Raw genomic sequence first — 109,126 nt, 5'->3', positions numbered from 1 at the left:
CCGCCGCGAGCGGGGCGAGGATCGCCTCCAGCTCCTCCGGGGTCTCGGCGAGCCTCGCGTCGTAGGCCTCCTGCTTCCACTGCGAGTAGCGGAAGATGACCGGGAACTCCGGCGAGACCGCCGCGCGTACCGCCGCCACGATCTCCGCCGCGAACTTGGTACGGGCCACCGGGTCACCGCCGTAGGCGTCCGTACGGCGGTTGGTGCCGGCCCACAGGAACTGGTCGATGAGGTAGCCGTGGGCGCCGTGCAGCTCGACCCCGTCGAAGCCGATCCGCTCGGCCGCCGCGGCCGCCTCGGCGAAGGCGGCGACGACGTCGTCCAGGTCCTGCTGGGTCATCGCCTTGCCGGTGCCCTCGGTACCGTCCAGCCGCAGCCCGGACGGGCCGACCGCCGGGGCCTCGGCGACGGGCGGGGCGCCCTGCTTGCGCACCATGCCGATGTGCCACAGCTGCGGCACGATCTTCCCGCCCGCCGCGTGCACCTCCTCGACGACCTTCGCCCACCCGGCCAACTGCTCCGCACCGTGGAACCGCGGGATGGCGTCGCTCTCCCCGGCCGACTCGTGGCCGACGTAGGTGCCCTCGGTGACGATCAGACCGACGCCCGCGCCGGCGCGACGGGAGTAGTACGACGCCACGTCCGCGCCCGGGATGCCACCCGGGGAGAACTGGCGGGTCATCGGCGCCATCACGATCCGGTTCGGGACGGTGAGCCCGCCCACGTTGAAGGGCCGGGACAGAACCTGGGCTGCTCGGGAGAGGTCGGAGGACGCGGTGACGGTCACGTGGGGGCTCCTCGGAAATGGCCGACAAACGGTGGGCACACACTTGCGAATTAATGCATGCGCATACTTCCACAGCATTAACTGCTTCATCGGCCACCGCATTCCGCCCCCCTCCCGTCTCCGATGTGATCCCGGACACGCCCGAGGGCGGCACCCCCTGTCTCCAGGGAGTGCCGCCCTCGGTACTTACGGACGGATCCGATCCTCGGGAGGATCAGAAGTCCATGTCACCGCCCGGCATGCCGCCGCCGGCCGGGGCCGCGGCCTTCTCCGGCTTGTCGGCGATGACGGCCTCGGTGGTGAGGAAGAGCGCGGCGATGGAGGCGGCGTTCTGCAGGGCAGAGCGGGTCACCTTCGCCGGGTCGATGATGCCTTCCTTGACCAGGTCGACGTACTCGCCGGTCGCGGCGTTCAGGCCGTGGCCCGGGGTCAGGCCGCGAACCTTCTCGACCACGACGCCGCCCTCGAGGCCGGCGTTGACGGCGATCTGCTTCAGCGGAGCCTCGAGCGCGAGCTTCACGGCCTGGGCGCCGGTCGCCTCGTCACCCTCCAGCTCCAGCTTCTCGAACACCTGGGAGGCCTGGAGCAGGGCCACGCCACCACCGGCGACGATGCCCTCCTCGACGGCCGCCTTCGCGTTGCGAACGGCGTCCTCGATGCGGTGCTTGCGCTCCTTGAGCTCGACCTCGGTGGCGGCACCGGCCTTGATGACGGCCACGCCGCCGGCCAGCTTCGCCAGACGCTCCTGGAGCTTCTCGCGGTCGTAGTCCGAGTCGCTGTTCTCGATCTCGGCGCGGATCTGGTTCACGCGGCCCGCGACCTGGTCGGCGGAGCCGGCGCCGTCGACGATGGTGGTCTCGTCCTTGGTGATGACGACCTTGCGGGCGCGGCCCAGGAGGTCCAGGGTCGCGTTCTCCAGCTTGAGGCCGACCTCCTCGGAGATGACCTCGCCGCCCGTGAGGATGGCGATGTCGCCGAGCATGGCCTTGCGGCGGTCACCGAAGCCCGGGGCCTTGACGGCGACGGACTTGAAGGTGCCGCGGATCTTGTTGACGACCAGTGTCGACAGGGCCTCGCCCTCGACGTCCTCGGCGATGATCAGCAGCGGCTTGCCCGACTGCATGACCTTCTCCAGGAGCGGGAGCAGGTCCTTGACGTTGGAGATCTTGGAGTTGGCGATGAGGATGTACGGGTCCTCGAGGGCCGCCTCCATGCGCTCCATGTCGGTGGCGAAGTACGCCGAGATGTAGCCCTTGTCGAAGCGCATACCCTCGGTGAGCTCCAGCTCCAGACCGAAGGTCTGGGACTCCTCGACGGTGATGACGCCTTCCTTGCCGACCTTGTCCATGGCCTCGGCGATCAGCTCGCCGATCTGGGTGTCGGCGGCGGAGATGGAGGCCGTGGAGGCGATCTGCTCCTTGGTCTCGACCTCCTTGGCCTGGTCGAGCAGCGCACCGGAGACGGCCTCGACGGCCTTCTCGATACCGCGCTTCAGGGCCATCGGGTTGGCGCCGGCGGCGACGTTGCGCAGGCCCTCGCGGACGAGCGCCTGGGCGAGAACGGTCGCGGTGGTCGTACCGTCACCGGCGACGTCGTCCGTCTTCTTGGCGACTTCCTTGACCAGCTCGGCGCCGATCTTCTCGTACGGGTCCTCCAGCTCGATCTCCTTGGCGATGGAGACACCGTCGTTGGTGATCGTGGGGGCGCCCCACTTCTTCTCAAGGACGACGTTGCGGCCCTTGGGGCCGAGGGTCACCTTGACGGCGTCCGCGAGCTGGTTCATGCCGCGCTCGAGGCCCCGCCGCGCCTCCTCGTCGAACGCGATGATCTTGGCCATGTGAAGTGGTCCTCCCAGGACTGGGGGTGATTACTTCGGACCGCGCCCGCGCCCGCGACGGACGGCTCGCCTGCCTGTGGTTCCTTGCCCCACCCGGCCTGCGGCCTCACCGACCCGGTCCATCTTTGTCACTCTCACCTTCAGAGTGCTAACGCCAATGATTAGCACTCGCCCCTGCCGAGTGCAAGCGGCTCCCGGGATCCGACGCGGGACGGGCGAGGGCCTCGTCGCGTACACGCCGAAGGGCCCGCACCCCGGAGAGGTGCGGGCCCTTCGAACAGAACGTCACATACGGTGGTCGCGCGCTTAAGCGGTGACGCGAACCATGTCGGCCTGCGGGCCCTTCTGGCCCTGCGAGATCTCGAACTCGACCCGCTGGCCCTCTTCGAGGGTCCGGTAGCCGTCCATCTGGATCGCGCTGTAGTGGACGAAGACGTCCGCACCACCGTCGACCGCGATGAAGCCGTACCCCTTCTCCGCGTTGAACCACTTGACGGTGCCCTGAGCCATGCCTAACTCCCCTATTACTGGCCCTTGCACAGATCCACACTTCGCGGATCCGGGTCAGACCTCACCCCCCATTTGTTGGGGGCGTGCGCCGGAACGCGTCGACCGCGGCTGAATGTATCTGTCCAACTGCCGTCTGCAACAGGTCAATCGGACGAGAAATCTGGGCGCGGGCGGTCGGTAATTTATGGAGAATTCACCCGAATTCAGGGCAAGTCGGGCCCCATAAAAGGAATGAAAGACGCAAAAGAGCCACATACTTTGGCTACTTCTCATCGCATCGGAGCCGGAACTCATATGCGTCCGGCATGTCGATCCGCAACGCGTTCCCCAACTCTACCGCGCTCAACCACACTGAATTGCCCCCTCCGCTTCTCTCACGGAGGGGGCAATTCGATGAACAATGAGTAACTCGCGTTACTCACGGTAACGCGCGGGCGGTTCAGCCGCCGGCCACCGCCGGAATGATCGACACACCGGCACCGTCCGGGGTGGCCGTCTCCAGCCCCTGCTCGAAACGGACGTCATCGTCGTTGACGTACACGTTGACAAACCGCCGCAGCTTGCCCTGGTCGTCCAGGACACGGGCGCCGATACCGGTGTGGTTCTTCTCCAGGTCGGCGATGACCTCCGCGAGGGTCGTCCCCTCGGCGGACACCTCGGCCTGGCCACCCGTGTAGGTGCGCAGGATGGTAGGGATGCGGACGGTAACGCTCATAACTTGTGACCTCCGGTCAGGTGACTTACCTAGGGGCGCGGGGCTGTGCTGAATATGCGGCTACCGCCGCGTGGGCGCGACCAGCCCCAACCGGCCCGCAGACGAAGTACAAAGCTCTCTTACGCGAGCCCAGCCTCACGGAACGACTCAAGGCTCGGGCGAATGGTGGCCGTCAGACCCGTACCGGCCACCGCGTCCAGCGTCTTCAGACCATCCCCGGTGTTCAGCACCACGGTCGTCAGCGACGGATCCAGCACCCCGCCCTCGACCAGCTTGCGCGTAACCCCGACGGTCACCCCACCCGCGGTCTCCGCAAAGATCCCCTCGGTCCGCGCCAGCACCTTGATCGCGTCCACGACCTGCTCGTCCGTCACGTCCTCCACGAAGCCACCCGTGCGGCGCGCGATGTCGAGGACGTAGGGACCGTCGGCCGGGTTGCCGATGGCCAGCGACTTGGCGATGGTGTTCGGCTTCTGTGGCCGCACCACGTCGTGCCCCGCCTTGAACGCGGTCGACACCGGCGAGCAGCCCTCCGCCTGCGCCCCGAAGATCTTGTACGGCTTGTCCTCCACGAGCCCGAGCTTGATCAGCTCCTGCAACCCCTTGTCGATCTTCGTCAGCTGGGAGCCGGACGCGATCGGCACCACGATCTGGTCGGGCAGCCGCCAGCCGAGCTGCTCGCAGATCTCGTACGCCAGGGTCTTGGACCCCTCCGCGTAGTACGGCCGCAGGTTGACGTTGACGAAGCCCCAGCCCTCGCCGGCCGGGTCGCCGATCAGCTCGGAGCAGAAGCGGTTCACGTCGTCGTAGTTGCCCTCGATGCCGACGAGCTCGCCGCCGTAGACCGCGGCCATGACGACCTTGCCCTGCTCCAGGTCGTGCGGGATGAACACGCAGGAGCGGAAGCCCGCCCGGGCGGCGGCGGCGCCGACGGCACCCGCGAGGTTGCCGGTGGAGGAGCAGGAGAGCGTGGTGAAGCCGAAGGCGCGCGCGGCCTCCAGGGCCTGGGCGACCACGCGGTCCTTGAAGGAGTGGGTCGGGTTGCCGGAGTCGTCCTTGGCGAACAGCTTGCCGGGCTCGACGCCGAGTTCACGGGCGAGGTTGTCGGCCTGGACCAGCTTGGTCCAACCGGGGTTCAGGTTCGGCTTGTCGGCCACGTCGGCGGGGACGGGCAGCAGGGGCGCGTAACGCCAGATGTTCGACGGGCCCGCCTCGATGCGCCGACGGAGCTCCTCGGCGTCGTACGCGGAGAAGTCGTACGCGATCTCCAGCGGGCCGAAACACTCCTCGCACGCGAAGACCGGGCCGAGCGGGACGCGGTGGCCGCATTCGCGGCAGGAGAGCGCCGCGGCGGGACCGAGGTCGACGGTGGGATTGCTGGTGCTGCTTGCGACAGTCTGCACAGCCATGTGAGGCGAGGCCCTTTCTCCTCATCTTCCTCACGACGCATCTCGCCGTGAGACGGAATTGGCACCTTCCCTAGCCGGGAGCCTCGCGGAACGATCGGAAACGATCTACGAGAACCGACTGGAGGGTTGCCGGGGCTTCAACGGGCCGTATCCCTCTGCCCCTCTGGATGAGCTGTATGTGGTTGTTATGCGGTTGTGGGCGCGAACGACCCCCGACATGCGATGGTCATCAGCGTTGTTCAAGACTGTAACCGAAGGCCAGGACAGTTGAGATAGTCGTCCGAACCGCGAGATGGATCACAGACCACGTCCCGCTCGCCGAGAGAACGCTAAGGAGCCGCCGACCGTGCTGGAAGAAGTCGAGCGCTGGCTGAGCACCCGCTCCTGGTCGCTGGCCGATCGCCCGCTCCACAAGATCCTGGCCGCGAAGCGCGGCACGGGCCAGTCGATCAGTGTCGTGCTGCCCGCGCTCAACGAGGAGCAGACCGTCGGCGACATCGTCGCCGTGATCCGGCGCGACCTCGTGGAGCAGGTCCCGCTGGTCGACGAGATCGTCGTGGTCGACTCCGGGTCCACCGACCGCACCTCCGAGGTGGCCGCCGCGGCGGGCGCCCGGGTGGTGCACCGCGACGAGATACTCCCGCGGATCCCGGCCGTGCCCGGCAAGGGCGAGGTGCTGTGGCGCTCACTGCTCGTCACGCGCGGCGACATCATCTGCTTCATCGACGCGGACCTGAAGGAGTTCTCCTCGGACTTCGTCACGGGCATCGTCGGCCCCCTGCTCACCGACCCGGAGGTCGACCTCGTCAAGGGGATGTACGACCGTCCCCTGGGTGGCGCTGCCGGGCAGGGCGGCCGGGTGACCGAGCTGATGGCCCGCCCGCTGCTGAACCTGCACTGGCCGCAGCTGGCCGGTTTCGTCCAGCCGCTCGGCGGGGAGTACGCGGCCCGGCGCTCGCTGCTGGAGCAGCTGCCGTTCCCGGTCGGGTACGGGGTGGAGCTGGGCATGCTGGTGGATTCCCTGCATCTGGTCGGCCTCAACGCCCTCGCCCAGGTGGACGTCGGGGTGCGCAAGCACCGGCATCAGGACGGGCAGGCGCTCGGCCGGATGGCGGCGGCGATCTACCGCACGGCTCAGCTGCGGCTGGCCCGGGGCCATATGGTCCGGCCGTCTCTCACCCAGTTCGAGCGGGTGGAGGACGGGTTCGAGCCAAGGACGTACTCCGTGGACACGGAGGAGCGGCCGCCGATGGTGGAGATCGCGGAGTACGCGGCCCGGAAGGTGGCCTGACCGTTGTATACAGCCGCGCGCCGGGCTCGAACCGTACGTTTGAGCGGATCCACGGAGGGCTAGGTTGAGGCGTATGGCTTCGACGTACGGTCCTGCGCAGGTACTGGTGGCCTCCAACCGTGGCCCGGTGTCGTACGAGGTGCGCGACGACGGCTCGCTGCACGCCAAACGCGGTGGCGGCGGGCTCGTCTCCGGCCTGTCCGCGATCGGTCCGGACGCCGGTGCGCTGTGGGTGTGCTCGGCGCTCGGTGACGGTGACCGCGAGGCGGTGCGGCGCGGGGTCGGTGAGTCCGGTGTGCGGATGCTGGACATTCCGGCCGACGTGCACGCGGACGCGTACAACGGGGTCGCCAACTCGGTGCTGTGGTTCGTGCACCACATGCTGTACCAGACGCCGCTGGAGCCGGTGTTCGACGCGGAGTTCCGGCGGCAGTGGGCCTCGTACGAGGCGTACAACCGGGCGTTCGCCGAGGCGCTGGCGGCCGAGGCCGCCGAGGGGGCGGCGGTGCTGGTGCAGGACTACCACCTGACGCTGGTGCCGGGGATGCTCCGTGAGCTGCGGGCGGACGTGCGGATCGGCCACTTCTCGCACACGCCGTGGGCGCCGCCGGAGTACTTCCGGATGCTGCCGGACGAGGTCGCCGGGCAGGTGCTGAGGGGCATGCTGGGCGCGGACCGGCTCGGGTTCCTCACCCATCGGTGGGCGAATGCCTTCACGGCGTGCTGCGAGGCGTTCGCCGGCGGGCTCGGGGACACGCGGGTCGGGGTGCACGGGCTCGGTGCCGACGCCGACTTCCTGCGCAAGCGCTCGCACGAGGCCGACGTCGAGGAGCGGATGGCCGCGCTGCGGGCGGAGATCGGCGAGGGGCGCAAGGCGATCGTCCGCGTCGACCGGACCGAGCTGTCGAAGAACATCGTGCGCGGGCTGCTGGCCTACCGGCAGCTCCTCGACGACCGCCCCGAGTGGCGCGAGCGGGTCGTGCACGTCGCCTTCGCCTACCCCTCGCGGCAGGACCTCGCCGTGTACCGCGACTACACGGCCGAGGTGCGGCGGGTGGCCGAGGAGATCAACGAGCGGTACGGGACACCGGGCTGGACGCCGGTGGTGCTGCATGTGAAGGACGACTTCGCCCGCTCCCTGGCCGCCTACCGGCTCGCGGACGTGGCGTTGGTGAACCCGATCCGGGACGGCATGAACCTGGTCGCCAAGGAGGTGCCGGTCGTGTCCGACGAGGGCTGCGCGCTGGTGCTGTCCCGGGAGGCGGGCGCGTACGAGGAGCTGGGCGAGGACGCCATCGGGGTGAACCCGTACGACATCGGGGGCACGGCCGACGCCCTGCATGAGGCACTGTCGATGCGGGCCGGGGAACGCGCCGAGCGCACCAAGCGCCTGGCAGCGTCCGCCACCGCGCTCCCCCCGGCCCGGTGGTTCCTGGACCAGCTGAACGCCCTGCGCGATCAGCCCGCCAGCTGAGCCGCGAGTCCCGCGAGCAGTCCCACGACCGCCTCCGGGCCGTCGACCACCACGTCCGCGCGGTTGCGCAGCTCGGTCACCTCGTCGCTGCCGCTGCACACCAGCAGGCCCGGGGTGCCGTCGGCGCGGAGCCTGTCGACGGCCGCGTAGGCGGGCAGGTCGCCGAGGTCGTCGCCGGCGTAGAGGACGGATTCGGCGCCGAGTTCCCGGACGTATTCCAGGAGGGCCATGCCCTTGTCCATGCCCGGCGGGCGCAGTTCCAGGACCATGCGGCCGGGCTCGACGATCAGGCCGTGGCGGCCGGCGAGGTCGGAGAGGGGTTCGCGGAGGGCCTCGAACGCGGCCTGCGGGTCGCCGGCACGGCGGGTGTGGACGGCGATCGCACGGCTCTTGTCCTCGATCCACGCGCCCGGCCCGGCGCCGACGCGGTCGAGCAGTCCCGGCAGTTCCTCGCGCACGGCCGCCACGCCGGGGTGCGGGGCGGGGGCGCTGACCTCGCCGCTGACGGCGTCCCAGCGTTCGGCGCCGTAGTGACCGAGGACGACGAGGTGCTCCAGGCCGCCGACGCCCGCGAAGCCGCCGTGGCGTACGGCGACGTCGGCCGGGCGGCCGGTGATCACCGCGACGGCGGCCACCTTCGGGGCGAGGGCGGCGAGCGCCGGTACGGCGTCCGGGTGGGCGCGGGCCTGCTCGGGGTCGGGCACGATCGGGGCGAGGGTCCCGTCGAAGTCGAGCGCGATCACCGCCTTGCCGGGCCGCGCGAGAATCGCGTCGAGCCCGGCCCGCCCGGCGGAGGTGGCGGGCGTCGGGAGAGTCTTGCCGGTTTCGGTCTCGTGGCTGCCCATACGGCGACCCTATCCACCGGGAATGCCAGGCCCTACCGTTCCGCCCGTCGCCGCTCCCGTATCCGCCGCAGCCGGTTCACCGTCACCGGGTCGTGCGCCAGCGCCCGCGGGTCGTCGAGCAGGGCGTTGAGCAGCTGGTAGTAGCGGACCGGGGCCAGGCCCAGCTCCTCGCGTATCGCGCGCTCCTTGGCGCCGGGGCCCGAGAGGCCACGGCGCTCCAGGGCGAGGATGTCCTGTTCCCGTCGGGCGAGCTGCTCCTGGTCCATGCCGTGCACGGTAGCCGCCGCCACTGACACCGGCCCCTACCCGGCCGCCGAGCTCTCCGCCGTCGTGGCCGTCGACTGCAGCTGGTTCAGGATGGCCGCCGGGCTGCCGCCCGGTTCCACGGCGGAGCCGATCCGCTTCTTGACCTCCGCGCTGACCGACGCCCAGGACGTCTTGCCGACCGGGTAGAGCTCGGACAGCGTGAGCTCGTCCAGGAAGGGCTTGAGGTCCCGGTCCTCCGCCGCCGCGCTCATCACCTCGGAGGCGGAGTTGGTGACCGGCAGCAGGTCGTACTCGCGGGAGAAGTCGAGCACGTTCTCCTCGCTGTAGACGAAGTCGAGGAAGTCGCCGACCTGTTCCTTGTGGCCGTTCTGCTTGAAGGCGAGCATCCAGTCGGCGACGCCCATGGTGGCCTTGGACTCGCCGTCCACGCCGGGCATCGGCACCATGCCGAAGTCCACGCCCTGCTTCTCGGCCATCTTCATCAGGGACGGGTGCCCGTTCAGCATGCCGACCTCGCCCTTGGCGAACGCGGCGAAGGCGTCGGCCCGGTCGAGCCTGCCGGGCGCGACCGGCCCGGTGAGCTTCTCGCCGACCAGCTCGTCGCGCAGCCAGGTGAACGTCTCGACGTTCTCCGCGGAGTCGATGGTGTACGTGCCGACCGCGTCGGTGTAGCCGCCGCCCCCGCTGAGCAGCCACTGCATGGTCTCGGCCTGCGCCTCCTCCGAGCCGAGCGGCAGCGCGTACGGGTACTTCACGCCCTCCGCCTTCAGCGCCTCGGCGGCGTCGGCCAGCTGGTCCCAGGTGGTCGGCGGGGTGACGCCGGCCTCGTCGAAGAGCTTCTTGTTGTAGAAGAGCAGCCGGGTGGAGGCGGCGAACGGCATGCCGTACTGCACCCCGTTGACCTGCCCCGCCCCCGCGAGCGCGGAGGAGAAGCCGGCCTGGACGGGTATGGAGAGCAGGTCGTCGGCGGAGTAGAGCAGATCGTCGGCCGCGTAGTCGGCGTACGCCCCGATCTGCGCCATGTCGGGCGCCTTCCCGGCGTCGACCATCTCCTTGACCTCACGGTCGACGTCGCTCCAGGAGTACACGCTGACCTCGACCTGGACGCCGGGGTGGTCGGCCTCGTAGGCGTCGACCAGCTTCGCCCAGTACTTCTTGGAGCTGTTCGCCGCGCTGTCGCCGTAGTCCGCGGCGACCAGTCTGAGCGTGACGTCGTCGGAGCCTCCGGTGAGGCCGCAGCCGCCGAGGACCGCCGTCATGCCCAGTGCGGACATCACCGCGATCATTCCTGTCCTGCGCCGCCGCTGCACGCTGTCCCACCCTGTTCATGTCAGTCCGAATTCCGGATTAAGGTCTACACCACGCAAGTGGACTAGACCTCTTCCGGGTCCTCGGGCCACACTGTCTCCCGTGAAACACGTCATCGCCCTCGATGTGGGCGGCACCGGGATGAAGGCCGCCCTGGTCGGGGCGGACGGCGCCCTGCTGCACCGGGCGCGCCGCGCGACCGGCCGCGAGCGCGGGCCCGAGGCGGTGGTCGACGGCATCCTCGACTTCGCCGCCGAGCTCCGCGCCTACGGCGAGCAGCACCTCGGCGCCCCCGCGAGCGCCGCCGGAGTCGCCGTCCCCGGCATCGTCGACGAGCGGCACGGCATCGCCGCCTACGCGGCCAACCTCGGCTGGCGTGACGTACCCCTGCGCACGCTGCTCACCGAGCGGCTCGACGGCATCCCGGTCGCCCTCGGCCACGACGTGCGCACCGGCGGCCTCGCCGAGGGCCGGATCGGCGCGGGCCGGGGCACGGACCGCTTCCTGTTCGTGGCGCTGGGCACCGGCATAGCGGGCGCGATCGGCATCGACGGCCGGGTGGAGTCGGGCGCGCACGGCTTCGCGGGCGAGATCGGCCATGTCGTCGTACGCCCCGGAGGAACCCCCTGTCCCTGCGGCCAGCGGGGCTGCCTGGAGCGGTTCGCGTCGGCGTCGGCGGTCAGCGAGGCGTGGGCCGCGGCGACCGGCGACGCCGCGGCCGACGCGGCGGACTGCGCGAAGGCGGTCGAGTCCGACGACCCTCGGGCCGCACGGATCTGGCAGCAGGCCGTCGACGCCCTGGCCGACGGCCTGGTCACCGCCCTCACCCTGCTGGACCCGCGCACGCTGGTCATCGGTGGCGGGTTGGCCGAGGCAGGAGAAACCTTGTTCACACCACTGCGGGACGCGGTGCGCGAGCGCGTCACCTTCCAGAAGCTGCCGTCCATCGTCCCGGCGGCCCTGGGGGACACGGCCGGCTGCCTGGGCGCCGGCCTCCTGGCCTGGGATCTCGTCGACATGACCGACAGTACGGAGGTAACAACCTGATGGCCGCCGACCCAGGGGCGCGGGACAGCGCTCACATGCGGCTCCGCCGCGGGGCGCGAACAACCCCCACCGGCCCGCAGACGCCACACGACGTCACGGTCCTCACAGGTGCCCGCGTAGCCCTCCCCACGGGAGTCGTGGACGGGGGCCGAGTGGCCATCGAGGGCACCCGCATCGCCGCCAAGGCTCCGGAAAACGCCCAGGTGATCGACCTCACCGGCCACTACGTAGTCCCCGGCTTCGTGGACATCCACAACCACGGCGGAGGAGGCGCCAGCTTCACCTCCGGCACCGCGGACGACGTACTCGCCGGCATCCACACCCACCGCCTCCACGGCACCACCACCCTCGTCGCCTCCACGGTCACCGGCGACATGGACTTCCTCACCCACCGCGCCGGCCTGCTCGCCGAGCTGGCCGAGCAGGGCGAGATCGCCGGCATCCACTTCGAGGGCCCGTTCATCTCGCCGTGCCGCAAGGGCGCCCACTCCGAGGAGCTGCTGCGCGACCCGGAACCGGCGCAGGTGCGCAAGCTGATCGACGCGGCACGCGGCCACGCCCGGATGCTGACGCTGGCCACCGAACTCCCCGGCGGCATCGAGTCGGTGCGGCTGCTGGTGGAGCACGGCGTGATCGCGGCGGTGGGCCACACGGACGCCACCTACGAGCAGACGGTCGAGGCGATCGACGCGGGCGCGACGGTCGCCACGCATCTCTTCAACGCGATGCCCACGCTCGGCCACCGCGCCCCCGGCCCGATCGCCGCCCTCCTTCAGGACGAGCGCGTCACGGTCGAGCTGATCAACGACGGTACGCATCTGCATCCGGCCGCCCTGGAACTGGCGTTCCGTCACGCGGGCCCGGAGCGGGTCGCGTTCATCACGGACGCGATGGACGCGGCCGGTTTCGGCGACGGCCGCTACATGCTGGGCCCGCTGGAGGTCGAGGTCAGCGAGGGCGTGGCCCGGCTGGTGGAGGGCGGCTCGATCGCGGGCTCCACGCTCACCCAGGACCGCGCCTTCAAGCGGGCGGTGACCGTCGACCGGCTCCCGGTCGAGGACGTCGTCAAGGCCCTGTCCGCCAACCCGGCGCGGCTGCTCGGCATGGCCGACCGCATCGGCTCCCTGGAGCCCGGCAAGGACGCCGACCTCGTCGTGCTGGACGCGAACTTCGACCTCAAGGGCGTGATGCGCAAGGGCGAATGGGTGGTCGATCCCCAACTGCCCTGATTTCGCCGCCAGTAGGGAGACGGTGGCCGACCCGGGGACTGGGCGGTCCGCCGTCTCTTTGGCATGATCGACCCTCCGGAAATCGAGAACGAACCCTCGGGGGAGGTCGACCCAGGTGATCCTCACGGTCACGCTGAACACCGCTCTCGACATCACGTATCGCGTACGGTCGCTGCGCCCCCACGCCACCCACCGGGTGTCCGACGTGACCGAACGCCCCGGCGGCAAGGGCGTCAACGTGGCCCGTGTGCTGGCCGCGCTCGGCCACGAGGTGACGGTCACCGGGTTCGTCGGCGGCGCCACCGGGCGGACCGTCCAGGACCGGCTCACGGCCACGCCGGGCGTGGTCGACGCGCTGGTCCCGATCGGCGGCGCGACCCGGCGCACGATAGCCGTGGTCGACGAGCGCACCGGCGACACGACCCAGCTCAACGAGCCCGGCCCGGCGATCGCACCGCCCGAGTGGTCCGCCTTCCAGGAGGCCTACGAGGATCTGCTCGCGTCGGCGTCGGCGGTCGCCCTGTGCGGCAGCCTGCCACCGGGCGTGCCGGTCGGTGCGTACGCGGGCCTGATACGTACCACCCGCGCGGCCGGTGTGCCCGTGCTGCTGGACACCAGCGGCGAGCCGCTGCGCCGCGGGGTCGCCGCCCGCCCCGACATCGTCAAGCCCAACGCCGACGAGCTGGCCGAACTCACCGGCTCCCACGAGCCGTTGCGCGCCACGCACGCCGCCCGTCGCCGGGGTGCCCACGCGGTCGTCGCCTCCCTGGGCCCTCAGGGCCTGCTGGCGGCCACACCGGACGGCACCTGGCGCGCCACCCCGCCGGGTCGTGTGCACGGCAACCCGACGGGCGCAGGTGACTCCGCGACGGCGGGCCTGCTGGCCGCGCTGGTGGAGCGCCGCCCGTGGCCGGAGCGCCTGACCCGCGCGGTCGCACTGGCGACGGCCACGGTGCACGCCCCGGTCGCGGGCGAGTTCGACCGGGGGACCTACGAGGAGCTGCTGGGGCGGGTCGCGGTGACCGGGGAGGTCACCGCGGCCTGAAGCCCGGCCGCCCTACTCGACCCAGCCCTTGACCAGCCACATCTGGTCGAGGTTGGCGTCGCACTGGTTGCCCTGCTCGCAGGAGACCTTGATGGTGTTGGTGCCCTTGTTGAGCTCGACGTAGTTGTAGGTGCGCGTCCAGCCCTTGGCGTAGTCGCCCTCGGCGGCTTTCGCGTAGTTCTTCATGTTGACCGGCGTGGTCGAGGCGGTGCCGTTGACCGTGAGGGTGGCGTTGGCGTCCTTGCCGGGCACGCCGTAGCCGACGTACAGGGTGTACTTGCCGGACTCGGGGATGCCGTTGACGGTCCAGGTGGCCGAGGCGCCGACGGCGTTGAAGCCGGTCACGTAGACGCCGCCGTCCGCCTGGGCGCCCGGGATGTCGGAGGCGGTCGTCATGCCGGGCGCGAGCTGGAGGGCCTTGGCGTCGATCGTCGGCAGCTCGGCCTCGCTCTCCGCGCTGCTCTCCCCCGACGGCGTCGACTCCGCGCTCTGCTCGGCGGTCGGGGTGGTGGCGGGCTGGTCGCCGCCCGCGTTCTTGTCGTCGTCGCCGCCCAGCATGGCCACGCTGATGCCGATGACGACCGCGGCGACCACCGCGATCGCGCCGATCAGCAGGCCCTTGGTGTTGGGCCCGCGGCCCCGGCCGCCGCCGGACCCGTGACCGGGCATCGGCTGCTGGGTGGTCGGCGCGCTGCCCGGGAACGTCTCGGGTGCGGCGTAGTGCGCGTTCGGCCGGCCGTACGTGCCCTGCTGCTGCGGCACGTTCGGCTGGCCGTACGCCTGCTGGCCGTACGGCCGGTCGCCGACCGTACGCACCCTGCTGACCGAGTTCGGGTAGCCGTAGCCGCCGGACGGGGGCTGGGCGCCGTTGGCCTGACCGTCGGCGTACAGATAGCCGAACGGGTCGTCGTCCTCGGGCGTGCTCGCGCCGTTGTTGCCGGGCGTCATCCCTAGGTACTCCTCAACAGGTGCGGAACGGATGCGGTACGTGTGGTGAGAATGGCGAGCCTACCCGTTCGCCATGACCCAAACGGGTGACCAGGATCGCATCATCCCGCAGACCCGGGTTCATCCCGCACGCCGATGCTGTTTGGGACGAGACCGTTTCTCGACGTACATCCGCTCGTCGGCGGATTTCAACACCTCGTCCGCCGTCATCCCGCAGTGCGCCCAGCCGATGCCGAAGCTGGCCCCGACCCGTACGGCCCGCCCCTCGGCCCGGATCGGCTGGATGATCTCGTTGCGCAGCCGTACGGCGAGATCCTGGGCGTCGGCCCGGCCGAGCCCGTCGGCGAGGATCACGAACTCGTCGCCGCCGAGCCGGGCGACCGTGTCGCCGTCCCGGACGCCGTTGCTGAGCCGCCGGGCGACCTCGATGAGCACGGTGTCGCCCGCGTTGTGCCCGAACCGGTCGTTGATCGACTTGAAGCCGTCGAGGTCGCAGAAGAGCACCGCGAGCCCCTTGGTGCCGTCGTCACGATCACCCTCGGGGGCGACCGTGTGCACATGGTGGTCGTAGACGTCGTACGTGTCCGTGCCGCCCGGCACGAAGTCGAAGCCGTGCCCGCCGGCGTCGTAGACGGGGTGGCCGAAGGCCGTGTCCTGGGATTCGAAGGCGCCGGGGTAGCCGGTCTGGGGGCGCTGGCAGAGCCGGGCGGCCAGGCGGGAGCGCAGCTCGGCGGAGTTCGGCAGACCGGTGAGGGAGTCGTGGGAGGCGCGGTGGGCGAGCTGGAGCTCGCGGCGCTTGCGTTCCTCGATGTCCTCGACGTGGGTGAGCAGGAAGCGGGGGCCGTCGGCGGCGTCGGCGACAACGGAGTTGCGCAGCGACACCCACACGTAGCTGCCGTCCCGGCGCCCGAGGCGCAGCTCGGCCCGGCCGCCCTCGGCGGAGGTGCGCAGGAGCGTGCCTATGTCCTCGGGGTGGACCAGGTCGGAGAAGGAGTAGCGGCGCATCGCGGAGGCAGGGCGGCCGAGCAGGCGGCACAGGGCGTCGTTGGTGCGGAGTATGCGGCCGTGCTGGTCGCCGCCCATCTCGGCGATGGCCATACCGGAGGGGGCGTACTCGAACGCCTGCCGGAAGCTCTCCTCGCTCGCCCTGAGGGCCTGCTGCTCGCGTTCCAGCCGGACCAGGGCGCGCTGCATATTCGCGCGTAGACGCGCGTTGCTGATGGCGATGGCCGCCTGAAACGCGTACATCTGGAGCGCCTCGCGGCCCCACGCGCCCGGCCGCCGGCCGTTGCGCGGCCGGTCCACGGACAGGACGCCGATCAGCTCGCCGGAGGCGGGGCCGCCCTGGGCACCGGGCGCGTACATGGGGGCGAAGAGGCGGTCGGAGGGGTGCCACTCGCCCTCGAAGCGCGGCGCGGGCCCCTCGGTGTACCACTGCGGGACGTCGTCGTCGTCGAGGACCCAGCCCTCGGTGTGCGGTATGAAGACGAGGTCGCCCCACTGCTCGCCCATGCTCAGCCGCCGCTCCCAGGAATCGCGGGAGCCGACCCGGCCGGTGATCAGCGCCTCGGCGGCGGGGTTGCCGGAGAAGGCGGCGACGACCAGGTCGCCGTCGGGGCGTACGAGGTTGACGCACGCCAGCTCGTAGCCGAGGGCGCTGACGACCCCGTCCGCGACCGTCTGCAATGTGTCCGCCAGGCTGCGGGCCGTGTTCATGTCGGCCATGACCTGGTGCAGCTGTCGCAGGGACGCAAGGCGGACATACGGCTCCGACTCGGTCTCCATGCTCGCCCTCCCCCCGAGACCTCGCAGCGAATCAAGGGTTGTCTTCGGCGCCCTTTGCCTCAGTGGTGCTCTTACAGCTTCTACAGCTTCCCGCCACTGAATCACAGCGCGCTGCCCACTCGGTACACAGGGTCAACAATTAATGCCCCTTGTGACTCAAGTCACAGCTAAACCTGAACAATTGAGTGGAGTTTCTGCGTTTTTCCCGTGCGTTTACCGAACGCAAAATTTGTGCGGATGCCCATCAAGTGTCCGTCGCAGGTCCTAGGACCGCCTTCGGGCCGAGGTCCGATGCGGCGCGCACGCACGGAGATTAGCGTTTCGTATGTGCAACACACACACGCATCCGCACCGCCCGTCACCGTGCCCGCCCAGCCGTCCCCGGCATCGCCCCTTGGGCATGCTGTGGGGGTGACCAACGACGAGTTCCGTGCCGCGATGTCCCGGCTGGCCGCAGGGGTGGTTCTGGTGACCGCGCGCGAGCCGGCACTCGACCCCGACGACCCGCAGGCGCCGAGCGGCGAGGACGTCGGCATGACGGCGACGGCGTTCATGTCCGTCTCCCTCGACCCGCCCCTGGTCCTGGTCAGCCTGCGCGAGGGCGCCCGCATGGACGACCTGCTCGCCGAACAGCCCCTGTGGGCGGTATCCGTCCTCGCCGAGAGCCAGCGGCACATCGCCGGCCGGTTCGCCATGAAGGGCCGCATCAGCGACCGGCTGCTCTTCGAGGACATCCCCTACGTCCGCGGCGAGGCGAGCGGCGCGCCGCTGGTGGGCGGCGCGCTGGCCACCCTGGAGTGCCGGACCGAGCAGCGGGTGACGGCCGGGGACCACACGCTGGTGATCGGGCGGGTACTGACGGCTCGGCTGCCGAGTGCGGACGGGGGCCCCTTGTTGTACTTCAAGGGCCGCTACCGTCACCTGGGGTGAGGCTCCTCAGAGCAGGGTGACGTCGAGCCGGGACAGGCGTGCCGCGTCGGTGACGATCTCGATGACGGCGATTCGCTCCTGTACGAAGGTGAATCGCAGCACCCGCACCAGCCGCCGGCCGTCGTCGGACAGCATCGCCAGGCCCGGCACCCCGTCGACCAGAGCGAGCCGGGAGGCGCGCGCGAGGTGCGCGAAGCGGGTGGCGCCGGAGGCGACCGCGGCCGCACCGGTGGTCACGCCGACCTCCGTGCGGGCGACCACATCCGGATCGAGCACCTGAAGGAGCCCGTCGAAGTCACCGGCCCGCGCGGCGGCCAGGAAGGCGTCGACGACCTCCCGCTGCCGCGCGAGATCCGCGTCCGGCGCCGGGGCGCCCCGCACCCGCCGCCGCGCCCGGCTGGCCAGCTGCCGCGCCGCCGTCGGCGTCCGCCCGACGACGCCTGCGACCTCCTCGTACGGCACGGCGAACATGTCGTGCAGCACGAAGGCGAGCCGTTCGGCGGGCGTGAGTGTGTCCAGTACGACGAGCAGGGCGACGCCGACGGAGTCGGCGAGGAGGGCGTCGCGCTCGGGGTCGGTGGCGGCGGGGACGGTGGCGCCGGCGTCCAGGGACTGGTCCAGCGACTCCTCGGCACGGGACTTGCGGGAGCGAAGCAGGTCGAGGCAGACCCGCCCGACGACGGTGGTGAGCCACCCGCCGAGGTTGTCGACCTCCCGCGTGTCGCTGCGGCTCAGCCGGAACCAGGCCTCCTGCACGGCGTCGTCGGCCTCGGCCAGGGAACCGAGCATGCGGTAGGCGACGGCGCGCAGGTGCGTGCGGTGCGCCTCGAAGCGCTCGGCAAGGAAGTCGTGCTCACTCATGTGCCCCGTCACCAGCCTCGTCGTGGATGCCGTCAGGACTATGACGGACGGGGCGCGGCACATGTGACGCGTGGCAGCGGCGGGAGCCGCCGGTCGTCCGTCACTGCCAGTCGCGACCGGTCCGCCCACGCTTGGTCTCGGAGCGCTGCTTCTTCTCCCGCAGCCGGCGTTCGTTGATACCGCGCGGGATGCGGGTCGGCCTGCGGGGCTTGGGCGGGGGTGCGGTGGCCTCGGCGAGGAGCGCGGCCAGGCGTACGGCGGCGGCCTCGCGGTTGCGCCACTGGGACCGGTGCTCGGAGGAACGTACGGTGACGACCCCGTCGACGAGCCGGCCCGCCAGCCGCTCCAGGGCGCGCCGCTTCCACACCTCGGGCAGGGCCTCGGTGGCGGCGAGGTCGAACCGCAGCTCCACGCTGGTGTCGCTGGTGTTGACGTGCTGGCCGCCCGGGCCGGAGGAACGCGAGAAACGCCACTGGAGCTCGGCCTCGGGAAGCGAGACGGAGCCACGGATGACGTGAGGACCGGCCATGGCTGACATGTTCCCGCCTGGACGCCGTGGGAGTCATCCGAATATCGCCGGACACGGCAACCGGGTAAAGAAAGTAAAGCGCGGGGAACCCGTGGCACCACCCTCGACGTTCATTGGGGTAGCTGTAGGTTCAGCAACCACACACGCATAGCGCACGCATCGAGGGAAGGAACTCCCGACCATGGCTGTAAGCCTGTCCAAGGGTGGCAACGTCTCGCTCACCAAGGAGGCTCCGGGCCTGACCGCCGTCACCGTGGGCCTCGGCTGGGACGTCCGCACCACCACCGGCACCGACTTCGACCTCGACGCGTCCGCGATCGCGGTCAACGCGCAGGGCAAGGTCTACACGGACCAGCACTTCGTGTTCTTCAACAACAAGCAGACGCCGGACCAGACGATCGTCCACACCGGTGACAACCGCACCGGCGAGGGCGCGGGCGACGACGAGGCGATCAACGTCAACCTGGCCGGTCTCCCGGCCGACATCGACAAGATCGTCTTCCCGGTCTCGATCTACGACGCCGAGTCCCGCTCGCAGAACTTCGGCCAGGTCCGCAACGCCTACATCCGCATCGTCAACCAGGCCGGCGGCACCGAGATCGCCCGCTACGACCTGTCGGAGGACGCCGCCACCGAGACCGCCATGGTCTTCGGCGAGCTCTACCGCAACGGCGCCGAGTGGAAGTTCCGCGCCGTCGGCCAGGGCTACGCCTCCGGCCTGGTCGGCATCGCCCAGGACTTCGGTGTGAACGTCTGAGCGACGCCCACTCCAGCAGCCTGACGCCGGGCCCCTCGACGCGGACGCCGCATCGAGGGGCCCGGCGCGTGCGACGGGGCGCGCGCCTCGCCGTCATCGGGGCCGCTCCGGCTTCCCCTCCCCGTACAGCCAGTCCTCCCAGACGCCGTCGAAGTCCTTGTCCGGCGCTCGCCGTTCGACGTACGTAGTGAAGTCCTCGGTGCTCGCGTTGCCGTGCCGGTGGGTGCCGGCCCAGCCGCGCAGCAGGGCGCGGAAGGCGGTGTCGTCGGCGAGGATCTGACGGATCCTGTGCAGGACCATCGCGCCGCGGTCGTAGACGGGAGGACCGGAGATGCGGGCGGCGTCGGGAGGATCACCGGGAGGGAAGGACCAGACGGCCCTGTTGTCCTCGGGCAGGGGGTAGTGGGTGCCGGCGTAGAGCTCGTCGAAGATCTGCTGGGCGGTGTCGCCGCCGTGGTCCTCCGCCCACAGCCACTCCGCGTACGTCGCGAAGGACTCGTTGAGCCACATGTCCTGCCAGGACTCGGGGGTGACGGAGTTGCCGTACCACTGGTGGGCCAGTTCGTGGACGAGGAGGTCCATATTGGGGGCGCCGGGGAAGACAGGGCGGGTCTGGGTCTCCAGGGCGTAGCCGAAGTCGCCCGGGCGCTCGACGATCGCGCCCGCGGTGGTGAAGGGATACGGGCCGAAGAGGCCCTCCGCCCAGTCGATGACCTCGGGGAGCCGGGCCAGGACCCTGCGACTGGCGTCGGCCTCGGTCGGGTCGACGGCGGTGTACACGGGCAGGCGGTCCGGGGTCGCCGTGCGGCTGATCTCGTAGCGGCCGATGGCGAGGGTGGCGAGGTAGCTCGCCATGGGTTGGGCGGTGTGCCAGGAGGTGGTGGTACGGCCGCCGGTGGTGCTCTCGGTGCGCAACTCCCCGTTCGACACGGCCCGCAGGCCCCGCGGCACGGTGACCTTGATGTCGTACGTCGCCTTGTCGGAGGGGTGGTGGTTGCCGGGGTACCACGCCATCGAACCGACCGGCTGGCCCAGGGTCAGCGCGCCGTCGTCGGTGGGCAACCAGCCCTCCTCCGAGCCGTCGGGGTCGGTGATGGTGGCCGGGGTGCCGGAGTAGCGGACCGTCACGCGGAAGGTGCGGCCCTCGGCGAGGTCGTCACGGGGGCGGACGGTCAGCTCCTGGCCTGCGCGGTTGAAGCGGGCGGTGGTGCCGTCGACGGTGACCTTCTCGACGTCGAGTCCCTGGAGGTCGAGGTTGAAGGCGGACAGGTCCTGGGTGGCGCGAGCGGTGATCGTCGCGCGGGCGGTGAGGGGGCGGGCGCCGGGGGTGTAGGACAGGGTCAGGTCGTAGTGGGTGGCGTCATAGCCGCCGTTGCCGGCCTTCGGGAAGTACGGGTCGCGTACCCCGGATCCGCCCGGCGTGCCGTCGACGCCGCTGCTCGAGCATGCGGTCAGGGCAAGCGCGAGCAGGGCCGCGGCGGGGACAACCGGTGCGAAACGGGACACGTCAGTGATCCTACGAGGGGCATGACACCATCGCGTACGTGCTCGACATCGGCTACGCCCTCTCCAACCGCTTCCCGGACCCGCCCCAGACCGACTACCGCCGCGCTGACGTGCACGCCCTGCGGCACGACCTGTTCTGCGGTGACGTCTATCTCGCCGACACCGAGAAGGACCGGGAGCTGTCCACAGCCTGGGGATGGGTGCCGGTGCTCGACTTGGCGTGGGCGCTGTGCGACATCGTCGAGCGGCTGGACCGCGACCCGGCGGGCTCCCGCGCCGCCCGCCCCCAGCACGCGGAGCTGGACTTCACCGAGTCCACCGACCGCCTGCTCTTCGAGCGCCGCTTCGGCTGGGTCGACATCGAGTCCGACTGGCAGCCGGCCGAGGAGCCCCCGCTCACGTTCTCCCACACCGAGCTCCGCCGCGAGGCCCGGGACTTCCTGCACGATCTGATCGCCGACCTGTGCGACCTGCACGAGGACCTGGCGGAGAATCCGGCGATCTGGTCGCTTCAGGCGCGGTTCCCGCGAGTGCCGTGACGCGGTGGGGCGGTTACGGGCGCTCAAGCAGTCGCCCTCGCTCAAGCAGTCGCCCTCGCACAAGCAGTCGCCCTCGCACAAGCAGTCGCCCTCGCACAAGCAGTCGCCCTCGCACAAGCAGTCGCCCTCGCTCAAGCAGTCACGGTCACCCCCCTTCCACCCTGATCCCCAACGCCCCTGCCAACACCGGCGCCAGCTCCACCAACTGCCCCGTGCTGATCACCGCCCCCGACAGCCGGTCGACCCCGCGCGTGATCTCCAGGGGAGCCGCGCCCCGCAGGTCCACGTCCGCCAGAGTCGCCCCGCTGAAGTCCGCCCCCTTCAGCGCGCAGTCCGTGAACTCGACGCGCTCCAGCGACGCGCCCCCGAAGTCCGGTTCCACCAGCACGCATCCGTCGAAGACCACGTCCTTCAGCCGAGCCCCCCGAAGGTTCAGGTAGTCGAGCTTGCCGCCCCGGATCAGGACGCGTTCCAGTGCGGCACCGTGCAGTTGCGTACCGCCCAGGCGGGCGTCGCGCAGTTCGACGTCGCGCAGGGTCGCCTCGGACAGGTTCGTGCCCACTCCGCGCGGGGCGGTGAGGACCGAGTCCAACAAGCGCGCCCGGTGCAGCCGCGTCTCGTCCAGCGCGCACCCCGTCAACGCGCAGTCCATGAAGCGGGCGCCGCCGCCGTCCTGTCCCGCCAGCTCCGCATCCCGGAACTCCAGCCCGTCGTAGTCCCCGTCCGGCTCCAGACCACCCCCTCCGTACTCCGCCAACTCCGGCAGCCGCACCTCCGGTCGCCGTGCCGCCCTCACACCGCCCGCCGCTCGCCTCGCCATGCCCCCATGCTGCACGGCACCACTGACAATCGCCCTGACCTGCGAAGACGCCGATATCTCAATCGTCGAGGACCCGGATCCGGCACTCGATGTCACATTCGGGGCCCGCACGGAGTCGTACTCCCAGAAACCGCAACCCAGGCGAACCCGAGCCACGAACCCGAGCCACGAACCCGAGCCACGAACCCGAGCCAAAGGAGACCGACCCCATGCCCCACCTCACCGTCATCGGCGGCGGCTTCGCCGGCCTCACCGCCGCCATCGCCGCAGCCGAAGCGGGCGCCAAGGTCACCGTCCACGAAGCCCACCACACCCTCGGCGGCCGGGCGCGCACCGCCGACGGCCCGTACCGGACGAACGAGGGCCCGCACGCCCTGTACAACGGCGGCCCGCACTGGACCTGGCTGACGCAGCGCGACCTGATCGGCCCCCTCGCCCCCGTCCCGCCCCTGGAGGCCGCCCGGCTGCGGCTGCGCCACCAGGGCGTCCTGCGCCGCACCCCGCCCTTCGCCATGCTCAAGCTGCTGCGCCGCGCCGCCCGACAGGCCCCTGTCGACATCGACTTCCTGACCTGGGCCACCGAACAGGCGGGCGAGGAGGGCGCACGGGCCGCCGCGCACTACTCCGCCGTGGCCCTCTTCCACCACGACCCCGGCATCCTGTCCGCCGCGTTCGTGCAGGAACGGCTGCGCCGGTCCACCAAGTTGCCGCCGGAGGCGCACTATCCGCGCGGGGGCTGGGCAAGCGTCGTCGACCGGATGGCCGCCCGCGCCTGGAACCTCGGCGTCCGCATCGAGACCCTGTCCCGCGTCGACACCCTCCCCACCGACACGCCCGTCATCGTCGCCACCTCCCTCGACGCCGCCCGCCGTCTCCTCGGCGACGACTCGCTGACCTGGCCGAGCGGTCGTACGGCCCTGATCGACCTGGCCGTACGCACCCGGCGCGGCGACGCCTTCATCGTCTCCGACCTGGACGCGCCCGGCTGGCTCGAACGCTTCACGGCGCAGGACCGCACCCTCGCCCCGGCCGGCGAGCAGCTCATCCAGGGCCAGATCCCGATCGCCCCGCACGAGTCCCGCGCCGACGGCATGGCCCGCGCCGAGCAGCTGCTCGATCTCGGGTTCGACGGCTGGCGCGACCGCGTCACCTGGCGGCGCGAGGCGATCGCGGGCGGCCGTACGGGCGCCGTCGACCTGCCCGGTACTACCTGGCGTGACCGGCCCGCCGTGGACCGTGGCGACGGCGTGTACCTGGCCGGCGACCAGGTCGCCGCGCCCGGTGTCCTGTCGGAGGTGTCCTTCAACAGCGCGCTGACCGCCGTATCGCTGGCCCTGGGTGGCAGGCGCGTGCTTGACCTCAAGCGCGCTTGAGGTTGAACAGTGAGGGTGGAAACACAGCCAGGCAGCCAGACAACCGCCAACCACGGGGGGACCCCATGCTCGCCATCCGCCTCCACGCCTTCGGCCCCGCCGAGAACCTCACTCCGGAGGAGGTCGAGGATCCCGTACCCGCCCCCGGCCAGGTGCGTATCGCCGTCGCCGCCGCCGGCGTACACCTGCTCGACACGGCCATCCGCGCCGGCCACCCGGGCCCCGGCCCCGCGCCCGACCTGCCCACCATTCCCGGCCGCGAGGTCGCCGGAGTCGTCGAGTCGCTCGGGGAGGGCACGGACGAGGCGTGGCTCGGCAAGCGGGTCGTCGCCCACCTCGGCTTCGTCCCCGGCGGCTACGCCGAACTCGCCGTCACCGACGCCGACCGCCTGCACGAGGTCCCCGCGGGCCTCGACTTCGCCGAGGCCGTGGCCATGATCGGCACGGGGCGGACGACGATGGGGATCGTGCAGTTCGCCGAGCCGGGCCCGGGTGACGTGGTCGTGATCCCGGCCGCGGCCGGCGGTATCGGCACCCTCCTCGTGCAGTACGCCAAGAACGCGGGCGCCACCGTCATCGGCCTGGCCGGCGGCCCGGAGAAGACGGCGCGGGTGGCCGCGAACGGCGCCGACCTGGCCGTCGACTACCGGGACCCCTCCTGGCCGGAGAAGGTCCGGGCGTACGACGGCAAGGTCACGATCGTGTACGACGGGGTCGGCGGCGACACCGCCCGCACGGCCGTCGGCATGCTCGCCCCCGGCGGCAGGCACATCGTCTTCGGCTGGTCCGCCGAGGGCATCCAGGGCGGCGAGCCGCTCGTTGTCGAGGGCGTCACCGTGCAGGTCCTGGGCCCGGTGATGCTGCAGAAGGCGGGCGGCCCGAACCCGATGCGCACCCTGGAACTCCGGTCCCTCACCGAGGCCGCCGCGGGCCGGCTGACCCCCGCCGTGCACCGCTTCCCGCTCACCGAGGCCGCGGCCGCGCACCGCGAGCTGGAGAACCGCGGCACGACCGGCAAGGTGGTCCTGGAGCCCTGACCGGAAGAGCCCGCACCGTAAAGACCTGACCAGGTGGGGCGTGGCATGCCGTACAGTACGCCCGGATTCGTGGTCTTCTGTCCGGATGACCGTGCCTAGGACTGGTGCCCCCGGGGCTTCTGCGGCTGCCGACCCCCACCGCTGGTGGGGGCTGGTGGTGATCGCCCTCGCCCAGCTGATGGTCGTCCTCGACTCGACCATCGTGAACATCGCGCTGCCGTCCGCCCAGGACGAGCTGGGGATGTCCGACAGCAACCGCCAATGGGTGATCACCGCGTACACCGTCGCCTTCGGCGGTCTGCTGTTGCTCGGCGGCCGGATCGCCGATCTGGTGGGCCGTAAACGGACCTTCGTCATCGGGCTGATCGGCTTCGCAGGCGCCTCCGCGCTGGGCGGCGCCGCCGTCGGCCCGGGGATGCTGTTCGGCGCCCGCGCGCTGCAGGGCGCGTTCGCCGCCGTGCTCGCTCCGTCCGCGCTGAGCCTGCTCGCCACGACGTTCACCGACCCCAGGGAGCGCGGCAAGGCCTTCGGTATCTTCGGGGCCCTGGCAGGCAGCGGCTCCGCCACGGGCTTCATCGTCGGCGGGTTGCTCACCGAGTACCTCAACTGGCGCTGGTGCCTGTACGTCAACACCCCCATCGCGATCCTCGCGCTGATCGGCGCCTTCGTCGTCCTGCGCGACCGGCCGGGCCGGCCGGGCGCCCGCCTCGACGTGCCCGGCGTGCTGCTCGGCTGCGGCGGCCTGGTCCCGATCGTCTACGGCTTCAGCGAGGCCGAGTCCCGCGGCTGGACCGACACGCTGGTCCTCGGCCTGCTCGCGGGAGGCGTCGCACTACTGGTGGCCTTCGTGTGGTGGCAGGCCAGGGCGCCCCTGCCGCTGCTCCCGCTGCACATCATCAAGGACCGCGACCGCGCGGGCTGCTTCCTGACGATGATGCTGGCGATCATGGGCATGTTCGGCCTGTTCCTCTTCATGACCTACTACTTCCAGGTCGTCCTGGGGTACTCGCCGGCGCGGACCGGTCTGGCCTTCGTCCCCGTCACGGCCGCGACCGTCATCGGCTCCACCCAGATCGCGGGCCGTCTGCTGCAGCACGTCCCGCCGCGCACCCTGATGGCCCCCGGCATGGTCCTGTCCGCGACCGGAATGGTGATGCTCACCCGGCTCACCGTGGACTCCTCGTACACCACCGACATCCTCCCCGGCCTGATCCTGGCGGGCTTCGGGATGGGCCTGACCTACATGCCGGTGTTCGCCACGGTGACGGCCGGTGTCGCCCCGCAGGACTCGGGCGTCACCTCGGCGACCCTCAACACCTCGCAGCAGGTGGGCGGCTCCATCGGTACGGCCCTGCTGAACACCATCGCCAACACCAGCACCGCCGGCTTCCTCGCCGCCCACCTCACCGACTCCGCCTGGCCCGCGGAGGTGACCCGCGAGGCCTTCGTCCACGGCTACACGGTCGCCAACTGGTGCGCCGCCGGCCTCATGCTCGTGGCCGCCCTGGTCACGGCCCTACTGGTCACGGCGAGGGCCCCGAAACACGGCGCACCGACGAAGGCGCCGCTTCCCGAGGCGGCCCGCTAGTAGTGCTTCGTTAGGTTCTGGCTCTGCTTCGGGGTGTGGTGAGGGGGCGGCCGCAGGTGGTGCAGGTGCCGGTCCAGCACCTCAGCAGGTCCTGAAGGGCACCAAGGACCTGGTAGAGGGTCAGGCCGGCGCTTGGGCTTTTGGGTCGAGCCGCCTGAGGGTGAGGAAGGCCTGGGCGGCGGTGACGAGGGTGACGTGGTGGTGCCAGCCGCGCCAGGTGCGGCCTTCGAAGTGGTCCAGGCCCAGGCCGTGTTTGAGTTCGCGGTAGTCGTGCTCGATCCGCCAGCGCATCTTGGCCCACCGCACCAGGTCGGCGATCGGAGTGGTGGCGGGCAGGTTGGTCATCCAGTAGCCGGTCGGCTCGTCGGCTTCTTCGGGCCGTTCGACCAGCAGGGTCCGCAGCGGCAGCACACCGTCCCACCGGCTGCGTCCCCCGGCCTGTTCCTGGGCGGTGCGGCAGGCCTCCTTGCCCGAGGGCCGCACCGGAAGCACCGCGAAGTGCGAGGTCATCGCCCCCTTGCTGCCCTGCCTCCAGGTGACCTCCTCGAACACGGCGGTTTCATCAACGAGGCCGGGCAACGGGCAGGGCTTCTCGCGGTAGCGGGGCAGGGTCGGTGGTCCCAGCCCGCCATAAGCCGGCTGATACGGCTCGGCGTCGGCAGGCCGCGCGATCTCCTTCGGGTCGACGGCCATGACGTAGGTCCAGGCGCGTTCCTCCAGTGCGAGCCGGAAGGAGACGCTGCGGCCATAGCCGGCATCGGCCACGATCACCGGCACCGCCAATCCCTGCCCGGCCAGCCGGTCCAACAGGCCCAGAGCCAGGTGCGTCTTGGAGACATGCCCGACCTCCACGGGTATCCCAGCGCGCTGCCGCCGACCATCGTCGTGCGCCCACTCCTGGGGCAGGAACAGCTCCCACTCCAACGGGCACGATGCTGTGTCGGTGGCCGCGTGGACGCTGACCGCGACCTGGCAGTTCGCCCGCTTGCCCAGCGCTCCGCAGTACTGCCGGGCCACCCCGACCGACGCCGTGCCGCACTTGGGAAACGACACATCGTCGACCACCCACACCTCAGGGCGGATCGCCTCGCACAACCGCTGGGCGATCCGCCGCCGCACCGGCAGCGGGTCCCACGGCGACTGGTTCACGAACTGCTGCAGGGCCTGCATGTTGCCGTCCGGCAGCCGCTCGGCCATCGGCTGGATCGACTTCCGCCGGCCGTCCAGCATCAGACCCCGCAGATAACAATCGCCCCACCGCCGCTGATCCCGCCGCGGCAACGACCCCAAGACATCGGCAACGAACTCTGCTAACTCACCGCGGAGCCGTTCCACTTCCCCCAGCTTCACACCACGAAGATGCCCACCACCAGGCGAGATCACTCGACGTAACGAAGCACTACTAGGGCCTGTTGCGAAAGTGGCCTCGTCGCCCGGAGGGCGGCCGCGCGGCCAACAGGCCCTAGACGCCACGCTCGGCCGACGGGCGGGGTGTTGCCCCCAGCGCGGCCAACGGCCCGTCCGTCAGGCGGTACACCGTCCACTCGTCCTGGGGCCGCGCCCCCAGCAACTCGTAGAAGTCGATCGCGGGCCGGTTCCAGTTCAGTACCGACCACTCCAGGCGCTCGTAGCCGCGCTCCACACAGATCCGTGCCAGCTCCCGCAGCAGTGCCTTGCCGTGACCGCCGCCCCGCGCGCGTGGGCGTACGTACAGGTCCTCCAGGTAGATGCCGTGCACTCCGCGCCAGGTGGAGAAGTTGAGGAACCACAGCGCGAAGCCGACGCCCTCCCCGGTGACGTCGTCGGTGGCGATGTGCGCGTACGCGGCGGGGCGCTCACCGAAGAGGGCCTCCCGCAGCTGCTCCTGCGTGGCCCTCGCCTCCTGGGGAGCCTTCTCGTACTCGGCGAGCTCGCGCACCAGCGTGTGGATGAGGGGGATGTCGTCGGGTGTGGCGGTACGGATCATGCCGGCAGGCTAGCTCGCAGCCGCCGGGCGATCTCCAGCTGCTCGTCCTCCACCGGCCGGCCGTCCTCGATCTCCCACAGGCAGTTCTGCAGCACGCGCGCGAGGGTCCAGGCGCGTGCACGCGCGCGTTCCAGCCCCAGTACGTCCGTCATGGCGTCGAACCGCCAGCGGACCTCGTCCGCGTCGAAGCGGTTGTCGATGGCGGGCAGCAGGTCGAAGCCGGGGTCACCGGCGAGGGGCTTGGGGTCGATGGCGAGCCAGGGGGCGCGGTCGGAGGCGAGGACGTTCTCGAAGTGCAGGTCCCAGTGCAGGAGCCGGTCCCCCGGCTCGTCCACGACCTCCCGTACGGCGGCGGCGCAGTCGGAGAGCAGACGGCGGGCCTCCGGGGCCGGGACCCGCCGAAGCGCCCACGGCGTCTGCTCCAGCATCGCCCGCGCGATGTCGCCGAGCCCGCGCATGCCCTCAGGGGCCGGTACGGAGGTCAGACGGCCCAGCAGACGGGCGATGACCAGCACGGCCTCACGGGAGTCGGGCACGTGGGACAGCATCCGGGCGGGGTCGAGGCGTTCGAGGAGCAGCGCGCAGGTCTCCGGGTCGTGGTCCAGCAGCCGTACCGCCCCCTCGCCGTCCCACACGCGCAGGGCGACCGGCTCGCCCTCGCTCTCGTCGTCGAGCAGCTGCAACTTCAGCGCCGCGCGCGTGCCGTCGGCTCGCACGACCGGCAGGACCAGCGCGCACACGCCGTACATCGACGGCCCGTCGATCCGCAGCTCCCAGCGGTCCAGGAAGCAGGCCGCCAGCTCCGGCAGCCCGGCGATGAAGGCGCGGCCCTGCTCGCCGTTGTACAACGCCTGAGACGCCGCCAGTTCCTCCGGAATCTCGATCACATACGGGACCCTATGGGCGTACGCGCGCGTGCTCGACCCAATTTCCCCACCTCCGGCCCGCCACAACGACGAAATCCGAAGGAGACATCCCCGCGCGCGCGGGTTAACGTCGCGGCCATGAGCAGCTCGCCCAGCAGCGTCGTGAACGGCGGCGTCTCCTTCTGGTACGCCCAGGAAAGCTTCCCCGCCCCCAGGGAGCCCCTCTCCGGCGACGCGTCCGCGGACGTCGTGATCGTCGGCGGCGGCTACACGGGACTGTGGACGGCGTACTACCTGAAGAAGGCCGCGCCCTTCCTCCGGATCACCGTCCTGGAGCAGAAGTTCTGCGGCTACGGCGCCTCCGGCCGCAACGGCGGCTGGCTCTACAACGGCATCGCGGGCCGCGACCGGTACGCGCGCGTGCACGGCCACGAGGCCGCCGTACGCCTCCAGCGGGCCATGAACGACACCGTCGACGAGGTCATCAGGGCCGCCCGGGAGGAGGGCGTCGAGGCCGACGTCCACAAGGGCGGCGTCCTCGAAGTCGCCTGCACCCCGGCCCAGCTGGCCCGCCTGAAGGCCTTCCACGAGCACGAGCTGTCGTACGGCGAGAAGGACCGCGAGCTGTACGGCGCCCGCGAGACCGCCGAGCGGATCAGGGTGGCCGGCGCGGTCGGCTCCTCCTGGACCCCGCACGGAGCCCGCATCCACCCGGTGAAGCTGGTGACCGGCCTCGCACGGACCGTCGAGTCCCTGGGCGTGACCATCCACGAGTCGACCCCGGTGACGGAGATCCGCCCGAAGCACGCGGTCACCCCGTACGGCACGGTCCGCGCGCCCTACGTCCTGCGCTGCACGGAGGGATTCACGGCGTCCCTGAAGGGCCAGAAGCGCACCTGGCTGCCCATGAACTCCTCCATGATCGCGACCGAGCCGCTCACCGAGGAGCAGTGGGAGGCGGTGGGCTGGGCGGGCCGCGAGACGCTCGGCGACATGGCGCACGCCTACATGTACGCCCAGCGCACCGCCGACGGCCGGATCGCACTCGGCGGCCGCGGAGTGCCGTACCGCTTCGGCTCCCGCACCGACAACGACGGCCGCACCCAGGAAACGACGATCGCGGCACTGCGGGAGATCCTGGAACGCTTCTTCCCGTCCCTGACCGGCGTCGGCATCACACACGCCTGGTCCGGCGTGCTCGGCGTACCCCGCGACTGGTGCGCCACGGTCACCCTGGACCGCGCCACGGGCCTCGGCTGGGCGGGCGGCTACGTCGGCTCCGGCGTCGCCACCGCCAACCTCGCCGCCCGCACCCTGCGCGACCTGGTCCAACTCGACTCCGGCCAGGGCACCCGCACGGACCTGACGGACCTGCCGTGGGTCGATCACAAGGTCCGCAAGTGGGAACCGGAGCCGCTGCGCTGGCTGGGCGTCCACGGCATGTACGCCACCTACCGCACCGCCGACCGCCACGAACACACCACGCACAGCGCCGAGTCGTCCCGACTGGCACGACTGGCGGACCGGGTGGCGGGACGACGCTGAAGAAGACGCGACGTCGTACTCGTACCGCTGGTACGCGAACGGCAAGGCCATCAGCGGGGCCACCAAGTCCTCGCTGGTCCTGAAGTCGGCCCAGAAGGGCAAGAAGATCACCGTCAAGGTGATCGCCCACCGCCCCGGCCACAGCGACGGATCAGCGCTGAGCAAGCCGACCAGAACGGTCGCCGGGTTGCACAAGTGTCAGCGGAACAGTTCCGCGCCGGCCGGCCCGCCGGGCAGTCTCGGCGAGGCTCTGGTCGTACGGGATGTGGGCGAGCGGAGAGGCCACCTGCGCAGGAGTGAGGGCGACCTCCAGCGGTACCGCACTCGGCTCCTCACGTACGACGGCGACGCTGCGGCCGTCATTTCTGCTCTGGAAGCCGGTGATCCTCGCACCGCAACAGACCGCCGCGGTTGATGTCCCCCGTAGATGTCGAACGCCCCGGACCGATCATCGGCCGGGGCGTTTGTGCTGCTCAGGAGAAGAGCCCCCTGTCGGATTCGAACCGACGACCTTCGCTTTACAAGTTCCCACCAGCGATCGCGTGACAGGGATGTTGGCGTTCCGGCCCGCTATGTAGGGTCCACGGCCGCTCCTCGCGATACGGCAACGTGCACCCGTGTTGCCGTCAGGTGTTGCCGTCAGGGCGCGTCGTAGCCGTCCTCAGGAGTCACCCGTGAGGAGGGCGGCAATATCCTGCTCGGACCAATGGCCGGACGCCCCTGGACAGGCTGCGACGTACTCGGCAATCGCATCCACATCCCAAGTGCCAGCCGACAATAGCCCCGAGGCGAGGAACTCCACATAGGGCAGCGAAGGCGGAATCCATGGCACGTCGTTCATTCCCCAGGGGGCAGTGAAGGTTAGAACAGGCAAGCCGTCAATCTGGCCTACGCAAACCAACGTCTCATAGCGTCCCTCGCCCAAAACGGCGCGCCCGTGTTCCAGAGCCTCGCCAAGCTTCAGGTTCGTCCCCGGCTCCCTGTACATCTCTTGAGCAGCGATGTCCGAGAACTGCTCAGTAGTCACCAGGTGTGCCCTAGCCAACACGCGGCCTGACCCCTCGGGATCGTAGAAGGCTCTTCCGCCTCCCCACACTGGCGACTCGGTGGCGAAGTACATCGCGCCGGAAAGCTCAACCGCGAGTGACCGGGGAGGCATTACCGGGTTTCTGCAACCGGGATACTCCCTGGTCGCACCCAGCGGACGACCGCCCCGGATGTAACAGGCAAGACGATCAAGGTGCATGTTTGAGCCATAAGAGGTGTACCAAACCTCCTTTGGCTCCCGGTCGTCGGGCAACGTTGGATCAATGCTGCTGAGCGCTTTCACACGCGTCGGCTCCTGGGAGACGGGGCTATTCGGCGGATACGTCGTACCTGATGACATGACGGTCTCCCGGAAGGACTGTGATCATTACTCGTAGGGGACGGTTGTTTTCGTCGTAGCCCGTACGCATGTGCACAGCCACAGGCGTGGCAGCGGGCAGGGACAGCTTCTCGATCTCGGCACGAGTCGGCATCCGCACGGTGATCTCATCTCGATAACGAGCCTGGATGAGCCCGACGCTCGCCAGCACACCGCCCGGCGCTGACACGTCCTCAGGCAGCATCAAGGGCGTGCCACGAACCAACTCCTCAGGGAAGTAGGAGTCAGCCAAGGCGTAAGGGTCATGGTCGACTATGCGGACCCGCTCCCGCACAACGGTGATGCCTGTCTCGGGATCCAACTCCAGCCGCTCAGCGACCTCCGCCGGCGGTCGCCGGATGGATACACGGACTTCCTGCCGTGGTTGGCGACCACTTTCGGCCACGATGCTGGCCCACTGGTCACCCTGCTTGTCCGTCTGATGCCGGGCGCGAGACTCCAGAACCGACCAGTCCCAGACCGCTGGCGTGAGGCTGCGGCGAACGAAGCTACCCCGCCCCTGACCAGCAATGATGAGCCCTTCTTCGGTCAGGCGCCGCAGGGCGAGCCGGACCGTATTCCGACTGGCCTCGTAGCGCTCCACCAACTCGAACTCAGTCGGGAGCTGTTCACCGGGTTCAAGCTCCCCTCGCTCGATCTGTCCTCGCAGGTCATCAGCGATGCGGTGATACCTCGGGCGTTGCTCCCTCACGGTTCCTCCCCGACAGTTGGCTGACTTGTGCCAACAACATACGCCCTCTGGCTTGACCGACCCAACAACTGTGGTCAAACTCAAGGCAGTTGGTTGTTGGTACAACACCACCAACACCGACGAGTCAGTCCTTATGCCGGACAGGGGCTGCCTACGGAACCTCGTAGGTCCCTGAACTGGGCGTTCTTTGAAAACTGAATGGGGATCACGTCGCCTCTCCTCGGCCAAGTAGGCGACCACGCGGGTCTCCCGCGTGAGGTACAGCGCGACCCAATCTCCGCAGCGCCGCTGCGGCCGGTTGCCTCCCTCGCCCGTCCGGCGCGTGTGTAGCGCGGCGCCGTACGGGCGGGGTGTGGGGAGCCGGATTCCCGACTTCAACGGCGCGCGGCTCCCGGGGTGCCTCCCGGGAGCCGCTGTTCGGGCCGTTCCACCCTTCGAGAGGAACACGACCCAATGAGCCACATCGTCACTGTTCAGGACGCTGTTACCGCGTTCGCCGACTGGATCGAACCCACGGACGCGGAACTGGACGCGATCGAGCAGGAGATGCCGCTGATCCTCGCGGACGTCGACCTGCTGGACGCGCACATCATCACCCTCGACCGCACGCCGACCGAGCTGGACGCCCGCCGCATCCGCCGGGCCCGCCGCCGGGCGCTGGCCGCCCGGGTGGACCTGGCCAACCGCACCGCCGGCGCGAGCCTGCCCGGGGGTGCGGCGTGAACGAGCCGCTGACGCTGGACGGCCTGGCCGTACCCCTGCGTGCGCTGCGACTGCTGGTCGCTGACTTCGGGCATCTGCCCGCCCCGGACGTCGACCTTTCCCGCATCTACCCCGACCGGCTGACCCTGCGCTTCCACGAGGGTCTGGACGCATTCGAAGCGTGGCGGGAAGCCCTGGCCGTGCCGCCGGAGAAGGTGACGCACGGGGTGCAGGGCGACGGCATGACGCGCGTGCTGAAGGCGTCCACCGACTACGCGGGCGCAGTGGTCCACCTGCACGGCTACACCGACGTGCCGGCTGCGGACGGGGGTGCGGCATGAACGCCAAGACCGTTCTGCCCGCCGTCGCGATGACGGCCGTGTCCATGGTCCTCACTCTGGCCGTGGTGGTGATGTGGCTGGGCACGGCCGTGCCATGGCCGGTGGCCGTGGTCGTCGGACTCGGGATCGACGGCGGATGGCTGGCCACCCTCGCCTACGAGCGCCGCCTCGCGGCGCAGGGCGACCACAGCAACGCGGTCACCGCCGTCGGCTGGTCGTTCGGCCTGATCGCCACGGGCGTGTTGGTGGCGCACGCGCTCACCGCCGATCACTCCGCCGGCGCGTGGCTGGCCGTGGCCTGGCTGCCGGTCGCGGCCAAAGCGCTGTGGCTGGTGCACGGGCTGTGGGAGCGCACCGCGCTCACCCCGGCGGCGCTGGGAGCGATCCGGGGAATTCAGCAGGAGGCCCGCGATGAGGCGGCGGTGGCCCGCGCCCGGCTGCGGGCGGAAGCGGCGACTGAGGAGACGCGGTTGACGGCCGTGACCGAGGCCGGCGCCCGCGTGGCCCGTGTCCAGGCCAGGACCGCTGACACCCTCGCGGGGGCGTGGTCGACCCTGGAGAAGGCGCGTGCCGGTGAGGAGACAGGGCGGGCGCTGACCAGCGTGACGCACCGGGTCACGCCCGGTGTCACGCCCCGCTGGGAGCTCCCGGTGTGGGGGCCCACCGAGCAGGTTCCCGCACTGGAGTCGGGCCCGGCGCTCACGGATGACGCGCTGGACGCCGTGGTCGACGCCATCCGTACCAGCGAGGACCCGGCCCTGTCCTACCGCGAGATGGCCGCCCGCTTCCGGGCGGCCGGTCACTCCGCGTCCGAGGTCCGGCTCAGGGCTTCCTGGAAGCGCGTCGCCTGATGGCGGCGCTGCCGGTGTTCCGGTGGCGCCTCGCCCCGGACGGATACGCCACCCGCCGCCAACTCCGGGCCCAAGGTTTGCGCCCCGGTGGTCAGGACGTGGCCGCTCAACTCGAACGTCCCCGCCGACGGCGCGAACCCCTGGTCGCCTACCTCTACCGCGTCGACCTCGCCCTACCGGTGCGGCCCATGACGGCCGCGAAATGGGCGGCTCTGGCCAAGGCCAACGCCGCCCGCCGCACCTGTCCCCAGTGCCAGCGGGATGCCGGATACGTCATCCCCGCCTCGCTCGGCATGTGCGCGCCCTGCGCCTACCCCGACACCTCCCTGTCCGCGCCCGGCAGTACCGGAACGGAGACTCCGTGAAGACCACCACGTCGACGCACAAGATCCCCGGCTACGGCTCGACCCTGCGCACCGCGAAGCGGCTGACCGAGCAGGCCGCACGGCTGGTGAACCGGTCGGTACCCGGCACGATGTGCGACGTCGAGGTCATCCTGACCAACGAACGCGGCATGGCCGACCTGATGACCGCCGCAGACATCGCCCTCGCCGGCAGCGCCGACCGACGCGCCCTCCAGCGCGCGCAGCGCGACGCCAAGCGGACCGCCCGCAACATCCAGGCCGCCGCCATCCCCCGCCCGGACGGCAGCGCGCTGGTCCTGATCAACGCCGACCGCCACCCGACGCCGGCCGAGTTCGCCGTGACGCTCGTGCATGAGCTGGTGCACGTCATGCAGTTCAGCCGCAAGAACGTCCGCGAGCGGATCGTGGCTGACCTGCGTGACCGCCTCGGTATCGAGCGTCAGTCCCGCCGTCACGCCCGCGAGTTCGAGCGGGCGTTGGAGCAGGACGAACGCGAGGCGTACGGCCGCGAGCACCTCGCCGCCCACCTCGTTCCCTCCGCTGCCGCCGCGTGAGCCGACACCCCACCTTCCCTCACTTCCGCCCCGACTCAGGGGGCAGTTCAGGAGATTCCCGCATGAGCGACAACGTCGTGCACCTGCACAAGCACCACACCCCGCCCGCCACCGCGACGGACAGGGACACCCCGACCGTGCTCACCGTGGTGTCGGCCCCTGCGCCCGCACGGCCGGTGCCGCTGTGGGTGCGATCCGGCCGCGCCATCCGCACGGCCGTCACCCACGACAACACCAAGACCACCGCCCGCATCGTCGTCCGCCACGGCGCCTACGTCGTCGGCGGGGCGAAGATTGCTGCCCGCCGCACCTGGGACGGCCGTACCGGCGCCCGCTACGAGCGCATGCTCCGCGCCGCTGAGGCTGCCGGGAACCATGAGATGGCCACTGAGTGGGAGGAGCGCCTGCAGCGCTTCCGCGAGGCACGCCACCGCCGCCGCATGGACCTGCTCACCTCCCCCGTGGACGCGGCCAAGGGCGTGCTGGTCGGAACGGGCATGGGCATCGGTGGCCTGGTGGCACTCGGGATCGTCATGGCGATCGCCAACAAGGACGTCACCGACGTCGTCACTCCGCTGACGGCGGTCATCGAGTTCATCGCCCTGGTCATCACCATCGTCTCTGTGGTGTGGGGGCCGCTGGTCACCGTCGGTCCGCTGCTCGCGCTGCTCGCGCTGTGGTCGGTCGGCCGCAAGCAGCAGGCCGCACCGAACTGGGCACTGCCCGACCGCGTCCGCAACGGCGAGGGTGAGCCGATCACCCCGTCGATCGTGGTCAAGGCCCTGCGCGACCTCGGGGTGCCCGCGCTACGCAACGCCATCAAGGACATGGGCGACGCCGGCGCATCCATGCTGTCCCCGATCGTGATCGCCGGATGCGGCGTCGAGGTCGACGTCACCCTGCCGTCCGGGGTGTCCACCGACGAGATCCAAAAGCGGCGCCGCAAGCTTGCCGAGAATCTCACCCGTCACGAGCACGAGGTATTCATCACGATCCCCAAGGCCGCCCGCACGGTGCGGCTGTGGGTCGCCGACTCGGGAGCGCTGGATGAGCCGATCGGCCCGTCGCCGCTGGTCACCGACGAGACGCTGACCGCGAACTACTCAACGGGTAAGGCGCCGTGGGGTCAGGACCTGCGCGGCGACGCGGCGGCGATCAGCCTGTATCAGCGCCACCTGCTCATCACCGGCCTGTCCAACCAAGGCAAGACCGCAGCCCTGCGCTCCCTGGCGCTGTGGCTGGCGCTGGACCGCACGGTGGAGTTCTGGCTGGGCGACCTCAAGGGCGTCGGTGACTGGGCCATGTTCGACGGGCTGGCCACCAGGCTGATCCAGGGCCCGACTGACGACCACGTCATCCAGGTGACCGAGATGCTGGAGGACGGGGTGGAGGAGATGAACCGCCGTATCCTGGCGCCGCCCGGCACCGAGTTCCCGCCGCTGATCATCATCGTCGACGAGGCTCAGCTCGCCTTCATGTGCCCGGTCAAGGATGAGCAGAAGCGGCCCTACGGCGGGTCCAGCTCCACCTCCCGGTACTTCATGGCCGCCCGGAAGATCCACAACCAGGGCCGTGCCGTCGACGTGCTGCTGTGGCAGGGCACCCAGGACCCCACCGACCAGAACCTTCCCAAGCTCGTACGCGAGGGCGCCCACACCCGCGCCGCCCTCGCCCTGGGCACCGAGTCCCAGGCCCGCATGGCACTGGGAGACAAGGCCGTCGACGGCGGCGCCGCCCCCAACCTGCTGCGTCAGGGGCTGGACAAGGGACAGGTCGTCGTCGCCTCCGACGGCATCGAGATGCCGGCCGGACAGTCCTTCGTCAATGTGCGTACGCACTACATCAGCACCGATGACGCGAAGGTGATCGCCGCCCGTGCCAAGGCACTTCGCGACGGCGTCACCACCCTCCACACCATCGAACGCGGCGAACAGCGCGACCCGCTTACCGACATCGCCGCCGTGCTCGGCAACGCCCCGCGCCTGTTCACCCAGGACGTGATCCAGCGACTGGCCACCCTGGACGCGGACGCCTACGGCGGCTGGACGTTCGCCGACCTCAAGCGCGTGCTGGAGGCGGCGGGCGAGGAGCCGAAGAAGTCCCACGGACGCATGGTCGTCCACCGCGATCACGTCTTCCGCGCGCTCGCCAACCGCGACGCGGACGATTCCGCTTCCGCCGTCGAGTAGCGGGGAGGAACCCCGCCGCGTGCCGGGGAGGCGGGGAGAACTCCCCAACCGCCTCCCCACCCCTGCCTCCCCCACGTTGATCAGCGAAAACGCCTCTTCGGGGAGGCGGGGAGGCGCGCAGGTCAGACCCCCGAAAACCCCCTCCACACGCCACCCCCAAGGGTGTGCCTCCACCTCCCCACCCGAGCACCGGAAGGGATTCCACATGACCCATCGTGACCCGCCGGGGATCATCGCCCCGCACATCCCCGCCGACGCCTACCGGCGTGCCGAAGCCACCGGACAACCCATCGTCATCGTCGTCCACACCACCGAACCCAACGGACGGCCCCTGCGCGCCTACCTGTTCCCCATCGTCGTGGCGGGTGCCGGCGCAATCGGCATCTTCGGCGTCGTCGCCGCGTTCCTCGCCCTGCTCGACCTCGCCGCCCACACCGCCGCCGTCATCGGCGCCGCCGCCGGACCCATCGGCGTCGGCGGGATCACGCTCAGGCTGGCCCGCCGCAAGAACCCCTAGCTACGCCAAGGGCGGCCCCCTCGTCTCGCCAAAGTCGCGGGGCCGCCCTTGCTAGCCAGTCACCCATCAAGGAACTGGAGACATCCAGCATGACCCATGACCCCCGCTTAGCGCTGCTGCGCACAGCGCTGGACGCCGCCGAACGCGGCTGGCACGTCTTCCCCCTCCGCCCCGGCGGCAAGCCGCCGGCGCTGCATGGGGAGAAGTCCTGCACCCTCACCGGTGAGTGCGCCGACGGGCACCTGAAGTGGGAACAGCGCGCCACCACCGACCCCGACCGCATCCGCGCCGCCTGGTCGCGGGCGCCGTTCAACGTCGGCATCGCCACCGGCCCCTCCGGGCTGGTCGTGGTCGACCTGGACACGCCAGAGCACAAAGGCAGTTCGGACGCGCCTGACGGCGCGACGACCTTTGCAGCGCTCTGCGAGCGCGCCGGCCATGCCGTCCCCGACACCTACCGCGTGCGCACCCCGAGCGGCGGAACCCACCTGTACTTCACCGCCCCGCACGGCGTCCGACTGGCCAACACGGCTGGCACCGTTGCCGATTCGGTCGACACCCGCGCATGGGGCGGCTACGTCGTCGCGGCCGGCAGCACCACTCCCGCCGGACACTACGAGGCTCTGTGCGGCCCCAAGACGGCCGCTCTGCCCTCGTGGCTGCAAACCATCCTGCAACCCGCCCCCAAGGCGCCTCAGGCGCCCTCTATGGCCGTAGCGGGGCAATCCCGCCGATATGCGGAGATAGCACTCGCCAACGAGACGCGGAACGTCGCCACCGCCCAACGCGGCTCGCGGGAAGCCGCGTTGTTCCGGGCCGCGCGCGCCCTGGGACGGTTCGTCGCGTGGGGCGACCTCCCCCGGCACGTGGTCGAGCAGGCTCTTCAGGAGGCAGGCGAGACGGCCGGACTCACCGTCTCCGAGTGCCGCTCAACCCTGCGCAGCGCCCTCAACTGGTCCATCACCCACAACGCGGTCAGGCGGGATGCGGCATGAGCGCCCCCACTCGCCCCTGCCTGAAGAGCATCCCCTCCACCCCGACCGGCCCGTCCGCCGCCGCACAGGCTGTGGACACGGCGGCCGTAGGCGTGCCGAAAGGCGCCGCCCGTAAGGGCGTCCGAACTGCCCTTCGCTCTGACCCGCACACGGTCACGGTGACCGGCATCATCCCCGGCCTCCACATCCACGCCGGCCGCATCGAGACCGCCGACTGGCTGTGCTCCTGCGGCCACCACGAACGGGCCCGTGGCCGCGCCGCCGTCACCGAACTCATCGCACGCGTACGCGTCGGCGTCTGCCCCCACTGCGCCAGCCCCCAGGAAGGGAGGACCGCCGCATGACCGGAACCATCGACGGGGCCGCACTGCTCGACGAGGTGGAAGCCTTCCACCGCCGCTTCAACGTCTTCCCCCACGAGGCCGCCTACGTCGCCGTCGCCTTGTGGGACGCGCATGCTCACCTGCTCGACTGCTTCGACTCCACCCCCCGCCTCGCCTTCTTGTCCCCGGAGCCGGGGTCGGGCAAGTCGCGGGCGCTGGAGATCGTAGAGACCCTCGTGCCGCAGCCCATGACCGCCGTCAACGCGTCCGCCGCCGCCTTGTTCCGGTCGGTGTCCAGCCCCAACGGCCGGCCCACGATCCTGTTCGACGAAATCGACACGATCTTCGGGCCCAAGGCAGGAGACAACGAGGAACTACGCGGCTTCCTCAACGCCGGCCACCGCCGCACCGGAGTCACCTACCGGTGCATCGGCGACGGCGGCAACCAGACCGTACAAGCCTTCCCCTCGTACTGCGGCGTCGCGGTCGCCGGACTCGGCTCCCTACCGGACACGATCATGACCCGCTCCGTCGTGATCCGCATGCGCCGACGGGCACGCAACGAACGCGTGGAAGCCTTCCGCGCCCGCATCCACGAAGCGCAGGGACACGCCCTGCGCGACCGACTCGCGCAGTGGGCCGAACACGCCCGTGGGTTCGTCATGGGTGCGTGGCCGGACATGCCCGACGGGGTCAGCGACCGCCCGGCGGACGTGTGGGAACCCCTGCTTGCCGTCGCCGACGCGGCCGGCGGCGACTGGCCCGAGCGGGCACGGAAGGCGTGCGTGACGCTGGTGACCGCGTCCAAGGCCAACGACAAAGGCAGCCTCGGAGTCCGGCTGCTGACCGACCTGCGCGATCACGTCATGGTCGGCATCGATCGCCTGCCCACCGTCGCCATCCTCGACAGGCTCAACGCGCTCGACGACGCCCCGTGGGCGGACCTGCACGGCAAGCCGCTCGACAACCGGCGCCTGTCGAAGATGCTCGCGGAGTACATGACGGCGGACAACGAGCCGATCGCCTCCCGCAACATCAAGACCGCCGGGAGCGTCCTCAAGGGCTACTACGCCGCAGATCTCCACGACGCGTGGGCCCGCTACTGCCCCCCACCCCCGGAAAGTCCGCTACTTCCGCTACCCGGCACTGAAAACGCGGCCTGACCAGCAACAACGGGGTAGCGGCAACCGGCATTGCCAGCCGCTACCCCGCCGCTACCGCTACCCCCTCCCGCTACCCCGAACAGGCCCCTGACCTGCGCGGTAGCGGCGGTAGCGGAAGTAGCGCCCCTCAGAAGGGGGCCGCGACGCAGGCCCCGCCCCCTCCCGGAGGTTTCCACGTGCTGACCGTCGTCCCGAGCGACCCGCAAGCCCTCACCGTCCCGGAGGTCATGACCGCGCTGAAGCTGAGCCGCAGCAAGGTCTACGACCTGATCCGCTCCAAGCAACTCCCGAGCTACACGTCCGGCCGTGCCCGCCGTATCCCGGTCGACGCCGTCCGTCACTACATGCAAGACCGACTTGAGGAGAACGCAGCCTGATGGCCCCGCGAAAGAGGAACCCCAACGGCGCCGGCAGCATTTGGCAGCGCAAGGACGGGCGCTTTGAAGCGCGCGTCTACGTCCCGCAGCCTGACGGCACCCGCAAGCGCAAGACGGTGTACGGGGCCACCTGGGAAGAGTGCGATGAGAAGCGTCAGGAACTCGTGCGCCGCGACCGCCAGGGGATCCCGACGCCTTCCCGATCCGCGAAGCTCTCGGAATGGCTGCCGTACTGGCTGGAGGAATACATCAGGCCCCACCGGAAGCGCACCACGTACATCAAGTACGAGATGCACGTCCGGCGGTACCTCGTACCCTTGCTCGGCAGTCGCCGACTGGAGTCGCTGACCACGGCGAACGTGCGCCGGATGATCTCCGAGGTGACCAGGCAGGCGTCGGCGGCAACTGCCAAGGAGTCCCACCGCGTGCTGCGCACGGCTCTTACGGCCGCATGCCGTGAGGAGCTGATCAGTCGCAACGTCGTGCAACTGGTGCCCGCTCCACGAGTCGAGCCGCGCGAACTGCGCCCCTGGACGCTGGACGAGACCTTAACGTTCCTGGAAGCAGCTCGGACCGATCCCCTCTACACGGCGTTCGTCCTGGCGGTCGCGCTCGGTCTGCGACGGGGGGAGATCTTGGGGTTGCAGTGGAAGGACGTGGACCTTGACCAGCGCGTTCTCACCGTCCGAACAACGCTGAACCGAGGTGGCAAGGAGCTGTACCTGGACACGACCAAGAACCGGCGTGCTCGGGTGATCCCCATTCCGCAGATGTGCGTGGCGCCTCTCCGCTGGCAGCGTCTCCGACAGGCAGACCGGCGAGTGGCCGTCGGCGCGAAATGGCACGACAGTGATCACGTGTTCACGACACGAAGCGGCCGGCCGATCGAGCCTCGGAACCTCTACCGGTCGTTCCTACGGATCTCCGCGTCGGCTGGCCTGCCGCAGGTCCGCTTGCACGACACACGCCACGGCTGCGCGTCCCTTCTCTTCGCGGCCGGCGTCGCTCCCCGAACTGTGATGGAGATCTTGGGGCACTCCCAGATCGCGGTGACGATGAACGTCTACACGCACGTGAGCGACGGTGACCGGCGTGAGGCCATGGGGCACATGGATCGACTGCTGAGGCGGCGCCGGTAGAGGGACTGCCGTCAAGAGCTGCCGTCAACGCCCCCGTGATCTTGGATCCGGGGGCGTTGACCTGGGAGCCCCCTGTCGGATTCGAACCGACGACCTTCGCTTTACAAGAGCGGCGCTCTGACCAGCTGAGCTAAGGAGGCCTGCACGCGCGCGTGACAGCGTGCCCGTGCAGTGTACCCAGGTCCCGCCCCTGCCCTGTCGAAAATCTCCGCGAAGTTCACAGCGGCACGGCTACTGACAGAACTGGTGAACGCGAGGTACCGTCCTGACCCAGTTCACACGTGTGGACTAAACACACCACCTTCCTACAACGGATCGTCCGGCACGTTCCTGCCGGTAGAAGGGGGCCCATTCACCATGGCCACTGTCACGTTCGACAAGGCGACCCGGATCTACCCGGGCACCGAGAAGCCCGCCGTAGACGCGCTCGACATCTCCATCGAGGACGGAGAGTTCCTCGTACTGGTCGGCCCGTCCGGCTGCGGCAAGTCCACCTCCCTGCGGATGCTGGCCGGCCTGGAGGACGTGAACTCCGGCGCCATCCGCATCGGCGACCGCGATGTGACGCACCTGCCGCCGAAGGACCGGGACATCGCCATGGTGTTCCAGAACTACGCCCTCTACCCGCACATGACCGTCGCCGACAACATGGGCTTCGCGCTCAAGATCGCCGGCGTCAACAAGGCGGAGATCCGGCAGAAGGTCGAGGAGGCCGCGAAGATCCTCGACCTCACCGAGTACCTGGACCGCAAGCCGAAGGCGCTCTCCGGTGGTCAGCGCCAGCGCGTGGCGATGGGCCGCGCGATCGTTCGCGAACCCCAGGTCTTCCTCATGGACGAGCCGCTGTCCAACCTCGACGCCAAGCTCCGCGTCTCCACCCGTACGCAGATCGCCTCGCTGCAGCGCCGCCTCGGCATCACCACGGTCTACGTCACCCACGACCAGGTCGAGGCCATGACCATGGGCGACCGGGTGGCGGTCCTCAAGGACGGTCTGCTCCAGCAGGTCGACTCCCCGCGCAACATGTACGACCGCCCGGCGAACCTCTTCGTCGCCGGCTTCATCGGCTCCCCCGCGATGAACCTCGTCGAGGTGCCGATCACCGACGGCGGTGTGAAGTTCGGCAACAGCGTCGTGCCGGTCGACCGGGACGCGCTCTCCGCCACCACCGACAAGACGGTCACGGTCGGCGTCCGCCCCGAGCACTTCGACGTGGCCGGCGCGGAGTCCGACCAGGGCCTGGCGGTCACCGTGAACGTCGTCGAGGAGCTCGGCGCCGACGCGTACGTCTACGGCACCGCCAAGCTCGGCGGCGACAACTCCAAGGACCTGGTGGTCCGCGTCAACGGCCGTGACGTCCCGGAGAAGGGCAGCACGCTGCACGTCGTCCCGCGCTCCGGCGAGACCCACGTCTTCTCGACATCGACGGGCGAGCGCCTCTCCGACTGACGAAACACCCAACCCGGGTAATTCACCCAGGTTGACGAAATGGGCCCCGCAGCCTGGCCGCGGGGCCCTTTTCTTGTCGACAAATACCCCGGCACACTGGGCCATTTCGAGCACTGTGCGTCAACCCCGTACCCAGAAAAGGCCGCCACTTCATCACCCGAATCGGTGACCAAATGTCGCCAAATCATTACCGGGCGCTACCCTCACTCGCGTGAAGCACTCCACCACCTCACAGACGCGACGCGGCCAGGGCCCCGCCCGCCGGATCGGCCGCTCCCTCGCCCTCGTTCTGCCCGTCGTCCTGGTGCTCTCCGGGACTCTCGCGGTCACGCGGGTCAACTGGTCGGGAGACTCCGAGAGCTCGGTGCTCACCGCAGTGGACGTCTCGGCCCCCGGCACCAACGCCCGCACCGCGCCCCGCGCCCCGCACGAGGTGCTGCGCGACCAGCTCCTGACCGAGCTCCAGGAGACCGACCCGGGCACCGCCCTCACCCATCTCCAGCAGGCGGTGGACGAGCGCCCCTCCCTGGCCCGCCACTGTGCCTCCATCGCCCGCGCCCTGGGCCGCGCCGCGGTCCGCATCTACGGCCCGACCCGCGCCCAGTCCTACTCCCGCCCCGTCTGCGACACCGCGTTCGCCTCGGGCGTCCTGGCAGCCCACGGCTGACCAGCACACCACAGAGCCCCGGGCGGGCACTCGCGCACGGCGGGAAGGGGCCGTGTCGGGGGGTGTCCGCCCGCAGCGGTTGGCGCGTCAACCCGGCTGCGTTGATAAGTGACCGATTCCGCGCCGTTCCGAGGACGGACACCCCCCGGCGCGGCCCCGCCCCACCCACCGAACCGCAGGCGCGACAGCAACCACGCACCCACAGCCACAGGCCGCCGCAGGCACCCGCAGGGACCCGCAGGGACCCGCAGGCACCCGCAAGCACCCGCAGGCACCCGCAGGCACCCGCAAGCACCCGCAGGCACCCGCAAGCACCCGCATGGCACCCGCAGGCAGCCGCAGGCACCCGCAGGCACCCGCATGGCACCCGCATGGCACCCGCAGGCACCCGCAGGCACCCGCCCCACCCCCCACCACCCCCCGCCCACGTAAAGTGCGGCCATGACCGATCCGACCGCCGCCTCCCGCCCCGTCCAGGCCGTCATCCTGGCCGGAGGCCAGGGCTCCCGGCTGCGCCCCTACACCGACGACCGTCCCAAGCCGATGGTCGAGATCCCCGGCACGGGCACGCCGATCATCGGCCACCAGCTCACCTGGCTCGCCGAGGAGGGCGTCACCGACGTCGTGGTCAGCTGCGGCCACCTCGCCGAGGTCCTGCAGGAGTGGCTGGACACCGCCGACCTCCCGACGCGCGTCACCACCGTCGTCGAGCAGGAACCCCTCGGCCGAGGCGGCGGCCTGAAGCACGCCGCCGCCCACCTCCCCCACCCCGACCGCGCCTGGTACGCCACCAACGGCGACATCTGGACCCGCTTCTCGCTGCGCGACATGGCGGACTTCCACACCGAGCGCGACGCCATAGCGACCCTCGCCCTGGCCCGCCCCCGCCTCCCGTGGGGTGCCGTCCAGACCGACGGCTTCGGCCACATCACGGACTTCATCGAGGCCCCGCCGTCCACCTTCGAGATCAACGCGGGCGTCTACGTCTTCTCCCCCGAGTTCGCCACGATGCTCCCCGAGCGCGGCGACCACGAACGCACCACGTTCCCCCACCTGGCCCGCGAACGCCGCCTGGCCGGCTTCCCGATCCCCCAGGGCGCCTACTGGCGCGCCATCGACACCGCGAAGGACCTCACGGAGGCCGCGAAGGAACTGGCCGCACTGGGCCGCTGACAACACAACGGCACGACAACGGGGCCCCGCACCTCACCCCAGCGGGACCCCGTCGTCGTACCACCGAAAAGACAGCCCTAGCCCAGCAGCCCTGGCCCAGCCCCTAGCCCAGCAGACCCCCGACCAGCCCCGGCTGCCCGGACGACGCATCCCCATCGCCGGATCCGGTGCCACCCGTGGAGCCCGTGCCGCCCGTCGAGCCGCTGCCGCCGCCCCCGGACGTGGGACCGGCGCTGGTGCTCGGGGCCTGTTCCACCGGCGACGACTGCTGTGGCGGCGCCTGCCCCGCCGTGCCCTGCGTCTGGCTCGGCGAGCCGCCGGTGACCGTGCCGGTGTCGCGGCTCGCGCCCGGCGTGGTCGCGGCGCCCGCGGTCGGCGCGGCCGAGGTCGCGCCCTGCGTCGGCGAGGTCTCGGCGGCCGACGGCGTGGTGCTCTCCCGGCCATCGTCACCTGCCTTCGACGGCAGCGGAGAGCCCGGGAGTTCGTTGCGCGGCGCCTCGCCGGGACCCGGGACGACCACCCGGTCGGAGTCCCGTACCGCACCGCCGAGCAGCGAGCCGACCAGCAGCGTGAGCCCGGTGACGATCGCGGTGACGAGGGCGCCCCGGCGCAGGACGTATCGCCGCAGCTCCCAGATGTCGGCGCGCGGGCCGAGCCGTCGCCAGGCGAGCCCGGCCAGCCGCCCGTCGATGGAGTAGACGGGCGCCCCGGCGATGATCAGTGGCGACCAGGCGGCGAGGTAGATGATGTCGGGGGCGTCGTACACGGGGACGCTCTTCCAGCTGACGGTGACGAGCAGCGCCGCGGAGAGCAGCGCACCGCCCACCGCGGCGACCCGCTGCCAGCAGCCCAGGATCGTGAGCACGCCCACGATGACCTGCGCGAAGGCGATCACGAGCCCGGAGCCGACAGGGTGCTGGAGAGCGAACTGGCGCAGCGGCTCGGCGACTTCCCAGGGGTGCAGGGTGTTGAGCCACTTGACCATCGAACCCCGTTCGCCGCCGTCGAAGTAGACGGGGTCGCAGAGCTTGCCCATGCCGGCGTAGATGGAGATGGCACCGAGGAAGACGCGTAGCGGGAGCAGGACGACTCCGAGGTTCATCCGGCGGCCGGGGTAGTAGGCGTGCCGCGCGGGGTCGTCGGCGTGCCGCCGGGAGCGCGGTTCGCCGCTCTCGTCGTCCAGGTCGGCGGCCGCCGCGTCGTCGCCGTAACCGTCGTCGCCGTAGCCGTCGTCGAACCGCTCACCGGCGTAGGCGGGTTGGTCGTACGCGCCCTCGACGGTCCGCATGGCCGGCAGCAGCCGGGTGCCGACGCCGTCCGGTGTGCGCTGGGCGCCGACGACGGGGGTCTCGACGGTCTGGTCGAGGTCGCCGTAGCCGTCGTAACCGTCATAGCCGCCGTAACCGGCGTCTTCGTCGACGCGTGGAATGACCTGGGTGGCTCCGGTGTCGGCGGACGGTTCCTCCGGGTGGCGGACGCCCGCACTGCGCACGGCCTGGAGCAGGCGGTGGGCGCCGGTGTCGTCGGGGGCGGACCGGCCGCTCCACACGACCGGGCGGCGGCGGGCCTCGCCGGCCTGGGCCGCTCTGCCCGTCGTACCGACGACCGGAATCCGGGCGGTGTCCTCGGTGGCGCTCAAGTGCCGTGCGACCCGCGGCGACTGGGCGCGGCGCGAGGACGCGCCCAACTGCACACGGAAACTCGCGTGATTGACGATGATCTGCGCCGGGTCGCTCGGCACCTTCACCATGCTCAGCGCGGGAGCGTCGTCGAATCCCGACGAGCGGTCCCCCGTGGGTGTGCGGGGTGTTCTGGTGTCCACACTCATCTAACCGAGTGACGTCTGTTTAGGACACTGCTTTGACCCGCCGGATCTGTCCGGACCGCGTCAAGCTTGCCCGGACCGCCCGGAATTCCCCGAGTGGGTGACTATGTCGAACGGCCGTTCAGGCCCGCCGCCGCGCCGCCTCGTACAGCACGATCCCCGCCGCCACACCGGCGTTGAGCGACTCCGCCCCACCCGGCATCGGAATCCGCACCCGGAAGTCGCAGGTCTCCCCGACCAGCCGCGACAGCCCCTTGCCCTCGCTGCCGACCACGACGACGACCGGCCCCTCCAGGGCCTCCAGTTCGCCGAGTTCGACCTCACCGTCGGCGGCGAGCCCGACCACGACGATCCCGGCCTTCTTGTACGCCTCCAGCGTGCGCGTGAGGTTGGTGGCGCGCGCGACCGGCGTACGGGCGGCCGTACCGGCGGACGTCTTCCAGGCACCGGCCGTCATCCCGGCCGCACGCCGCTCGGGTACGACGACTCCGTGACCGCCGAACGCGGAGACGGACCGCACCACCGCGCCGAGGTTGCGCGGGTCGGTCACCCCGTCCAGAGCGACGATCAGCGGGTCCTCACCCTCGTCGGCGGCGGCGTCGGCGAGGTCCTCGGGGTGCGCGTACTCGTACGGCGGCACCTGGAGGACGAGCCCCTGGTGGTTGAGGCCGTTGGTCATCCGGTCGAGCTCGGGGCGCGGCGCCTCCATGAGGTTGATGCCGCCGCGCTCGGCCGCGAGCTGGAGCGCCTCGCGGACCCGCTCGTCGTTGTCGATGAACTGCTGCACGTACAGCGTGGACGCGGGCACGCCCTCGCGCAGCGCCTCGACGACCGGGTTGCGCCCGACGACCAGCTCGGACGTCCCCTTGCCCCCGGCGCGCCGCTGCTGCGGGCGCCCCTGAGCACGCCGCGTCTTCGCGGCGGCGGCACGCTGCTTGGCGTGGCCCTTGCGCATCTCGGCGGGGGGCGTCGGCCCCTTGCCCTCGAGGGACCGGCGCCGCTTGCCGCCGCTGCCGACCTGCGCGCCCTTCTTGCCGGACATGCGGCGGTTGTTCGCGGCCATGACCTACCTGTCTGTGGTGAGTACGTACGTCTATGAAGTGTGCCGCCCCGGAAGCCGAGCGGCACAGTCGATCAAGCCGGTGCCCCTCAGCGTGGGCCGAGGCTCCAGCGCGGCCCCTGCGGGCTGTCCTCGATGACGAGCCCGGACTGGTTGAGCTGGTCGCGGATGGCGTCCGCGGTGGCCCAGTCCTTTCGTGCGCGGGCCGCCTCACGCTGGTCCAGGACGAGGCGTACGAGGCTGTCGACCACGCCGTGCAGATCCTCGCTGCGGTCGCCCTCACCGGCCCAGTGCGGGTCCAGCGGGTCCAGGCCGAGGACGCCGAGCATGGCCCGCACCTCGGCGAGGCGGGCGACCGCGCTCTCCTTGTCGTCGGCGGCCAGGGCGCTGTTGCCCTGCCGGACCGTGTTGTGCACGACGGCCAGGGCCTGCGGCACGCCCAGGTCGTCGTCCATCGCCTCGGCGAAGGCGGGCGGCACCTCGACGGCGGGCTCCACCGGACCGCCGGCCAGCTCCACCACGCGCTGCACGAACCCCTCGATCCGCGCGAACGCGGACTCGGCCTCGCGCAGGGCCTCCTCGCTGTACTCGATGGTCGAGCGGTAGTGCGGCGTGCCGAGGTAGTAGCGCAGCACGATCGGCCGCCACTGCTTGACCATCTCCGACACCAGCACCGAGTTGCCCAGCGACTTGGACATCTTCTCGCCGCTCATGGTGACCCAGGCGTTGTGCAGCCAGTACTGGGCGAAGTCGTCGCCGTAGGCCTTGGCCTGGGCGATCTCGTTCTCGTGGTGCGGGAAGACCAGGTCCAGGCCGCCGCCGTGGATGTCGAAGGCGCTGCCCAGGTACTTGTGCGCCATGGCCGAGCACTCCAGGTGCCAGCCGGGGCGCCCACGGCCCCACGGCGTCTCCCAGTCGGGCTCGCCGGGCTTGGAGGCCTTCCACATGGCGAAGTCGCGCGGGTCGCGCTTGCCGGTGATGCCCTCCTCGGCGGGCTGGCGCATCTCCTCAAGGTCCTGCCGGGACAGCTCCAGGTAGGCGGGCCAGGAGCGTACGTCGAAGTAGACGCTGCCGTCGGCCTCGTAGGCGTGCCCGCGCTCGATCAGGCCGCGCATCATCTCGACCATCTCGGTGATGTGGCCGGTGGCGCGCGGCTCGTACGTCGGCGGCAGGCAGCCGAGCGCGCGGTAACCGTCGTCGAACGCGCGCTCGTTCTCGTACCCGATGGACCACCAGGGGCGGTTCTGCTCGCCCGCCTTCCAGATGATCTTGTCGTCGATGTCGGTGACGTTGCGGACGAACGTCACCTCGTAGCCGCGGTACTCGAACCAGCGGCGCAGGATGTCGAAGTTGAGCCCGGAGCGGATGTGCCCGATGTGCGGGGCCGCCTGCACGGTGGCACCACACAGGTAGATCGAGACACAACCCGGCTGGAGCGGGGTGAAGTCACGGATCTGCCGGGCGCTGGTGTCGTACAGGCGAATAGTCACCACTCCAGGGTAGTGGGCCGCAGGCGATGCCTCGTGCGCCTTGTGGACAAGGTGCGCCTATTCGTGACGTCCCCCTCGTGGTGCCGTCAGCCGGTGCGCACCACCAGTGCCGTCGCCACCGCCATCAGGCCTTCCTCGCGGCCCGGGAAGCCGAGCCCGTCCGTGGTGGCGCCGGAGACGGAGACCGGGGCCCCGGCCGCCTCGGACAGGACCTTCTGGGCCTCGTCCCGGCGCTTGCCGATCTTCGGGCGGGGGCCGACGACCTGCACGGCGATGTTGCCGATCCGGAAGCCCGCCTCGCGCACGATGCGCGCGGCCTCGGTCAGCAGCGCCACGCCCGACGCGCCGGACCACTCAGGCCGCCCGGTGCCGAAGTGCTGTCCCAGGTCACCGAGCCCGGCGGCGGAGAACAGCGCGTTGCACGCGGCGTGCGCCACGACGTCCGCGTCGGAATGCCCGGCCAGACCGGGCCCCTCGCCCTCCCACTTCAGACCGGCGCACCACAGCTCGCGGCCCTCCTCGAAGGCATGGATGTCGGTGCCGATGCCGACCTGCGGAAGCGGTGCCTCAGAAGCCATCGTTCAGCCTCCTGCGGGCGAGGACCGCCTCGGCGAGGACCAGGTCCAGCGGCCGGGTGACCTTGAACGCCTCCTCGTGCCCGGGCACGACGACCACCCGGAGACCGAGCTGTTCGACCATGCTGGCGTCGTCGGTGACGTTGTCGGTGACAGTCTCGTGCGCGCGTACGAGGGTCTCGCGGTCGAAACCCTGCGGGGTCTGCACGGCGCGCAGCCGCGCCCGCTCCGGCGTGGCCAGCACGGGCTCCGGCTCGCCCGGCGTCGGCGCGGGCTCGACCTCCTTGACGGTGTCGGCCAGCGGCAGCGCCGGCACCACGGCGGGCGCGCCGGCGCGGACCGCCTCGATCACCGCGTCCACGGTGTCGACGGGGACGAGCGGCCGGGCGGCGTCGTGCACCAGCACGATGTCGTAGCCGGGGGGCAGCGCGTCGATGCCGAGCTTGACCGACTCCTGCCTCGACTCGCCGCCGGGGACGACCAGGAAGTCGGTGCGCTCGGGCAGGGCGTGGGCGTCGAGCAGGGACTTGACCTCGGCGGCTCCGTCGGGCGGAGCGACGACGACCACGAGGGAGACGGCACGGGATGCGGCCAGCGCGCGAACGGCGTGGATCAGCATGGGCGTGCCGTTCAGCGTGCGGAGCGCCTTGGGGGCGCCCGGACCGAGGCGCACGCCCCGGCCGGCCGCCGGGATGACCGCGGCGGTACGGACTCCTGCGGACGAAGGGCGCGAAACGTCAGACATCGGTTCCTGTCAGGTTTGTGTGCTCGGCCTACGTGGGTATGGCCTCAGCGTGCCAGCGCGCGGGCGCGCGCCGCATTCGACCGGACCCTTCCGTGACCCTGGTCGAGCCGGCCGCCCGGGCACGGCACGCACAGTACCGGGGGGAGATTTCCTCGGCGTATGGCGGACGTGGGGATGGCCATCCGACGGGACGCGCGGATGGCTGAAATACGACTATCCACGTTCGGGTACGAACATGCCGCAGCGCCCGGCGACTGGGATGTGTCATCGGGCACCGCGGCATTTCGATGTGCTGAGCGGAGCGGGCCTGCCTCGCGTCAGGAGGCGAGCACCTCGTCGAGCAGAGCCTCGGCCTTGTCCTCGTTGGTGTTCTCCGCGAGAGCGAGCTCGCTCACCAGGATCTGGCGGGCCTTGGCGAGCATGCGCTTCTCACCGGCGGAGAGCCCACGCTCGCGCTCGCGACGCCACAGGTCACGCACGACTTCCGCGACCTTGATGACATCGCCGGAGGCGAGCTTCTCCAGGTTTGCCTTGTAACGACGCGACCAGTTCGTGGGCTCCTCGGCGTACGGCGCGCGCAGCACTTCGAAGACCCGGTCCAGCCCGTCCTGACCGACCACATCACGCACGCCGACGAACTCCGCATTGTCCGCTGGCACACGCACCGTCAGGTCACCCTGGGCGACCTTCAGCACCAAGTAGGTCTTGTCCACGCCTTTGATCTGGCGAGTTTCGATGGCCTCGATCAGCGCGGCCCCGTGATGGGGATAGACCACGGTGTCGCCAACCTTGAACGTCATGTGACAGGTACCCCTTCCGTGGCTATCCAGGGTAACACGGAAACGGCGGGTTCTGAATGGCGTTTTCGCAGGTCAGGGCATATCTCGGGGCTTGACAACAGCAACAGGAACGTGCTTCGCCCAACCATCGGAACAAGGTATTCGCAGGTCGGAGCGGCTCTTCGGGCCGAGTGAAACGTGCACGTTACGCACATCCGGCGACCCCGCCGGACGGCTGAACGTCCCCAAATGTCCGGTTCCAAACGCTCGACTTCCGCTACTCCGTTCGGCGCCTGGCGGCCGGTACGAGACGAATCCGGAATTGATCACGACACCCCGGGGACGACCCTCCGGTGATCAATTTCCGGGTCGGCCGCGCATTCCTTCACGTAAATTTCGCGAAGGCTTATGTGAATGCCGTACGAGCGCCGACGCGCCCGAACTGGGAGGGTCTCCGTACGCCCTGCTGAGGGAAGCCGGGCGGGTGCGGGGGAGGGTCGGGTGCGGCCGCCCGGGAACGGCTCGGTAACCTAAGGCCGCTGACAGCCACTTAGGGCGGCTTTACAACGACAGCTGCCCCTGCGTTCAAGGAGTTGCCGCCGCCGTGAGCAGCAGCCTTCGACGCGGCGCCCTCGCCGCCTCCGCCATCGCGTTCTCGATCGCCTCGCTCGCCGCCTGCGGCGCCGGCAACAACTCGCAGACGCTGGAGATCAAGCCGGACAACGCGGCCACCAGCGTCGGCGACATCAAGATCCAGAACGCGGTGGTCATCACCCAGGCCGACCCGGCGGCGACCGGACCGGCCGCCGTCTCCGCCACCGTCTTCAATTCCAGTGACCGCGCCCAGACGCTCGAGTCGATCAGCCTCGACGGCGCCCAGCAGGTCAAGCTCTCCCCTGCCTCGGGCAAGGGCGAGCTGTCCATTCCGGCCGGCGGTTCGGTCGTCATCGGCGGTAAGGGGAATGCCTCGGCGGTCCTGGAGAACGCCGAGTCCCTCACCGACGGCGACGCCCACAAGGTCACCTTCTCCTTCAGCCAGACCGGGGACGTGAGCCTGGAGGCGTTCATCGTGCCGGCCGAGGGCTTCTACGCCGCGTGGGGTCCGAGCGGCAGCCCCGCGGCCAGCCCCTCCCCCACGGGTTCCCCCACGGCCTCGCCGACCGGTGAGGCCGACGGTGAGCACGGCGAGGGCGCGACGGGCACGCCGGCCGACCAGGCGTCCGGGTCGGCCACCGGCTCGGCAGAGGGTGACACCGCCGGTCACTGACCGTCGTACAAAGCCCACAAAGAAGGGCGGGACCTCACCAGGAGGTCCCGCCCTTCAGTGCTTGCCCGTGATCGGGGTTTACGGCTCGAACTTGTAGCCCAGACCGCGCACCGTCACCAGATACCGCGGCGCGCCCGGGTCCGGCTCGATCTTGGCGCGGAGGCGCTTGACGTGGACATCGAGGGTCTTGGTGTCGCCGACGTAGTCGGCGCCCCAGACGCGGTCGATCAGCTGCATGCGGGTCAGGACGCGGCCGGCGTTGCGCAGCAGCATCTCCAGGAGGTCGAACTCCTTCAGCGGGAGGTCGACCTTGGAGCCGCCGACGGTGACCACGTGCCGGTCGACGTCCATGCGGACCGGGCCGGCCTCCAGGGCCGCCGGCGCCACCTCCTCCGGCTCGCCGCGGCGGCGCAGGACGGCCCGGATACGGGCGACCAGCTCGCGCGTGGAGAACGGCTTGGTGACGTAGTCGTCGGCTCCTATTTCGAGCCCGACGACCTTGTCGATCTCGCTGTCCTTGGCGGTCACCATGATGACGGGGACGTTGGAGCGGCCGCGCAGCTGGCGGCAGACCTCGGTGCCCGGCAGGCCGGGCAGCATCAGGTCGAGGAGGACGAGGTCGGCGCCGTTGCGCTCGAACTCGTCGAGTCCGTCGGGCCCGGTGGTCGCGACGGCGACCTCGAAGCCCTCCTTGCGGAGCATGTACGACAGGGCGTCGGAGAAGGACTCCTCGTCCTCGACGACGAGCACACGGGTCACGGAAGGACCTCCGGGGCGGGAAGCGGTTCGTACGGGGTTGTTGCGGGGGACGAGTCGGCGGACTGCCCGGCCTCGTCGTCGAGGGCGGGGTGCTGGTGCGCCCGGTCGCGGGCCAGACCCGCCTCCGGCAGCCGCAGCGTGAACGTGGAGCCCTGTCCCTCGGAGCTCCACACCGTGACCTCCCCGCCGTGCGAGGCGGCCACGTGCTTGACGATGGCGAGCCCGAGGCCCGTACCACCGGTGGCACGGGAGCGGGCGGGGTCGACGCGGTAGAAGCGCTCGAAGATGCGCTCCTTGTCCTTGTCGGAGATGCCGATGCCCTGGTCGGTCACGGCGACCTCGATGATGTCCCCGCCGGAGCCGCTGACCCGGCGGGCGGCGATGCCGACGCGGGTGCGGGCGGGGGAGTAGTTGACGGCGTTCTCCACCAGGTTGCCGAGGGCCGCGGCCAGCTGGCTGCGGTTGCCCCAGACGTGCAGGTCGGCGGTGCCGCCGGCGGCCATGGTGATCTGCTTGGTGCCCGCCTGGTGGCGGCATCGGTCGATGGCCTCGGCGACCAGCTCGTCCACCCGGACCGGCTCGGCGTCCTCCAGCGGGTCGTCGTTCTGCACCCGGGAGAGGTCGATGAGCTCCTGCACCAGGTTCGTCAGCCGGGTCGCCTCGATCTGCATCCGCCCGGCGAAGCGCTCCACGGCCTCCGGGTCGTCGGAGGCGTCCATGACGGCCTCGGACAGCAGGGAGAGCGCGCCGACGGGAGTCTTCAGCTCGTGGCTGACGTTGGCGACGAAGTCACGTCGTACCGCCTCTATCCGGCGGGCCTCGGTGAGGTCCTCGACCAGCAGCAGCACCAGCCGGGAGCCCAGCGGGGCGACCCGGGCGGAGACCGCGAGGGCCTCGCCGCGGCCGCTGCCGCGCCGGGGCAGGTCCAGTTCGACCTGGCGTATCTCGCCGTCGCGCCGGGTGTCGCGGGCCATCTGGAGCATGGGGTCGACGGCGAGCTTGCCGCCGCGCACCAGTCCGAGGGCGTAGGCGGCGGAGCTGGCCTTGACGACGGCGTCGGCCTCGTCGAGGACGACGGCCGAGGAGCGCAGCACGGACAGCACGGTGTCCACGCCGGGCGGGAGCACCGGGTCGGTGTGCAGGGAGGTGCGGGTAGGCCGCTTCAGGTCGCGCTCGCTCCAGCGGAACGCCAGCATGGCGATGACACCGGTGAGCACACCGGCGATCGCTGCCGCTGCGGCGACCGCCGCGTTCACGTCCATGCATCCAGGTTAGGCATGCGCTACCCCTTGCCCACAGCCGTCCGAGTGCGACCTCGAACACTCGTCGCCCAGAGTTCACCTTGGAGCCAGTACGGATTCATTTGGGGTGGCCGAAACGGACGCGTAGGGACCGGAACGTGGGAGCGTGGGGTTCGTAACACCGGTTCACGAGGGGTCCGGGCAGACATGCTCGGACGACTCAGGAAATCGCACGAGAGGGAAACCTGATGCGGGACGCGTACCACGAGGAACTTGACTCGATCGGCGACGGCCTGGTCGAGATGGCCCGGCTGGTCGGGTCGGCGATCGGACGCGCCACGACGGCCATGCTCGACGCCGACCTGAAGCTGGCCGAGAACGTCATCGAGGCCGACAAGAAGGTCGACGACCTGCAGCACGACCTGGAGGCCCGGGCGATAGCCCTGCTGGCCCGCCAGCAGCCGGTGGCGACGGACCTGCGCATCGTGGTCACGTCGCTGCGGATGAGCGCCGACCTGGAACGTTCCGGCGACCTCGCCCAGCACGTCGCCAAGCTCGCCCGCCTGCGCTTCCCCGACCGCGCGGTCCCGCAGGACCTGCACGCGACGATCCTGGAGATGGGCCAGCTCGCGCAGCGCCTGATGGCGAAGACGGCCGAGGTCATCGTGACCAAGGACATCGATCTGGCGATGCAGCTGGAGCAGGACGACGACGAGATGGACCTGCTGCACCGCACCCTCTTCCAGCACCTGATGGACGACCGCTGGAAGCACGGCATCGAGACGGCCGTGGACGTGACGCTGCTCGGCCGCTACTACGAGCGGTTCGCCGATCACGCGGTGGCGGTGGCCAAGCGCGTGGTGTTCCTGGTGACCGGCGAGCACGCGGACGAGCTGCAGGCGGACATCGTGCCTGGGGTGGAGGCCTGAGCAGGCCTGCGTGGATCCCCTTGGGGCGCATTTCCGCCTCAGTGCGCCGTTGATGCGCCCGTCGATCCGGGCATGGAATGGGCACAGGCACAGTGCCTTGAGGAGGGACCCATGGCCGAATCCCCCAGCACGCCCCGTACGACGACGCCCGACCCGACGCAGGAACGCCCCACGGAGCAGCCCGCCGACATCACGAGCCTGACGCTGATAGGCGCGTGCGGCTGCGGCTCGGGGTGCACGTGCGGGTGCCAGCAGGGCAATCCCTGCCAGTGCGGCTGAGATCGTAGAGCCGACATCGAGTGAAGAGCCCCCGGCGCGACTGCCGGGGGCCCTTCGCGTCGCCGCGGGGGGCGTCGGGGGCGCAGCATGGAGGAGGAAGGACCGACCGGGCAGCACGGGAAGGAGGTGCGAGGGCATGACCCAGTTCATGGACGTCCACCGCGGTATGCGGGGCATCACCGCGGAGCAGCTCCGCGAGGCCCACCAGGCCGACCTCGCCATAGAGAAGGAAGAGGGCGTGCACTTCATGCAGGCCTGGGCGGACCCGGACTCCGGCATCGTCTACTGCCTCTCCGAGGCGCCCTCGGCGGATGCGGTCCAGCGCATCCACGAGCGCGCGGGACACAAGGCGGACGAGGTCCACCCGGTGCCGTTGACCGTGTGAGCGCACGTTTCTCCCTGTCCGAAACGCGACTCTGACGCGACTCCGCAACCGCTCGTACAACCATTCGGCCACGGTGCGGGTCGAAGAGCGCGGTTGATCGCCCGGAGCAGGCCCGCAGCATGCTCGGGCACGCTCTCGGACAACGGAGAACCATGCGCGCCAGACGCACCGTCCTAGCCGCTGCCGTGGCCCTCGCGGCAGCGGCCACCCCGCCGCTTCTCATGGCCCCCACGGCAGCGGCGGCCCCCGCCGAACTCGCCGACGACTTCAACGGCGACGGCTACCGCGACTTCGTCATGCTCGGCGGCTCGCACGGCAAGGACGGCCGCGTCACCGTCGTCTACGGCACGTCGGCCGGCCCCGGCACCCGCGTCCAGACCATCCACCAGGACTCGCCCGGCATCCCCGGCGCGGTGGAGCAGCACGACGGCTGGGGCACCGCCGCCACCACCGCCGACCTCGACCGCGACGGCTACGCCGACCTGGTCGTCTCCTCGCCGGGCGAGGACGCCGGGAGCGTCGTGGACCGCGGCGGACTGATGGTCGTGTGGGGCAGCGCGAAGGGCCTCGGCTCCGGCACCGTCCTCAACTCCCCGATCCCGCAGGAGTACCCGGGGCAGGGCGACTCCTTCGGCGAGGAGGTCGTGACCGGCGACTTCGACGGCGACGGCGACGCCGATCTGGCCGTGACCAGCCGCAGCCGGGCGGGCGTTGTCCTGCTCAAGGGCCCCTTCACCCGCGCGGGCAAGCACGGCGGCTCGCAGTCCCTCGGCGACAGCTACGGCTACCTGGCGGCCTTCAACCTCGTGGCGGGCAAGGTCACCCCCGATCGCGCCACCGACCTGTACATCCTCGGCTCGGACCTCCAGGGCGGCGACGACGACCTGGACCTGCGGGCCTACTTCCACCGTGGCGGCAGCACCTTCACCAAGCGCGCGGCCGAGCTGCGCGTTCCGGACGACGGCGGCCACCAGGGCGGCGACATCCTCACCGTCGGCGACTTCGACAAGGACGGCTACGGCGACCTCGCCATCGGCCGCGGCTACGAGGAGCCCGACGCGTGGAAGGGCTACGTCACCGTCCACTACGGCGGCTCCAGCGGCCCCAACTCCGCACGCAAGCCCGTGAAGTTCACCCAGAACTCGGCCGGCGTGCCCGGCTCCTCCGAGAAGGAGGACTACTTCGGCTCCGCCGTCGCCGCCGGCGACGTCAACGGCGACGGCTACGCGGACCTGGCCATCGGCGCCCGCGGCGAGGGCCTCGGCACCAAGCGCATGGCCGGCACGGTCACCGTCCTCTACGGCCGCGCGGGCGGTCTGTCCGGCACCGGCGCCAAGTCCTTCAGCCAGGACACCTCCGGCGTCGCCGGCACCTCCGAGAACAACGACCAGTTCGGTGCCTACCTCAAGCTCACCGACTACACCCGCGACGGCCGTGCCGACCTGATGATCGACACCAACGAACAGCTGGGCCACGAGGACCGCTGGGGCCAGGTCCACCTGCTGAAGGGCTCGAAGTCGGGCATCACGACGGCGGGCTCCAAGACCTTCACGGTGACCTCCCTGAAGCTGAAGTACCCGTCGATGGGCGGTCCGTTCACGCGCTGAGGTCCCACAGCGGGCCCAGGCCGTGAAAACGCCCCCGATCCGCGCCGTAAGCGCAGGTCGGGGGCATGATCACAAACCCTACTTCTTCTTGCCCTGGTTCTTGACCGCCTCGATCGCCGCCGCGGCCGCCTCCGGGTCGAGGTACGTGCCGCCCGGGTTGACCGGCTTGAAGTCGGCGTCCAGTTCGTAGGACAGCGGGATGCCCGTCGGGATGTTCAGGCCCGCGATGTCGGCGTCGGAGATGCCGTCGAGGTGCTTGACCAGGGCGCGCAGGCTGTTGCCGTGCGCGGCGATCAGGACCGTGCGGCCGGTCATAAGGTCGGGGACGATGGCGTCGAACCAGTACGGGAGCATGCGGACGACGACGTCCTTCAGGCACTCCGTCTGCGGGCGCAGCTCCGGCGGAAGGGTCGCGTAGCGCGGGTCGGAGAACTGGGAGTACTCGGCGTCGCGGTCCAGCGCCGGCGGCGGGGTGTCGTATGAGCGGCGCCACAGCATGAACTGCTCCTCGCCGAACTCGGCCAGGGTCTGCGCCTTGTCCTTGCCCTGCAGGGCGCCGTAGTGGCGCTCGTTCAGGCGCCACGAACGGTGGACCGGGATCCAGAGGCGGTCGGCGGCCTCCAGGGCCAGCTGCGCCGTGCGGATGGCGCGCTTCTGGAGTGAGGTGTGCACCACGTCGGGAAGCAGGCCGGCGTCCTTCAGCAGCTCGCCGCCGCGGGTCGCCTCCTTCTCGCCCTTCGCGGTGAGGTTGACGTCCACCCAGCCGGTGAACAGGTTTTTCTCGTTCCACTCGCTCTCGCCGTGGCGGAGGAGGATCAGCTTGTACGCAGCGTCGGCCATGGCTTCGAGCCTACCTAAGCCCCGATCGGCCCGAGCGGTCCGCGAGGCATCATGGACCCTGGCATGCCCGCGCCACGTTCCCCCGATTGCTGAATTTCAAGTAAATTCCCCCACAACCTTTCAACACGTTGGCGTGGCTGGCTATGGCAGGACTGTCATAGGGGTTCAGGAAGAGGAGCTCAGAACGTGACCGTGCGTTCCTTTGCGCGGCGGATGCGACCGCGAGTAGAGCGGAAGGCCGCCGAGCGGGTGTGGCAGCTGCGTACCATGCGGCGACGCCGCAGAGCCGCGGTCGGCGACCCGGTACTGCGCCCGGTGACGGTCCGCGGCCAGCAGCTCTACGGCCGGATGGTGACGCGGTTCACAGCCGCCGAGGCGGCCGCCGCCAACCTCGACCTGGTGGTCGCCGCGCTGGAGCAGGCGGGGATCTCCTACTTCCTCCTGCCGACCTCCCGTACCCGTCACACGGTGGGTGTGAACGCCGTGGACCGGGAACGGTTCCTCGCCGCGCTGGAGGCGCAGAACGCCGGGAAGGCCGTGTTCATCGGCAGGCCGATGCCCGGCGGACACCTCAAGCACCCCGCGATGTTCATCGACGGCGCGCTGCCGACCCGGCTGCGCAGGGCCCCCGTCCTGCGCGTCGGCGAGAACCACCTCGGCCCCGCCGGCCAGCTGCTCGCCGGACCGGAGCTGGCCTGCGACGTCGAGTTCTGGGAGGACGGCGCCGAGCTGCTGGCCACCGAGGACGGGGAGCAGCGGCTGGCGAAGGTGCAGCCGCAGGCGTCCGAGGACGTCTTCCGCGAGTCCCTCGTCGCGCCGCGCAACAACGGCGTCACCGACGTCCTGCCCGTCTCCGAGCAGCAGCCCGCCACGGTGCGGGTCGGCGACCGGGAGCTGCCGAGCTTCACCCCGCTGACCCTGCCGACCGTGAATCGCGTCACGTTCCCGGTGGACATCGTCTACACCTGGGTCGACGGCGAGGAACCGGCGATGCGGGCCAAGCGGGCCCAGTACCAGGACCGCGGCACGGCCGAGATCCTGGACAAGGAGACCAACGCCTCCCGCTACACCAGCCACGACGAGCTGAAGTACTCGCTGCGCTCACTGGCGATGTACGCCGACTTCGTCCGGCACATCTACATCGTCACCGACGGCCAGAAGCCGCACTGGCTCGACGACACGGCCGAGGGCATCACGGTCGTCGACCACCGCGACATCTTCCCCGAGGACGTCCTGCCGGTCTTCAACTCGCACGCGATCGAGACCCGGCTGCACCACATCCCCGGCCTGTCGGATCACTACCTGTACTTCAACGACGACGTGTTCGTGGGCCGCCGGATCACCCCGGAGCACTTCTTCCACGGCAGCGGTCTGATGAGGATCCCGGTCTCCCCGCTGAAGATCGGCATCGGCAAGCCGCACGCCGAGGAGACGGCCACCAACTCCGCCAGCAAGAACGTCCGCCGGCTGCTGCTGGAGAAGTTCGGCCGGATGACGACGAACAACTTCATGCACACCCCGCTGCCGCAGCAGCGCGAGACGCTGCTGGAGCTGGAGGAGATGTTCGCGGAGGACATCACCCGCACCACGGCGTCCCGCTTCCGCTCGCCGACGGACATCGCCCTGACGGCCCCGCTGCTGTACCAGTACGCGCTGATGACGGGCCGGGGTGTGCCGGGCAAGTTCAGCTTCCGGTACGTCAACATCAGCCGCCCGGACGCCGACCGGCGCCTGACCGACCTGCGCGACAGCCGCCGTTTCGACTTCTTCTGCCTCAACGACGTCGATGTACCGGAGGAGGAGCGGGAGCAGGTCAGCGTCCGGATGCACGAGTTCCTGGAGAACTACTTCCCGTTCCCCAGCCCGTACGAGAAGCAGAGCTGACAGGGCCGCGGCCATGGACATCCGTCACCGCCTCGCGGCGGCCCCCGGCCTCCGGGCCGCCCGGGCCCTTGTGACGCGCCTCGGGCTCTGGCTGTCGGCCCGGCTCTGGGCCCTGCGCGCGGTCCGGGCCCGCCGCCGTCTGCGGGCGGCCGTCCCCGGGCTGCGCCGGATCGCCTGCGGACCGACGCGGCTGTACGGCCGTACGGTCACCGGTTACACCGCCGCGGACGCCGCCGCCACCGATCTGGAGCAGGTGTGCGCCCTGCTGGACGCGGCCGGCGTGCCGTACTTCCTGGTCCCCGCCGACCCCGGACGCGGCGGCCCGCGGCAGGTGATCGGCGTCGCGGAGACGCATCGCGGCACGGTCCTGGCACAGGCCGCGCGGCGCTTCGCCCGCACCCCCGAGTACGTCGGTGCCGTCGGTCCCGGCGGCGACGTGACCAGGGCGGTGCTGTGGGCCGACGGGAGGCTGCCGGGGGCGCTGCGGCGGGCGGCGGTGCTGCGGACCGGCGTGGTGCGCCTCGGGCCGGCGGGTCAGGTGCTCGGCGGTCTGGAGACGGGGTGCGACATCGAGTTCTGGCGGCACGGCCGGGACCTGGGCACGGACCCCGCCCATCTCACCGTGCCCGGCGACCAGCTGTCGGACGTCTTCGACACGGCGCTCGTCGCGCCGCGCCGCAACCCGGTGTCCGAGGTGCTGCCGGTGTCGGCGCAGCGACCGGCCGTGGTGGAGGTCCGGCATCGCACGGTGCCGACGTTCGCCCCGTTCGCCGAGCCGGGCGTCGACGAGGTGTGCTTCCCCGTCGACGCCGTGTACACCTGGGTCGACGGTGACGACCCGGCGATGGCCGCCAAGCGCCGCGCCCATCAGTCGTCCGACCACGTCATCGCCCCGCGCGAGACCGGCGCCTCCCGCTACACCAGCCATGACGAACTGAAGTACGCGCTGCGCTCGTTGGAGATGTACGCCGACTTCGTCCGGCACGTCTACCTCGTGACCGACTCGCAGACCCCCGACTGGCTGGATCGGGACGCGGAGGGCCTGACGGTGGTCGACCACCGGGACATCCTCCCCGCGGACGCGCTCCCCGTCTTCAACTCGCACGCCATCGAGAGCCGGCTGCACCACATCCCGGGGCTGTCGGATCACTACCTCTACTTCAACGACGACGTCTTCATCAACCGCCCGGTGCGCGCCGAGCACTTCTTCCACGGCAACGGCATCGCCCGCATCCCGCTGTCCCCGCTGAAGCTGGGGATCGGCGATCCGCACCCGCAGGAGCCGGCTCCGAACTCCGCCGGGAAGAACACCCGCGAGGTGATCCGGCGCTTCCACGGCCGGCAGATCACGCACAAGTCGCTGCACACCCCGCATCCGCAGCTGCTGTCGGTGATGCGGGAGATGGAGAGCCTCGACATCGAGGAGCTGCGGCGGACGTCGTACTCGCGCTTCCGCTCCACCACCGACGTCGCTCCGGCGTCCACGCTGCACCACCACTGGGCGATCTCGACCGGCCGGGCCGTTCCGGCCGAGTACCGCTTCCGCTATGTGCAGTTGGGCACCCCGGACATGCGGCGGCGGCTGGCCCGCCTGGCGGCCGGTGAGGACGTCGACTTCTTCTGCCTCAACGACGTGGAGACCGCCCCGGCGGACCGGGCGGCGGCCCAGGCTGCCATCCGCGCCTTCCTGGAGCGGAAGTATCCGTTCCCGAGCCGCTTCGAACGGGGGGAACCTGTCATGCCCAGGCCGTCACGATTGACGCTCCCCGTCAATTGAGTGGCGGGCCGGGGACCCCGTTTGTAAGTTGTGAGCGCTGCCTGAGCCGCTTACAGCTGTGGGGGAATCCGCGATGTCACCAGCCACCTTGAGACGTGCCGTCCGGGAGAGCGTCTCCGGGCTACCCCGCGAGTTCTGGTGGCTGTGGACCAGCACGCTCATCAACCGGCTCGGCGGGTTCGTGGCCACCTTCATGGCCATGTACCTGACCCTCGACCGAGGCCACTCCGCCACGTACGCCGGTCTGGTCGCGGCGCTGTACGGCCTCGGCGGCGTCGTCCTGTCCATCGGCGGCGGCGTGATGGCCGACCGGCTCGGGCGGCGGCCGACCCTGCTCATCGCCCAGGCGTCCACCGCGGTGTCCGTCGCGCTGCTCGCCTTCGTGCAGCATCCGCTGGCCATCGCCGGCGTGGCCTTCCTGGTGGGCGCCGCCTCCAGCGCCTCGCGGCCAGCCGTGCAGGCGATGATGGCGGACATCATCCGGCCCGAGGACCGGGTCCGCGCCTTCTCCTTGAACTACTGGGCGATCAACCTGGGCTTCGCGATCTCCTCCACCGCCGCCGGTTTCATCGCCGAGGTCAGCTACCGCGCAGGCTTCCTGATCGAGGCCGGTATGACCATGGCCTGCGCGATCGTCGTCTTCGTGAAGCTGCCGGAGTCCAGGCCCGTCCGGGCGGCCACGGCGAAGGAGGCGGACACCGTCTCCCTCGGCACCGTCCTGCGCGACGGCCGCTTCATGGGCGTCGTCGGGCTGTCCTTCCTGCTCGCGCTGATCTTCCAGCAGGGCTCCGTCGGCCTGCCGATCGCCATGGGCGAGGCCGGGCTCACGCCCGCCGACTACGGCATGGCGATCGCGGTCAACGGCGTGCTGATCGTCGCGCTGCAGATCCCGGTCACCCGTTTCATCGAGCACCGCGACACCCGGCGGCTGCTGATCATCTCGTCGCTGCTCGCCGGGTACGGCTTCGGACTCACCGCCTTCGCCGGCTCGGTCGGTCTCTTCGCCCTCACCGTCTGCGTGTGGACCCTCGCCGAGATCGTCCAGGCACCCACCCAGACCGGCCTCGTCGTCGCCCTCTCCCCGGAGCACGGCCGCGGCCGCTACCAGGGCATGCACACCATGTCCTGGTCCGTCGCCGGCCTGGTCGCGCCCCTGATGTCCGGCTTCGTCATCGACCGGTACGGCGCGGAGTGGCTGTGGGGGCTGTGCGCGGTGGTCGGCACGGGCGCGGCGATCGGGTACGGCATCCTGATGCGCCGCCTGCCGAAGCAGGAGCCGCCGGCCCCCGCGACACCGACCCCGGCGAAGCCCGAGGTCAGCGCCGCCTGACGGAGCCCTAGGGGTGCATCCGCGCACCCTTGAGGGCCTTGTCCACGGCGTTGCGCGGGCCATGGACCGCGAGGCCCACCAGGTCCAGCTCCGCCGTCCGCACGGCCCGCACGGCCGCCCGGTTGTCGCGGTCGTTGCCCGTCGTGAACAGGTCCGAGGTGAACACCGCGCGCGGGAGGGCACGGGAGAGCACGCGCGCGTGGGCCGCGGTCAGCGTCTCCTTCGTGCCCTCGAAGACCAGTACCGGCTGGCGGAACATCGGCAGATAGGGCACGCCGTCGGCGTCCTCGTACGGCTCGCCGATCACCTCGGGGACCTCTGTGCCGAGGCCGCTGATCAGGAAGGCGGTGACGTTCAGGCGCTGCCAGGGCTCCAGGTCCTCGCGGAGCAGGACGGCGATCTTGGTGTCGAAGCGGTCGGGGCGGTCGACGCGGACAGGTGCGGAATCGTTCATGGGACCAGCGTGCTGACCGTCGTACGGCCCGGTCTTGTACGTTTTTTGCATGGCCCAGCAGCGGGAGGTCTCCGCCTGGCGACCGCTCGTCCCGGGCGTCGTCGAGGTCTTCCACGCCCACTTCACCGAGTACGCCTACCCGATGCACGTCCATGAGGCGTGGACGCTGCTCATCGTGGACGACGGCGCCGTACGGTACGACCTCGACCGGCACGAGCACGGCACCCCGCACGACACGGTGACCCTGCTGCCGCCGCACGTCCCCCACAACGGCTCCGCCGCCACCTCGCAGGGCTTCCGCAAGCGGGTGCTGTACCTGGACGACTCACTGCTCACCGACGACTTCATCGGGCCCGCCGTCGACGCGCCAGACCTGCGCGATCCGGTGCTGCGGCATCGCGTGGGGCAGTTGCACGGCGCGCTCGCCGCCCCCGGTGACGAGCTGGAGGCCGAGAGCCGGCTGACGCTGATCGGGGACCGGCTGCGCGCCCATCTGCGCCCGCGGCTCGCCACCGTCGGCCCGCGCACCGACCCCGCCCTGGCCCGCCGGCTGCGCGAACTCCTCGACGAACGGGTCGTGCACGGCCTGTCGCTGGACGAGGCGGGCGCGCTCCTCCAGGCCCATCCCGCCCATCTCGTACGGGCGTTCAGCGGCGCGTACGGCATCGCGCCGCACCAGTACCTGAACTCGCGGCGCGTCGAACGCGCCCGGCGGTTGCTGCTGGCCGGTGTCCGCCCGGCCGAGGCGGCGGCCGCGACCGGGTTCTACGACCAGGCCCATCTCACCCGGCACTTCCGGCGGTTGGTCGGGGTGACTCCGGGGCGCTACCGGGAAGGCGCGCCGCCCTCGGCTTCGCCACGTTGAATCAGGTGCGTGAACGCCTCAAGGTTGCGGGTCGACTCGCCGCGCGAGACACGCCACGCGTACTCCTTGCGGATCGCGGACGCGAAACCCATCTCCAGAAGGGTGTTGAAGGCTCCGTCGGCGGCCTGAAGGATCTGCCCGAGCAGCCGGTCGACCTCCTCCGCGGTGACGGCGGCGAGCGGCAGCTTGCCGGTGACGTAGATGTCGCCGAGCGGGTCGACGGCGTAACTGACGCCGTACAGCTTGAGGTTGCGCTCCAGCAGCCAGCGGTGGACGCCGGGTTCGTTCTCGTCGGGGTGGCGGATCACGAAGGCGTTCAACGACAGGGAGTGGCGGCCGACGATCAGGGAGGCCGTCGTCGACAGCTTGCGGGTGCCGGGGAGCTTGACGACGTAGTGGCCGGGCGTGGGGCTCTCCCACTCCAGCTCCGCGTCCTTGAACACGCCCTCGATGACCTGCGCGGCCTGCTGCTCTGCATCGCCCATGGCGGCAGCGTACGTCAGCCGTGGTGGGCCCGGGAGCGGCGGCGGTGGGACTGCATGGCCGCCGTGTAGGCCTCCGCCGTGGCGGCGGCCGAGGCGTCCCAGCCGAAGGAGCGGGCGTGGTGGGCGGCGGCCGAGCCCAGCCGGGCGGACAGCCGCGGATCGTCGGCGAAGTCAGCCAGTACGCGCGCGTACGCCGCCGGTTCGTGCCCCTGGACGAGGAATCCGGTCCGTCCGTCCCGTACGGCGACCGGCAGACCGCCGACCGCGGCGGCCAGCACCGGCGTACCGGACGCCTGCGCCTCGATCGCGACCAGGCCGAACGACTCGCTGTACGACGGCATGACCAGCACGGACGCGGCCCGGAACCAGTCCGCCAGCTGGTCCTGGCCGACGGGCGGGCGGAACCGTACGACATCGGCGATGCCCAGCCGCGCGGCCAGCTTCTGCAGGCCCTCCGGTTTGGCGAGGCCGCTGCCGCTGGGGCCGCCCACGACCGGGACGACCAGCCGGGAGCGCAGGTCGGGCCGCTCGGCGAGCAGGACGGCGACCGCGCGCAGCAGCACGTCGGGCGCCTTCAGGGGCTGTATGCGGCCCGCGAAGAGGGGGATCAGGGCGTCCTGGGGCAGGCCCAGGCGGGCGCGGGCGGCGGCGCGGCCGTCGGCGGGGTGGAAGCGGCCGAGGTTGACGCCCGGGTGGACCACGGCGACCTTGGCTCGCTGGGCGGCGTAGTGCCGTACCAGCTCGTCGGCCTCCTCGGCGGTGTTGGCGATCAGCCGGTCCGCCGCGGCCACGATCTGGGTCTCGCCGATGACCCGGGCGGCGGGCTCGGGGGTGTCGCCGTCGGCGAGGTTGGCGTTCTTGACCTTGGCCATGGTGTGCATGGCGTGCACCAGGGGGACGCCCCAGCGCTGGGCGGCGAGCCAGCCGACGTGGCCGGAGAGCCAGTAGTGCGAGTGCACCAGGTCGTAGTAGCCGGGGCGGTGGCCGGCCCAGGCCTGCATCACGCCGTGGGTGAAGGCGCACAGCTGGGCCGGGAGGTCCTCCTTGGCGAGGCCCTCGTAGGGGCCCGCGTCGACGTGCCGGACGAGGACGCCGGGGGCGAGTTCCACGACGGGCGGGAGGGCGGCCGTGGTCGCGCGCGTGAAGATCTCGACCTCGATGTTGATCGCGGCGAGGCGCTGCGCGAGCTCCACGATGTAGACGTTCATGCCGCCGGCGTCACCGGTGCCGGGCTGGTGGAGCGGGGAGGTGTGCACGGAGAGCATGGCGACGCGGCGCGGGCGGCGGTGGCCCAGGCGGAGCCGCGAGGGGGCCGCCGGGGAGCGGCGACCGAGCCTGCTGACGTAATGGCTCACGTGCCGTTCCTCCCTGCCGCGGGCATGCCTGTTCGAGGGCGCCGGGCCCTCAACGGGGTCCAACACCGGAAGGGTGTGCTCCATTTCCGGCCGATGGTTTTTTGCCGAACCATTACCGTTGATCGCTCAACCGTTCGAGGGTTGGAGTGTGCGACCGAGGTCTGGAGCACGCGCCGAGCGCCCATACCCTCGTACGTATGACAGCCCGCCCCGCGCCCCTCCCCCACTCTCGGCTTCGCCCGAGCAGGGGGACCCCCGTCGTGGGAACGGTGACGCGCGGGACGACCAATCCGAACCGGCTGCGGCGCATGGACCGCTGGATCGCCGCCGCGCACGGCCACGAACTGCGCCGCGCCGCCGATCCGGTCGCCGTCGACCTCGGCTACGGCGCCGCCCCCTGGACCGCCGTCGAGCTCCTCACCCGCCTGCGCGCGACCGCGCCGCACGCGCGCGTGGTCGGCGTCGAGATCGAACCCGCGCGCGTGGCCGCCGCGCAGCCGTACGCGCGCGAGGGGCTCGCCTTCCGGCACGGCGGCTTCGAGGTCCCGCTCCCCCAGCGGCCGCAGCTCATCCGCGCGGCCAACGTGCTGCGCCAGTACGACGAGGTGGAGGTCGCCGGCGTGTGGGAACGACTGTGCGCGCGGCTCGCACCGGCCGATCCGGCGAAGGGTTCGCGCGGCGGGCTGCTAGTCGAAGGGACCTGCGACGAGATCGGGCGGCGGCACGTGTGGGTCGCGCTCGGCCCGGAGGGCCCGCGCACGGTGACCTTCGCCACCCGGCTGGGGTCCCTGGAACGCCCCTCGGACCTCGCGGAGCGCCTGCCCAAGGCGCTGATCCACCGCAACATCCCCGGCGAGCCGGTGCACGCCTTCCTGCGCGACTTCGACCGCGCCTGGGCCGCCGCCGCGCCCTACGCCTCCTACGGCGCCCGCCAGCGCTGGATCAGGGCCGTACGGGACCTGACGGCCGACTGGCCGGTGACGGACGGTCCGGCGCGCTGGCGGCAGGGGGAAGTGACCGTGCGGTGGGGGGCGTTGGCGCCGCGCGCGTGAACAGTGCGATGGGGGCGTTGGCGCGCCGCGACCGTGAGCAGTGCGATGGGGGGCGTTGGCGCGCCGCGCGCGTGAACAGTGGCCCCAAGGCCGTTGGTGCCCCGGACGTTCGGCCTTGGCCCCTCGTTTCCCCGGTGGGCCGGAGCGCGGGGAACGATCTCCATGAGTCGTTCGTCACAAAGGCGGGGGGATCGCCGTACGACGGCCGGAATGGGGGAGGGAGTCACTGCCTCTGTCGTTTTGCGCCACGGCATGGCACGATCGCCCGGGCGTTCGATGTTACTGACGGGCAATCAGTTTGGGGGCAGAGGTATGACCAGGGGCAAGCGCGGCCTGATCGCCGCGGCCGTGACCGTGGTCTGTGCGGTCACCGTGCTGGCGGCACCGGGAGCGGCGTTCGCGGCACCCGCACCGACCCCCACCCCGTCCTCGACGCCCGGTTCGGCTCCCGCCACGAACGAGGAACTCGAAGCCGTCCGCAAGCGGCTCGACACCCTCTACCGCGAGGCCGCCTCCGCGACCGACGCCTACAACGCGGCGGAGGAGAAGGCCGAGCAGCAGTCCGCCGAGATCGTCGCGCTCGCCAAGCGGATCGTCGAAGGCCAGGAGAGGCTCGACGAGTTGAAGAAGCGCGCCGGCGCCGCGGCCGCCGCCCAGTACCGCACCGGCGGCCTCCCGCCCGAGGCCCATCTGATGCTCAGCGACGACCCGGGCGAGTTCCTCGACGGCACCGGCCGTGTCCTCCAGGGCGAGCGCGCCACGAAGCATCTGCTTCAGGAAATGACCCGCACCCAGCAGGACTTGCAGCAGTACGCCAAGGACGCCTCCGCCCAGTGGCAGAAGCTGGAGGCGGGCCGCAAGGCGAAGTCCGCCGCCCAGAAGAAGATCGAGCAGCGGATCGAGGCGGCGGAGAAGCTGGAGTCCCAGCTGGAGAAGGAGGAGAAGGAGCGCCTGGCCAAGCTGGAGGAGGAGGCCGCGTACCAGGCGCAGACCGCCTGGCTGGACACCGGCGTCCTCGACGAGATCGACGGCACGGCCACCGAGCAGGGCAGGAAGGCCGTGGAGTTCGCCACCGAGCAGATAGGCAAGCCGTACGAGTGGGGCGCCGAGGGCCCGAAGACGTACGACTGCTCCGGACTGACCTCCCAGGCCTGGGCGGCGGCCGGCAGCGCCATCCCGCGCACCTCGCAGGAGCAGTGGAAGCAGCTGAAGCGCATCGACGTCAAGGACATGCGCCCCGGCGACCTGATCATCTACTTCGGCGACGCCAGCCACGTCGGGATGTACGTGGGCGAGGGCGCGATGGTGCACGCCCCGCGGCCGGGGCGCACGATCACGATCGCGGGTGCGGGTTCGATGCCGATCCTGGGCGTCGTACGGCCACAAGCGGGCTGAGGAATCGCTGCCGCACGCCCCCGAGGATCACGGCGACAGAGCCCGGACGACTCCGGTGACGCGGGCCACGTGACCCACCGCACGCTCCCCCGCCGCCAAACCTGCCGAGGACGTGACCTTCGTCATCCCGGACCGGGCGGCGTCCTGTCCAACTGCGGTACGGAACGCGGCATATGACAGTGGCCGACCATCGAGCGGCGTGCCTCACACCATTCCGTTGCGGCGCCGACACCCGCTATGGTCCCGGTCGGTGGGTCGAGGTCCCTCGCACCCGCCATGCCCTCGGGGGGAGGGAAGGAACCCAGGACAATGCCCGTACCCGTACCGCGGCAGAGAGCGATCCCGGCCGTGGAGAGTGGTCAGGCGCAGGCCGCGCCCGCAGTCCGCGGCCTCTCCGGTGCATCCGGTGATCCCGGTACTGAGGCTCCGCGCAAGGAAGCGCACAAGGAAGAGAAGGCCGCGAAGACCACCAGCACCCTCACTGACACCAACCTCACACTGCTGCTGATCGAGGACGACCCCGGCGGCTCCCCGATCGTGCCCGAACTGCTCGACCAGGCCGGCAAGCCGATCCGGATCCGCACCGCCCGCAACCTCACCGAGGCCGAGCGGCTGCTGACCGACGACGTCCACTGCATCCTGCTGGACCTCGCGCTGCCGGCCCCCGGCCGGGCCGACGACAGCGACGACGAGCTGTCGGTCCTGCGGCACGTACTGGAGCTCGCGCCCCGGCACGCCGTCCTCGCCCTCACCGCGTCCGGCGACGCCGAGCGCGGCGCCGAGGCTGTCCGCGTGGGCGCCCAGGACTACCTGTTCCGCGACGAGCTGGACGGCCGGCTGCTGAGCCGCGCCATCCGTTACGCCGTGGAGCGGAAACGTTCCGACACGGCCGAGCGGCGACTCGCCGAGGGCCGGCTGCGCGCCCAGGAGAACCGCCGACTGGAGCGCGGCCTGCTGCCCACACCGCTGCTGCACGGCTCCTCGCTGCGCTTCGCCGCCCGCTACCGCCCCGGCCGCTCGCGCGCGCTGCTCGGCGGCGACTTCTACGACGTCGTCCGCACCCCGGACGGCACCGTGCACGCCATGATCGGCGACGTCTGCGGGCACGGTCCCGACGAGGCGGCGCTCGGCGTGGAGCTGCGCATCGCGTGGCGCGCGCTGACGCTGGCGGGCCTGTGCGGGGACGAGCTGCTGAACACGCTGCAGCAGGTGCTGGAGCACGAACGCTCGGACGACGAGATCTTCGCGACCCTGTGCACGGTCGACATCGCGCCCGACGGCCGCCGTGGGGGCCTGTGCCTGGCCGGTCACCCGGCCCCGCTGGTCGCCCGCCCCGGCCGCGCGCCGCGCCTGCTGCCGTACGACAACAACGGTCCCGCCCTCGGCCTGCTGCCGGGCGCCCGCTGGCCGCGGATGCAGGTGGAGCTGGGCCGGGAGTGGAGCCTGATGCTCTACACCGACGGCCTGATCGAGGGCCACATCGGCGAGGGCCGCGAACGGCTCGGCCAGGACGGCATGGTGGAGATGATCAGCCGCCAGCTCTCCGAGGGGCTGCGCGGGGAGGCGCTGTTGCGGGCCGCGGTGAGTGAGGTCCGCGATCTCAATGGCGGCGAACTGACGGATGACGTGGCTGTGCTGCTGCTGGAGCGCGCGTAGCCGTAGCCGCGAGTGGCTACGGCGACCGCGAGTGGCTACGGCGACCGCGAGTGGCTCCGGCGACCGCGAGTGGCTCCGGCGACCGCGAGTGGCTCCGGCGGCCGCGAATGGCTCCGGCGGGTGCGCCGTCGCGCTCGGCTCAGCGCCTCCGTGGCGTTTACCGGCCGCCGTTGTAGGGGCCGTACGGGCCGTCGCTGCTCGAACCCCGGCGGGCGCGGCCGCCACCCGGGAGGCCGCGCAGGGCCGGGCGTACGTCGACCATGTACACGATCGTCGCGATGAGGCCGATGATCGGCAGGAACGACAGGATGTTGAAGATCAGGTTCACCACGAAGGCGAGCCCGAGGATGATCAGCCAGAAGGGCTTGGTCTGCTTGTCGGCCGCGCGGTAGGCATCCTCGCGGCGGGTGGCGGCGTCGAACAGCGCGAAGCCGCTGAAAAGGATCAGGGCCATGCTCAACAGCCACATGAACCCGACGAACCCCTGCATCAGCACAACGTCCACCACCCGTGTCGGCTAGTCCCTACGCGGCCACCGTACCCGCAACCGCCTGCCCGCTACCCGGACAAACGGGCCGGGCACCCCAGGAGTGCCCGACCCGTTACCGATCACCCGTTCGTGTTACTCAGCGTGATCGCGGACGTGGTCCGCAGAGGGAGGTCGTCCGCAGAGGGTGGTGTTACTTGCTCGACGGCGTCGTCTTCTTGGCCGGGGTCGTCTTGCGAGCGGCCGGGGCCTTCTTCGCCGCGGGCTTCTTCGCCGAGGCGGCCTCGGACTTGGCCTCGGTCGAAGCCGCGGCGGGCTTGTCCTGCTTGGCCTCGGCCGACTTGGTCTCCGGCTCGACGGCGATGGCCAGCTCCTCGATCTCCTCGGCCGCCTCGCCCCGCCAGGTCCGCACGGCCTGCTCACCGTGCTCGGCGACCTTCTCGTAGGTCTCGCGGGCCTTCACGGCGTACTCGGCGGCCATGCCGACACCGCGCAGGGCGAGGTCCTGGGCGGTCTCGCCCAGCTTCTTCAGGTCGGAGTCGAGGGAGCCGATGAACTCGTTGACCTTGCTCTGGACGTTCTCCTGCGTCTCCTTGACGCGGGCGGTGGCCTTCTCCTGGACGGCCTTGGGGTCGGTGTTGCGAACGGCCTCGATACGGGCCGGCGCCTCGGCGCGCAGCTGCTCGACCAGCCCCGGCACCTTCTTGGCCTGCTGGAAAGCCAGGTCGGCGGTGCCGGCGGCGAAGTAGAGCGGCCGCGGGTCGGTGAGGGTCTTGCGCAGGTCGTCGGTGATGGCCATGGTGCTGGTCCTCCCGGTGGCTTTCTTTGAGGGTTTTTGGGTCCCGCTGTGTCCGCCCGGCTCAACCGGCGGATCGCGGGTGCGGGTCGGCGTCGCCGCCGTCGGCGGCGCGAGGGTCGCGTACGGCGTTGTCGCCCCTGCCGCTGCTGCCGTCGCCGTCTCTTATGCCGCTGAGATCGCTGAGATCGCTGCTGTCACTGCTGTCACTCAGGTCCCCGTCCTGCGCCGCGCTCACCTTGCCGGCCTCGAAGCCGTTCTCCTTGCGGAACGACTCGTAGACCTGGAGCAGCACCTGCTTCTGCCGCTCGTTCAGCGTGGGGTCGGCGAGGATGACGGCGCGCGTCTCCACCTCGTCCCGATCCCGTTCGGCGTCGAGGATCCCGGCCCGCACGTACAGCGTCTCGGCGGAGATCCGCAGCGCCTTGGCGACCTGCTGCAACACCTCCGCGCTCGGCTTGCGCAGCCCGCGCTCGATCTGGCTCAGATACGGATTGGACACTCCGGCGGCGTCGGCGAGCTGCCGCAGCGACAGCTGCGCGTTGCGCCGCTGCTCGCGCAGGTACTCACCGAGATTGCCGACGTTGAGCGATGCCATACGTCCACCATGCCGCGCCCCGCTAACTATTGCAAGCACCTGCTTGCAATAGTGCGCCGCGCCACTCGGACGTCCTATTGAGCCTGAGCACGATAGGTGTCGCATTTGCCGACAACCGTCGTCATCCGGGTCCGGCCTCCTGGTGCAGGTGCTCTCGCGACGCCCTCCTCGGGGCGCCGGGAAGCGGCGTTGTCGGTGGGCTCTGTCAGGGTGTGCCTCGTGGATGAAGTGGTGGAGCGTGTCGACGGTCAAGATCGCGTGCTGGGGGTGGTCAGCCGTCGGGAGGCCAACCGGGAGGGTTGGCTGCATCGGGTCGCCGTGACGGCGTGTCGTGATGATCGTGGCCGGATCCTCGTCCACCGACGGTCGGAACAGGTATCGCGCTTCCCCGGGCTCTATGAGGTCGAGGTCGGTGGCGCCGCAAATGTCGGCGAGTCCTATGAACAGGCCGCCGCGCGGGAACTGGCCGAAGAGCTGGGCATTCGTGCGCTGCCGCGCCTGCTGTTCACGTTCATCAACCGCAGCGGTTTGAGCCCTCACTGGCTCGGCGTGCACGAAGCCGTGGTGCCGGACGCCGTGGTCCCCGATCCCGATGAGGTCGCCTGGCATGGCTGGCTGACCGAGCCGGAGCTCGCCTCGGCTCTGTCGGAGTGGCGCTTCACCCCCGACAGCCACGAAGCCTTCAGCCGGTATCTCGCGTTCCGGAGCGCGCAGTCATGACCTTGCCTGCCTCGCGGACTGGGACGCCCGCTTGCAGCCAACGCGCCTTGCGAGAGGGCGCTACGTGACTTGATGTCCGCATTGCCCTGTCGGCTGGGGTAGGCAGGCTGCTCGGAGGGCCGCCGGGCGGCTATGGCCGCGGCTGGGCGAACGATCCCTGGGGTCAACACCGTGCCCGGCCCGCTGTGGCGGGCCGTGAAGACTGCGGCGCGGGGACGACCGTACGCCCTGGCGCGGGCGGCGAAAGCGGTCGCGGCCGGACAACTGCTGGGTGACGGCCTCGGAATGTGGACGTGGTGTCCCATCGGCGCGGCCATCCAATGCCTCACCCCGCACGGACGGCAGGTGGTCGCCCGGATGCTCGAAGCCTCCGCGCGGGTGGCGGGCGACGTCAACGCCGGCGAATGGGAGGACTGGACCGCGCTGCGCTACAACGGCGCCGCCATACGCGACTGCGCACCGCTGTTCGCCGAGCACGGCGTGAACCAGGTGAGCCCATTCCTGGACAACGAGGTCGTCACAGCCTGCCTGCGGATCGGTGCCGGAGAGCGGCGCCGTCCAGGTGTCTACAAACCCCTGCTGGCCATGGCCCGCCCCGACCTGCCGGACCGGCTGACCGGCAGGCAGAGCAAGGCCGCTTCACGCCGCTGCTGTACGCGGGCCTGCGCGCCCACCACCAGGAGCTGCACGAGCTGATCGACGAGCACGCTGGTGGGGCACGGGCTGATCGACGCCACAGCGGTGCACACGGCGCTGGACGCCGGCGCGGCGGGGATCGGCCGGCCGCCGCTGCCCGCGCTGAAGAACTTCCTCATCACGTCCTGGTGGCTGTCGCACACCATGCCCCTGGCCCCGACCGGGGGTTCCCGGTGAACTTGCGGGTGCCGCCCTGTCATAGGCGTCAGCTGTGGCCGAAGGCCGCCGCGGTGGCCACGCACGAGAGCGATGTGCTCGACGAGGTCACCGAACGCGGGCTGCTGACCCGGAACCTGCGGACTGTCAACGCCCTGACGGACCCGACGGTCCTCGAGCCGGTGATCGCCGGTGGGATCGCGGGCTCAAAGGGGCGGGCACGGTGCCGCCGGTCGGGCGCCTGTCCATGGGTGACGGGGCTGCCGCATGGACAGGCGTGAGAGTGGGCCTCAAGCTGCTTCGAGGAAGGGGTAGTCGGTGTAGCCCTCGGCGCCCGGCCCGTAGAACAGTTCCGGTCGCGGCTCGTTCTCCGGGTGGCCACCCTGCCAGCGCGCGACCAGGTCGGGGTTGGCGATGAGGGCCCGGCCTACGACCACGGCGTCGGCGTGGCCGGCCTCGATCTGCTGGAGCGCCTGCTCGCGGGTGGTCTGCCCCCCGAAGGGGCCGCTGTTGACGATCAGCTTGCCGCCGAAGCGCCGCCGCAGCTCCTGTACCAGGTCGCCGCCCGGCTCGGCGTGCAGTACGGAGAGGTAGGCCAGGCCCAGCGGGCGCAGTTGGTCGAGCAGGGTGCCGTAGGTGGCCAGGACGTCGTCCCGGTCGGTCTCGAAGACGTCCCCGAGGTCGACCTCCGGCGAGATCCGCAGCCCGACCCGCTCGGCACCGACGGCCTGGGCGACCGCCGTGACGACCTCGACGACGAAGCGGGCGCGGTTCTGCGGCGAGGCGCCGTATTCATCGGTGCGCTGGTTGGCCGCCGGGGAGAGGAACTCCTGGAGCAGGTAGCCGTTGGCGCCGTGGATCTCCACGCCGTCCGCTCCCGCCCCGATGGCCCGGCGGGCCGCGGCGGCGAAGTCCTCCACGGCTGCCCGGATCTCTGCAGTGGTCATCGCTTCCGGTACGGGGTAGGGCTGCTCGCCCTTCTCGGTGAACGTCTTGTTGTCGATGGCGATCGCGCTGGGGGCGAGGATGCGGCGGCCGCCGTTGATGTCGGGGTGGGTGCCGCGGCCGGCGTGCATGATCTGCAGGACGATGCGGCCGCCCTCGGCGTGCACTGCCTCGAACACCCGCTGCCAGCCGGCCGCCTGCTCGTCGGTGGCGATGCCCGGCTCACCGACATAGCCCTGCGAGGCGTGGTCGGGGTAGGTACCCTCGGTGATGATCATTCCGACGCTCGCCCGCTGCCGGTAGTACTCGACCATGAGGTCCCCGGGGATGCCGGAGGAACCGGCCCGGACCCGGGTCAGCGGTGCCATGACGATGCGGTTGGCGAGCTCGATCTTCCCGAGAGAGACGGGGGAGAAAAGCGACGAAACGGGCGAAACCTCTGAAGTGTTGACAGGCATGGGTTGCTTTCTTTCTGCAATACGGAGGGAAACGGGATGAAGGCCTGTGGCGCAGAGGGTCCACGCTGTCCCGGAGGAGGCACGGATGCGGTCCTCGGACAGGGGCGGGCCCGCTGACGGTGACGCGGTTTTAAGGACCGCGATCGGGGTGTGGGTGGTGCCGGCGGCGAACGCGGTGGGAGCCACACGCCGTCGGCGTCGGTGTCGACGCCGCTCAAGCGCAACTGCCCACCGGAGCAGGGGTGTTCGCTCTTTGCGCACGATCAGCAGCCGGCCAGGTGACGAAGTCATGGGTGCCGCTGCCGGAGCCGGTACGCATCGGTGGCTGCAGGCCACGCCGCGACCCGACCGACTCCCTCCACACGCCCCCGCGACGAGGACCGATACACGGCTTCACCTGGAACGCGCTTGGGGCGGGGGCGGGACCAGCGATCTCAGCGATCCTCAATCTCACCGGCCTGAGGTACTTCCGCCGGCCGATCGCCCATCGGGCAGCCTGCTTCACGACAGCGCGAGGCTAGCTGAGCGGCACGTCCGCGACGCCCTTGAGGTGGCTGAACGTCTCGAGGGAGTACCGGCCGTGGTAGCGGCCCATGCCGCTTTCGCCGACGCCACCGAACGGCAGGCCGGTCATGAGCAGTTGCATCACCGGCTGGCCCCAGGCGACACCGCCGGAGGACGTCTCGTTCAACAGGCGCGACTTGGTGGCCTCGGACTCGGTGAAGGCGTAGAGCGCGAGGGGCTTGTCGCGTTCGTTGATGAAGGCGATGGCGGCATCGAGGTCTTCGACTTCGACGACGGCGAGGATCGGACCGAAGATCTCCTCCTGCATGACCGGCGATGCGGGGTCGACATCGGTGAGCACCGTCGGTGCGATGAACAGGTCGTCACGGTCGTGCTGGCCTCCCACCGCCGCCCGGCCGGAGTCCAGCAGGGCGGTGAGCCGGTCGAAGTGCCGCTCGTTGATGACCCGGCCGAAGCCGGCCGAGGACTGCGGGCTGGTGCCGAACTGGGCCTCGACCGCCGTGCGCAGGGCGGGGACCAGTGCGGCGGCGGTGGCAGGATCGGCCAGGACATAGTCGGGGGCTATGCACTGCTGCCCCGCGTTGCCGAACTTGGCGCCGACCAGCCGCTTCGCGGTCTCGTCCACGTCGGCGTCAGGTGCCACGAAGACCGGTGACTTGCCCCCGAGTTCGAGCGTGACGGGGGTGAGGTTCTTGGCGGCTGCGGCCATGACGATCCGGCCGACCGTGCCGTTGCCGGTGTAGAAGATGTGGTCGAAACGCTGTGCCAGGAGGGCCGTGGTCTCCTCGGCGCCCCCCTCGACCACGGTGAGCACGTCAGGGTCGAAGTACTCACGCAGCAGGCGTGCAGCGACCGCCGAGGTGTGCACCGAGATCTCGCTCGGCTTGGCCACCACGGTGTTCCCGGCGGCCAGGGCGCCGATGATGGGGTCGATGAGAAGGTGCAGCGGGAAGTTCCACGGGGCGATCACCAGGACGACCCCGAGCGGGTCGTAGGTGGTGTAGGCCGTGGTCGTGGGACCGAAGTGGGCAGGAACCTCCACCGGGCGGGGCTGAAGCCAGTTCTCGAGATTCGCCAGCGTCTCGTCGATGTCGGCGACGGTGAAGTCGATCTCCTGCGTCTTCGCCTCGGCGGCGTTCTTCCTCAGGTCCTTCCAGAGCGCTTCGATCAGCTCCTGCTCGTTCTCGACCAGCAGCGCCCGCAGCCGCCGCAGCTGCTCCACGCGCCAGTCCAGTGGGCGGGTGACGCCGGTGTTGAACGTCGCACGAAGGCGGCCGACCACCTCCGCGGCCGTTTCGCTCCGGTGCGTCCTCGACTCGGTCCCCTGTGTTGCGGTCATGGGGTGTACTCCGTTCCTGATGCAAGCCACGCCCCGGCTGCCTTCCAGCCGGGCACAAGTGCCAGCGTGCTGGACGATCCGGTATTCACCCAGGTCACGGCTTCGTGTACACCCGCTGTGCCTACCACTGACTGGTGCAGGCTGGTGTGCGTCCGACCGTGGATACTCGGAGGCATGGACGAATACCCCGAACCGGTGCACGAGCCCGCCGACGGCGCTCTGGACCCGCGTGCCGAGCTCAGCGAGTTCCTGCGCACCCGGCGGGCCCGGCTGAAGCCGGAGGACGTGGGCCTGCCGGACTTCGCGCGGCACCGGCGGGTGCCGGGGCTGCGCCGCGAGGAGCTGGCGCAGCTGGCCGGGGTGTCGGTGGGGTACTACACGCGCCTGGAGCAGGGCAACGGGCGGCACGTGTCGGCGGAGGTCCTCGACGCCATCGCCCGCGCGCTCAGGCTGAGCGAAGCCGAGCGCGCCCACCTCACGCACCTGGCGAAGCCGAAACAGAAGAAGAAGCCGGCCGGCCGCACCCAGCGGGTGCGGGGCTCCCTGCGGACACTGCTGGACACCATGGAAGGCGGCCCGGCGATCCTCGTGGGGCGGCGGGGGGACATACTCGCCTGGAACCGGATGGCCGCGGCGGTCTTCGGCGACTGGGCCGAGCTGCCCGCGCACGAGCGGAACTGGGCGCGGCTGGTGTTCCTCAGGCCCGAGTACAGCGACCTGTTCGTGGACTGGGAGCAGAAAGCGAACGACGTCGTCGCTCAGCTGCGCCTGGACGCCGGCTCCCATCCCAACGACCCCCGGCTGTCCGCGCTGGTGGGCGAACTCTCCGTGAAGAGCGAGGAGTTCAGGCGGCTGTGGGCCGCCCACGACGTCAAGGACAAGTGCCACGGCATCCTGCGCCTGCACCACCCGCTCGTCGGCGAACTCGATCTCCGTCTCGAGTCGTTCCACCTGGCCGACGACCACGAACAGACGCTGGCGACCTACCACGCCGAACCGGGCTCCCCGTCGGCGGAGGCACTACGACTGCTGGCCAGCTGGGGCACCGACGCGACAAGGACGGGAGCCGGGATGCCGCCGGCACGCACGGCTTGATGAACAGTTGATCATCGGTAGTTGACTGCGCGCCTCGGCCCCGGCACGCGCCGTCTCGCCGGCCCCCGTCGCAGCGTCGGCATCCCGCGCCCCCTCGGAACCGCCCGCTACCGCCGCACCCGCAGCTCCTCCGCCCGTCGCGCCAGTCACACCGGCCTGACCAGTTGCCGACGGCGGTTGCCGGGGTCCGTGTTCTTGGTGATGAGGCCGCGGGCCACGAGCCGGTCGAGAAGGGGTGTGAGCGTGGACCGGTCGACGGCGGCGAGGCTGCCGATGCTCTTCTGGTCGAGGCTTCCGTGCTCGTCCAGGACGTGCAGTCGCGCGAACCACGGAAAACCGAAGTACGTGCGCAGATCCCGGGCTGACTGGCTGACTCACGCTCGAGGTGGCGTTCTACATCGTGCTACTGCCCCTGCGCTTGCTGACCTACCGTTACATCGAAGCACCGAGCCGGACTTGGGCCGCAGCTCTGACTCCCGCCGGTCATGAACGAGCGGCTCTGGGCCGTCGGCAGGCGCAGGAGACAAGCCGCTGGATCGAGGAGCTGCTCGGACCCGAGCGGCTCGCGACCCTGACCCGGCTGCTCAAGGAGCTCGGCGACGCCGGCCGCGACCAGCAGTCGTAGTGCCGCAACGGCTGTTTGACACTGAACTCAAGCGGCTGCTTGAGTTCATGCCGTGACACGGGCGGAAAAGGCGGATCTGCGCCGAGAGGCTGGTCAGCGCACGCGGGACGGCCTGCTGACGGCTGCCCTTGAGCTGCTCGCAGAGCGGGGCCAGGAGGGCGTGACGCTCCGCGAGATCACAGATCGCGCCGGTGCCAACGTCGCCGCGGTGAGTTACCACTTCGGCTCACTGAAGGCGCTGTGCGACGCTGCGATCGAGCACGCGTTGGAGCGCTATCTGGACGCCCAGATCCTGGCACTCGAATCCGTCGGCTCCACCTCAACACTCCAGGAGCTGGCGGCAGCCTTTGTCCGGCCGATGGTGCGCGCGCTGGCGGCCGGTGGACAGGACCTGGCCGTGATGCGGACCGTCGCGCGCGTCGGCATTGATCCGCCCGAGGGGTGGGAGCGGCTGGCCGGCAAGTTCGAGCAGACTCGCTCCGACGCCCTCCGGGTACTCACAGCGAACCTTCCCGGTGTGGACGAGCAGGAACTGATCTTCCGTACGCGCTGCGCGGCCGGCCTGCTGAACTGGCTCGCCCTGGCACCCATCGGCGCCGAGCTGACCGCCATGCCCGCCGAGCGGATCGAGCGGCAGCTGTCCTCCGTGGTGGCCGGAGCGTTCCACGGGTACCCCGCCGACGGTTAGGGCCTGTCCAGGCCAGACGGTTAGGGCCTGTCCAGGCCAAAAGGTGTCCGCGCCCGGTGGCGCGGCGTTCAGGCGCCGGCTTAGCGCAACCACTCCTTTTCCTCACCTGGTTCGGGCAGCACGCGACCCCCTTCGACAGCGGACCGGGCGGGGCCGTCCTGGAGCACCACCATGGTCCGGCTCTCGTCCATGCCGGAGATCCGGACGATGGCTGAGGACAGTTCCTGGGCCAGTCGCGTCGCCTCCTCCTGCGGATGGCCCCGCCGCACCCAGCCGGTGAGGATCAGCGGTGTCGCCGGCTGCCCGCCCGCGAAGACACTGTCCGCGGGCAGCTCGGAGAAGACCACGTTGACGTACGCCGGTGGCACGTGGTTGACGTCGACGTGGATCCGGGTGATCTCGGCTGCCAGCAGGGCCTTCACCTCGCTGGTCAGCGATCCCTGGGCCGCCGTGCAGGTGTAGATGGGCATGATGGCTCCTCAACTCCTCTGTCAGAAGCCTTTGCGTACGCCGCCGTCGATCTGAAGCATCGCGCCCGTCAGGTAGGACGCGGCGGGCGACAGGAGGAAGGCGGCGCTGCGGCCGAATTCGTCCGGGGTTCCGAAGCGCCGCAGGGGGATGCCGGCGGCCGCCCGTTCAAAGGCCGAGTCGGGGTCGCGGGAGGGTCCGTAGAGTTCGCGTGCCCGGTCGGTCTCGATGTGGGCGGGCACGAGGCCGACCACGCGGATGCCCCTTGGGCCCAGCTCGTCGGCGAGGCCCTTCGCATACCCGGCCAGAGCCGGCCGCAGGGCGTTGGAGGTGGCGAGCCCGGGAATGGGTTCGTACACGGAGCTGGACAGGACGAAGCCGATGACACCGCCCTCGCCCAGTTCCGCCGCGGCGGCGCGGGAGAGCCGCACCGCGCCGAGGAAGACCGACTCGAACGCGGCGCGCCACTGGTCGTCGTCGATCGTGTCGGAGGTACCTGCGGGCGGCCCGCCGACGCTGATCAGCATCCCGTCCAGGTGATCGAAGGCGTCACGCGCCGCGGCGACGAGCCGGTCCGGCGTTGCGCTGTCGGCGTTGTCGGCCACGACACCGATCGCCTGTCCGGGGCCGCCGAGCTCCTCGACCGCGGCGGCCACCGATTCCTTGCCGCGGCCGCTGACGACCACCCTCGCACCGTCCGCCACCAGCTCGCGCGCGGCTGCCCTGCCCAGTCCGCGGGTGCCACCGGTGACGATGTACACCCGGTCCTTCAGTCCGAAATCCATGACTGTCGTTCCTTGTCCGATGCGTCTGATGGTGCGGACCGCACGCCCTACAGCATGGCTTTCTGGGTTTGTGTGGTGACGACGATGACGGTGGTGGTGTTCGCGGTCAGGGCCGACTTGAACTCCCGCTCCAGATCCTCGGTGGTCTTGACGTCGACGGCCCGGCATCCGAAGCCGCGGGCCACGGAGGCGATGTCGAGTCCGGGCAGGTCAAGTCCGGGGACGCCCGGGGTCTCCTCCAGTACGGCGAACGACTTCAGGATCGAGTACTCGTGGTTGTGCATGACCACGTAGACGATCGGGAGGTTGTGCTGGGCCGCCGTGTAGAGGGCCTGTACGGAGTACTGGAGGGACCCGTCGCCGATCAGACCGATCACCGGCCGCTGCACGCCCCGGTCCCGGTCGCCGAGCGCGACGCCCACGGCGGCCGGGGTGCCCCAGCCGATGCCGCCGCTGGCCGTGGCGAAGAACGATCCGGACCGTGTCGTGGGAAGCCACTCGATCTGCTGCGCCATCGTCGACGTCGACTCGTTGACGATGACCGCGTCCGGCGGCCGGACCTTGCTCAGGGTGGCGTACACCTCGGGCGGGGTAAGCGGGCTGTTCGGCTCCTGCGGCAGCACGCGGGGGCGCGGCATCGGCTGCGGAGCGGTCCTCGCGGATCCCTCGGCGACCATGTCCAGGAGCAGCTCGATCGCCAGCTTGGGGTCACCGAGCAGGCTGTCGCCCATCCTCGCCGCGGCGGCGACGTCGGGATTGCCGGTGATCTGCAGCAGCTCGGTGCCTTCGGGGAGGTAGTCGCCGGGCACGTAGGGGTAGTAGCGGAACACCTCGGCGCCGATCACGACCACCAGGTCGTGCCCGGTCAGCCGGTCGCTGATGGACTTCACCGACATGCCCAGCGGGCCGCCGAAGAGGGGGTGGTCCTCGGGGAAGGAGGCGCGGTCCAGCAGCGGGGCCCCGTAGACGGCCGCGCGCAGCTTCTCCGCGAGGGCGACGGCCCCGTCCCAGCCGCCCGCGCGGTCGACCTCGGGTCCGAAGACCAGTGCGGGACTGCGGCTGGCGGAGATGCGCTCGGCGAAGGTGCGCAGCCGCCCCGTGTCGGGAGCCATTCGGTCGCTCAGCGTGCGCACTCGGGTGAAGCCCGGCAGGGGACGCTTCCAGTCGTCCATGGGGATCGACAGGTAGACCGGTCCCGTCGGCGGCTGCAGCGCCGTCGCGTAGGCGCGCATGAAGGCCTCGGGGACGTCTTCGGCGCGGAGGGGCTCGTAGGACCATTTCACCCACGGCTTCGGCATCTCGGTGGCCTCGCGGTTGCCGAGATACGGATCCCCGATCACCAGCTCCCGGTGCTGCTGGCCGGAGGTGATGATCAGAGGCGTGTTTCCGTGGTAGGCCGCCACCAGGTTGCCCATCGCGTTGCCCACCCCGGCCGAGGAGTGCAGGTTGATCAGAGCGGGGCGGCCGGTGACCTGGGCGAAGGAGTCGGCCATCGCGATGACGGACGCTTCCTGCAGCGCCAGGACGTAGGTGAAGTCCTCGGGGAAGTCCTGGAGGAACGTCTCCTCGGTGGAGCCGGGGTTGCCGAAGACGGTGGTGAGTTCGAGCCTGCGCAGCAGGTCGTAGGTGACGCTGCGGACGGTGGATTGCTCAGTCATGGTTGTTGCCGACTTTCATACTGGTGCCGGGAACCGGGTCAAGAGCGCTGCAAGTGAGGTGAGCGCCGCCGATATCAGCAGGGTGAGGCGGCAGTTTGGGAGCACATGTCGACTCCCTGGCTAAACTATTTGACATATGCATACGAGCACGGGTTGCGGCTGTCCGCAAACGGAACGAAAGGGGACGGAGGGCGCACCGTGAGTACCGCGAGCGAATACACCGACCCCCGCGTCACGCGGACGATCGCTGCCTTGCAACGGGCCGTTGTGGAGCTCGCCTCGCGGCAACCGGCCTCCCGGATCACCGTCGCGGAACTGGCCGCGCGCGCCGGGGTCACCCGGGCGACTTTCTACAACCGCTACAGCACCCCCCTCGATCCCCTCGTCGCGGCCCTCTACGCAGACCTGGAGACCGGCCACCGGCTGGAAGACCGGCGCCGCGCCGAGGGATACCCGGGCCCGGAGCTGCTGCGGCTGGCCATTACAGAGGTCGCCGACCATGTCGAACGGTTCACGAGCGTCTACCGGCACGCCCTCGACGATCCGGCGGACCGCGGCGTCTACGACGCGTTGGTCCGCCACTTCAACGACTACGCCCTCGCCTTCCTCGCCCGCGCCGACAGCGCCTGCGTCCCGGACGCCGACCACGAGGTGATGGCCCAGTTCCTCGCCCACGGCTTCGCCGGAGCGATCAGGGCCTGGCTCCGTGACCCGGCCGCCACCAAGGACGACCTGGTCGACGCCGCCGTGGCATGCGCCCCTGCCTGGTGGGCGGACGCAGGCGTCTCCGAGGACGGTTGACCGGGGGCAACGCTGAGCGAGGCGAGCCTTGGGCCCGCAAGCCCCCTGGCCGACGCGTCAGTTGAGGCGGCGGAGGGTGTCGGGGGTGAGGTCGGCGAGGGTGGGGTAGCCGTCGACGGCCATGAGCAGGTCGGCCTCGGCCAGCAGCGAACGCAGGACGTGGACGACGCCGTCCGTGCCGGCCAGAGCCAGGCCGTAGAGATAGGGGCGGCCGACGCCGACCGCGGTGGCGCCCAGGGCGAGGGCCTTGATGACGTCCGCTCCGGTGCGGACGCCCGAGTCGAACAGGACGGGCAGACCGTCGGCGGCCTCCACCACCTCCGGTAGGGCGTGGAGCGCGGGCAGGCCGCCGTTGGCCTGTCGGCCGCCGTGGTTGGAGCAGTAGACGCCGTCCACGCCGCCGTCCTTGGCGCGACGGACGTCGTCGGGGTGGCAGATGCCCTTGAGGATCAGCGGCAGGTCGGTGATCGACCGCAGCCAGGGCAGGTCGTCCCAGGTGAGAGGGTTGCCGAAGGTCCTCGCCCAGTGCAGCACCGCCGCGGCCGGGTCGTCCTCGGGAGCCTTGGCGAGCCGCGAGCGGAAGACCGGGTCGCTGGTGTAGTTGGCCAGGCAGTGGCCGCGCAGTTGGGGGAAGTTGCTGACCCCCAGGTCCCGGGGCCGCCAGCCGGTGATCCAGGTGTCGAGGGTGACCACGATGCCTTTGAAGCCCGCGGCCTCGGCCCGGTGGACCAGGCTCTCGGCCACCTCCCGGTCGGTGGGGGTGTAGAGCTGGAAGAAGCCCGGCGTGTCCCCGAACTCGGCGGCGACCTCCTCCATCGGATCGACGGTCAGGGTGGAGGCCACCATCGGCACGCCGGTGCGGGCGGCGGCACGGGCGGTGGCGAGGTCACCGTGACCGTCCTGTGCGCACAGACCGACCACCCCGACCGGAGCCATGAACACCGGCGTGGGCAGGCGCATCCCGAACAGGTCGACGGACAGGTCGCGTTCGGTGGGGCTGACCATCATGCGGGGGACGAGACCCCACTGTTCGAACGCCCTGACGTTGGCCCGCTGGGTGTGCTCGTCGCCGGCGCCGCCGGTCACGTAGGAGCGCACCGCGGGCGGCATCGCCGCCTCCGCCAGCGGCTTCAGTTCGTCGGAGATCATGGGCAGGCCCGGTACCACCCCGCGCAGCCCGTCGAGGTAGATCTCGTTCTGGTAGTCGGCGAAAGCCACGATTGGTCCTCCTTCACGCCCGCCGGTGCGGGTCCTCGAAGTCCATGTCAGCGTTGATCAGCGCCCTGCGCCCGGCGGGGTGCGCAGCCAGTCCTTCTCTTCTCCAGGCTCGGGCAGGGGCCGGCCGGCCGCGACGGCGGACCGCGCCGGACTGTCCTGGATCACTGCCAGGACACCCTTCTCTCGCACTCCTGCGATGCGGGCGACCGCCGCGGACAGTTGGGGTGCCAGACGGGTCGTCTGCTCCCGCGCATGTCCGCGTGACTGAGTCGAAGGCGGTCGGGCCGAGGAGTGACGCGGGGCGGGCGGGGACTCCGTCCAGCGGTGCCCGTCGGTGGGGTGATGACGGGGTCCCCGCCTCGCGTCCGACCGTCCCGGTTCACTCGGTGGGGTCGGTGAGGGTCTTGAGGTCGTCGACCGTGTAGCCGAGGTCGAGGCGGAAGCCCTTGCCGGTGCGCCGGACCGGCAGGTCGGCCAGTTCCTCACCGCGGGCGGGGAGGAAGGACAGCTCGCCCGAGCCGACCCAGGCGTCGGCAAGTCGTACGTCGTCCAGGACCGACATCACCAGTTCGTGGACGGCCGGCTGGTCGTGCTTGCCCGCGGCGAGCTGGGGGAAGTGGCGGAGGTTGACCAGCGGGCGGCCGAAGAACGTGGCCGGGTCCTCGACGGGCTGTTCCAGGGTGACCTGGGCCTCGGCGATGCGCTGCCCGGCGGCGGAGGCGGTGGCGCCGAACCGTCCGCCGGGGGCGAGCAGCGGGGTGGCGGGGGTCTGCACGGCGTAGGCGCGGGTCTGGTGGACGCTGCCGAGCTTCTTGGGGAAGCCCTGGACCCAGCCGCGGGCCAGCGCCGCGTCGTTGTCGACGTAGATGTAGGGGCACCAGGCCACCGCGGTGTCGTTCCAGCGGGCGTTGAGGGTGACCAGGAACTCGCGGTACTGGCTGCGCACCGGGTCGAGGTAGTCGTCGCCGGAGGCGGCGTACTGCCAGTCGATGAACATGGCCACGCCGCGTCCGGAGGTCTCCGGGTCGGGGGTCAGGCCGTCGGGGAGGGCGGCCTCGGCGGCGGCCGGGTCGGTGAAGAACTCCACGCCGACGACGGTGCCGGCGTAGTGCCAGGGCGGGGCGGGGGCCAGGTTGGCCTCGCCGCGGGGGGACAGGGGGACGGTGTAGCCCTTCATGGCGGGCTCCCTTCCATCGGAGGCTACGAAACGTAGCGTTTCACTCGGACGGGACGACCGTAGTACACCTTGACCCAAGAACGCAACGCTACGTATCGTTCTATTCATGAATCTTGTATTCGCCTCCCACACAGGAGCCACCCCCCGCTCCGCCCCCAAAATCCTCAGCGCAGCGCGGGACATCCTCACCGCACGCGGCTACCCGGCCCTCACCATCGAGGCCGTCGCAGCAGAAGCCGGCGTCGGCAAAACGACCATCTACCGCTGGTGGCCCAGCAAAGAAGCACTGGTCGCCGACGCACTCGCACAAGCCTTCCGCGGCGACGACATCCCCGACCTCGGCGACACCCGCGCCGAACTACGCCGAGCCGTCGACATGACCATCGACAACTACGCCAACAAGGACGTGGCCGTCACCCTGCCCGCACTCGCCGCGGACCTCTTCCCCAACACCGAACTCATGGCCCGCTTCCGAGAAGCCTTCCTCCTGCGCAAACGCCACAAGATCGCCGTCGCCCTGCGCCGCGGCATCCAACGCGGCGACCTCCCCGCCGACCTCGACACCGACCTCCTCCAGGACGTCTGGGCCGGCACCATCCTCTACCGCCGCCTCATGATCGACTCCCCCCTCGACGACAACCTCGCCGAAAGCCTCGTCCAACTCGCCCTCACCTCCTCCCCCGCCCTCACCAAGCCTGCTCACACGGGAACGCCGGAAGCCTGAGCGACGGAGGAGCCCACATGACCGAGAGGCTCGAAGGTCTGGTGTGCGGGCGCCTACGCACGGGTGCGCAGCAGGTCTGCCGCTCGCTCGGCGATCGCGTAGACCGTGGCGTTGGTGTTGGCGCCGGGGATGGTGGGCATGACGGAGGCGTCCGCGACGCGCAGACCGTCGATGCCGTGTACGCGTAGCCGGGGGTCGACGACCGCCATCGGGCCGGTACCCATCCGGCAGGCGCCCACCGCGTGGTGGTACGCGTCGGTGTCACGGCGCAGATAGTCACGCAGCTCGCTCTCGGTGTGCACCTCGGGTCCGGGGAGCGCCTCCTTGTCGCGCCAGAAGTCGAATGCCGGCGAGTTGCCGAGCAGGCGGGCCCTGTCGAGTGCGGTGAGCATCGTGGCCATGTCGCGGTCGTCGCCGTAGTAGTTCGGGTCGATCAGCGGTGGGGTCGCGGGGTCGGCGCCGGCCAGCCGGACCGAGCCCCGGCTGTGGGGGTGCAGCGCCGAGAACACGATCGTGTAGCCGTTCGCGGGCCCTGGCAGCGACGGCGGGTGGAACGGTACGTCGATGAGGAACACATGCAGGTCGGGAGCGTCGAGTTCGGGTCGGGTGCGCACGGCCGCGACGAGCTCGCCGTGGCTGTTCCGACCGGGCGGAACGGGCCGCGCCGCGCGGCTCGGACTCCACGCCCCCGGCCTCGGCGGTGCGGCACCCCGTCGCCCGCCGGCGGGCGTAGTCCAGCAGGGCCGTCTTGCCCACTCCGGGCTCGCCGCGCAGGACCAGTACCGAACTCCGGCCCGCCCGGGCACCCTCCACCAGGCGATCCAGCACCTCGCACTCGCGGCCCCGACCGCGCAACCCGGCCCCGGCATGGCCGTCGGGCATCGCCATAACCGATGGTAGGAACGGCGGCCACTGGCTTGGCAAGTCGTCCGTGCACGGCAGACTGCCCCCATGACAGCAACGGATGCCAAAGCCGACCTCCACTTCTACCTGCAAGGTGCCCGCGATGCCCTGCTGTGGAAGCTGGAGGGGCTCTCCGAGTACGACATACGCCGTCCCATGACGCCGACCGGTACCAACCTCCTGGGGCTGGTGAAACACACGGCCAGTGTGGAGTTGGGGTACCTCGGCGACACCTTCGGGCGGCCGTCCGGTGAGCCGCTGCCGTGGGTCGACGAGGGGGCCGAGATGAACGCGGACATGTGGGCCACCGCCGACGAGTCCCGTGAGTTCGTCGTGGAGCTCTACCGCCGGGCGTGGGCGCACTCGGACGCGACGATCGACGCGCTGGCGCTGGACACCGTCGGCAGGGTGGCGTGGTGGCCGGACGGCAAGAACGAGGTGACGTTGCATCACGCCGTGGTGCGTGTGATCGCCGACACTCAGCGGCACGCCGGGCACGCCGACATCCTCCGGGAGCTCATCGACGGTGCCGTGGGGATGAGGGAGGACAACCCCGCCATGCCGTCGGGCGACTCGGCGTGGTGGGAGGACTACCGCGGCAGGCTGGAGCGCGCGGCCCGGGAGGCCGACGGGGGCGCGTGACGCCCGGATGTGCCGCACCGGGCGGCGGTCCGGCATGCGGCCGCCGCCCGTTTCCGGCTCACCGCGTCAGGTGGACGTCTGCCCGTCGAGCGCCTCGCGCAGGATGTCCGCGTGCCCGGCGTGCTGGGCGGTCTCGGCGATGATGTGCAGCAGCGCCCCGCGCACACTGCGCACCGCTCCCGGCTCGTTCCACGGCACCTCCGGCAGCGGGTACGTCGCCGACAGGTCGGGGACGGTGGCGAGGATCTTCTCGCTCGCGGCGGCGACCTCCTCGTAACGCCGCAGGACCCCGGCCAGCGTCTCGCCGGGCTGCATCCCGAACTCCTTCTGGTGGTCGATCATCCACTGCGGCACCGCGGGCGCGGTACCGGCCGCGAGGTCGGCCCAGGTGACGCCGTCGGGCAGGTCGTAGCGCATCGTCGAGGGGCCCTCGGCCGCGAAACGCATCCACATCTCCTCCATGGACGCGACGTGCTTGATCAGCCCGCCCACGCACAGCGCGCTGACCGTCGGACGTTCGCCGGCCTGCTCGTCACTGAGCTCGCGGGTCGTCCGGACGAGGGCGGCACGCGCGGTCGCGAGCGCGGCGAGCAGGTCGGACCGCTCGGCGTCGAGCGGCGAGGCGGGGGGAGTCGTGGCAGTCACGGTGATCGGGCCCTTCCGGTCGTTCTCGGTGTTCGGCACGGGACCACCGTCGCAGCGGAAGCGGTCAGGTCGTGACCGCTACTCGGGGCAGTATCCGGGGCATGCCGAAGACCTCAGCGCGACTGCTGTCGCTGCTCTCCCTGCTCCAGGCACGCCGGGACTGGCCGGGGACGCTGCTGGCCGAGCGGCTGGACATCAGCCCGCGCACCGTGCGCCGCGATGTCGAACGCCTGCGCGAGCTCGGCTATCCCATCGTCACCACCAAGGGTCCCGACGGCGGCTACCGGCTCGCCGCCGGCAGCGACCTGCCCCCGTTGCTGTTCGACGACGAGCAGGCCGTCGCCCTCGCCGTGGCTCTCCGGATCGCCACCACCGCCGGTGCCGGTGTCGAGGAGGCCGCGGCCCGTGCGCTGACCACCGTCCGGCAGGTCATGCCCGCACGGCTGCGCCACCGCATCGACACCGTCCAGGTCACCGCCGTCGAACGGCCGCCCCGCCCGGACCCACCGGTCGACAGCGGCGTGCTCGTGACGCTCGGCGCTGCCGCCCACGCCCGTGAGGTCCTCCGCTTCGACTACCCGCCCGGCGTGGACGACGACGGCGTCCCGACCCCGCCGCGCCGGGTGGAGCCCCACCATGTCGTCACCCGGGGCGGCCGCTGGTACCTGGTCGCCTGGGACCTCGACCGCGCGGACTGGCGCACCTTCCGCGCGGACCGCATCGCCCCGCGCATCCCCACCGGGCCGCGCTTCACCCCGCGCGAACTGCCCCGAGGCGATGTGGCCGCCTTCCTGACCGACAGATTCCGGGGCTCCGGCGGCACCGGCGACTGGCCCTGTCGCGGCGAGGTGATCCTCGGCCTGCCCGCCGCCGTCGTGTCCCGCCACGCCCACGACGGAGTCGTCGAGGAACTCGGCCCGGACCGCTGCCGGCTCGTCCTGGGCTCGTGGTCATGGACCGGCCTGGCCGCCGCCATCGGCAGATTCGACGCCGACATCGAGGTGATCGGCCCGACCGAGCTCAGGGACGCCTTCGCACACCTGGCCCGCCGCTGCGCCGACGCCGCGCGCCCACGCGGAGACGCCACCTGACCTGCCGCTCGGTCTACCCACTTTTTTGTGGGTACTTGGCACCGCGCACCCCCGGCGAGAGGCTGAGAGCCGGTGGTCAGGAGGCCGACGAAGTCACGGCGAGGCGCTCCAGACGGCGGTGGCCCCAGTCGGAGAGGGGAGCCAGTGTCTCGGAGAGTTCGCGGCCGAAGTCGGTCAGGGAGTAGACGGTCTTCAGGGGCAGTACGTCGTGCACCTCGCGGTGTACGAGGCCGTCCGTCTCCATCTCGCGCAGCGCCTGGGTCAGCACCTTCTCGGTGAGGCCCGGCAGCTTCCGGCGCAGTTCGCCGGGGCGGTGCGGGCCCGACTCCAGGAGCCAGAGCAGGGACGTCTTCCACTTGCCGTCGATCACCGCGATCGCGGCGGTCACTCCGCAGACGTTGGGATCCTGGGCCTGCCTACGCGTCACCTTTGCCCCTTTTGTGATGAATTGTTCTTATCGTTCTCAAGGGAGTTGAACAAATATGTCCATGTACGACGACCAGTCTGCCGTCACGGTGCTCGGTCTGGGCCCGATGGGCCGCGCGCTGGCGGGTGCCTTCCTGGACGCCGGTCTGCGGACCACCGTCTGGAACCGCACCCCCGGCCGGGACGCCGAGCTGGTCGCCCGCGGAGCGACGGCGGCCGGTACGGCCGAGGAGGCGGTCGCGGCGAGCGACCTGGTCGTGGTCTGCGTGGTGAACTACGACGCCTCCGACGCGATTCTCCGGCAGCCCGCGGTCGCCGACGCCCTCAAGGGCCGCACGCTCGTGAACCTCACCGCCGACACCCCGGCCCGGGCCCGCGACACCGCTGACTGGGCGGGCGGGCACGGCGTCCGCTACCTGGACGGCGCGATCATGACGCCGACCCCCACCATCGGCACGCCCGAGGCGGTGTTCCTGCACAGCGGCCCGGAGGAGGTGTACCGCGCGCACAAGCCCGTCCTGGACACGCTCGGTGGCACGCACACCCACCTCGGCGAGGACGTCGGACGGGCGGCGGCGTACGACATCGTGCTGCTCGACATCTTCTGGACGGCGATGGCGGGCTATGCGCACGCCCTGGCCGTGGCCCGCGCGGAGGGGATCACGGCACGCGAACTGGCGCCGTTCGCGCAGGGCATCGGCGCGATCCTGCCGCCGCTGTTCGAGGCGTTCGCGGGCGATGTCGACGACGCCACCTACTCCGGCGAGCTCAACCCGATCACCTCGGCGGTCTCCTCCATGTCCCACATCATCGAGGCCTCCGAGGCCCACGGCATCGAGGCGGGCGTGATGCGCGCGGTGGAGGGCCAGGCCCGCCGCGTCATCGCCCTCGGCCACGGCACGGACGGCTTCACCCGGGTCACGGACCTGCTGAGCCGCCACGGCCACTGAACCGACACCGTCAGCCACCGCCCACCCACCCCGCCAGCAGGGCGAAGTCCGCGTCCGTGAGCCCCACCCGATGGTCCACGCGATGCGGCAGGGCCCGCCCGGGGTGGTGGGCGGCCACCCAGTCCCGGTCGGCGGCGGTGATCTCGTCGTCGAGCCAGACAAAGGGCCGGCCCGCCGCCCAGGCCACGAGCGGCCGGGTCTTCCAGTGCACCGGGCCGGGCCGTTCCACCTCGTCCGGCCAGTCCACGACCGGCAGCTGGGGCAGGCCGAGCCAGGGCGCCATGACCTCGTTCGCCTCGTCCAGCCAGGTGGTGGCCCACACCAACTCGCAGCCCAGCGCGAGCAGTCGGGGGCCCAGCGCCGGGTCGACCCTGGTCAGCAACGGGTGCGCGGCGCCCCGCTCGAAGGGCGTCTCGTACGCCGGATACGGAGCCGCCGACCCGAACGGGAGCAGCGTTCCGTCGATATCCAGGAAGAGCAGCACCGCGCCTAGGCTACTGTGGCCGCATGACTGCCGGGTTGGCGGCCAAGTGCCGCGGACGAGTTGGGTGCCCGGCCTCTGAATGAGGCAGTGGCGGGCCCGGAGCCCGCCGATCTCTCTCTGCGCGTTTTGCGCGTTCGCTCACCGACGACCAGTGACGACCACCGCCAGAGAGAGAAGAGAACAACGAGCATGCCCAACGACACCATCAACAACTTCAACCAACAGATCATCGAGGAGTTCCGCGCCTACCGGGGCCACGTCGGAGGCCACTTCGAGGGCGCCCGGCTCATCCTCCTCACCACCACCGGCGCCCGCTCGGGTGCCGAGCACACCACCCCCGTCGCCTACCTCCCCGACGGCGGCGACCGCATCCTGGTCATCGCCTCCGCGGCCGGCGCCCCCAGGCATCCGGCCTGGTACCACAACCTCCTCGCCCATCCCGAGGTCACCGTGGAGAGCGGCGCGTTCACCTACCAGGCGCGGGCCGTGGTGCTGGAGGGCGAGGAACGCGACCAGGCCTTCGCGCGCGCCGTCGAGACGGACGCGGGCTGGGCGGCGTACCAGGAGAAGGCCGGGCGGGTGATACCGGTCGTGGCGCTGTACGAGATCGCGGGCCACGGCCCCGGGAACATCAACGCCGGTTCCATGGGCGAGGCGATCAAGGTCGTTCATGATGCTTTCCGGCGCGAACTCGCGCTGATCCGGCAGGAGATGAACAGAGCAACGGGAAACAGCGGCTCCCTCGGCGCCCAGCTGCGGGTCAACTGCCTCACCTTCTGCCACGGCCTGCACAACCACCACACCGGCGAGGATCTCGGCCTGTTCCCGTTCCTGGCCGACCGCAACCCCACGGCCGCCCCCGCCATCGAACGGCTGCGCGAGGAGCACGACCGCATCGCCGAGCTCGTCGAGGACCTGCGCAGGGCGGTCGCGACGCAGGACCCGGCCACCGCCCGCACCGAGGTCGAGCGCCTCACCGCGGAGCTGGAGGCGCATCTGACGTACGAGGAGGAGCAGTTGATCCCCCTGCTCGACGCCTGACGTTCCTTCGGGCGCCTCCGGGAACAACCCCGGAGGCGCCACCCCCTCAGAACGGCAGCACGCGCGCGTGCACCACGTCCAGCCGCGACACCGCGCGCGTCACCACCACATACAGCCGGTGCAACCCCCGCCCCTCCGCCTGCTCCCCCTCCGCGATGGCCGCCGGCTCGACGGCGACGACATGGTCGTACTCCAGTCCCTTGACCACATTCGCCGGCACCACCGTCACCCGCGCGCCGAGCTCTTCCGGCCCCGCCGCGCCGATCCCGGCCGCCGCGAGCGCCTCCCGCACCCACCCGGCGTCCGCGTCCGCGGCGACGACCCCCACCGAACCCTCCCGCCCCAGCGCGTCCCGCACGGCCGTCACGACCGCCCCGCGCAGATCGCCCGCCGCCTCACGAATCCGCAACTCCCCGTCCGTGCGCAGCGACCGCGCCTCAGGCACGTCCACGTCCAGCCGCCGCAGCAGCCGGTTCGCGAGCCCCACCACCGCCGCGGGCACCCGGAACCCGGTCGCCAGCGGCACGACCACCGCCTCCGGCGCCGCCCGGCAGCGCGTGGACGAGCAGAGGGTTGGGTGCCGCCTTGGCCCGCACTCCGAGTGTCGCGGTGGCGACGTCCAGAGTGCTGGCGTAGGAATCCAGCGCCCTCCGTACGTCGGGCGTCTCGACACGGTCCCGGCTCACCAGGCGGGCCAGGTCCACGTAGGCCGAACGGATCCCTTCGATCCAGCGGTACACGTGCCGGTCCTCTCGCCAGCCCGCGGTGTACTGGTCGGGCAGCCGCTGCTGCCAGCGCCGGAGCATACGGTCCCGGATCTCCGGTCGGGTCGGCGTCAGGTGGAAATGCCTGACCAGGTCGTAGAGGGGGTCGCCAACCATGGCCCGCTCCCAGTCGATGATCCCCAGACGGCCGTCGCGCTCGTCCCGCACGAGGTTCCACGGGTTGAGGTCTCCGTGCAGCAGGACGGGCTCTCGCGGGGTGAGCCGATGCCGGGCGAGGATCAGTCCCAGCCGGGTGCCGTCCGGCAGCCCAAGGTTGCCGGCGAGCTGTTTCGCCTGGTCCGGCAAGTTGTCCACGAAGTCCACGAGTCGATCGCACAGCCAGGTGTGGAATTGAAGGCCGTCGGCCATGGGGGCGAGGGACTTGGTGTCCACTTTGGTCAGGCCACAGAGCTGGTCGACAAGATCGTCGGCCTCGTGCGGCCGGAGCCCGCCCTCCGGATGGCTGGGCGGCCGGCCGGCGCGCGGCCCGAGGTAGGTGTGGATGGCGAACTGTTCGTGCAGGCCGCTGACGCCCAGCGCCAGCACGGCGGGCGCGCGCACGGGGACGCCTGACCTCTCGATGGCTCTGAGCACCGCGTGTTCGCTGAGGTACCGCGGCTGGATGGCGCCGATCCGATCGCGCCTCCGCCTGACCACGACCGGCACCTCCAGTTCAGGAACGCGGACGACCGTGCTCTGGTGGGACGTTCCTTCGAACCTGAGCCCGGCCGGATCCGCCACTTCCGCCAACAGCGCTCGGCGCACCGCGGAGTAGGGGAACGCAGCATGCTCGGGGACACGCATGTCCGGCTGCCAGTTGACGGTGCCGGGAGCCACAGGCAGCGCAGAGGCGCGCGGAACGCGGACGGTCAGTTGGTGTTGTGGTGGTCGTGCGTCACATGCCCCAAGGACTCGACGCGCTCCATGAACGCCCTGACAGCGACAGCCAAACCACGGGCGGCTCCTTCCCCTGTCCGGGGAAGAGGAACAGGACTGGCACCCACCGGCCGCTCCTGGTGTCACACGGAAGACGGAGGAAATTACACACCAGCCAGAGTCCCGGCCCACCACGTGCGGCCCCGGTCAGAGGGACAGCGCGGTGCTGCCCCGCCCGTGTGCGCGATGCCAGCGCATGAGTGCTGTAGCGATCCGCTGCACGCCCGGGACGGACTCCAGACCAAGTGGTACGGCGGCGGCAGCGAGGATTTTCCTCAGTTTCAGTCCGGCCTGACCAAGGCGCCGCCGGTCGACGTCCGGCTCGGCGTCCAGCGCGAGGGCCACCCGGATGACATCCGTGAACACGGACTGAGCCCGTTTGTAGTCGATGAGCAGGGCAAGGTCGCGCTCCATGCCGTTCGAGGCTCCTGGGCGGACCTTCTCGACGGCGGCGCGCCACTGCACCGCCATCTGGTGCTCCTGCCACTTCGGGTAGCGCATCAGATACAGATGCGTTGCCAGGTCGTAGAGCGGATCGCCGACCATCGCCAGTTCCCAGTCGATCGTCCAGAGCCGCTCGCGGGAATCCACGATGAAGTTCTCGCGGTGCAGGTCGGCGTGGAGCAGGCTGAAGGGCCTCAGCCGAAGGCCGGACACATGCTTGCGAAGCCGTTTGAACGACTCCTCGTCCAATCCGAGGGCCCCGAAGAGCCCTTCGAAAACCTTCAGGTTCTCCTCATACACACGCTCCTCGGTGAAACAGACCAGCCGTTCCAGGAACCCCTCGGTATCACCGTCCTCCGGCCTGTCCTCACGTTTGCAACGGCGCTTGACCAGAAGCGTTTCCGGGCCCACGTCGACCAGTTGACCGAAGAACTCTGCGATCTGCCGGAAGACCACGTCAGGAACGGGGTGACCGGATCGGTGCAGAGTGCCGAGCGTATGCCCCTCGATGAAGCGCTGCAGGCGGAAGCCCCCGACTTCGATGATGTCCGGAATTTTGGGGATCCGGCCCGCCAGAGCTGTCAGCAGCTGCTCCTCGGAGGCGAAGCACCGCCGGTCAAACCACTCAAGATTGCTGCGTGGCTCCCGGCATTTCCATCGGCCCGTCGTCCCGGGGAGCGGAATCACATAGGTCTCGTGGTGGTAGCCCTGAAGTGGCCCTTCGACCACACTCGAGTCCCCACTCACCTCGACCGCGTGCAGCCGAGCGATGGAAGCTGATTCGGGTGCCATTGCCCGTTTCTTTCGCCTTGGACCCTTCCGGAGGGTGCAGAAGTGGCAGCACGCTACTCCGTCACAGGCACGCATCGTGGCAGGACGCTCGTCCTTCCTCGCACGCGGTCCCACCAGATGAGTACGCGGCGCGCACTTGTGCGACGACCTATCCGCCTCTGCCCGAAATGCACTCCGGCCTGCGGTGCTGGCAGTGCGGCGTTCCGTGAGCCACACTGAACCGGATGACCGGGAGGAGGCCCATGGGCGACGCACTCGATCAGCGGGCACGCCTGACGGAACTTCTCCGTGGCACGCGAGCGGTGCTGCTCGATTTCGACGGCCCGGTCACCGACCTGTTCGGCGATGCCTCGACAGCGCCCGTCGCCGACGAGATCAAGGACCTGGCCCGGGCCATCTGGGGCGCCTTGGACCCTGACGTCGAGGCATGCGAGGACTCGCACGGCATCCTCCGGCGCCTCAGGGACATGTACGACCGGCCGGCCCCGGCTCCCCGCAGCCGCACGGCACTCGATCGGGCGGAAGCCGTCGTGACACGGTTCGAGTACGAGGCGGTCAGGTCGGCCCGGCCGACACAGAACATCGGGGAACTCGTCGATGCCCTCGTGAATCTGAAACTGCCCCTTGTGATCGTGAGCAACAACGCCGAAGGCCCGGTCTGGGAGTTCCTCAAAAGTGTGGGCCTGCAGTCGAAGTTCGCGGATGTCGTGGGGCGAGACCCGCACGAACTGCTGCACATGAAACCGCACCCCTCCTCCGTGAACCGTGCACTGCGCCACCTGCGGGTGCCACCGCCCGCCTGTCTTCTCGTCGGGGACCAGATCACCGACCTCCAGGCCGCTCACGCGGCGGGTACCCGCTTCCTCGGATACACCCCGTCGCCGGCACGAGCCGCGGAGATGGCGGCCCGCCGTGCCGACGGGGTCATCTCCTCGCACCAACCGCTCATCGATGCCGCCGAGGCACTGATCGCCACCAACTGACCTTCTGGTGCCGCCGAGTTGATGACGGCATCATGGTGTGCCACGGAGATCGACCGACATCGCGTCCGCCCATGGCGCGCGGGCGCGTGTACAGGGGGTGGGCGTGTCTCCCAGCAGATCGGGCGACGGACGCCCGTCCAGACTCCAGCGCGTTCGGCACTTCATGGGGACGTGGAAGCCCCGCCTGGTGAAGGGGTTTCTCGCCGGGGTCGCCGCGCTCGGAATAGCCGCGGAGATCATCCAGCCCCTCGGAGACGCCCTCAAAGGCCGCGAATTGGTGGGCGGATCCTTCGCCGCGCTGATCGCTCTCATCCTCTTCGACGCCATCAGCGACTCCGAACCTCAGGAAGTCTCGGGCGTCTACGTCCTCGCCAACCTCAACGATCTCCAGACCCCGTTCTGGGAGGCGTTCGAGGCACGGCATGTCCGAATCGACTTCTCGGGTTTCACCATGCAGACGTTGATCGGTCTGCTGAGGGAACCGCTGCAGCGGCTGGCCGACGAGGAGGTACGGACACAAGAGCTGACGCTCCGCATCATCGTTGCCCATCTCAATCTGCCAATGAGCCTCCCCGGACGCCTCGACCCGGCGCCCGAGAACAGCGAACACCCGAGCGGCACGGTCTTCTTCGCGGACTCGATGGAGAACCGCCGACGTATGCGGGACGCATTCACCAAGCCGAACTGGAACGAACTCAAGGAACTCCTGGACAGTGTCCACGAGAGAAATCCTCACATCACCATCTCCTGCGAAGTCAGGGAGTCTCCGCAGGTCCCTGAACGCAAGTTCTACATACTCAACCAGGAAAAACTCTTCTACGCGCCCTACGGAATCGTGGAAGCGGAAGTCAGCTGGCAGGACAACGACTACCGTATCCTCGACACCGCCGGCTTCGGGCTCAGATACGGACAGGCACGCATTATCGGATGGGACCGGCGCTCGAAATCCCGTTCCACACAGGAGATCGCGGAGCACCACATGGAGTGGCACCGGAACCTGTGGGAGAAGCTGAAATACATCAAGCCCGAGAACCCTGTCATCGCCGACCCTCGATGGGTGCCGCCGGAGGAGCGGCCCGGGCGGTAGGCCTTACTCGGTGAGGCGCTCCCACACCGAGTCGAACCACGCCTGCATGCTGCCCACGAACACCGAAACCAGCGAGTCCGGATCCGCGTCCTTGACGTGGTGCGTCAACGTGGCACCGAGGCCCAGGACGTCCAAGGCGGTGACCTTCCGGCCCTCCTCCAGCTCGATCTGACGCTCAGTCACCTCGTACGGGCCGTGCAGTGCCTCGGCGCCGTTCAGGAGATAGAGCTTGAACGCCGGCGTCAACGGTACGTGTCGGATCTGCACGTCGACGGCCGGCACCAGGCCCTCCGTCGCCAGCTCCGCCAGCGCGCCCCGCAGTGACGCCGTGTGGCGCTCGGTGATGGCGTCCAGACGTGCCCGCATCAGCGGGTCGTCCGTGCCGTCCCTGACGCGCGGATACGGCAGCGGCACCGTCCTGGAGGGCAGGAGCATCCGCAGGGTGATGTGCTGGGGGGCGATGAAGCCGCCGCGGATCCGCTCCGCCTGCAACCGGATGTGCGCGTGCAGGCTCTCGGACGTCAGCGTGTAGACATCCAGCGCCACTTCGGGCCGCTCGAAGGCCTCGCTGACGAGCGGCCCCAGGGTGACACGCCGGCGTGACCTTGTCGCCCCGGCCGTCGAGGACTGTATGCGCTGGGTCTTGACCACCCGCGAACCGCTGCCCTGCTTGGACTCGATCCAGCCCTCGTCGGCCAGTTCCCGCAGGGCCCGCTGGACGGTGTCCCGCGAAACGCCGAACTCGTCCGCGAGGTGGCGCTGCGAGGGCAGGAAGGAGCGAAGGGGGTACGTCCCGTCGGTTATCCGGGCCCGCAGTTCGCCGGAGACCCGCCTGGACTCCCTGCCACCGCCTCCATCAACGCCCATCTGCCGCTGATCCACCTGCCGACCGTACCGCCGCCGGCCTCCCCATACCGCCCGTTCGCGGAAGCACCGGCGCCGCTGATGACTCAGGCCTGACTCCGGACCGCCGCCAGCACCGTCTCCAGCGAGCCGACGACCTCTGTGGCACCGGCGTCGCGGAGCAGTTTCTCCTTGGCCCTGTTACGCGCGTAGCCCAGAAACGGAACTCCGGCCGTCCGCGCGGCCTCCAGGTCGGAGGGTGTGTCGCCGATCATCAGCGCGGCCGAGGGCGCCGCGCCGAGGGCGTGCAGGGCCTGGTTGAGGCAGTGCGGGTGCGGCTTGAGGTGCTGGAGGTCCTGGGTTCGGCCGTAGACGTGAGGCGCGAAGCAGGCGAGCAGACCGCGGCTCGCCAGGTATGCGCGGACCACGCGGGGGGAGTTGTTGGTGGTGATCGCCAGCCGGGATCCCACCGCCGTCCAGGTGCGTATCAACGGGTCGGCGTAGGCGGTGGGCATCGCCAGGGGCGCGGCCTTCAGCTCCTCTATGGTGAGACGTTCCTCCAGCTCGGCCACCAGGTCACTGCCGCGCTGCCGTCGGTCGACGGCGCGCAGCACGGCGTGCGGGTCCAGGGACTGCCGCTCCCGCTGCGTCAGCAACCCCCGCAAGCCCCTGCCCTCCAGCCACTCCACGAGGTCGCTCGCCACGCCCTCCGCCGAGTGGCCGGCGAAGAGCCGGCAGATCGGGCCGTCGAAGTCCCAGAGGACGACGCGGGCGCGGTTGATCAGTTGGCGCAGTTCTTCGGTCTCCTTGCCGGTCTCCGCTGTCACTGGACCGGTCTGCGTCGCATCAGAAGTCACTCAAAGAGTGTCAGGTCCGTGGTGATGGTTTCCCAGAGGGCGTTGAACCACATCTGCGATTGCTCCACGAAGGCCACGTCCCGGCGGCCGGCCTCCCGGTCGAAGGAGAAGAGGAGGGACTCGGCGCCCAGGACGTCGTACATGTCCAGGGGCCCGGTGCCGTCGTCCTCGGCGCGGCGGGTGACCAGGTAGTACGCCATCAGCGCCTCGCGGCCGTTGAGGAGGTACAGCTTCACCGGCGGGGTGAACGGCAGCGCCCGGAAGGTGACGCGTACGTCGATGCCGTGCGAGGCGCGCAGGGAGCGGAGATTGTGCTGGAGCACCTGGCCCTGGGCGTTGCGCTGCGCGAGCCAGCGCTGGTGGACCGGGTCGTCGTCGCCGCCTCCCTCGACCGAGATCGGGAAGGCCAGGTTGATGTCCCGGGAGGGCAGCAGGATGCGGGCGCTGATGGACTCGGGGTGGACGCGGCCCTCGTGGATCGCGCGGACCGGCTCGCTCAGCGCCAGCATCAGGGTCTCGGCGGTCAGGCAGGCGGCGTCGATGCGGACGTGCCGGTCGGCGAAGGCCGCCGTCAGCCGGGGCGCGAGGCCGACCATGGTGGGCTGGGGCTCGCTGCTGCCCGTCGCGGACGGCACCGCGATGCGCGGCGGGCTGCCCTTGCTGACGTTGCTGAGCAGGCCGTCCTCCTGGAGGGCGCGCAGGGCCTGGCGCACCGTGCCGCGCTCCACGCCGAACTCCTCGGCGAGCTCGGCCTGGGTGGGCAGGCGGTCGCCCGCCTTCAGGTCGCCGCTGCGGATGCGGTCCCGCAGGGTGTCGGCGATCTCCTGGGGCGAGAGCCTTCTGCTGCCGTTCACTGCCACGTTCTCCTGGGTCACGACCAAACGCTACAACTCAAAACCATCTGAGGGCAGTTACCTGCAAGTTGTTTATGGATATCCACCAAGTGGGGACAACTTAATCAAAGTTGGTTGCCAACTTCCAAGCAAGTCAGTCGAGTTGGCGGAAGCTTTGCCTCCCCGGCCGTCAGAAGGGGGAACCACCATGCCAGCCCTCGCTCTCCTCTCCGCGGTCTTCGTCGTCGGCTTCGAGCAGATCGTCGCATGGCAGTACGGCACGACCGGCGTGGTCGGCCTGCTCCTGCTCACCATCGGAATCAAGGCGAAAAGCCCGGCCGTCAGCTCGATCGGGGCGGTCGTGCTCGCACTTCTCGTGACCGGCCCCGCCATGTGAACGACCCGCGGCCCCGTCCCGCAACCCGGGAGGCGTCAGTTCGTGAGCACCAGCTCCGAACTGATCGTCTCCCACAGTGCGTTGAACCACAGGTGCGACTGTTCCACGAACGCCGCGTCGCGCAGCCCGGCGCCCTGCTCGAAGGCGAACAGCATCGACCGGGTGCCCTCGGCGTCGTACAGCTGGAGCTGTTCGTGGTCGATCTCCTCCTCGCGGCGCCTGAGCGTGTAGTACGCGAACAGCGCCTCCGAGCCGTTGAGCAGGTACAGCTTCACCGGCGGCGTGAACGGCAGGGCGCGAAAGGAGACGTGCACGTCGATCCCGTGCGTGGAGCGCAGCGCCAGCAGATTGTGCTGGAGCACCTGCCCCTGGGCGTTGCGCATCGCGAGCCACCGCTGGTGCAGCCGGTCGGCGTCCGCCGGGTCCACCGGCGCCGGGAAGGCGAGGTCGATCTCCCGGCTGGGCAGCAGGACGCGGACGTCGACCTTGGCCGGTTTCAGCTCACCCGCGTGGATCCGGCGCAGCGGCTCGCCGATCGAGAGGGTGAGCGATATCGAGGTCAGGCAGAGGGCGTCGATCTCCACGTGCGGGGCCGCGAAGGCGGCCGCCACCCGGGGGGCGAGTGCCACGGTGGTGGGCTGCGGCGGGGCTTCCGGGCCGGCCGGCGCCCGGTCGGGTTCGGGGGCCACCGTCGCCGGGCTCCCTTTGGACACGTTGGTGAGCAGCCGCTCCTCGTGCAGGGTGCGCAGGGCCTGCCGGACCGTCCCGCGATCCACGCCGAACTCCTCCGCCAGCCGGGCCTGGGTGGGCATGCGCTGGCCCGGCCGCAGGACCCGGTCCCTGATCCGGGCGCGCAGCTCGTCGGCCACCTCGCGGTGTGACATCTGTGGCGGCTGTGGCCTCTTCCGTCCATTGACGGGGACGTGTTCCCGGTCCACGACCAAACACTACAACTTCCCGCCATCTTCCGGCAGTTCAGAAGTAGGTGGTTATGAGACGCTTCCAAGTGGAGATAAGTACAGTGAAGTTGGTCGCCAACTTCAGCAACCTGGTCAGCAGTCCCAAGGGTTGGCCACCAGGGCGGAGCTTTCGAAGGGGGACCGAATGCCGCTCATCGCCATCGTCATCGCCACCCTGGCCATCGGCGTCGAACAGTTCGTCCAGTGGAAGTTCGGGCCGATGGGCATCATCGCCCTGGTCGCGCTCACCGTCGGGATCAAGGCCAAGAACACCATGATCGGCGGCATCGGAGCAGTGCTCCTGGTGATGCTGCTCGCCCAGACGGGCTGATCGGGCTCCCTTCCGGAGGGGAGCCGGGAGCTCGGTCGGTCGGCACAGTCACAACTGCACATCGACAACTGCACACCGACAACTCAACAAGCAGAGTGCACAGCCACAACTGAAGAGCACGCTACGGATAGCGAAAAGCACCCACCCGTCCCCGGCAGGAGGGAGCACCAGAACAGGTCCGGGCACCAAGTCCGCCCGGACATGCGCAGCAGGGCGTCGGCCGAAACGGCCGGCGCCCGCTCGTTCTTCCGCGCGGCCGAGGGCCCGCGACGCCGACGCGATCCGCCGGACAGGCCCTGGCAGGCCATGGCGCCGTCACACCAAAAGGTCGTCGACCTGTGCCTCCCCCTCCCGGTACCGCCGCGCGATCTCCGCACTGCACTCGTCCGTGGTCCGCTGCAGCCGCTGCCGCCGCCGGGACACCTGCTGCTCGTAGCGCACGAGCCGCCCCATCGCGGTGGTCAGCTCAAGATCGGTACGCGCGTCCAGCGCGGACAGTTCGACCTCGGCCAGCATGTCCGCGGCCAGCCGCCGGTACTCCTCGTTGTGCGGAGTGCCCAGCGTCACATGGCGCGCGGAGGAGCGGTGCCGGGCCGGGGCGTCCGTGAGGATCTCCGGCAGCCGCTCGACCACCGACGCCTCGGCAGTCTCCGTGTCCACCGGGGACGCCGGCCCCCGGCGCGCCAGCTCTGCCCGCAGGATGTCGATACGCCCCTGGAGCAGCCGTCGTACATAGCTGAGATCAGCCTCGTCGCGCTGGGCGTCCCGGCGCAGGGCGCGCAATTCGGCCAAACTCAGCGCGGTCAGGTCGTGCGCCGGCGGATCCGGCGGCAGCTGTGGGCTGTCAGTGCGTTGCACGGGTGGCCGGAGTGACTCCTGGGCTCCCGCGTGGGTCAACGAGACAGCCCCAGGCGGCTGCCCGGTACTCGGTGTTCTCATGTGCCTCTACCGTCCCCTCGACCGGCGTGTGGCGCCATCGTGCCACCCCAAGTGGCCGCTATGTGACCGAGTGCCCACGAACAGCCCCAGATGGGGGGTTAGGGATCAAAAAGAATGCTGGTACGGACCACCCGCGAAAGCCGGTGACACCGCCCGGCATGATGGTCGTATGCGTGCAGTGGTGCAGAGGGTGGACGGCGCGAGCGTCGTCGTTGACGGCGAGACCGTCGGAGAGATCATCGGCGAGGGGCTGTGCGTCCTGGTCGGAGTGACGCACGAGGACACCAAGGAGAAGGCGGCGCAGCTCGCCCGCAAGCTGTGGTCGCTGCGGATGCTGCACGACGAGAAGTCGTGCAGCGACATCGACGCCCCGCTCCTCGTGATCAGCCAGTTCACCCTTTACGGCGACGCCCGTAAGGGCCGCCGCCCCACCTGGAACGCGGCCGCGCCCGGCGACGTGGCCGAGCCGCTGGTCGACGAGGTGGTCGCGCAGCTGCGCGCACTGGGCGCGACGGTGGAGACGGGCCGGTTCGGCGCACAGATGCGGGTGGGGCTGACGAACGACGGCCCGTTCACCGTCCTGCTGGAGATCTGAGCCTCAGGGCTCCACGACGACTTCCTGGGCGGCGGCCGTCGTGTCCGCCACCAGCCGCGCGTCCACCGGCACGTTCCGCTTCACCAGCGCCAGCGCCACCGGACCGAGCTCGTGGTGCCGCACGGACGTCGTCACGAAGCCGATCCTGCGGCCGTCGGGGCCCTCGTCGGCGAGCCGGAGTTCGGTGCCGCGCGTCGGCAGGTGCACCTCGCTGCCGTCGAGGTGGAGGAAGACCAGCCGGCGCGGCGGCTTGCCCAGGTTCTGCACCCGGGCGACCGTCTCCTGCCCCCGGTAGCAGCCCTTCTGCAGATGCACGGCGGTGCCGATCCAGCCCAGCTCGTGCGGGATGGTGCGGTGGTCGGTCTCGAAGCCGAGCCGGGGCCGGTGCTGCTCGACGCGCAGCGCCTCGTACGCCAGGATCCCGGCGGCCGGCCCGGCCTTCGCGGCGTAGGACTCCAGGTCGGCGCGCGCCAGGAAGAGATCACGCCCGTACGCCGTCTCCCGGACGACGACCCCCTCCGGCACCTCGGCGATGGAACCGGCGGGCAGGTGGACGACCGCGAAGTCCGCCGTCCGGTCGGCGACCTCGACCCGGTAGAAGAACTTCATCGACTCCAGGTACGCGATCAGCGCGTCCTGGGTGCCGGGTTCGACGTGGGCCCAGACGGTGGCGCCGTCGTCCACGAGGTAGAGCGCGTGTTCGATGTGGCCGTGCGCGGACAGGATCAGCGCCTCGGTGGCCTCGCCCGCGGGCAGCTCGCTGACGTGTTGGGTGAGCAGCAGGTGCAGCCAGCTCAGCCGGTCCTCGCCGGAGACGGTGACGACCCCGCGGTGCGACAGGTCGACGAAACCGGTGCCGTCGGCGAGGGCGCGCTGCTCGCGGAACAGGTCGCCGTAGTGGGCGGCGACGCCTTCGTCCACTCCTTCGGCGGGGACGGCGCCGGGCAGGGACAGCAGGGGGCTCTTCATACGCTAAGCCTACGACTCGGTAGTTGAACTCTTGGCAGTCGAACCCTTGGCGGTCGAACTCTTGGCAGCCGTACAGTCCTTGCACCGGCCGAAGATCGCGAAATGCTTCATGTCGGTGTCGAAGCCGAAGGTCTCCCGCAGCTTGGCGGTGAACTCGGCGGCCACCGAGACATCCGCCTCGATGACGCTCGTGCAGTCGCGGCAGACGAGGTGGAGATGGTGGTGCCGGTCGGCCAGGTGGTACGTGGGTGCCCCGTGCCCCAGGTGCGCGTGGCTGACCAGCCCGAGCTCCTCCAGAAGCTCCAGCGTCCGGTACACCGTCGAGATATTGACCCCCGACGCCGTCTTGCGCACTTCGGCGAGGATGTCGTCGGGGGTCGCGTGCTCCAGGGTGTCCACGGCTTCGAGCACGAGTTGCCGCTGCGGCGTCAGCCGGTAGCCGCGCTGCCTGAGGTCACTCTTCCAGTCGGTGCTCACCACACTGAAAGTCTAGGGCCACGAGCAGAAGGTCACTTGAAGAAGGCGATACCGTCGTCCGGGAGGTCGTCCGGCAGGGCCTTCGCCCAGCGCTCGACGTCCTCGGGGGTGACGACCTTCTTCAGCTGGGCGGACATGTACGGCCGCAGCTCGACCTCGGGGGTCTGCTTCTCGCCGACCCACATCAGGTCGCCCTTGACGTAGCCGTACAGCCGCTTGCCGCCGCTGTAGGGGCGGGAGGCGGCCGTGCGGGCGACGGCGTCCGTGACCAGGTCGATCTGCGGCTTCTGGTCGGCCAGCTCGCCGTACCAGATCTCGATGACACCGTCGTCGCGGGTCATCGTGACCTCGACCTTGCGGTCGGCGTCGATGCGCCAGAAGCCGTGCTCGGACTCCAGCGGCCGGACCTTGTTGCCGTCCTTGTCGAGCACCCAGGTGTGGGAGTGGTACTCCAGGAAGTCCCGGCCGTCGTGCGTGAAGGTGACCTCCTGCCCGAAGTTGCACTTCTCGGCGCCGGGGAAGTCGTGCACGCCCGCGCCCGCCCAGTTGCCGAGCAGGAAGGCGAGGGGGACGAGGTCCTTGTGGAGGTCGGACGGGATCTCGATCATGAGCAGCTCAGAAGTCTCGTACGTGGATGGGCGTGGGTGGTCAGCGCTGGCCCTGGTACAGCTTCTTCACGGCCAGACCGGTGAAGGCGAGGACGCCGACGCAGACCAGGACCAGCAGGATTTCGAAGAAGAGGATCACGGGGGTGCTCCTTGGTGAGCGGGGTCGTGGTGCACAAGGCCGTGCCCCAGCTTACGCGGCCGGGGCACAGGCCTCTTTGTGAGGTACGCCCTCAGGGCGGCAACCGGCTCTCCCGGGCGGTTGATTACGATTCGGCCATGGCGAAGAAGCTCGTGATCAAGGTGACGGCGGGGGCGGACGCCCCCGAACGCTGTTCGCAGGCGTTCACGGTCGCGGCGGTGGCCGTGGCCAGCGGTGTGGACGTCTCCGTCTGGCTGACCGGCGAGTCCGCCTGGTTCGCCCTGCCGGGCCGGGCGGCCGAGTTCGAGCTGCCGCACGCCGCCCCGCTGCCCGACCTGATCGACTCGATCCTGACCGCCGGCCGCCTCACCCTGTGCACCCAGTGCGCGGCCCGCCGCGACATCACGGAGAAGGACGTCATCGAGGGCGTACGGATCGCGGGCGCGCAGGTGTTCGTGCAGGAGGCGCTGGCGGAGGACACGCAGGCCCTCGTCTACTGACCGGGGTCACCGGGGGCCGGGGCGCTTCTTGCCGTCCAGCTCGTCCCACCACTCGTCGGACTGGGGATCGCCGGACGGGTCGTCCCACCAGCGGTCCTCCGGGCCCCGGCGGTTGGCGATCATCGCGGCGACGGGCGGGATCACCATGGCGACCACGCACATGCCCACGGCCACCGGCGTCGACCACAGGCGTACGACTCCCCAGGCCAGGACGAACAGCGCGATGCAGGTGCCCATCATGGCGAAGTAGACGTGCCGTCGGCGCGCGTACATACCTCCAGCGTAGGTCCGCGCACGCGGAAGGGCCGCACCCCAGGTGTCCAACCCGCGGGACGCGGCCCTTCCGTTCGGCGCCGGGTCGTCAGACCGCGATCGCGACCTCCGCCAGGCCGCCCTTCTGGGCGACGACCGTCCGGTCGGCGGTGGCGCCACCGGGGACGAGCGCGCGCAGGGTCCAGGTGCCCTCGGCCGCGTAGAAGCGGAACTGGCCCGTCGCGGAGGTCGGCACCTCCGCCGTGAACTCGCCGGTCGAGTCCAGCAGACGGACGTAGCCCGTCACCGGCTCGCCGTCGCGGGTCACCTGACCCTGGATCGTGGTCTCACCGGGCTTGATCGTCGAGGCGTCGGGGCCGCCGGCCTTCGCTCCACACATGTCTTTCTCCAGAAGGGGTCTGACCGGAAGGTCGGTCGGGTCGGTTACTTGTTGGCGCCGAGCTCGATCGGCACGCCGACGAGGGAGCCGTACTCGGTCCAGGAGCCGTCGTAGTTCTTGACGTTCTCCACACCGAGCAGCTCGTGCAGGACGAACCAGGTCAGGGCCGAGCGCTCACCGATACGGCAGTAGGCGATCGTGTCCTTGGAGAGGTCGACCTGCTCCTCGGCGTAGAGCTCCTTGAGCTCGTCGTCCGACTTGAACGTGCCGTCGTCGTTGGCGTTCTTCGACCACGGGATGTTGCGGGCGGACGGGACGTGACCCGGACGCTGCGACTGCTCCTGCGGCAGGTGCGCCGGGGCGAGCAGCTTGCCGGAGAACTCGTCGGGCGAGCGGACGTCGACCAGGTTCTGCGAACCGATGGCGGCGACCACGTCGTCACGGAAGGCGCGGATCGAGGTGTCCTGCGGCTTGGCCTTGTAGTCGGTGGCCGCGCGCTCCGGCACGTCCTCGACCAGCTCGCGGGCGTCCAGCTCCCACTTCTTGCGGCCGCCGTCGAGCAGCTTGACGTTGTCGTGGCCGTAGAGCTTGAAGTACCAGTAGGCGTACGAGGCGAACCAGTTGTTGTTGCCGCCGTAGAGGATCACCAGCGTGTCGTTGGCGATGCCCTTCTCCGACAGCAGCTTCTCGAAGCCGGCCTGGTCGATGAAGTCACGGCGGACCGGGTCCTGCAGGTCCTTGGTCCAGTCGATGCGGATCGCGTTACGGATGTGGTTCTTCTCGTACGCGGTGGTGTCCTCGTCGACCTCGACAATGGCGATGCTCGGGTCGTCCAGGTGCTCCTGCAGCCAGTCGGCGTCGACCAGGACGTCGCTGCGGCTCATGCTCTTTCTCCTCCGGGGCAGTTGCGGCGGGGCGTGCGAGTGCGAAGGGGCGCGCGTGCCGGAACCGGCGCGGCGCACGGGTGCCCTGAACAGGGCAGGGAGTGAACGCGGAAGTCGGGCTTCCGCTCAGAAGGGGCGACAGAGCATGGCGGCAACGCGGCACAGGTCTACTGCCCGCCGCTTCGTGAGATCCGCCTGTCGCTTCATGCGGTCGAGCTTAGGGACG

118 protein-coding genes, 1 tRNA gene, 3 pseudogenes and 1 riboswitch (1 of these 123 only partly in view) are annotated in these 109,126 nt (G+C 70.5%); of the genes and pseudogenes, 59 read left to right on the top strand and 63 right to left on the bottom strand.

Going from position 1 to position 109,126, the window contains the following annotated elements; translation table 11 throughout:
- The 5 genes from I2W78_RS21665 to thrC form a co-directional block, all read right to left on the bottom strand.
- On the bottom strand, positions 1-787 hold the 5' portion of the coding sequence (locus I2W78_RS21665; protein ID WP_196461927.1) for an NADH:flavin oxidoreductase. The gene continues 344 nt to the left of window position 1, outside the view; the window shows 787 of its 1,131 coding nt (coding positions 1-787); the start codon lies at positions 785-787; the stop codon falls past the left edge of the window.
- Positions 788-1,001: 214 nt separating this feature from the next.
- Positions 1,002-2,624, bottom strand: coding sequence for a chaperonin GroEL (gene groL / locus I2W78_RS21660; protein WP_196461926.1), 1,623 nt, complete (start codon positions 2,622-2,624; stop codon positions 1,002-1,004).
- 306 nt (positions 2,625-2,930) lie between these two features.
- On the bottom strand, positions 2,931-3,134 hold the full coding sequence (locus tag I2W78_RS21655) for a cold-shock protein (protein WP_004986573.1): 204 nt from the start codon (positions 3,132-3,134) through the stop codon (positions 2,931-2,933).
- 439 nt (positions 3,135-3,573) lie between these two features.
- On the bottom strand, positions 3,574-3,849 hold the full coding sequence (locus tag I2W78_RS21650) for a MoaD/ThiS family protein (RefSeq protein WP_196461925.1): 276 nt from the start codon (positions 3,847-3,849) through the stop codon (positions 3,574-3,576).
- Between the two features lie 119 nt (positions 3,850-3,968).
- A complete protein-coding gene (gene thrC / locus I2W78_RS21645; RefSeq protein WP_196461924.1) occupies positions 3,969-5,258 on the bottom strand; it encodes a threonine synthase in 1,290 nt (429 codons plus the stop codon).
- An 18-nt stretch (positions 5,259-5,276) separates the two neighbouring features.
- A riboswitch (SAM riboswitch) is annotated at positions 5,277-5,432 on the bottom strand.
- Between the two features lie 172 nt (positions 5,433-5,604).
- Between thrC and I2W78_RS21640 the strand changes: the two genes are divergently transcribed.
- On the top strand, positions 5,605-6,549 hold the full coding sequence (locus tag I2W78_RS21640) for a glucosyl-3-phosphoglycerate synthase (RefSeq protein WP_196461923.1): 945 nt from the start codon (positions 5,605-5,607) through the stop codon (positions 6,547-6,549).
- Between the two features lie 73 nt (positions 6,550-6,622).
- On the top strand, positions 6,623-8,023 hold the full coding sequence (locus tag I2W78_RS21635) for an alpha,alpha-trehalose-phosphate synthase (UDP-forming) (protein ID WP_196461922.1): 1,401 nt from the start codon (positions 6,623-6,625) through the stop codon (positions 8,021-8,023).
- On the opposite strand, the gene otsB is transcribed toward I2W78_RS21635, so the two are convergent.
- The 3 genes from otsB to I2W78_RS21620 are packed head-to-tail and all read right to left on the bottom strand — an operon-like array spanning position 8,008 to position 10,409.
- The gene (gene otsB / locus I2W78_RS21630; RefSeq protein WP_196461921.1) at positions 8,008-8,868 is read right to left on the bottom strand and encodes a trehalose-phosphatase; all 861 of its coding nucleotides are present in this window, start codon (positions 8,866-8,868) and stop codon (positions 8,008-8,010) included. The genes I2W78_RS21635 and otsB overlap by 16 nt on opposite strands.
- A 32-nt stretch (positions 8,869-8,900) precedes the next feature.
- Positions 8,901-9,134 (bottom strand): DUF3263 domain-containing protein, encoded by a 234-nt coding sequence (locus tag I2W78_RS21625; RefSeq protein WP_196461920.1) that lies wholly within the window; start codon positions 9,132-9,134, stop codon positions 8,901-8,903.
- Positions 9,135-9,170: 36 nt separating this feature from the next.
- The gene (locus I2W78_RS21620; protein ID WP_196461919.1) at positions 9,171-10,409 is read right to left on the bottom strand and encodes an ABC transporter substrate-binding protein; all 1,239 of its coding nucleotides are present in this window, start codon (positions 10,407-10,409) and stop codon (positions 9,171-9,173) included.
- Between the two features lie 136 nt (positions 10,410-10,545).
- On the opposite strand from I2W78_RS21620, the gene I2W78_RS21615 reads away from it, so the two are divergent.
- From I2W78_RS21615 to I2W78_RS21605, 3 genes are all read left to right on the top strand, one after another.
- Positions 10,546-11,490: an ROK family protein gene (locus I2W78_RS21615; protein ID WP_196461918.1), complete on the top strand. Its 945-nt coding sequence runs from the start codon at positions 10,546-10,548 to the stop codon at positions 11,488-11,490.
- On the top strand, positions 11,490-12,719 hold the full coding sequence (gene nagA / locus I2W78_RS21610) for an N-acetylglucosamine-6-phosphate deacetylase (RefSeq protein WP_196461917.1): 1,230 nt from the start codon (positions 11,490-11,492) through the stop codon (positions 12,717-12,719). The genes I2W78_RS21615 and nagA overlap by 1 nt, the downstream gene beginning before the upstream one ends.
- A 115-nt stretch (positions 12,720-12,834) precedes the next feature.
- The gene (locus tag I2W78_RS21605; protein WP_196461916.1) at positions 12,835-13,764 is read left to right on the top strand and encodes a 1-phosphofructokinase family hexose kinase; all 930 of its coding nucleotides are present in this window, start codon (positions 12,835-12,837) and stop codon (positions 13,762-13,764) included.
- A 12-nt stretch (positions 13,765-13,776) separates the two neighbouring features.
- Here the strand turns inward: I2W78_RS21605 and I2W78_RS21600 are convergent, their stop codons facing one another.
- Together I2W78_RS21600 and cdgB are read right to left on the bottom strand one after the other, a co-directional pair.
- On the bottom strand, positions 13,777-14,712 hold the full coding sequence (locus I2W78_RS21600; protein WP_196461915.1) for a CBM35 domain-containing protein: 936 nt from the start codon (positions 14,710-14,712) through the stop codon (positions 13,777-13,779).
- 120 nt (positions 14,713-14,832) lie between these two features.
- The gene (gene cdgB / locus I2W78_RS21595; RefSeq protein ID WP_196461914.1) at positions 14,833-16,497 is read right to left on the bottom strand and encodes a diguanylate cyclase CdgB; all 1,665 of its coding nucleotides are present in this window, start codon (positions 16,495-16,497) and stop codon (positions 14,833-14,835) included.
- A gap of 291 nt (positions 16,498-16,788) precedes the next feature.
- On the opposite strand from cdgB, the gene I2W78_RS21590 reads away from it, so the two are divergent.
- Positions 16,789-17,427 (top strand): flavin reductase family protein, encoded by a 639-nt coding sequence (locus I2W78_RS21590; RefSeq protein ID WP_230885538.1) that lies wholly within the window; start codon positions 16,789-16,791, stop codon positions 17,425-17,427.
- A 6-nt stretch (positions 17,428-17,433) separates the two neighbouring features.
- On the opposite strand, the gene I2W78_RS21585 is transcribed toward I2W78_RS21590, so the two are convergent.
- Entirely contained in the window at positions 17,434-18,288 is an 855-nt protein-coding gene (locus tag I2W78_RS21585) for a sigma-70 family RNA polymerase sigma factor (RefSeq protein WP_196461912.1), read from the bottom strand.
- A gap of 100 nt (positions 18,289-18,388) precedes the next feature.
- On the bottom strand, positions 18,389-18,826 hold the full coding sequence (gene arfB / locus I2W78_RS21580) for an alternative ribosome rescue aminoacyl-tRNA hydrolase ArfB (RefSeq protein ID WP_196461911.1): 438 nt from the start codon (positions 18,824-18,826) through the stop codon (positions 18,389-18,391).
- A 172-nt stretch (positions 18,827-18,998) separates the two neighbouring features.
- Between arfB and I2W78_RS21575 the strand changes: the two genes are divergently transcribed.
- A complete protein-coding gene (locus I2W78_RS21575; RefSeq protein ID WP_196461910.1) occupies positions 18,999-19,574 on the top strand; it encodes a TerD family protein in 576 nt (191 codons plus the stop codon).
- A gap of 93 nt (positions 19,575-19,667) precedes the next feature.
- Here the strand turns inward: I2W78_RS21575 and I2W78_RS21570 are convergent, their stop codons facing one another.
- Entirely contained in the window at positions 19,668-21,080 is a 1,413-nt protein-coding gene (locus tag I2W78_RS21570) for a M1 family metallopeptidase (RefSeq protein ID WP_196461909.1), read from the bottom strand.
- Between the two features lie 38 nt (positions 21,081-21,118).
- Between I2W78_RS21570 and I2W78_RS21565 the strand changes: the two genes are divergently transcribed.
- Positions 21,119-21,619, top strand: a complete 501-nt coding sequence (locus tag I2W78_RS21565; protein WP_196461908.1) for a hypothetical protein — start codon at positions 21,119-21,121, stop codon at positions 21,617-21,619.
- A gap of 145 nt (positions 21,620-21,764) precedes the next feature.
- Here I2W78_RS21565 and I2W78_RS21560 read toward each other — a convergent pair whose 3' ends face one another.
- Positions 21,765-22,439, bottom strand: coding sequence for a pentapeptide repeat-containing protein (locus I2W78_RS21560; protein ID WP_196461907.1), 675 nt, complete (start codon positions 22,437-22,439; stop codon positions 21,765-21,767).
- Positions 22,440-22,648: 209 nt separating this feature from the next.
- Here I2W78_RS21560 and I2W78_RS21555 point away from each other — a divergent pair, with 209 nt between their 5' ends.
- The 3 genes from I2W78_RS21555 (at position 22,649) to I2W78_RS21545 (ending at position 26,437) form a co-directional block, all read left to right on the top strand.
- Positions 22,649-23,812, top strand: a complete 1,164-nt coding sequence (locus I2W78_RS21555) for an FAD-dependent oxidoreductase (RefSeq protein ID WP_196461906.1) — start codon at positions 22,649-22,651, stop codon at positions 23,810-23,812.
- Between the two features lie 65 nt (positions 23,813-23,877).
- Positions 23,878-24,849 (top strand): zinc-binding dehydrogenase, encoded by a 972-nt coding sequence (locus I2W78_RS21550; RefSeq protein WP_196461905.1) that lies wholly within the window; start codon positions 23,878-23,880, stop codon positions 24,847-24,849.
- Positions 24,850-24,934: 85 nt separating this feature from the next.
- Complete coding sequence (locus I2W78_RS21545) at positions 24,935-26,437, top strand: MFS transporter (RefSeq protein ID WP_196461904.1); 1,503 nt, start codon at positions 24,935-24,937, stop codon at positions 26,435-26,437.
- Between the two features lie 120 nt (positions 26,438-26,557).
- On the opposite strand, the gene I2W78_RS21540 is transcribed toward I2W78_RS21545, so the two are convergent.
- The 3 genes from I2W78_RS21540 to I2W78_RS21530 all read right to left on the bottom strand — a co-directional run bounded on the left by I2W78_RS21540 (position 26,558) and on the right by I2W78_RS21530 (position 29,290).
- Positions 26,558-27,787, bottom strand: coding sequence for an IS701 family transposase (locus I2W78_RS21540; RefSeq protein WP_196461643.1), 1,230 nt, complete (start codon positions 27,785-27,787; stop codon positions 26,558-26,560).
- Positions 27,788-27,899: 112 nt separating this feature from the next.
- Entirely contained in the window at positions 27,900-28,403 is a 504-nt protein-coding gene (locus I2W78_RS21535) for a GNAT family N-acetyltransferase (RefSeq protein WP_196461903.1), read from the bottom strand.
- Positions 28,400-29,290, bottom strand: coding sequence for an aminoglycoside phosphotransferase family protein (locus tag I2W78_RS21530; protein WP_196461902.1), 891 nt, complete (start codon positions 29,288-29,290; stop codon positions 28,400-28,402). The genes I2W78_RS21535 and I2W78_RS21530 overlap by 4 nt, the downstream gene beginning before the upstream one ends.
- A gap of 117 nt (positions 29,291-29,407) precedes the next feature.
- Between I2W78_RS21530 and I2W78_RS21525 the strand changes: the two genes are divergently transcribed.
- Both I2W78_RS21525 and I2W78_RS41715 read left to right on the top strand, forming a co-directional pair.
- Positions 29,408-30,814, top strand: a complete 1,407-nt coding sequence (locus I2W78_RS21525) for an NAD(P)/FAD-dependent oxidoreductase (protein WP_196461901.1) — start codon at positions 29,408-29,410, stop codon at positions 30,812-30,814.
- Positions 30,815-30,824: 10 nt separating this feature from the next.
- Positions 30,825-30,995: pseudogene (locus I2W78_RS41715) on the top strand (glycoside hydrolase Chb); the annotation flags it as partial.
- Between the two features lie 480 nt (positions 30,996-31,475).
- On the opposite strand, the gene I2W78_RS21520 reads toward I2W78_RS41715, so the two are convergent.
- The gene (locus I2W78_RS21520; protein WP_196461900.1) at positions 31,476-32,144 is read right to left on the bottom strand and encodes a histone deacetylase; all 669 of its coding nucleotides are present in this window, start codon (positions 32,142-32,144) and stop codon (positions 31,476-31,478) included.
- A gap of 25 nt (positions 32,145-32,169) precedes the next feature.
- Positions 32,170-32,931, bottom strand: coding sequence for a GntR family transcriptional regulator (locus I2W78_RS21515; protein ID WP_196461899.1), 762 nt, complete (start codon positions 32,929-32,931; stop codon positions 32,170-32,172).
- A 453-nt stretch (positions 32,932-33,384) separates the two neighbouring features.
- Between I2W78_RS21515 and I2W78_RS21510 the strand changes: the two genes are divergently transcribed.
- The 12 genes from I2W78_RS21510 (at position 33,385) to I2W78_RS21455 (ending at position 42,447) form a co-directional block, all read left to right on the top strand.
- A complete protein-coding gene (locus tag I2W78_RS21510) occupies positions 33,385-33,654 on the top strand; it encodes a DUF6284 family protein (RefSeq protein ID WP_196461898.1) in 270 nt (89 codons plus the stop codon).
- Entirely contained in the window at positions 33,651-33,974 is a 324-nt protein-coding gene (locus I2W78_RS21505) for a hypothetical protein (RefSeq protein ID WP_196461897.1), read from the top strand. Before I2W78_RS21510 ends, I2W78_RS21505 begins: the two co-directional genes overlap by 4 nt.
- The gene (locus I2W78_RS21500; RefSeq protein WP_196461896.1) at positions 33,971-34,825 is read left to right on the top strand and encodes a protein spdB; all 855 of its coding nucleotides are present in this window, start codon (positions 33,971-33,973) and stop codon (positions 34,823-34,825) included. The genes I2W78_RS21505 and I2W78_RS21500 overlap by 4 nt, the downstream gene beginning before the upstream one ends.
- On the top strand, positions 34,825-35,190 hold the full coding sequence (locus I2W78_RS21495; protein WP_196461895.1) for an RRQRL motif-containing zinc-binding protein: 366 nt from the start codon (positions 34,825-34,827) through the stop codon (positions 35,188-35,190). Before I2W78_RS21500 ends, I2W78_RS21495 begins: the two co-directional genes overlap by 1 nt.
- Entirely contained in the window at positions 35,187-35,744 is a 558-nt protein-coding gene (locus I2W78_RS21490; RefSeq protein ID WP_196461894.1) for a hypothetical protein, read from the top strand. Before I2W78_RS21495 ends, I2W78_RS21490 begins: the two co-directional genes overlap by 4 nt.
- 62 nt (positions 35,745-35,806) lie before the next feature.
- A complete protein-coding gene (locus tag I2W78_RS21485) occupies positions 35,807-37,933 on the top strand; it encodes an ATP-binding protein (protein WP_196461893.1) in 2,127 nt (708 codons plus the stop codon).
- A 205-nt stretch (positions 37,934-38,138) separates the two neighbouring features.
- Positions 38,139-38,450: a hypothetical protein gene (locus I2W78_RS21480; protein WP_196461892.1), complete on the top strand. Its 312-nt coding sequence runs from the start codon at positions 38,139-38,141 to the stop codon at positions 38,448-38,450.
- Between the two features lie 89 nt (positions 38,451-38,539).
- Positions 38,540-39,445, top strand: coding sequence for a bifunctional DNA primase/polymerase (locus tag I2W78_RS21475; protein ID WP_196461891.1), 906 nt, complete (start codon positions 38,540-38,542; stop codon positions 39,443-39,445).
- Positions 39,442-39,789: a hypothetical protein gene (locus I2W78_RS21470; RefSeq protein ID WP_230885537.1), complete on the top strand. Its 348-nt coding sequence runs from the start codon at positions 39,442-39,444 to the stop codon at positions 39,787-39,789. Before I2W78_RS21475 ends, I2W78_RS21470 begins: the two co-directional genes overlap by 4 nt.
- Positions 39,786-40,931, top strand: a complete 1,146-nt coding sequence (locus tag I2W78_RS21465) for a DUF3631 domain-containing protein (protein ID WP_196461890.1) — start codon at positions 39,786-39,788, stop codon at positions 40,929-40,931. Before I2W78_RS21470 ends, I2W78_RS21465 begins: the two co-directional genes overlap by 4 nt.
- Positions 40,932-41,107: 176 nt before the next feature.
- Positions 41,108-41,308: a helix-turn-helix domain-containing protein gene (locus tag I2W78_RS21460; RefSeq protein ID WP_196461889.1), complete on the top strand. Its 201-nt coding sequence runs from the start codon at positions 41,108-41,110 to the stop codon at positions 41,306-41,308.
- Positions 41,308-42,447 (top strand): tyrosine-type recombinase/integrase, encoded by a 1,140-nt coding sequence (locus I2W78_RS21455; protein WP_196461888.1) that lies wholly within the window; start codon positions 41,308-41,310, stop codon positions 42,445-42,447. The genes I2W78_RS21460 and I2W78_RS21455 overlap by 1 nt, the downstream gene beginning before the upstream one ends.
- Positions 42,448-42,513: 66 nt before the next feature.
- Here the strand turns inward: I2W78_RS21455 and I2W78_RS21450 are convergent.
- Positions 42,514-42,587, bottom strand: a tRNA-Thr gene (locus I2W78_RS21450).
- A 217-nt stretch (positions 42,588-42,804) separates the two neighbouring features.
- Here I2W78_RS21450 and I2W78_RS21445 point away from each other — a divergent pair.
- From I2W78_RS21445 to I2W78_RS21435, 3 genes are all read left to right on the top strand, one after another.
- The gene (locus tag I2W78_RS21445) at positions 42,805-43,896 is read left to right on the top strand and encodes an ABC transporter ATP-binding protein (RefSeq protein WP_196461887.1); all 1,092 of its coding nucleotides are present in this window, start codon (positions 42,805-42,807) and stop codon (positions 43,894-43,896) included.
- A gap of 211 nt (positions 43,897-44,107) precedes the next feature.
- Positions 44,108-44,563 carry a hypothetical protein gene (locus I2W78_RS21440; protein ID WP_196461886.1) on the top strand — a complete coding sequence of 152 codons (456 nt, stop codon included), beginning with the start codon at positions 44,108-44,110 and terminating at the stop codon, positions 44,561-44,563.
- Between the two features lie 441 nt (positions 44,564-45,004).
- Complete coding sequence (locus tag I2W78_RS21435) at positions 45,005-45,736, top strand: nucleotidyltransferase family protein (RefSeq protein WP_196461885.1); 732 nt, start codon at positions 45,005-45,007, stop codon at positions 45,734-45,736.
- Positions 45,737-45,839: 103 nt separating this feature from the next.
- On the opposite strand, the gene I2W78_RS21430 is transcribed toward I2W78_RS21435, so the two are convergent.
- The 6 genes from I2W78_RS21430 to I2W78_RS21405 all read right to left on the bottom strand — a co-directional run bounded on the left by I2W78_RS21430 (position 45,840) and on the right by I2W78_RS21405 (position 52,231).
- On the bottom strand, positions 45,840-47,564 hold the full coding sequence (locus I2W78_RS21430; protein ID WP_196461884.1) for a DoxX family protein: 1,725 nt from the start codon (positions 47,562-47,564) through the stop codon (positions 45,840-45,842).
- Positions 47,565-47,682: 118 nt separating this feature from the next.
- Positions 47,683-48,624: a 23S rRNA (guanosine(2251)-2'-O)-methyltransferase RlmB gene (gene rlmB / locus I2W78_RS21425; RefSeq protein WP_196461883.1), complete on the bottom strand. Its 942-nt coding sequence runs from the start codon at positions 48,622-48,624 to the stop codon at positions 47,683-47,685.
- Positions 48,625-48,710: 86 nt separating this feature from the next.
- Positions 48,711-50,111, bottom strand: coding sequence for a cysteine--tRNA ligase (gene cysS, locus I2W78_RS21420; RefSeq protein WP_196461882.1), 1,401 nt, complete (start codon positions 50,109-50,111; stop codon positions 48,711-48,713).
- 86 nt (positions 50,112-50,197) lie between these two features.
- Positions 50,198-50,689, bottom strand: a complete 492-nt coding sequence (ispF, locus tag I2W78_RS21415) for a 2-C-methyl-D-erythritol 2,4-cyclodiphosphate synthase (RefSeq protein ID WP_196461881.1) — start codon at positions 50,687-50,689, stop codon at positions 50,198-50,200.
- A complete protein-coding gene (gene ispD / locus I2W78_RS21410; RefSeq protein WP_196461880.1) occupies positions 50,679-51,431 on the bottom strand; it encodes a 2-C-methyl-D-erythritol 4-phosphate cytidylyltransferase in 753 nt (250 codons plus the stop codon). The genes ispF and ispD overlap by 11 nt, the downstream gene beginning before the upstream one ends.
- Before the next feature lie 317 nt (positions 51,432-51,748).
- Positions 51,749-52,231, bottom strand: coding sequence for a CarD family transcriptional regulator (locus I2W78_RS21405; RefSeq protein WP_003953493.1), 483 nt, complete (start codon positions 52,229-52,231; stop codon positions 51,749-51,751).
- Positions 52,232-52,814: 583 nt separating this feature from the next.
- Here I2W78_RS21405 and I2W78_RS21400 point away from each other — a divergent pair.
- Complete coding sequence (locus I2W78_RS21400; RefSeq protein WP_196461879.1) at positions 52,815-53,477, top strand: copper chaperone PCu(A)C; 663 nt, start codon at positions 52,815-52,817, stop codon at positions 53,475-53,477.
- A 78-nt stretch (positions 53,478-53,555) separates the two neighbouring features.
- Here the strand turns inward: I2W78_RS21400 and I2W78_RS21395 are convergent, their stop codons facing one another.
- Both I2W78_RS21395 and I2W78_RS21390 read right to left on the bottom strand, forming a co-directional pair.
- Positions 53,556-54,236, bottom strand: coding sequence for a response regulator transcription factor (locus tag I2W78_RS21395; protein ID WP_129798507.1), 681 nt, complete (start codon positions 54,234-54,236; stop codon positions 53,556-53,558).
- Positions 54,233-55,498, bottom strand: coding sequence for a sensor histidine kinase (locus tag I2W78_RS21390; RefSeq protein WP_196461878.1), 1,266 nt, complete (start codon positions 55,496-55,498; stop codon positions 54,233-54,235). The genes I2W78_RS21395 and I2W78_RS21390 overlap by 4 nt, the downstream gene beginning before the upstream one ends.
- A 227-nt stretch (positions 55,499-55,725) precedes the next feature.
- Between I2W78_RS21390 and phoU the strand changes: the two genes are divergently transcribed.
- From phoU to I2W78_RS21370, 4 genes are all read left to right on the top strand, one after another.
- Positions 55,726-56,406, top strand: a complete 681-nt coding sequence (gene phoU, locus I2W78_RS21385; protein ID WP_196461877.1) for a phosphate signaling complex protein PhoU — start codon at positions 55,726-55,728, stop codon at positions 56,404-56,406.
- Positions 56,407-56,517: 111 nt separating this feature from the next.
- Positions 56,518-56,685: a hypothetical protein gene (locus I2W78_RS21380; RefSeq protein WP_196461876.1), complete on the top strand. Its 168-nt coding sequence runs from the start codon at positions 56,518-56,520 to the stop codon at positions 56,683-56,685.
- Between the two features lie 136 nt (positions 56,686-56,821).
- On the top strand, positions 56,822-57,070 hold the full coding sequence (locus I2W78_RS21375) for an SCO4226 family nickel-binding protein (protein WP_196461875.1): 249 nt from the start codon (positions 56,822-56,824) through the stop codon (positions 57,068-57,070).
- A gap of 152 nt (positions 57,071-57,222) precedes the next feature.
- Positions 57,223-58,677: an FG-GAP and VCBS repeat-containing protein gene (locus tag I2W78_RS21370; RefSeq protein ID WP_196461874.1), complete on the top strand. Its 1,455-nt coding sequence runs from the start codon at positions 57,223-57,225 to the stop codon at positions 58,675-58,677.
- A 78-nt stretch (positions 58,678-58,755) separates the two neighbouring features.
- On the opposite strand, the gene I2W78_RS21365 is transcribed toward I2W78_RS21370, so the two are convergent.
- Entirely contained in the window at positions 58,756-59,517 is a 762-nt protein-coding gene (locus I2W78_RS21365; RefSeq protein ID WP_196461873.1) for a phosphoglyceromutase, read from the bottom strand.
- Between the two features lie 186 nt (positions 59,518-59,703).
- On the opposite strand from I2W78_RS21365, the gene I2W78_RS21360 reads away from it, so the two are divergent.
- The 3 genes from I2W78_RS21360 to I2W78_RS21350 all read left to right on the top strand — a co-directional run bounded on the left by I2W78_RS21360 (position 59,704) and on the right by I2W78_RS21350 (position 64,508).
- On the top strand, positions 59,704-61,401 hold the full coding sequence (locus tag I2W78_RS21360; RefSeq protein ID WP_196461872.1) for a stealth family protein: 1,698 nt from the start codon (positions 59,704-59,706) through the stop codon (positions 61,399-61,401).
- Positions 61,402-61,414: 13 nt separating this feature from the next.
- Entirely contained in the window at positions 61,415-63,178 is a 1,764-nt protein-coding gene (locus I2W78_RS21355) for a stealth conserved region 3 domain-containing protein (protein ID WP_196461871.1), read from the top strand.
- A 73-nt stretch (positions 63,179-63,251) separates the two neighbouring features.
- Entirely contained in the window at positions 63,252-64,508 is a 1,257-nt protein-coding gene (locus tag I2W78_RS21350; RefSeq protein ID WP_196461870.1) for an MDR family MFS transporter, read from the top strand.
- Positions 64,509-64,515: 7 nt separating this feature from the next.
- Here I2W78_RS21350 and I2W78_RS21345 read toward each other — a convergent pair whose 3' ends face one another.
- Positions 64,516-64,962 carry a DUF2000 domain-containing protein gene (locus I2W78_RS21345; protein WP_196461869.1) on the bottom strand — a complete coding sequence of 149 codons (447 nt, stop codon included), beginning with the start codon at positions 64,960-64,962 and terminating at the stop codon, positions 64,516-64,518.
- Positions 64,963-65,011: 49 nt separating this feature from the next.
- Here I2W78_RS21345 and I2W78_RS21340 point away from each other — a divergent pair, with 49 nt between their 5' ends.
- Positions 65,012-65,827: a helix-turn-helix transcriptional regulator gene (locus I2W78_RS21340; RefSeq protein ID WP_196461868.1), complete on the top strand. Its 816-nt coding sequence runs from the start codon at positions 65,012-65,014 to the stop codon at positions 65,825-65,827.
- On the opposite strand, the gene I2W78_RS21335 is transcribed toward I2W78_RS21340, so the two are convergent.
- Positions 65,788-66,312, bottom strand: a complete 525-nt coding sequence (locus tag I2W78_RS21335) for a type III secretion system chaperone family protein (protein ID WP_196461867.1) — start codon at positions 66,310-66,312, stop codon at positions 65,788-65,790. The two genes, I2W78_RS21340 and I2W78_RS21335, sit on opposite strands and share 40 nt — an antisense overlap.
- A 14-nt stretch (positions 66,313-66,326) precedes the next feature.
- Entirely contained in the window at positions 66,327-67,667 is a 1,341-nt protein-coding gene (mshA, locus tag I2W78_RS21330; protein WP_196461866.1) for a D-inositol-3-phosphate glycosyltransferase, read from the bottom strand.
- Positions 67,668-67,927: 260 nt separating this feature from the next.
- Here mshA and I2W78_RS21325 point away from each other — a divergent pair, with 260 nt between their 5' ends.
- From I2W78_RS21325 to I2W78_RS21315, 3 genes are all read left to right on the top strand, one after another.
- Positions 67,928-68,719 (top strand): class I SAM-dependent methyltransferase, encoded by a 792-nt coding sequence (locus I2W78_RS21325; RefSeq protein ID WP_196461865.1) that lies wholly within the window; start codon positions 67,928-67,930, stop codon positions 68,717-68,719.
- Between the two features lie 312 nt (positions 68,720-69,031).
- Positions 69,032-70,114, top strand: a complete 1,083-nt coding sequence (locus I2W78_RS21320; RefSeq protein WP_196461864.1) for a C40 family peptidase — start codon at positions 69,032-69,034, stop codon at positions 70,112-70,114.
- Between the two features lie 309 nt (positions 70,115-70,423).
- Positions 70,424-71,770 (top strand): PP2C family protein-serine/threonine phosphatase, encoded by a 1,347-nt coding sequence (locus I2W78_RS21315; RefSeq protein ID WP_196461863.1) that lies wholly within the window; start codon positions 70,424-70,426, stop codon positions 71,768-71,770.
- Positions 71,771-71,927: 157 nt separating this feature from the next.
- On the opposite strand, the gene I2W78_RS21310 is transcribed toward I2W78_RS21315, so the two are convergent.
- The 3 genes from I2W78_RS21310 to I2W78_RS21300 all read right to left on the bottom strand — a co-directional run bounded on the left by I2W78_RS21310 (position 71,928) and on the right by I2W78_RS21300 (position 73,651).
- Positions 71,928-72,260: a DUF2516 family protein gene (locus I2W78_RS21310; protein WP_196461862.1), complete on the bottom strand. Its 333-nt coding sequence runs from the start codon at positions 72,258-72,260 to the stop codon at positions 71,928-71,930.
- Positions 72,261-72,450: 190 nt separating this feature from the next.
- On the bottom strand, positions 72,451-73,056 hold the full coding sequence (locus I2W78_RS21305; RefSeq protein ID WP_196461861.1) for a hypothetical protein: 606 nt from the start codon (positions 73,054-73,056) through the stop codon (positions 72,451-72,453).
- Positions 73,057-73,117: 61 nt separating this feature from the next.
- Positions 73,118-73,651 carry a helix-turn-helix domain-containing protein gene (locus I2W78_RS21300; RefSeq protein WP_196461860.1) on the bottom strand — a complete coding sequence of 178 codons (534 nt, stop codon included), beginning with the start codon at positions 73,649-73,651 and terminating at the stop codon, positions 73,118-73,120.
- 219 nt (positions 73,652-73,870) lie between these two features.
- Between I2W78_RS21300 and I2W78_RS21295 the strand changes: the two genes are divergently transcribed.
- The 4 genes from I2W78_RS21295 (at position 73,871) to I2W78_RS21280 (ending at position 75,504) form a co-directional block, all read left to right on the top strand.
- Positions 73,871-74,371, top strand: a complete 501-nt coding sequence (locus I2W78_RS21295) for an NUDIX hydrolase (protein WP_374222690.1) — start codon at positions 73,871-73,873, stop codon at positions 74,369-74,371.
- Between the two features lie 171 nt (positions 74,372-74,542).
- A complete protein-coding gene (locus tag I2W78_RS21290) occupies positions 74,543-75,067 on the top strand; it encodes an asparagine synthase-related protein (RefSeq protein ID WP_196461859.1) in 525 nt (174 codons plus the stop codon).
- Between the two features lie 15 nt (positions 75,068-75,082).
- Complete coding sequence (locus tag I2W78_RS21285; protein ID WP_196461858.1) at positions 75,083-75,244, top strand: hypothetical protein; 162 nt, start codon at positions 75,083-75,085, stop codon at positions 75,242-75,244.
- A gap of 53 nt (positions 75,245-75,297) precedes the next feature.
- A complete protein-coding gene (locus tag I2W78_RS21280) occupies positions 75,298-75,504 on the top strand; it encodes a hypothetical protein (RefSeq protein WP_196461857.1) in 207 nt (68 codons plus the stop codon).
- Between the two features lie 9 nt (positions 75,505-75,513).
- On the opposite strand, the gene I2W78_RS21275 is transcribed toward I2W78_RS21280, so the two are convergent.
- Together I2W78_RS21275 and I2W78_RS21270 are read right to left on the bottom strand one after the other, a co-directional pair.
- Positions 75,514-76,626 carry an alkene reductase gene (locus I2W78_RS21275; protein ID WP_196461856.1) on the bottom strand — a complete coding sequence of 371 codons (1,113 nt, stop codon included), beginning with the start codon at positions 76,624-76,626 and terminating at the stop codon, positions 75,514-75,516.
- A gap of 517 nt (positions 76,627-77,143) precedes the next feature.
- Positions 77,144-78,490, bottom strand: a complete 1,347-nt coding sequence (locus I2W78_RS21270; protein ID WP_196461855.1) for an aldehyde dehydrogenase family protein — start codon at positions 78,488-78,490, stop codon at positions 77,144-77,146.
- Positions 78,491-78,664: 174 nt separating this feature from the next.
- Between I2W78_RS21270 and I2W78_RS21265 the strand changes: the two genes are divergently transcribed.
- Positions 78,665-79,585, top strand: coding sequence for a helix-turn-helix domain-containing protein (locus I2W78_RS21265; RefSeq protein WP_196461854.1), 921 nt, complete (start codon positions 78,665-78,667; stop codon positions 79,583-79,585).
- A gap of 146 nt (positions 79,586-79,731) precedes the next feature.
- Here I2W78_RS21265 and I2W78_RS41710 read toward each other — a convergent pair whose 3' ends face one another.
- Entirely contained in the window at positions 79,732-79,902 is a 171-nt protein-coding gene (locus I2W78_RS41710) for a MarR family transcriptional regulator (protein ID WP_374222729.1), read from the bottom strand.
- A 68-nt stretch (positions 79,903-79,970) separates the two neighbouring features.
- Between I2W78_RS41710 and I2W78_RS21255 the strand changes: the two genes are divergently transcribed.
- Both I2W78_RS21255 and I2W78_RS21250 read left to right on the top strand, forming a co-directional pair.
- Positions 79,971-80,210, top strand: a complete 240-nt coding sequence (locus I2W78_RS21255) for a hypothetical protein (protein WP_196461853.1) — start codon at positions 79,971-79,973, stop codon at positions 80,208-80,210.
- Positions 80,211-80,262: 52 nt separating this feature from the next.
- A complete protein-coding gene (locus tag I2W78_RS21250; protein WP_196461852.1) occupies positions 80,263-80,898 on the top strand; it encodes a TetR/AcrR family transcriptional regulator in 636 nt (211 codons plus the stop codon).
- 80 nt (positions 80,899-80,978) lie between these two features.
- Here the strand turns inward: I2W78_RS21250 and I2W78_RS21245 are convergent, their stop codons facing one another.
- The 3 genes from I2W78_RS21245 to mdlC are packed head-to-tail and all read right to left on the bottom strand — an operon-like array spanning position 80,979 to position 83,809.
- Complete coding sequence (locus I2W78_RS21245) at positions 80,979-81,368, bottom strand: tautomerase family protein (protein WP_196461851.1); 390 nt, start codon at positions 81,366-81,368, stop codon at positions 80,979-80,981.
- Positions 81,369-81,389: 21 nt separating this feature from the next.
- Positions 81,390-82,151, bottom strand: coding sequence for an SDR family oxidoreductase (locus I2W78_RS21240; RefSeq protein ID WP_196461850.1), 762 nt, complete (start codon positions 82,149-82,151; stop codon positions 81,390-81,392).
- Positions 82,152-82,198: 47 nt separating this feature from the next.
- On the bottom strand, positions 82,199-83,809 hold the full coding sequence (mdlC, locus tag I2W78_RS21235) for a benzoylformate decarboxylase (RefSeq protein WP_196461849.1): 1,611 nt from the start codon (positions 83,807-83,809) through the stop codon (positions 82,199-82,201).
- Between the two features lie 198 nt (positions 83,810-84,007).
- Between mdlC and I2W78_RS21230 the strand changes: the two genes are divergently transcribed.
- Complete coding sequence (locus I2W78_RS21230; RefSeq protein WP_307783725.1) at positions 84,008-84,610, top strand: TetR/AcrR family transcriptional regulator; 603 nt, start codon at positions 84,008-84,010, stop codon at positions 84,608-84,610.
- A gap of 57 nt (positions 84,611-84,667) precedes the next feature.
- Here I2W78_RS21230 and I2W78_RS21225 read toward each other — a convergent pair whose 3' ends face one another.
- Together I2W78_RS21225 and I2W78_RS21220 are read right to left on the bottom strand one after the other, a co-directional pair.
- Positions 84,668-85,828 carry an alpha-hydroxy-acid oxidizing protein gene (locus tag I2W78_RS21225; protein ID WP_196461847.1) on the bottom strand — a complete coding sequence of 387 codons (1,161 nt, stop codon included), beginning with the start codon at positions 85,826-85,828 and terminating at the stop codon, positions 84,668-84,670.
- A 379-nt stretch (positions 85,829-86,207) separates the two neighbouring features.
- A complete protein-coding gene (locus I2W78_RS21220) occupies positions 86,208-87,005 on the bottom strand; it encodes an acetoacetate decarboxylase family protein (protein WP_196461846.1) in 798 nt (265 codons plus the stop codon).
- A 106-nt stretch (positions 87,006-87,111) separates the two neighbouring features.
- Between I2W78_RS21220 and I2W78_RS21215 the strand changes: the two genes are divergently transcribed.
- Positions 87,112-87,729, top strand: coding sequence for a TetR/AcrR family transcriptional regulator (locus I2W78_RS21215; protein WP_196461845.1), 618 nt, complete (start codon positions 87,112-87,114; stop codon positions 87,727-87,729).
- A gap of 53 nt (positions 87,730-87,782) precedes the next feature.
- Here I2W78_RS21215 and I2W78_RS40625 read toward each other — a convergent pair whose 3' ends face one another.
- Positions 87,783-88,238, bottom strand: coding sequence for a GMC oxidoreductase (locus tag I2W78_RS40625; RefSeq protein ID WP_374222728.1), 456 nt, complete (start codon positions 88,236-88,238; stop codon positions 87,783-87,785).
- A 55-nt stretch (positions 88,239-88,293) separates the two neighbouring features.
- Positions 88,294-88,611, bottom strand: a pseudogene (locus tag I2W78_RS40620) (ATP-binding protein); the annotation flags it as partial.
- Between the two features lie 69 nt (positions 88,612-88,680).
- On the opposite strand from I2W78_RS40620, the gene I2W78_RS21200 reads away from it, so the two are divergent.
- Positions 88,681-89,274 (top strand): DinB family protein, encoded by a 594-nt coding sequence (locus I2W78_RS21200; protein WP_196461843.1) that lies wholly within the window; start codon positions 88,681-88,683, stop codon positions 89,272-89,274.
- A 66-nt stretch (positions 89,275-89,340) separates the two neighbouring features.
- Here I2W78_RS21200 and I2W78_RS21195 read toward each other — a convergent pair whose 3' ends face one another.
- Positions 89,341-89,919, bottom strand: coding sequence for a DinB family protein (locus I2W78_RS21195; protein WP_196464661.1), 579 nt, complete (start codon positions 89,917-89,919; stop codon positions 89,341-89,343).
- A gap of 101 nt (positions 89,920-90,020) precedes the next feature.
- On the opposite strand from I2W78_RS21195, the gene I2W78_RS21190 reads away from it, so the two are divergent.
- Entirely contained in the window at positions 90,021-91,010 is a 990-nt protein-coding gene (locus I2W78_RS21190) for a helix-turn-helix transcriptional regulator (protein ID WP_196461842.1), read from the top strand.
- Between the two features lie 76 nt (positions 91,011-91,086).
- Here I2W78_RS21190 and I2W78_RS21185 read toward each other — a convergent pair whose 3' ends face one another.
- On the bottom strand, positions 91,087-91,437 hold the full coding sequence (locus tag I2W78_RS21185) for a winged helix-turn-helix transcriptional regulator (protein ID WP_196461841.1): 351 nt from the start codon (positions 91,435-91,437) through the stop codon (positions 91,087-91,089).
- 55 nt (positions 91,438-91,492) lie between these two features.
- Between I2W78_RS21185 and I2W78_RS21180 the strand changes: the two genes are divergently transcribed.
- Positions 91,493-92,386 carry an NAD(P)-dependent oxidoreductase gene (locus I2W78_RS21180; RefSeq protein WP_196461840.1) on the top strand — a complete coding sequence of 298 codons (894 nt, stop codon included), beginning with the start codon at positions 91,493-91,495 and terminating at the stop codon, positions 92,384-92,386.
- A gap of 10 nt (positions 92,387-92,396) precedes the next feature.
- Here I2W78_RS21180 and I2W78_RS21175 read toward each other — a convergent pair whose 3' ends face one another.
- Positions 92,397-92,870: an HAD domain-containing protein gene (locus tag I2W78_RS21175; protein ID WP_196461839.1), complete on the bottom strand. Its 474-nt coding sequence runs from the start codon at positions 92,868-92,870 to the stop codon at positions 92,397-92,399.
- Between the two features lie 189 nt (positions 92,871-93,059).
- Between I2W78_RS21175 and I2W78_RS21170 the strand changes: the two genes are divergently transcribed.
- Positions 93,060-93,911 (top strand): nitroreductase/quinone reductase family protein, encoded by an 852-nt coding sequence (locus tag I2W78_RS21170; protein ID WP_196461838.1) that lies wholly within the window; start codon positions 93,060-93,062, stop codon positions 93,909-93,911.
- Positions 93,912-93,957: 46 nt separating this feature from the next.
- Here the strand turns inward: I2W78_RS21170 and I2W78_RS21165 are convergent.
- The 3 genes and pseudogenes from I2W78_RS21165 to I2W78_RS21155 all read right to left on the bottom strand — a co-directional run.
- A pseudogene (locus tag I2W78_RS21165) lies at positions 93,958-94,452 on the bottom strand (AAA family ATPase); the annotation flags it as partial.
- Positions 94,349-95,479, bottom strand: a complete 1,131-nt coding sequence (locus tag I2W78_RS21160; protein WP_196464660.1) for an aminoglycoside phosphotransferase family protein — start codon at positions 95,477-95,479, stop codon at positions 94,349-94,351. The gene I2W78_RS21160 and the pseudogene I2W78_RS21165, both read right to left, overlap by 104 nt.
- Before the next feature lie 279 nt (positions 95,480-95,758).
- Complete coding sequence (locus I2W78_RS21155; RefSeq protein WP_196461837.1) at positions 95,759-96,847, bottom strand: phosphotransferase; 1,089 nt, start codon at positions 96,845-96,847, stop codon at positions 95,759-95,761.
- 242 nt (positions 96,848-97,089) lie between these two features.
- On the opposite strand from I2W78_RS21155, the gene I2W78_RS21150 reads away from it, so the two are divergent.
- Together I2W78_RS21150 and I2W78_RS21145 are read left to right on the top strand one after the other, a co-directional pair.
- Entirely contained in the window at positions 97,090-97,830 is a 741-nt protein-coding gene (locus tag I2W78_RS21150) for an HAD family hydrolase (RefSeq protein WP_196461836.1), read from the top strand.
- A gap of 103 nt (positions 97,831-97,933) precedes the next feature.
- Positions 97,934-98,917 (top strand): hypothetical protein, encoded by a 984-nt coding sequence (locus tag I2W78_RS21145; RefSeq protein ID WP_196461835.1) that lies wholly within the window; start codon positions 97,934-97,936, stop codon positions 98,915-98,917.
- 3 nt (positions 98,918-98,920) lie between these two features.
- Here I2W78_RS21145 and I2W78_RS21140 read toward each other — a convergent pair whose 3' ends face one another.
- The 3 genes from I2W78_RS21140 to I2W78_RS21130 all read right to left on the bottom strand — a co-directional run bounded on the left by I2W78_RS21140 (position 98,921) and on the right by I2W78_RS21130 (position 101,498).
- The gene (locus I2W78_RS21140) at positions 98,921-99,799 is read right to left on the bottom strand and encodes a winged helix-turn-helix domain-containing protein (RefSeq protein ID WP_374222689.1); all 879 of its coding nucleotides are present in this window, start codon (positions 99,797-99,799) and stop codon (positions 98,921-98,923) included.
- Between the two features lie 68 nt (positions 99,800-99,867).
- The gene (locus I2W78_RS21135; RefSeq protein WP_196461834.1) at positions 99,868-100,587 is read right to left on the bottom strand and encodes an HAD family hydrolase; all 720 of its coding nucleotides are present in this window, start codon (positions 100,585-100,587) and stop codon (positions 99,868-99,870) included.
- A gap of 26 nt (positions 100,588-100,613) precedes the next feature.
- The gene (locus I2W78_RS21130) at positions 100,614-101,498 is read right to left on the bottom strand and encodes a winged helix-turn-helix domain-containing protein (protein ID WP_196461833.1); all 885 of its coding nucleotides are present in this window, start codon (positions 101,496-101,498) and stop codon (positions 100,614-100,616) included.
- Positions 101,499-101,658: 160 nt separating this feature from the next.
- Between I2W78_RS21130 and I2W78_RS21125 the strand changes: the two genes are divergently transcribed.
- On the top strand, positions 101,659-101,847 hold the full coding sequence (locus I2W78_RS21125) for a hypothetical protein (RefSeq protein ID WP_196461832.1): 189 nt from the start codon (positions 101,659-101,661) through the stop codon (positions 101,845-101,847).
- Between the two features lie 35 nt (positions 101,848-101,882).
- Here the strand turns inward: I2W78_RS21125 and I2W78_RS21120 are convergent, their stop codons facing one another.
- Complete coding sequence (locus I2W78_RS21120; RefSeq protein ID WP_230885535.1) at positions 101,883-102,731, bottom strand: winged helix-turn-helix domain-containing protein; 849 nt, start codon at positions 102,729-102,731, stop codon at positions 101,883-101,885.
- Between the two features lie 220 nt (positions 102,732-102,951).
- Between I2W78_RS21120 and I2W78_RS21115 the strand changes: the two genes are divergently transcribed.
- Positions 102,952-103,137 (top strand): hypothetical protein, encoded by a 186-nt coding sequence (locus I2W78_RS21115; RefSeq protein WP_196461830.1) that lies wholly within the window; start codon positions 102,952-102,954, stop codon positions 103,135-103,137.
- A 315-nt stretch (positions 103,138-103,452) separates the two neighbouring features.
- On the opposite strand, the gene I2W78_RS21110 is transcribed toward I2W78_RS21115, so the two are convergent.
- Positions 103,453-104,076: an RsiG family protein gene (locus tag I2W78_RS21110; protein WP_196461829.1), complete on the bottom strand. Its 624-nt coding sequence runs from the start codon at positions 104,074-104,076 to the stop codon at positions 103,453-103,455.
- Between the two features lie 169 nt (positions 104,077-104,245).
- On the opposite strand from I2W78_RS21110, the gene dtd reads away from it, so the two are divergent.
- Positions 104,246-104,671, top strand: a complete 426-nt coding sequence (gene dtd, locus I2W78_RS21105; protein WP_196461828.1) for a D-aminoacyl-tRNA deacylase — start codon at positions 104,246-104,248, stop codon at positions 104,669-104,671.
- 3 nt (positions 104,672-104,674) lie between these two features.
- On the opposite strand, the gene ygfZ is transcribed toward dtd, so the two are convergent.
- Genes ygfZ through I2W78_RS21090 form a run of 3 tightly spaced genes read right to left on the bottom strand, consistent with a single transcriptional unit; the run spans position 104,675 to position 106,725 of the window.
- Complete coding sequence (ygfZ, locus tag I2W78_RS21100) at positions 104,675-105,640, bottom strand: CAF17-like 4Fe-4S cluster assembly/insertion protein YgfZ (RefSeq protein WP_196461827.1); 966 nt, start codon at positions 105,638-105,640, stop codon at positions 104,675-104,677.
- A 9-nt stretch (positions 105,641-105,649) separates the two neighbouring features.
- On the bottom strand, positions 105,650-106,120 hold the full coding sequence (locus I2W78_RS21095) for a Fur family transcriptional regulator (RefSeq protein WP_196461826.1): 471 nt from the start codon (positions 106,118-106,120) through the stop codon (positions 105,650-105,652).
- 29 nt (positions 106,121-106,149) lie between these two features.
- Entirely contained in the window at positions 106,150-106,725 is a 576-nt protein-coding gene (locus I2W78_RS21090; protein WP_196461825.1) for an FABP family protein, read from the bottom strand.
- Positions 106,726-107,001: 276 nt separating this feature from the next.
- Here I2W78_RS21090 and I2W78_RS21085 point away from each other — a divergent pair, with 276 nt between their 5' ends.
- Positions 107,002-107,364: a DsrE family protein gene (locus tag I2W78_RS21085; protein ID WP_196461824.1), complete on the top strand. Its 363-nt coding sequence runs from the start codon at positions 107,002-107,004 to the stop codon at positions 107,362-107,364.
- A 6-nt stretch (positions 107,365-107,370) separates the two neighbouring features.
- On the opposite strand, the gene I2W78_RS21080 is transcribed toward I2W78_RS21085, so the two are convergent.
- The 4 genes from I2W78_RS21080 to I2W78_RS41705 all read right to left on the bottom strand — a co-directional run bounded on the left by I2W78_RS21080 (position 107,371) and on the right by I2W78_RS41705 (position 109,107).
- A complete protein-coding gene (locus tag I2W78_RS21080) occupies positions 107,371-107,637 on the bottom strand; it encodes a DUF3099 domain-containing protein (protein ID WP_196461823.1) in 267 nt (88 codons plus the stop codon).
- An 88-nt stretch (positions 107,638-107,725) separates the two neighbouring features.
- Complete coding sequence (locus tag I2W78_RS21075; RefSeq protein WP_196461822.1) at positions 107,726-108,016, bottom strand: DUF1416 domain-containing protein; 291 nt, start codon at positions 108,014-108,016, stop codon at positions 107,726-107,728.
- A 44-nt stretch (positions 108,017-108,060) separates the two neighbouring features.
- Positions 108,061-108,900, bottom strand: a complete 840-nt coding sequence (locus tag I2W78_RS21070; RefSeq protein ID WP_196461821.1) for a sulfurtransferase — start codon at positions 108,898-108,900, stop codon at positions 108,061-108,063.
- Positions 108,901-109,026: 126 nt separating this feature from the next.
- Positions 109,027-109,107 carry an Ms5788A family Cys-rich leader peptide gene (locus tag I2W78_RS41705; protein ID WP_350751515.1) on the bottom strand — a complete coding sequence of 27 codons (81 nt, stop codon included), beginning with the start codon at positions 109,105-109,107 and terminating at the stop codon, positions 109,027-109,029.
- Between the last annotated feature and the right edge of the window lie 19 nt (positions 109,108-109,126).

The sequence above is a fragment of the Streptomyces spinoverrucosus genome (genome assembly GCF_015712165.1).
Taxonomy (GTDB): domain Bacteria; phylum Actinomycetota; class Actinomycetes; order Streptomycetales; family Streptomycetaceae; genus Streptomyces; species Streptomyces spinoverrucosus_A.
The sequence above is the reverse complement of the archived record's forward strand: the minus strand, read 5'-3'. Positions and strand labels throughout refer to the sequence as shown.

Bases quoted from the DNA above. Each gene is read 5' to 3' on its own strand.
- ygfZ (WP_196461827.1), bottom strand. From the start codon at position 105,640: ATGAAGAGCCCCCTGCTGTCCCTGCCCGGCGCCGTCCCCGCCGAAGGA.
- I2W78_RS21625 (WP_196461920.1), bottom strand. From the start codon at position 9,134: ATGGACCAGGAGCAGCTCGCCCGACGGGAACAGGACATCCTCGCCCTG.
- I2W78_RS21510 (WP_196461898.1), top strand. From the start codon at position 33,385: ATGAGCCACATCGTCACTGTTCAGGACGCTGTTACCGCGTTCGCCGAC.
- groL (WP_196461926.1), bottom strand. From the start codon at position 2,624: ATGGCCAAGATCATCGCGTTCGACGAGGAGGCGCGGCGGGGCCTCGAG.
- I2W78_RS41705 (WP_350751515.1), bottom strand. From the start codon at position 109,107: ATGAAGCGACAGGCGGATCTCACGAAGCGGCGGGCAGTAGACCTGTGC.
- I2W78_RS21485 (WP_196461893.1), top strand. From the start codon at position 35,807: ATGAGCGACAACGTCGTGCACCTGCACAAGCACCACACCCCGCCCGCC.
- I2W78_RS21575 (WP_196461910.1), top strand. From the start codon at position 18,999: ATGGCTGTAAGCCTGTCCAAGGGTGGCAACGTCTCGCTCACCAAGGAG.
- I2W78_RS21370 (WP_196461874.1), top strand. From the start codon at position 57,223: ATGCGCGCCAGACGCACCGTCCTAGCCGCTGCCGTGGCCCTCGCGGCA.
- I2W78_RS21340 (WP_196461868.1), top strand. From the start codon at position 65,012: ATGGCCCAGCAGCGGGAGGTCTCCGCCTGGCGACCGCTCGTCCCGGGC.
- cdgB (WP_196461914.1), bottom strand. From the start codon at position 16,497: ATGGAGACCGAGTCGGAGCCGTATGTCCGCCTTGCGTCCCTGCGACAG.
- I2W78_RS21560 (WP_196461907.1), bottom strand. From the start codon at position 22,439: ATGGCGAGGCGAGCGGCGGGCGGTGTGAGGGCGGCACGGCGACCGGAG.
- I2W78_RS21150 (WP_196461836.1), top strand. From the start codon at position 97,090: ATGGGCGACGCACTCGATCAGCGGGCACGCCTGACGGAACTTCTCCGT.
- I2W78_RS21215 (WP_196461845.1), top strand. From the start codon at position 87,112: ATGAATCTTGTATTCGCCTCCCACACAGGAGCCACCCCCCGCTCCGCC.
- I2W78_RS21190 (WP_196461842.1), top strand. From the start codon at position 90,021: ATGCCGAAGACCTCAGCGCGACTGCTGTCGCTGCTCTCCCTGCTCCAG.
- I2W78_RS21125 (WP_196461832.1), top strand. From the start codon at position 101,659: ATGCCAGCCCTCGCTCTCCTCTCCGCGGTCTTCGTCGTCGGCTTCGAG.
- I2W78_RS21305 (WP_196461861.1), bottom strand. From the start codon at position 73,056: ATGGCCATCACCGACGACCTGCGCAAGACCCTCACCGACCCGCGGCCG.
- I2W78_RS21655 (WP_004986573.1), bottom strand. From the start codon at position 3,134: ATGGCTCAGGGCACCGTCAAGTGGTTCAACGCGGAGAAGGGGTACGGC.
- I2W78_RS21170 (WP_196461838.1), top strand. From the start codon at position 93,060: ATGCCCAACGACACCATCAACAACTTCAACCAACAGATCATCGAGGAG.
- rlmB (WP_196461883.1), bottom strand. From the start codon at position 48,624: ATGGCCGCGAACAACCGCCGCATGTCCGGCAAGAAGGGCGCGCAGGTC.
- I2W78_RS21240 (WP_196461850.1), bottom strand. From the start codon at position 82,151: ATGGATTTCGGACTGAAGGACCGGGTGTACATCGTCACCGGTGGCACC.
- I2W78_RS21110 (WP_196461829.1), bottom strand. From the start codon at position 104,076: ATGAGAACACCGAGTACCGGGCAGCCGCCTGGGGCTGTCTCGTTGACC.
- I2W78_RS21600 (WP_196461915.1), bottom strand. From the start codon at position 14,712: ATGACGCCCGGCAACAACGGCGCGAGCACGCCCGAGGACGACGACCCG.
- I2W78_RS21525 (WP_196461901.1), top strand. From the start codon at position 29,408: ATGAGCAGCTCGCCCAGCAGCGTCGTGAACGGCGGCGTCTCCTTCTGG.
- I2W78_RS21550 (WP_196461905.1), top strand. From the start codon at position 23,878: ATGCTCGCCATCCGCCTCCACGCCTTCGGCCCCGCCGAGAACCTCACT.
- I2W78_RS21335 (WP_196461867.1), bottom strand. From the start codon at position 66,312: ATGGGCGATGCAGAGCAGCAGGCCGCGCAGGTCATCGAGGGCGTGTTC.
- I2W78_RS21585 (WP_196461912.1), bottom strand. From the start codon at position 18,288: ATGAGTGAGCACGACTTCCTTGCCGAGCGCTTCGAGGCGCACCGCACG.
- I2W78_RS21535 (WP_196461903.1), bottom strand. From the start codon at position 28,403: ATGATCCGTACCGCCACACCCGACGACATCCCCCTCATCCACACGCTG.
- otsB (WP_196461921.1), bottom strand. From the start codon at position 8,868: ATGGGCAGCCACGAGACCGAAACCGGCAAGACTCTCCCGACGCCCGCC.
- I2W78_RS21270 (WP_196461855.1), bottom strand. From the start codon at position 78,490: ATGACCGCAACACAGGGGACCGAGTCGAGGACGCACCGGAGCGAAACG.
- ispF (WP_196461881.1), bottom strand. From the start codon at position 50,689: ATGGCTTCTGAGGCACCGCTTCCGCAGGTCGGCATCGGCACCGACATC.
- I2W78_RS21120 (WP_230885535.1), bottom strand. From the start codon at position 102,731: ATGTCACACCGCGAGGTGGCCGACGAGCTGCGCGCCCGGATCAGGGAC.
- I2W78_RS21265 (WP_196461854.1), top strand. From the start codon at position 78,665: ATGGACGAATACCCCGAACCGGTGCACGAGCCCGCCGACGGCGCTCTG.
- mdlC (WP_196461849.1), bottom strand. From the start codon at position 83,809: ATGACTGAGCAATCCACCGTCCGCAGCGTCACCTACGACCTGCTGCGC.
- I2W78_RS21315 (WP_196461863.1), top strand. From the start codon at position 70,424: ATGCCCGTACCCGTACCGCGGCAGAGAGCGATCCCGGCCGTGGAGAGT.
- I2W78_RS21555 (WP_196461906.1), top strand. From the start codon at position 22,649: ATGCCCCACCTCACCGTCATCGGCGGCGGCTTCGCCGGCCTCACCGCC.
- I2W78_RS21590 (WP_230885538.1), top strand. From the start codon at position 16,789: ATGCGGCGCGCACGCACGGAGATTAGCGTTTCGTATGTGCAACACACA.
- I2W78_RS21090 (WP_196461825.1), bottom strand. From the start codon at position 106,725: ATGATCGAGATCCCGTCCGACCTCCACAAGGACCTCGTCCCCCTCGCC.
- ispD (WP_196461880.1), bottom strand. From the start codon at position 51,431: ATGTCTGACGTTTCGCGCCCTTCGTCCGCAGGAGTCCGTACCGCCGCG.
- I2W78_RS21220 (WP_196461846.1), bottom strand. From the start codon at position 87,005: ATGAAGGGCTACACCGTCCCCCTGTCCCCCCGCGGCGAGGCCAACCTG.
- I2W78_RS21345 (WP_196461869.1), bottom strand. From the start codon at position 64,962: ATGAACGATTCCGCACCTGTCCGCGTCGACCGCCCCGACCGCTTCGAC.
- I2W78_RS21545 (WP_196461904.1), top strand. From the start codon at position 24,935: ATGACCGTGCCTAGGACTGGTGCCCCCGGGGCTTCTGCGGCTGCCGAC.
- I2W78_RS21405 (WP_003953493.1), bottom strand. From the start codon at position 52,231: ATGACGTTCAAGGTTGGCGACACCGTGGTCTATCCCCATCACGGGGCC.
- nagA (WP_196461917.1), top strand. From the start codon at position 11,490: ATGGCCGCCGACCCAGGGGCGCGGGACAGCGCTCACATGCGGCTCCGC.
- I2W78_RS21620 (WP_196461919.1), bottom strand. From the start codon at position 10,409: ATGTCCGCACTGGGCATGACGGCGGTCCTCGGCGGCTGCGGCCTCACC.
- I2W78_RS21180 (WP_196461840.1), top strand. From the start codon at position 91,493: ATGTCCATGTACGACGACCAGTCTGCCGTCACGGTGCTCGGTCTGGGC.
- I2W78_RS21115 (WP_196461830.1), top strand. From the start codon at position 102,952: ATGCCGCTCATCGCCATCGTCATCGCCACCCTGGCCATCGGCGTCGAA.
- I2W78_RS21160 (WP_196464660.1), bottom strand. From the start codon at position 95,479: ATGCGTGTCCCCGAGCATGCTGCGTTCCCCTACTCCGCGGTGCGCCGA.
- I2W78_RS21320 (WP_196461864.1), top strand. From the start codon at position 69,032: ATGACCAGGGGCAAGCGCGGCCTGATCGCCGCGGCCGTGACCGTGGTC.
- I2W78_RS21350 (WP_196461870.1), top strand. From the start codon at position 63,252: ATGTCACCAGCCACCTTGAGACGTGCCGTCCGGGAGAGCGTCTCCGGG.
- I2W78_RS21650 (WP_196461925.1), bottom strand. From the start codon at position 3,849: ATGAGCGTTACCGTCCGCATCCCTACCATCCTGCGCACCTACACGGGT.
- I2W78_RS21480 (WP_196461892.1), top strand. From the start codon at position 38,139: ATGACCCATCGTGACCCGCCGGGGATCATCGCCCCGCACATCCCCGCC.
- I2W78_RS21500 (WP_196461896.1), top strand. From the start codon at position 33,971: ATGAACGCCAAGACCGTTCTGCCCGCCGTCGCGATGACGGCCGTGTCC.
- dtd (WP_196461828.1), top strand. From the start codon at position 104,246: ATGCGTGCAGTGGTGCAGAGGGTGGACGGCGCGAGCGTCGTCGTTGAC.
- phoU (WP_196461877.1), top strand. From the start codon at position 55,726: ATGCGGGACGCGTACCACGAGGAACTTGACTCGATCGGCGACGGCCTG.
- I2W78_RS21080 (WP_196461823.1), bottom strand. From the start codon at position 107,637: ATGTACGCGCGCCGACGGCACGTCTACTTCGCCATGATGGGCACCTGC.
- I2W78_RS21200 (WP_196461843.1), top strand. From the start codon at position 88,681: ATGACAGCAACGGATGCCAAAGCCGACCTCCACTTCTACCTGCAAGGT.
- I2W78_RS21635 (WP_196461922.1), top strand. From the start codon at position 6,623: ATGGCTTCGACGTACGGTCCTGCGCAGGTACTGGTGGCCTCCAACCGT.
- I2W78_RS21455 (WP_196461888.1), top strand. From the start codon at position 41,308: ATGGCCCCGCGAAAGAGGAACCCCAACGGCGCCGGCAGCATTTGGCAG.
- I2W78_RS21475 (WP_196461891.1), top strand. From the start codon at position 38,540: ATGACCCATGACCCCCGCTTAGCGCTGCTGCGCACAGCGCTGGACGCC.
- I2W78_RS21430 (WP_196461884.1), bottom strand. From the start codon at position 47,564: ATGAGTGTGGACACCAGAACACCCCGCACACCCACGGGGGACCGCTCG.
- I2W78_RS21155 (WP_196461837.1), bottom strand. From the start codon at position 96,847: ATGGCACCCGAATCAGCTTCCATCGCTCGGCTGCACGCGGTCGAGGTG.
- I2W78_RS21310 (WP_196461862.1), bottom strand. From the start codon at position 72,260: ATGCAGGGGTTCGTCGGGTTCATGTGGCTGTTGAGCATGGCCCTGATC.
- I2W78_RS21085 (WP_196461824.1), top strand. From the start codon at position 107,002: ATGGCGAAGAAGCTCGTGATCAAGGTGACGGCGGGGGCGGACGCCCCC.
- I2W78_RS21465 (WP_196461890.1), top strand. From the start codon at position 39,786: ATGACCGGAACCATCGACGGGGCCGCACTGCTCGACGAGGTGGAAGCC.
- I2W78_RS21470 (WP_230885537.1), top strand. From the start codon at position 39,442: ATGAGCGCCCCCACTCGCCCCTGCCTGAAGAGCATCCCCTCCACCCCG.
- arfB (WP_196461911.1), bottom strand. From the start codon at position 18,826: ATGTCAGCCATGGCCGGTCCTCACGTCATCCGTGGCTCCGTCTCGCTT.
- I2W78_RS21245 (WP_196461851.1), bottom strand. From the start codon at position 81,368: ATGCCCATCTACACCTGCACGGCGGCCCAGGGATCGCTGACCAGCGAG.
- I2W78_RS21495 (WP_196461895.1), top strand. From the start codon at position 34,825: ATGGCGGCGCTGCCGGTGTTCCGGTGGCGCCTCGCCCCGGACGGATAC.
- I2W78_RS21445 (WP_196461887.1), top strand. From the start codon at position 42,805: ATGGCCACTGTCACGTTCGACAAGGCGACCCGGATCTACCCGGGCACC.
- I2W78_RS21380 (WP_196461876.1), top strand. From the start codon at position 56,518: ATGGCCGAATCCCCCAGCACGCCCCGTACGACGACGCCCGACCCGACG.
- I2W78_RS21070 (WP_196461821.1), bottom strand. From the start codon at position 108,900: ATGAGCCGCAGCGACGTCCTGGTCGACGCCGACTGGCTGCAGGAGCAC.
- I2W78_RS21275 (WP_196461856.1), bottom strand. From the start codon at position 76,626: ATGCCTGTCAACACTTCAGAGGTTTCGCCCGTTTCGTCGCTTTTCTCC.
- I2W78_RS21435 (WP_196461885.1), top strand. From the start codon at position 45,005: ATGACCGATCCGACCGCCGCCTCCCGCCCCGTCCAGGCCGTCATCCTG.
- I2W78_RS21300 (WP_196461860.1), bottom strand. From the start codon at position 73,651: ATGGCATCGCTCAACGTCGGCAATCTCGGTGAGTACCTGCGCGAGCAG.
- I2W78_RS21075 (WP_196461822.1), bottom strand. From the start codon at position 108,016: ATGTGTGGAGCGAAGGCCGGCGGCCCCGACGCCTCGACGATCAAGCCC.
- I2W78_RS21365 (WP_196461873.1), bottom strand. From the start codon at position 59,517: ATGGCCGACGCTGCGTACAAGCTGATCCTCCTCCGCCACGGCGAGAGC.
- I2W78_RS21375 (WP_196461875.1), top strand. From the start codon at position 56,822: ATGACCCAGTTCATGGACGTCCACCGCGGTATGCGGGGCATCACCGCG.
- I2W78_RS21390 (WP_196461878.1), bottom strand. From the start codon at position 55,498: ATGGACGTGAACGCGGCGGTCGCCGCAGCGGCAGCGATCGCCGGTGTG.
- thrC (WP_196461924.1), bottom strand. From the start codon at position 5,258: ATGGCTGTGCAGACTGTCGCAAGCAGCACCAGCAATCCCACCGTCGAC.
- I2W78_RS21355 (WP_196461871.1), top strand. From the start codon at position 61,415: ATGGACATCCGTCACCGCCTCGCGGCGGCCCCCGGCCTCCGGGCCGCC.